Below are 115,343 nucleotides of genomic sequence, written 5' to 3'. Positions count from 1 at the left end.
ATAATTTTAATATTCTGTATAATCTGACACAATAATTCATAATCTATTTATATTTTATTTGTTATTTTTAATTAAGCTTTACTTTACTGTTTCCTGTGTTAATCCCCCAATGAATACCAAAAATGGTTAAAAGATTATCCTCTGTTACCGTAAAATCTTTTCCAAAGCCACCACTAAAACTAATATCCTTATTTATAATAAATTTTACAGTTCCAACAGATCGCTCGCTGCTAAAAGAGCCAATTCGTGAAATATATTCATACCCAAAAGCGATCCTTCCAAATTCAAAATCTATTTTTCCCCCAAGGTCACGATAGTAACTTGTAAAGTAATCTGTCTGGTTCATAGAGTTGAAACCGTCCTCAATATACCGCGCAGTAATGAAAAAGTTAAAATAATTATTAGTCTTGGCATCACTTCCTTCATTTAATATCAAACTCGTTTCCGATGTTAACCAAGCACCAAAACGTTTTGCTGTTGCTGCTGAAATCGCATTATCCTTGAATAAGGTACTGTAACCCATAGCAACATCTAATCGAAATATAGGTTTTATGGTTTTTTGAAAAGGTTCTATTAAGGCATTTATTTCATCTTGTTTTTCGTTGTAATACTTCTGAATAGCTTCTTCTCCTTCTTCTAAAACACTTACAGGCACAGTAATATTTGAAAGTGCCATAGCCATGCCAACTGTATTTTGATGTACTTTATCTTTATTATAAAATCGTAATAAGGTTGTTCTAACTCCTATGGAATAGGTTTTACGTTTACTAGTCAAACCTGAAAATTCTTTGTCCACAAAAGCAAAAGAAATATTTGTAGTATTCAAACCACTAAATGGGTTCTGCTTGATTTCTTTAGTAACAGGATCCTCCATAACTCCAATATATTTTTGGTAAGTTCGATCTCTCCGTTCTTGGTTAATTAAGAAATAAGGAGTGACTTCTACAGAGAGACTTTCACCAAAATTATTTAAGGCATGAATGGACAAAGCTTTAAAATTTCTTGGTGTATATATAGCAGTAGGTGTTTCCCCTAACAAAACAAATGCCGGACTCGAGTTGTTTGATAAGGTAAATTTACTTAAATCAACATTTTGACTATAACCATTAAAACTGATTGACCCTATTGCTAAAATTATAAATAGCTTTTTCATCTTATATTATCTTAAACTTTATAACAACGTAGGCCATAAACAACGTAGGGCTAATTTTTACTTTACTAGCTTCTATTTCTGGCGGAGTTGTTTCAGGTGAAATTATATTTAACACGTGAGTAGTTTCCATTATAGCATCAATATTACCTCCTGCAACGAAAAAATTTGAGACCACAGATAATACCTGTCCATCTATATCATTTATTAAACCTAGATCGACAGTGAAATTATTGGTGTGACTCTTTTTAATCATTTTGTCATCAAGGCTAACATTAGAGCCAACATTAGCCCCTGAGCTAATATTTACATTAAGTTTTATGCGCTCTCCAGCTAAGATTTCTATGGTTTTCATGTTTTAATGTTTTATGTTCTCATAACTTATTTGAATTAATAAACCTTAAAATAAGTGTATCAGTAAGCCATCCAACCAATTCACCTTTAGTGTTTTCGATAAATACATCTTTACAATTGGTCTCTGAATTCATCAATTTTCTTATATTTTCTAATATATCCCTTTCTTTTGCCCATACAATCTTATCTACCACACCCTTATTCTTTTCAACAAAAGCACTAATTTTTTCTTCTGTGTTAGCGGATGAAGTTTTTAACAATAAAGAATCATGGATTATATATAGTACTCTATTGTCATCACCAATTACAGGTAATCTTGTCTTTTCAATTCCAGCTAAAAAATCAATAATTTCCTTAATAGATTTATCTTCAATATCTTTCCATTTTTTAGCTACCATGGTCTTCTTTACTATCATTACCTGATTAACTTGAACATCATCCAAAATCTCTGGGGTAAGTTTGTCAATTATTTTTTCAAACCTATTACTAGCCGCCTCATAGTTTTCTTTGCCGAAATAAAAAGCTAAAACTACACCTACCCATGTACCGACGAGTGGAAGAAGAGAGGAATAAACTAACTGATAATCATCGTTATCCCCTTTCGAAATTATTACTGCCCCAACATAAACAAGGGCTATGATAGAAATTACAATTACTATTATTCCTAGCCAATCTCTAAATTCTTTCATAAAACTGTATTTTGATTATACTCAAAACAATACTATGGCTTATATCGAAGCCAAAACATACCCAATGGAGGTTAATTAATAAAATTTGCTATTGTAATTCTTTAATAGGGAGAGTTTAATCACTAATAATAAAGCGAATATCTAAATATACATAAAATATTTAAATTCCATTACACACATATTCCACTTCATTCTATCGTCGGTTCGTAAAAAGCGTGTTCCATTAACTATACAAAAGAAAGTTTTTAGAAGAAAAAAATAAGAAAAAGTAGTAATATAAACTTCGCTTTTACCAAAGCAAAGTTACATAACGCGGAACATTATATTACATTTCATAACAATTAACGAAATAGCATTTTTAGGCGATAATTGACATAATTACAGATTTAATGGCTTAGTCAAGTATCATAACTTTGTCAACGATCCTGCGGTTGATTATAGATAATACAACGAGATACACTAATATTAATGAAAAGAAAATCTGCAATCTGATGTAGATTTATAAGATTATCAATTTTCGTTCAATGCTAATTTATTTGAAACGGCATTGTATTGTTTTATTAAATTGTCTAAAGAAAAACTTTCTAAATCCTTTGAATTAATAATATTAGGATTTACCGAAATAAATAAATTAATCAAGGATTTCCAGTGATCTAATTCAACTATACCTTGATCTGAAATTAAATCTTCAATTTCTTCTTGTGAAAGTTTAATATGATTATAATTTCCAACTTTAAGTATGCAATTATAAAATTCATCGAGATAAACCTTTTTCCAATAATTTTTAATATTATCTAGCTTAACATTCTTTAAAATGGATGCGTAAGAATTAAGTGCTGCATGGTAAAGTCTTAAGTGCATTTGATTTCTTGCCTTTCCTCTTAGTATTTCAAATTTATGTAAATCAGTTCCATACATCCTATTTAATAACATATAATCATAGGATTCTATGGCTTTTGACCAAGAATTTGCGTCTTCTTGATCAATTGCTGTCTTTTTTTTTATTGCATAAGCATCATTTACACGCTTAAGTGTAATTTTAGGATTATATTTATTGTACTTTACAGGGTTTTTCATAGTGACCCATCCAACCGGACCAATTACATCTATTTCAAAAAATATATCCTTATTTTCCGGATTTGAGACGGGCTGAATTAAAGTAGCTGGATAGTTGGTTATATTGGCATTTGAAATTTGCAGATCTTCTAAGTAAATATTTATTTCTAAATTTAGATTATCAAGATCTTTAGTTTTTATTCCTGTATCAAAATTAATACGTACATTCAATTTTGTGTCTTGCCCAAATGTATATTGGATAAAAATCACTAAAAATATCAAAAGAAATTTTTTCATAATTATTTATTTTAAACGTTTAATTTCTATTTTGCCTTGAGTGTATGATCTTAGGGAAGCTATACCTGAAAAAGGAATATCCCTAGGCTTAAAATCAGCTTTTTCTAATATTAATCGATTATACTCATCTGCCATTTTTTTTTCAATAAGAAGTGAGAATTCCCCTTTTTTAGTTGTCATACGAGAAATACTCAAATTTGGCTTGCTACTATGCTCCAATCGAATATAAGTTTTGTCTAACAATTCACTCCCATCTTCTGATATTACAATACCTTTGATAACATAATGATTTTTATAAGTTTTTAAAAGTCCAAATCCAGAAGTTAGAGTACAAAAAATAAAAATGTATAACACAAAATTTAATATGATTGGCCATTTTAGTATACCCGTATTTACCTCATTCCATTTATAAATTAATAGTGTAAAATATGTAAACATCATAATAAAGGAAATAATTATGAGGGTTTTCCAATCTGGCCAATAGATTAGTTCGTAAATTCCTAATCGCTCTAAATAGATATAAATCGAGGCACTAAATAAGCTGGCAAAAAAATTAAACAAGGATTTTAAATTAAAGCCTGGAATCTTAAAATGAATGTCTAGCTGTTTCAATTGCGAAATCCATGGAAAAGCTCCGATTAAAAACGACTCGAGTAATAATTGAAAACTATCATTCATTAATTATATTTTTAGAATTAATCATAGAGATTTTACGAGTATAAAAATAAACCTAATATGTAGTTAAGTTTGACACTAATACATACTTCAAACAACCAAGGTTAGGTTATTGAAAAAAAGCTATTAAAGGTATTAAGGAAGGATTAAATGCTAAAAATCAAGTAATTGTATTAAATATAATAAAAATATTTTAATTCTATACAACAAACATTAAACTTCTCTCCCACTTTCTTTTTGAGATAGCACTTTTTATAATAAAGTACGCTAAACAAATTAGGAATTTAATCACCACAACTCCTTTATACAGATAAGATATTTACCGGGTATGTGGCTTTAATAGTTGTATTAAAAAAAGCAGTGCCCAAACCTAATTACGACACTGCTTAATACATTATTATTATTATTATTATTCTATTATAATATCGAACTCAATATAATGAAATGTACCTTTTAGATAGGTATAATTATAATATACAAACCCATAATAATAGGTACCAGTTTCCCATGCTATATTTCCAGTAATTGGTGTAGCATCAGGGAAGTTATTATCTTCTTTAGCGCCAATTTCTAGAGGAACACCATATTGATTATGGTTGTTGAAATTGGTGTTATAACTATTGGACAATGACCTAACCTCATCAAAATCTGCGTGTTCTTTAACTTCTGTAACAATTACTTTAGAGAAATCAATAGCTTCTAAGGATTCTGGTTTATGATTTTGATTCTTTTTAATCAATAAACCATATAATATTCCGTCACCCTTAAGTTCCCCTATTTGTACCGATGACCAGATAGATTCTCCTGTACTAAAAAAGGCTTCTTCAGGGTTTCTAAATTCACCATTAGAGTAAAAATTATAATATCCTCCTGTGCCATTGACATCTATTTTGTCTACACCAAATAACTTCACATATGGATTTACCTCAGGGAAATCGGCTGCATCGATTAATTCAATATTTGTTATTTCCTCTAAAAACGTTCCATTTTGATCGGTAATAGTGAGTATAAAATCATAAATACCTTTAGGAGCATCGGCAGGAATATCAAAATGTTGGTGTACTTTGGCATTTTTTACACCGCTATATTTGTTCCAAACAATTTCAAAAGACCAATCGTTGGAATACGTTTCATCACTTTTTTGTTCTATATTTATTTTAACCGTTTCAATAAGCTCTCCAGCTAATATTTCGGCATTAAAATGAAAATCTTCTCCTACAACTCCAAGTTCGCTATTAAATAGCCCCACTTCGACTTCTGAAACAGTTGGTGATACTAAGACAACATCCTCATCTTCATTACTGTTACATGAGCTAAATAAAAGTATTAGTAAAAGTGTTGGAACCAGTGAAATCTGTACTTTATTTTTCAATTTTAAAAGCATTTTAAATTAATTTTCATGTTTTCGAATGGTGTAAAAAACCTTAGCGTATTTTTGTTTAAACCGCTAAAAACATTCAAAAACTAAGGTGTTTATGGTATGATGATTATTCTATTATCTTTATATCTATAGAAGTTCTACTCTGCCAACCGGTAACATCGGTCACGGAGTAGGCACAGTGATAATCGCCGGTATCTATATCATTGGGTATGGTAACAGAAATATTGAATTCATAACTGGTCAAACCTCCTTCAATCGTATAGTTTTCTACAAAGATTAACGGGTTTACAGATTGCTTAATTGGTTCTAATTCACATTCGGCCAATTGATCATCATGTGTATGATGGTCAAAATTATGATGAATATCAATGCTATAAGCAGCCAACTCGTCATTATCGGTGACCATAGCTCTAAAATTATACGTTTCTCCTTTGGTCAATACTGCGCAACCTTGTGGAAAACCACCTGTATAATCAATAGTAATGGTTGGTTTTTCTTCATCGATTTCTACACTATTATCACTGGAACATGCACCAGTTACTAGTAAAATTGACAAACAATAGAAATATTTTAATGTTGACTTCATATCTAAGTTTTATAACCGCATAGGGCCTATATCCACTATGCGGTTTTGTTTTGTTATTACGCGGTAATATCTATGTGGGTTTCATACGCTTTGGTATTCCCGTCCTCATCCTCAACAGTAAAAAGCATATGATATTCACCGGCAGGTGCAGTTGCTGGTACATCAATATGCTGATGGAATTCAACCTCTGTTTCTTCGTGGTATCCTTCTAAATATTCCGTTTCAAAATCCCACTCTTGTTCATCTTCTGCAAGGTCAAGACCATGTGCATGAATATCAACAGTAATACTATGAATACCGTTAACGGCAAGGATCATAAATTCTGCGTGAAAATCTTCACCTCTGGCAACACTGCTATCAATTGAAAAATTACTTAAAGTAATGGTGTCCATTATTTCAATATGGCCTTCTACTTCTGTGCTGTTTCCGAGTGCATCGATAACCAGAAGTTCAATATGATATTCCCCTGACGGAATATTTGATGGTACATCTACATGCTCATGAAAAGTAGGGTTGATAACCATGTAATCGGCATCTGTAAATACTTGTTCAAATTCCCATTCTACTTCACCTTCCGCTAACTCTACATCATGTGAATGAATAGAAAGTGTAATACTACTTACGGTTGCCTCTGCAATAATTTCTGCTTCCAAATGAATATCCGATCCTTTGTAGGCTACTTGCTCTGTTGAATGCGAGCTACCTTCACCATATTCAAAATTGGTGATTTCAGGAACGCTCAATGCAATGATACTGTCATCATCACTACTACATGATTGTAAAAAGAGTCCGATAGAAGCAACGATTGCTAAAAATTTTAAATTTGATTTCATACTAATTGTTCTCATGGTACTTAATTTTAATTTGATTACTGATTTATGATTATTAATTGTTTAAAAAGGTATTGTTAGCGATAAAGAGATATTTCTACCGGCTTCGGGAACATCTATAAGTCTGTAAAAACTGGTATGATTAAAATATTTGGTATCGAAAACATTATTGAGTTTTACCCGCATTTTTACTGGTAAATTGTTTTTGAACACCTCCATTTCCGTTAAAAAAGACATATTTAGAACCTGAAAGCCATCGGTTTTTTCCTCTGGAGGAACAATTTCTTCTTGGGCCGCCGTTATTCTAAAATCTGCTATCAATTGCGGATTTTTGAAAAATAAGAGCGTGTTAAACTGGTATGTTGCAGATAGCAGTGTTGATAACGGCGGAGAAAACGGTAGTGTAAACCCCTCTTTGGGACCACTAGTCTGTCTAGAATACACATATTCCACAGAGGCATCTAACTGTAAATTGTTAACAATTGTAGTACTTGCATTAAACTCTCCTCCTATCCTAAAAACCTTTGCTTGCGTGTACTCGTAAATTTGAATGGTTTCGTAATAGCTTGATGTAGGATTGAGGTAAATATAATTTTGAAAAATATTAACGAACGGACTAACGCCTACACGGAAAGACTCTGCTGTATGGTCTACGGAAAGATCTAATTGATATGATATTTCTGGATCTAGATCTAGATTTCCTTTCTCAAAACGATACATGTGATAGTTAACCCCATCCGAAGCCAATTCGTTGGCTAAAGGCATTCTAAAACTTCTACCAACATTTACCTTATAACTGGTTTTATTGTCAATATAACTCACCCCTAAAGAAGCACTAAGGCTACCAAAATCCAAAGTTTTGTTTTTAGATCGTTGCAGGTGAATGTATGATGTGGAACCATCGTCATTATTTACCGTGGACGGGTACCAATCATAATACGCTTTAGTCGCTACCCTGCCCACGTCATAGCGCAAACCTGCCAAAACATGAAAATCATTATGAATTTCAAATTGATCGTAGGCAAATATACCAGCGGTAAAACGATTGTATTCTGGTATTAAAAAACCCCATCCGCCAATATTGTTATTCTGATACTCCGTATTTAAACCCACTACCATATCATGTTCCTCGGTTGGTTTAAAGGCATCTCTGAAATTTAAGGAGTAGGTGTTTTTAATGAATAGCCTTTCTTTAGTATCCGGAGGTGTTGGCATATACCCATGCGGAACAGGTTCTGAATGCTCTTCCCTATTATTGTTCTGGTAACCGAGGTCTAACTGTAATTTATGTTCCCCTAAGTCTATAGCTGTATTGTTCGTTATTTTAAAATGGTTTACCTTATGATAAGGCAGGTCTATATCCCTATTAGAGCTATCATAATCTATACTAGAGGTGCGTACCTCTAAACCGTGTGCGTTGGCAAAGAATCCGTTTTTCGCATTTACATTACTGAACACGGTTTCAGTTTTTATGTTATCGGTTACATAACCAATACTAGCACTTGCATCTGCTTCGTACCCAGCCGTATTCCTTAGGTTATTCTCGTGTAATTCAAAAATGTAGTTTTCATAATTGATTCTATCTGCGGGAACCTTATAATCGGCATAGTCCCTATAGGTTAACCGTCCGCGATAAAACCACTTGTCCTTTCTTGAGGTAATACCAGCAGAAATACCCAAAAGATCATTATTGCTTTCTCCAAGAATATTAACCTCTCCACCAAATGAATTTGGTAATGGAATTTTGTTTTGCTGTATATCTACTACACCCGCAATGGCATCTGATCCATAAAGTAAGGAAGCCGGACCTTTAATAATTTGAATATGGTCAATGCCATGTTGGTCGATTTCCAAACCATGGTCATTTCCCCACTGCTGTGCTTCGTGCTTTATACCGTTTTGAAGCACTGCCACCCTATTAAAACCTAAGCCACGAATAACAGGCTTGGATTGACCAGAACCAATATTGATAGTACTTACTCCAGGGATTTTACTTAACGTCTGCATTAAGCTATTTTCCCTGTTTTTATTAAGGAACTCTTCATAGATAGAAGTCGAAACTATGGGAATTTCCATAGCCTTTCTTTGTTGGGTTTTCCCGTTAATATTTACCTCGTCAAGTACCGAAGCAGACTCCTGTAAAAAGACCTTAACTTCACTCAGGTTTGGATCAACGTCAACCTTTACTGTTCTAGGTTCGCAACCAATATGGGTTACGGTAAAACTGTATGTGCCTTCAACTACATTATTAATGGTAAAAGCACCGTTTGCCGATGAAACGGCGTAAAGTGTTTCGCCAACGATACTCGCACCTTGTGCTGGTGATAAGTCGTTAGCGTGTAAAACAATTCCTTTTATTTGAAATGTATCTTGAGCAATTGCCATTGAGCACAGACTAAAACATAGCCATGTACCCAGCATTTTATAAAACATATGGATATACTATAAGTGTTTAATAGTTATTCTTGATAAGAACCAGAAAAACCTATACATAAAGCTATTTAAGCTAAATTCAATACCGTTGTTTACCACCGTTTTCGGTAATAAACTCATTTCAATTTTAACTCACGGATATGTATAGAGACTTATAGCTTAAAAGGCGGAGGTCTAGAAAAAGAGGCCCTTATAATAAAACTTTTAACAGGGAAATAATTATAGTTATTGATGATTTGGCGCCCAATAATGGGTAAATCTTCTAGTAGAAAGTCATATGCCTCTGCGGCAGTTATGGGTATTAAATTATGACTAACCGCATAGTAACAAATCGAACAGCTGTCATTTTCATTGGCATCATCTATATGTGAAACAGCATGTATGCCTGTCAATTTCATAGCTAGAAAAAGAACAAGCAAAAAACAGCTGATATTGATGTTAAAACGACTAGGCTTCATTAAAATGCAAATGAAATTGGGTTTGTGAAATACCGTTATTCAAAGCGCGAATATATTATCTATTTTCTAATATTGCAACTAAGTTGCATTAATAATTTCAACTAACTTTTCCCCTATGCTACAAAGTATATTTTAATTTTATTAATGAATTAGACTTCTATGTTTGCCTCACTCCTGTTATTAACGATTGCTGCAACTTTAACTCTTTTTTGTTATGATGAACATGCTTAAGTAAAGCTATTTTTCCGGCTTTTTTCTAAGCATCCACCTAAAACGGTAACAGGCAATTTTTTAATGTGTTCAATATATTTATAATGCCAGACTTAATTTTATTGCTTTTTCTAAATTATCTGGTGAGCTACCGGGACCAATAGTTAATAGTTTGGAACCAGTTATTGGCACGCCTCTGAATGGCCTTATAAAGACATTACCATCTGGTGTTCTTTCAAAATACGTGTGGTTTGTTTCATTACCTATTTTAGTACAGCCTTTAACCCTTAAAATACTTTTAGGTAATTGTTTACAAATTTTTTCAATGCTTTCTAAATTTGGTAATACAGGTAAATCTATAGAGCATGACGACCAATGTGCTTTTTGGTGGTCAAACTTATCGGTGACGTTTTGGTTTGGAAGCAATTCAGGAAGTAGGGAAATATCCAAATCATCAATGGTTACAATTTTAGCTTGTGGATTCCGAGCCCGTATTTCCTTTTTAACCAATGCATGTCTACATTTTGTTGTGTTCTCTAAATGTGTTAGAATAAGCAACGAAGAAACTTGGATTTGGTTTAATTCCAATTCATTGTGTTCTCCCCTATTTTGCCAATTTTTCACATCGACTACAGAAATTTGGATAGGCGGTAAAAAACGCTCATTTAGACCTACACCAAGAAATTCCATTAGAGAGCAAGCATCAGAAGTTCCGTTGGCTTCAATTAATGTAATTCCCTTTTTTCTTTCAGGTATTCTATTTACGGTATTTCTAAGCTCTACAATACCGCTACAACAAATGCAGCTGCCACTTAGGGCTTTAATAGATTGTAATTCCAATCTTTCAATTAACTGTTGGGCGTCAAGATTTGCGTTTTCATAATCGTTTAGAATTACAAATGGGTTCCAACCCCTGTCAAGAGAACTGTTTATTAAGTACTTTAATAAGGTTGTCTTACCTGCTCCTAAAAAACCTACTATGGTAATTATGGCTTCCATTTTACAAATTATTTCTGTTGTTCTGGCGAATAGTTATTAAATTATTACCAATGATAATAACTTGGTTTATGAGAAGCAAAATTATTACTCTATAGTATGATGTTTTACCAAAAAAATCCCTCATTGTTTTCTTCACAGCTAAGATAAGACCTTAGTACTATACGCTTTCCTGTTCTATAATTTTCAAGAATTCATTTCGTATGGATGGCTCTTTAAAACAACCACCATACTCCAAGGTAGTGGTAAAACTGCTCTGATCCTTTATACCTCTAGAGGATACACAAAGATGTTTTGCGGTAACGGAAACAATAACGTCCTCCGTGTCCAAAACACATTGTAAATCATTTAATATCTGAAGTACCAATCTTTCTTGAACTTGTGGACGTCGAGCATAATAATCTACTAAACGATTAATTTTAGATAGTCCAATAACCTTGTCCTTAGGCACATATGCAACGTGTGCATGCCCAATTATGGGTAAAAAATGATGTTCGCAGGCAGAGTCTATAGTAATATTCTGCTCTACTAACATTTTTTTGTAACCGTATTTATTTTCAAAAGTGGACAGTTTAGGTTTATTTACCGGATTTAAACCGTAGAATAACTCTTTAACGTACATTTTTGCGACTCTATATGGAGTTCCAGATAAGCTATCATCTGTCAAGTCTAGCCCCATTTCTTCCATAATCATTTTAAAATGATGCTGAATATTTTTAATTTTTTCATCATCAGATTTATCAAAGGCATCTTCACGAAGAGGAGTTTTAATACTCATTGAAAAATGATTGTCCCCTAGCGATTCTATTTGTTCTTTATTGTTCATTTACGCAGCATTTATTCGTATTACAGTGACAGTATTTTCTATTGTATAAATGCAATGCAACCAAGGCTATTGATGGAATATAAATTAACGCTTCCGGTAAATGCAGTGCTTCTACTTTTTCGTTTAAAATAATTCCCGCTAATATTACCCAATTTATCCATAATACAGGCTTGATCCATTTAATACTTGTCGTTTTTGTAGACCAATAAATAGCCAAAAAGGAAATGCTAAGGAAAACGTAGTCCATTAATTTCCACCAGTTAGGTGGTGTGTCACAACAAGTTGTTGAACTTGCTTGAGCTAGAAAAATAAAAGGGGTGGCAACACAATGCACAAGACATAAGGTACTGGATAAAGTACCCAAGATATCTGATTTTTTTTTAATTAATATCATTAATTATATAGTTAATACAACTGAGTTGCAAATGTAGATATAATATTTGTTATTGCAACAAGGTTGCGTTATATTTTTTTTATGGGAATCGTTAGAAAAACCAAAGCCGTAGAAGTGTTACTTAATGAATTTAAAATGAATTCTGTAGCTATTTCTGCCAAGTTACTTATTGATAAACTTGGAGGTAGATTTAATAAAACTACCATTTACGGGGTTTTGGACAAATTGGAAGAGGATGCTGTTCTGCATTCATTTTTAGGAAAAGACGGACTTAAATGGTATGCAAAATGTAACAATTGTTCAACTGCAGAGCATAAAGACGTTCATCCACATTTTCAATGTCTTAGTTGTGGAAAAGTAGATTGCTTAACCGTTAGCGTAGATTTGCCCAAATTACCAAACAGAAAAATAGAATTCTTTCAATTATTAATACAAGGAAAATGTGAAGATTGTGTTGTTTTATGAAAATTATAAGTCAAACAATTCATTGAAATTTACACTAAGTCTTCCTAAACAGTAGTTTCATTTACAAAATACACCATTCTCATTTTAATTAAGGCTCAACAACAACCTATTTTGTTGTTATTGAGCCAATAGCCCAAGGGATATTATAGTGTTTTGAATTAACCATGATGTGAATGCCCCATTGGACAAACAATTGCGGGAGGTCTTTCGTTTTCTTCATTAGGGTCTTTCTTAGGTAATTCAATTGCTTTAAGGCGTTTGTTTTTTGGAATGTCCTTCTCGCGTCGTAATGTGTTAACTTGGATGTGAGGCCAGCGCGTAGTCCCGCCACTAGAACCAAACATGAACTCGAAATCTACGATTTGCTCGTACTGCAATTGATCTATAAGCTTTCCGCTTTCTTCGTCGTAAACCTCTTCCAGCCACATACGGAACCGCATCCGGACAACTCGGCAGTAGCGCTCGATCATCGCATTGTTTACTATACCACCTTGAAGACCAGTGTCATGGAAGGTATCCAACTCGATAAGGTCGTACTTTTTGAAGCGCAGTCCATTGTTGGCATCAATCAACTTGAGATTAGGCTGAACAGTAAAAGGAAATTTAGAACCGAATTGGTCATAGTTAAAAATCTTTTGGATGTAGGCGCGCCCACTATTTACGCCTCGAAATTCAGGTTCTGCTTGTGGGGCTTGGTCTTCCCGAGAAAGTTTTGTCCAGTCCGGCTTGTCCCGCGATCCAGCAATAAGGTCATTCTGAGGATTTATACCCATGGTTGGAGACACGGCTAGATATTGCGGTTCCCAAAGATCGGCAATGTGAGGCGCTTTACCTTCAATATTGGATTCTGTTATATTACCGGTTAAGTGGATGGTTGTACCGTGAGGAATCACACCAGACCGCGAGATGGTATGAGGCGCTACGAATTGGGGGCCTAATTGTCCCGGGCCCATTACGGGTTCAGCACCGTCAGTTTTCACGGATTCGGCATCTGAGTGATGACTGAACATACTTCGGGGGTTTTGATAAGGGCCATCTGGATCCCAAGGCATTTTGTTGTCGCCCAACCAAAGGTACATGCCGTCCTCGAAATGTTGGAGTAAATTATTATTGTCAAGAATGGCCGTCTCATATTTAATGGCTCCGTTAAACTGCTCATTGGATCCAGCTCGATTGCGCACGGCTGCGTTTATTTGAGTGAACTTAAGCTGTTCCCTGTACTCCTGTGATTTGAAGTGGAAAACGCCAAAGACAGTCTCTGCAGAAGTGCCAGGAGATGGCATAGGAGTGGTGTGCAGGCCCGTAGGACCGCCTTCCCAGTTAACCCAAATACCATTGAGTTTTTCCAAAATACCGAACTGCGCCCCGTTGTTTGCTCCTGCGGGCTGCCCTACCTCCCATTCTTTATAGGGTTTCACCGAAGATTCTTGTTTTTTTTTCATAATAACTTGCTTTAAAATATTAGTACTCTTCTTGCTTTGATTGTTTCGAAAAAAAATAAATATCCCCACCTATAATAAATACATCATAAATTACTATAATTCATAGCTTTACAAGTATTAACTAACATTTATAAACGCTAGCTACTCAAGGTTTAAAACTTATTGTTGTGTAGTTACAAATAATTAATTATTGGAATCTAGTTTCAGGCAACCTGTGAATTCATCTGTAATGTTTATCAAATCAAATTCGGCTAATACCAAATCGGTAGAACGTATGGCCCCATTAACCCAACCTTGCATATCGGACCAAGCTTCGTTGCAGCTAAAAATGTCTTCGTTATTAACCAATCTCACCATTCTTGAAATCACTTTTTTATCATCGGCATTTTGTCCCCATTGGTGATATGCATATCCAAAATGATCTTCACCATCCCAATTACGGAAAGTGGTTAGTATAGGTTTTGGTATTACATGTGTATTGAATAATTGTTTAAATTGTTTTAAAGCTTCATCAACAACAGCTTGGGATGCCGCAAATAATGTTTTAGGTTCCTGGCTATGTTCCTTTTGAAGTTTAGAATCAAATAAAGGCCCTACATTTTGTAAACCTTGCCAGAAATTAGTATTGTTATAATCGCAGTAAATTGTTAAAGCCGCTGGTTTAGAATTGGAAGGACCATCAACCGGGTAAAATGGATATACGGCATTAATTGGTAAATCTGTAAATGAAGGGCCAAAATTTATTGGTGGTTGACCTGTGTCTCCATTACGCCACCAAGGTTCATTGAAATACAGATTAATTTTTAATAAACGCATATTAACTATTGAATGAATATCCTCCCAAATTTGTTTTGCATTTTTAGCTTTATGAAGCACTGGAGAATCTTCAAATAGTTGTGACATGGCATTACTGGCGATAGCTAAAATTATTTTAGAACCTTCAATCTGGATTTTGTTTTTGTTGTCCATAAAATAATGACCATGTTCCGGTGTTGGAGCTATCTCCAATTGATACTTATCTTTATTTGATTTGGTAATGCTATTAACATTTATGCTAGTATGAATGGCTCCCCCCATTTTCTCTACCTCAACTTTAAGCGCATCGGTAAGAGTACTAAATCCATATTTAAAAGTATAATAATGTGGGTTTTTAGGAAAATCTTCTAATATTTGCCATGCTTCACCAGCACTTACAGATGATAAAAATGGCGCCTGAAACCCTACTGTATCAACCAACATTTTTATACACTCTTGTGAATAGCCCATATCTCTAATTAGTCCACCTAATTGCCATTTATTGAGTGTAATGCTTTTCCATTTAAATTTAAGACGGAAATCTTGCCAAAACTCTGGGGTTGGATTTGATGGCGCTCCATCAATACCATTTGCTTTTAAAATACGGTTGTAAATAATACTTAAAATAGTACCTGGACTCTGGTTTTGTTCTGGAGGTAAGAGGTCGTATAAGGCTGCCCAAATGGCATTGTTATTATTCGCAGCTTCTTCTGCTGTAAAACTATGCCCGCGAACAAAAAAACGATTTGTTGTCATTGGGAAATCTACAATTTGGTCACAAAGGTTCAAGCCATGAAACAAAGACATTAACTCTGTCATTTCGTAAGTAAATCGCATTCCTCCTTCTTCATCCCTAACAATGGTTTCTTTTCCAATTTTTATTAAATCGGTATCCAAACGACCTCCTGTTCGGTTTAGACGCTCTATAATGGTAACTTTTAATTTTGGATGCTTTCTAAGTAATCTCCATGCCGCATAAAGTCCAGAAACTCCAGCTCCTACAATAATAATATCTGATGTTTTTGCAACGTCTTTCATTTTGGTTAGTTCGTTAGGTTATACAATAAACAATGTCATGGCTTAAGTTAAAAACCATATACCACATAGTGGATAATTATTAAAATGTTGCTATTGTAAACGCTAATTGGGAGAGCTAATCAATAAATATAAAATGATTGCAATAAATATAAGAAAAATATTTCAATTATCATTCAATATATCTTCCATTTCCCTCTTTACATTAATTCGTAAAGGAGTGTGTCATTAACTTTGTAAATTTATGATTTGAGTTAACATTTAGGAAAATGTTTGATATTTGCTACCCTGTCGGCTAATTTGAGAAAACAAAATAATAGTAACAATAATCGATATGAAGAATATTTGAGTTTTTAGCCGTTTTGTAACATTGGCTCTTGGCAAAATCCGGAGTATTTTTAATACGCTATTTGCCAAAGTAGACCCTTTCTTATTTCACCGTTAATTTATAAGTGCCTTGTTTAATAATACAATCTGAAATCCAATACTTTACACATTTTGTAATGTCTTTGATGTAACTCTTCAACAACATCTAACATATTATCATCTTCTTTAAATAAGTTAAAGAATGCTATATCAAGATTTGAGCTCGTTATTCCTTGATAGGCATTACCATATCCAGAAACACCTTTTGCACCAGTAATATCCAAAAAATATTGTGCTTCTTCTTCGTCTAAATCTAAAATCTTTGCGTTCGAAAAATGTAAAATTTTTCCTTGTAATCGGCCTTCAAAAATTTCTGCAATTTCTTGTAAACTATAGAAATAGCCATTTAAACAAATACTATTTGCTTCACCTGCTATAACCAAGTAAATTATTTCATAGTCTTTAAAATTATGATCCCCTAAAACCAATGCATTTAAACTGTCTTCTAAGCCTTCAATGGTGTCGCATGTTTTATAAATACTAGCTACACCACCTTGCATGGTTAATTGTTCTAGTTTTTTTTGTGCTTCGGTAAAGGTATCTATTTCTACATCTTCAACTGCTTCTAAACAGTAAATGAAATAATCTGTATCTATTACGTGTTCTTGGGGTAATTGTTGCCTTTTTTCTAACAAATCTCAGAATTTATGTAAAGTCTATAAACCACAAAATTAATGGAAATCTTTTATTCTTTTCAACGATTTTATTTAAAACAGATGGCTTATTTTGTTTAAAATGGTTAATGCTTATCTCAGAACATTCGCCACCCCGGATTTAATAATACATTTTTAATATTTCTAACATTAGTTTATTTTTTAATCAAACTATTCCTCTTTAAACAAATATTTAAAAAGTATGTGAAGTATTCTAAAAGGTTTTGCTTTTAAAACTACAAACATAAATTGTATATTTAATTAAAAACAATTGCACAAAACTTTGATAAGTAGTGTGTTACATGATGGATATCATTGTACCACCTTTGATGAACACATATATTGAAAGTGCATTGTTATTAAATTACCTATTATGAGAAGAAGGATACTTTTACCGACAGATTTTTCTAAAAATGCTCAAAACGCCATTGATTATGCTATCAATTTATACAAAGAAGAGGTTTGTGATTTTTATATCCTAAATACCTATCATATAGAATCATATACCATGGAATTGTCTGTAGAAAGAGATATAGAGGCATCTAAACAGAAATCTATTTTAGGCTTATCGGCTGTTCTTAAAAGACTTTTGAGTATTGATAACGCTATTAATCATCATTTTCATATAATTTCAGAGTGCGGTCCATTGATAGAAATGATGAAGGAGGTAATAGATAAGCGCGATATAGATATCGTTGTTATGGGTACCAAGGGTAATATAGATTCTAGAGTACAAATCTATGGAAGCCAAACTGTACTTGCCATGGAGCATATTAGGAACTGTCCCGTTTTAGCTATCCCTGCAGTAGCGGTATTTAAGAGAATAAAGGAAATTGTTTTTCTTACAGGCTATAAAATTCATTTTAAAAGAAGAGAATTTCAATACTTGGTGGATATTGCCAAAATCTCAAATGCAGCAATTCGCATTTTACACGTATTGGACGAAGGAGAGCATCTAGACGAAGATCAACTGAACAACCAAAAACTCTTGAAAGATTATTTTGAAGGCTTAGAATACTCCTTTAATACATTACATGATATGGAAATACAAGAGGCTCTTAATTCTTTTATGGCTAATCGTGAGATTGATATGGTTGTTTTTATTAATAGAAAACACAATTTTTTTAGTACTATTTTTTCCAGAAGAAGACCTATGATGAAAGAATTGGGTTATTATTCTACAATTCCAATTTTAGCGTTACACGATTTCAGAAACTAAATAAAATCCATAAAAATGAATTCAAATTTAATTGTATATCCAACAGACTTTTCAGATTGTGCCAATAATGCTATGCCTTATGTAATTGCATTGGGTAAAGCACTAAAATGTAAAATTAAAATGGTTCATGCTATTGAGATAGGATCGTTATCATCTGCCGAAGAAAGTCCTGATATGCGTATAAATTTAATTAAATTATTGGAGGAACAAGCAACAAAGAAGTTAACAAAACGGAAAGAAGAAATAGAAACCTTAGGTTTGGAATGTGATTACGACGTTATACAAGGTCGGTCCTTATTTCTTAAGGAGTATATGGAAAATTTAGCTCCACTATTGATTGTAATGGGTACAATTGGTAAGCATGGGCTTGAAAATAAAATATTTGGAAGTTTTGCTACCCAAACCATTCGCAATCCAAAATCAATTGTCTTGGCAATTCCCGAAAAAGCGAAGTTTAATAACTTATCTGAAATTGTCTTTGCAACAGATTTTCACCTAAAAGATAAATCCTGTCTTGAGTTTATCAAGAAAATAAGGAAATACTATGATGCAAATCTCAGGGTAATTCATGTAAATGATAATTTTACAGATTTAAAACAAGAAAAAGAAAATTTTTTACAATTAGAGGCCGAAATAATCAAAGTAATTGGTAGTCGCGATCTTAGTTTTGAACTCCTATATGGTGATGATGTAGACGATAAATTATTGGAGCTTCTAGACAGTTCTAAACCAGATATGTTAGCTTTAATAACTAGAAAACGAAACTTTATTGAGCGTATTTTTGATAAAAGCCTAGCGAAAAAAATGGTAAATCATACAAATGTACCTGTCCTAGTTTTCTCATAGGTCAAAATGATTTGTTTAAAATGGATTGTAAGTTATTTATACCTTTACCTAAGCAGTCCTAACTGATAAATATCATGTGATATAACTTTTTTAAAAGTTAATTTTATTAACCATAAATACCGAATACTATGAAAATTTTAATTCCAACAGATTTTTCTCAACTTTCCAAAATAGCCATTCAATATGCCATAGGGCTAAGTAAAGATTTTGAACTTGAGCTAGTATTACTTCACATTATAAATACTTATAATCCGACAATGGCTCGTATTGGCTCTAAAAAATTAGGAGAAGTGATCAAAACCAGTTCAGAACAAGACATGAATGAACTTTTAAAAGAGATTAAAAAGGAGAATGGAGATCATGTTAAAATAACCACTAATATAATTTATGGATCTTCTATAGAAAAAGAAGTAGAAGCATTTGCATTGAAAAATAATATTGATATTATATGTATAGGTACTAAAGGGGCTACAGGTCTTAAAAAAATTATTTTTGGAAGTAATGCGGCTGGTATTATTGCTAGTAGTAGTATACCTGTTATTACAGTTCCTGAATATGCCCAATATAAGGGAATTATCAATATCGTTTATTCGAGCGATCTAGAAAACTTAGAAGAAGAACTTAAATTAATAATTCCATTTGCGAAATTATTTAATTCTTGGATTAAAATTCTTCATATTATAAATGAACATGAGAATTTTAATGTCGATTTACAAAATCAGGAACATAGACTTAGAACATTGTTTTCTTATGAAAAGATAAAGACTAAAGAAATTAAAAATGATTCTGTAATTAATGGTATTAACGAATATGTGTCAGGTATAGATGCAGATATGGTTGCAATGTTTACACGTCGTACGGCACTGTTTGAAAAAATATTTAATAAGAGTATTACCAAAAGTGCAGCATTTCAAACAAAGACACCGCTACTTACATTTCAAAAGGCCTAAAAATTATTCCTAATGACTAATGGTAAGATTACTATCATTTTAAAACTGATGAATTAGGTTAACATTCCAAAATACTAGCGCTAGCAAAACACGATTGCAAATAGAAGAGGAACCTTTATAAGATTATTCCAATTTTAATACAGTAATTTCAGTGAAATAGAACCCACTAGAAAAGTATAAACATGCATTATCTTAACGAAAGTCACATCCTATTATTTCTTGTGCAAATCCTTATTTTACTTGGGTGCGCAAGAACGCTTAGTGTTATTTGTGAAGCTATTAAAGTTCCTTCTATTGCTGGTGAAATTTTAGCAGGTATACTATTAGGGCCAACTCTTCTTGGACGCGTTTCACCTTCCTTTCAGGTCTGGCTCTTTCCTTTGGATCAAACACAATCCACTATGCTTGAGACCGTTTCCTGGCTTGGAGTTTTCTTTCTTTTACTATCCTCGGGTTTTCATGTTGATATTAGAAAAGCTTTTAAAAGTGGTCGCGCAGCTATGTTAATTGGTATAGTTGGTGTGCTTTTTCCTATTGCCATAGGATTTACAATATTTAGTACTTTTGATCCTATTTATTGGGGTGATAAGGCAAATGAACTCTCTTTCGCGCTATTTTTGTCAGTAGCAGGTTCTATAACTGCTATATCTGTGGTTGCACGTACACTTGGTGATCTTAAAATTAGCAATACACCAAAAGGATCACTTGCTCTTTCATCCTGCGCTATAAATGATATTTTTGGATGGTTCTTATTCACTGTGGTTATATCACTTGTAACACCGCATACAATGAGTACGGTTCAATTACTTAGTTCGGTTTTAGGCATCATAGGATTTGTAGTCTTAAGTGCTACTTTTGGTGCTAAAATGTTAAGTTCAGCTTTAAAACGTGTTGAAGCCACGTCATTAACCCAACCCGCAGCGGCACAAACCTTAATCGTGAGTGTAGGCTTACTTTGTGGAGCTATTACACAGTGGCTAGGTATTCATGCAATTCTGGGATTCTTTCTTGCTGGTACTATCGTAGGAAGTGCTCAAGGTGTATCGGAAGATCTTCGTAAAAGTGTTTCTGATACTTTACATGCCATTTTTGTTCCGCTTTTCTTTGCTACACTTGGTCTTAAAATTGATTTCTTAGCTGGTATGGTACTGTGGCCTACGCTTATCTTTTGTGCAGTTGCAATATTCGGAAAGTTTGTAGGCGCTTGGTTAGGAGCTAAACTCGGTAAACAATCTCAACAAACATCAATTTTAATGGGGGTCACCTTCATTCCGGGAGGTGCGATGGAAATTGTAGTAGCCACCCTGGCACTTGAACTTCAACTCATTGGGCATACAATTTTCGTAGCTATAGTATTTGCAGCACTTCTATCTTCAATTCTAGCCGGACCACTAATCGGAATCCAAAAACGTAGGATGGGTATTGGCGAAGAAACAAATTATAATAACGGCAATGAAGGAGGTAAACAGCATTAGAAATTATAGCAATCTAATTGAGGTTTTTTAGAATAATTTGAAATGTATAGGTTTTGAGTAGCTTCCTTTGCCATATTAATGCCAAATTTTTCACCTAGGATATAGTTTTAATCGTTCAGAAATTAATATTGAATTATCCAGCACAAAAATGCCTGCTTAATACAATATTTATGTTATATTTTTGCTCCATGGTAAAATTAAGTGATATATCTAATAAAACTATTGGACTTGTGCTTTCTGGTGGAGGTGTTAAGGGCGTTGCTCATATTGGTGTAATTAAAGCCTTATTAGAACATGGTATTATTCCAGATATTGTTTCTGGCGCTAGTGCTGGTGCTGTTGTTGGCGCGCTTTATGCTAATGGTATACAGCCTTTGGATATGCTTTACTTTTTTAAAGAAACCCCTTTGTTAAAATACAACCTTTTAACCATTAACAAACCCGGATTATTTGATACTAACAAATATGTAGTATTCTTTGAAAAGTATTTTCCCAATAATACATTCGAATCCTTGGAAAAGCAACTTTATATCGTGGCTACCAATTTACAAACCGGAGAACCTGAATTTTTTAGTAAAGGCGAATTACTAAATGCTGTTTTGGCGTCAGCGGCATTACCACCTGTTTTTAGTCCCGTTCCTATTAAGGGAAATTTGTATGCTGATGGTGGCATAATGAATAATTTTCCAGTTGAACCTTTAATAACAACAACACAATTTATTATTGGATCTTATACCACAGCTTTGAAACCTGTTGGTAAAAATCAACTTAAAAACTCATTTCAGCTTTCACAACGCGCTAATCTATTGATGCTTCATGCAAACGTAAGAGATAAGCTAAACATTCCCAATGTGTTATTTACGCCAAATAATCTAGATGATATTGGTATTTTAGATAAGCGTGGCATTGAAAAAGCCTACACTATAGGTTACAATTATGCATCTAGGTTGCTGGATGTTAAGCCGTAACTTATATTATTAACATGGATTAACCTTTTTGATTATTTAGCTTCGCGCCTACGCGTTAGTATTCAAAGAATTTTGGTATAGCTTTTTGCCCTAATTGTCTTTACTTTAAGTCAATTTATAATTCTTTGTTAAAAAAAAGAATGAACATTCACTTTTTTATATATTTGCATAAGAAATAGAATAAAATGGCAAAACTTCAAAAAAGTATAGATAAACGTAATGCATTGGTTAAAGCGACTATAGAGTTGGTTAACAACAATGGTTTTCATGCTACCCCAATGAGTAAAATAGCAAAAATGGCTAACGTTTCTCCGGCAACCATTTATTTATATTTTGAAAACAAGCAGGATTTAGTAAACCAAACTTATATAGAGGTTAAAGCAAAATATACAAATTATGCTTTTAAGGATTTTGATACAACTTTACCTATTGAAGCGGGATTTGAACACATTTGGAAACGCATTGCAGATTTTAAATTAAAAGATAGCGAACATGCCATGTTTTTAGCACAATGTGATAATACTCCAATGATAGATGAAGAAAGCAGAAAGGAAGGTATTAAACACTTACAACCACTACTCGACCTTTGGGAACGTGGTAAAAAGGAAGGTATAATTAAGCCTATTTCCGATTATTTGTTATATGCGTATTCCATAAACCCGTTGTCTTTTTTAATGATCACTCAAAAACGTGGTGCATTTAAGTTAGATAAAACCCATTTAGAGGAAGCCTATCAATCTGCATGGAGCAGTATAAAAGTTTGTAAATAACATGAAAAAAACAGCCATTTTATTAGGTGCAACGGGATTAACTGGAGGCATTTTACTTCAAAAATTAATAGAAGATAACACCTACCAAAGTATCAAACTATTTTCGCGTTCTAAAATAGAAGGTTTACCAGCAAAAGTCACACAATATATAGTCGATTTATTAGATCTGGAGCAATTTAGAGCCGTTTTTACAGCCGACGAAGTTTACTGCTGCATTGGTACCACTAAAGCTAAAACACCTAATAAAGGCGTGTATAAGCAAATAGATTATGGTATTCCTGTTGCAGCTGCAAAGCTTTCAAAGGAAAATGCTATAGAAACCTTTTTAGTGGTTTCAGCATTAGGAGCAAATTCAAATAGTGCCGTGTTTTACAATAAAACAAAAGGTGAAATGGAGCGCGATGTACAAAAACAAAACATCAAAAACACCTTTATTTTAAGGCCTTCATTAATTGGAGGAGTACGTCAAGAACAGCGTACTCTCGAGAAAATAGGTTTAGCCATTTTTAAAGTCCTACAACCTTTATTTATTGGTAAACTAGAACAATACAAAATCACAGAACCAGAAGCTATTGCGCAAGCTATGATAAACTTAGCCAATAGTGCACCTTATGCCGAAGTCATTATTACTTCAAACGAAATAAAAAGAATATCCAAAAACACATAACAAAAGAATATTGAACATATGGAATTATTAGATAAATTAAACTGGAGATATGCTGCAAAAGCTATGAACGGAGAAAAAGTAGCCGAAGATAAAATAGCACGTATTTTAGAAGCTGCACGTTTAGCACCAACATCAAGCGGATTACAACCATTTGAGATTTTTGTTATAAAAAGTCAAGAGGTTAAAGAACAAATTAAACCAATAGCTTGGAATCAATCTGTAATTACAGACTGCTCTCACCTTCTTGTTTTTGCCGCCTGGGATACGTATACAGCAGATCGTATTAACCACATGTTCGATTTAACCAACGACATTCGAGGGTTTGAAAACGAAGGATGGGAAAATTACCGTCAGATGTTATTAGGGATGTATCCTCAAAAAGATCCAGAAGAAAACTTTAACCATGCTGCAAAACAAGCCTATATTGCTTTTACTGAAGCCTTAACTGCTGCCGCCTTTGAAGGCGTTGATGCAACTCCTTTAGAAGGTTTTGATCCTACTGCAGTAGATGATATTTTAGGCCTACGGGAAAAAGGTTTACGAAGTGCTGTTTTATTACCTTTAGGTTATAGAAAAGAAGATACCGATTGGTTAGTAAATCTAGTTAAGGTTAGAAAACCTATGGAAGAATTAGTCACTGTAATTGAATAAAAAAATAGCTATGAGAAAGACAATTTTATTAAAAAACAGACCAGAAGGAAAACCTACGGTTTCAAATTTTGAATTTGTTACTGAAGATACACAACTAACAATTTCTGAAGGAGAAATCCTTTTAGAAGCAGCTTATGTATCTGTAGATCCTTATTTAAGAGGTAGAATGAGCGATGCAAAATCTTATGTTCCTCCTTTCGAGTTGAATAAACCTGTACATTCTGGTGTTGTAGCAAAAGTAGTCGCTTCAAAAAATGAAAAATTTAAAGAAGGTGATTATGTTTCTGGAATGCTTAATTGGTCTACGCTACAAGTTTCTAATGGTGAAGGGTTAAATAAAGTAGATGGCTCTAAAGCGCCTTTAAGCACGTATTTAGGTGTTTTAGGTATGACAGGTTTAACGGCCTATTTAGGCTTAAATGAAATAGGAAAACCACAAGCAGGAGAAACGATTGTAGTTTCCGGTGCAGCAGGTGCTGTAGGAAGTGTTGTTGGGCAAATAGCAAAAATCTTAGGACTTAACGTTATAGGAATTGCAGGAACCGATGAGAAAATCGATATGCTAAAAGATAAATTTGGGTTTAATGCAGGTATCAATTATAACACGAGTAAAGATATTAATGCAGACCTTAAAAAATTAGCTCCAAACGGTGTTGATATTTATTTCGATAATGTTGGAGGTCCAATTTCTGATGCTGTACTATTTAACATTAACCGATTTGCACGAATTATCATTTGTGGTGCTATTTCTGTTTATAATGAAACTGAATTACCAAAAAGTATTAGTGTGCAACCATTCTTGGTTAAAAACAGTGCGTTAATGCAAGGTTTTATTGTATCTAATTATGCTGAAAAATTCCCGGAAGCTATTCAAAAATTAGCTGGTTGGTTATTAGAAGGAAAATTAAAATACACCGAAACTATAGTTGAAGGTTTTGAAAACATTCCAACTGCTTTTATTGATTTATTTGAAGGCAAAAACAAAGGAAAAATGATAGTTAAAATTTAAACACTATCTTAAGGAATGTCCCTTTGAGGAGGTTTTAGAAGTGTTTGATAAGAATTAACTTTAAAAAAGAAAAAGAAGATGAACAATTTTGATTTTAAAAATCCAACCAAAATTATTTTTGGAAAGGATACCATAGAAAAAGTAAAAGAAGAAATTCCTCAAGATGCTAAAGTATTACTACTTTATGGTGGAGGAAGCATAAAGAAAAACGGTATTTACAACCAGGTTAAAACAGCTTTAGCTGGTATAGATGTTACTGAGTTTGGAGGTATTCCTGCAAACCCTGAATATGCTACATTAATGGAAGCGTTACAGGTTATAAAAGATAAAGATATCACGTATTTATTAGCCGTTGGTGGTGGTTCTGTAATTGATGGTACTAAGTTTTTATCGGCTGCAGCAATATATGATGGTAATACACCTTGGGATATTTTAACCAAAAATATTAGAACCGAAAAAGGCATGCCTTTCGGAACCGTTTTAACACTTCCGGCTACAGGATCTGAAATGAATTCTGGAGCAGTAATTACAAGAGCAGAAACTAAAGAAAAATTGGCTATGGGCGGACCTGGCTTATTTCCAGAGTTTTCAATATTAGACCCTCAAGTGATTACATCTATACCAAAACGTCAACTAGCAAACGGAATTACCGATGCTTTTACACATGTTTTAGAACAATACATGACCTACCCTATTGGAGCCTTATTACAAGACCGTTTTTCAGAAAGTATTCTACAAACATTAATAGAAGTTGCTCCTAAAGTTTTAAAAGACCCAACGGACTACAAAGCGGCTTCTAACTTTATGTGGAGTTGTACGATGGCTTTAAACGGATTAATACAAAAAGGTGTACCTACAGATTGGGCTGTACATGCTATTGGACATGAACTAACGGCTTTATTTGGTATCGATCATGCACGTACTTTGGCCGTTATTGCACCTAGCCATTACAAGTTTAATTTTGAAGCTAAAAAAGAAAAATTAGCACAATACGGCGAACGTGTTTGGAATATTACTGAAGGTAGTACAGATGATATGGCCTATGCTGCCATTCAGAAAACAGTAGACTTTTTCCATGAATTGGGAATTGACACAAAACTATCCGATTACACCAAAGCGTATGAAGGTACTGCTGAAGAAATCTCAAAACGTTTTACAGATCGGGGTTGGACAGGATTAGGCGAACACCAAACATTATCACCAGACAAGGTTGAAAAAATAGTAAAAATGGCTTATTAAATTTAAGAATGAATCTTTTAAAAACATTAGCCTTAACGCTTACTATTGTCACAGCTTCAAGCTGTAAAAACAAAAAAAGCGAAACACCTTCTGAAAGGGTTTCGGAAGTGAAATCAGTAATAAAAAAAGAAAACAATATGAATGTATTATTTGTATTAACATCTCACGATAAATTAGGAGATACCGGAAAGAAAACGGGGTTTTGGGTTGAAGAATTTGCAAACCCGTATTACACATTATTAGATAAAGGTGTAACTATTACAATAGCGACACCAAATGGCGGCGCTGCACCAATAGACCCAAGTAGCGACTCGCCAGATGCAGCAACTGATGCTACCGAGCGTTTCGATAAAGATGCCGATGCTAAAGCTAAAATTGCAAATACTAACAAATTATCGGATATGAATGTTGATGATTTTGACGCCGTATTTTATCCTGGAGGTCATGGACCATTATGGGATTTAGCTAACGATGCAACTTCAATTGCTTTAATCGAAAAATTTAACACTCAAGAAAAGCCAATTGCTTTTGTATGTCACGCGCCTGCTGCTTTAAAAGGTGTTAAGAACACAGATGGAACACCATTAGTAAAAGGTAAAAAAGTAACAGGATTTACAAATTCTGAGGAAGTAGCTGTTGGTTTAACAGACGTAGTTCCATTTCTAGTAGAGAATATGCTTCAAGAAAATGGAGGAATCTATTCTAAAAAAGAAAATTGGGCTGCTTATGCCATTCAAGATGGTAATTTAATTACTGGACAAAACCCAGCGTCTTCAGAGTTAGTTGCAGAAAAATTATTAGAAAGTTTAAAATAATTTGATTTTTGTATAATAGAGAAAGGTTGTCTTATATAGACAACCTTTTTTTGTTTTTATAACCTCTAAATTATGTTTAAAGTAAATCTTATTAAGTGGTTTTTAAAAGTGTAAAGTAAAACGTAGACCCTATACCCTCTTGACTTTCCACCCAAATAGTACCTTTATAATAACTTATAATTTTTTTTACAATAGAAAGACCAATTCCAGAAGACGAACCTGTACTTTCTAGTTTGGTAAACACTCTAAATATTTTATCAAAATAATCGGCCTTAATACCAATACCGTTGTCTTTCACAAAAAATTCATAGTGGGTATCTTTTTCAACACATCCTACTTCTACAACCCCATTCTTCTTATCAGAATATTTTATAGCATTTTGAATTAAGTTTTGAAAAACCTGTTTAAATCTCCATGTATTACCATTTAAACTTGGTAGGTTTTCTTGAATAGTAACTTGAATATTATCTGGTGTTAACATGGTTTGCAACACTTCTTTTAGTATTATATTAAAATCTATTAGCTTGTCCTCTTGTTCTAATTTATCAATGGTAGAATAGTCTAAAATTCCTTTAATTAAAAAGTCCATTTTTTCTACATTAAACAATACTTGTTCTAAAGGTTTAAATGCATTTTTATCTAAAGCTTCCTTATTATCATCCATAAACCAACTAACTAATGTATGAATATTAATAAGTGGTGCTTTTAAATCATGTGACACAACATGTGCATATTCATTTAGTTCTTCGTTTTGTTTAGATAGGTTTTTTAACAATTCTTCTTTTTTATTTTCCTGTGCTTTTATACGCTCTTCATATTCTTTTTTCTGAATAACATTAACAAGCATATTAGCATAAACAAAAAGTATCTCTTGTTCGTTTTTTGAATAGGTATTTAACCTTTTAACCGAATCGAAACCTATAAAGCCAATTAATTCGTTGTTTTTAATTTTAGGAATGGTAATTAAGCTTTTTATACCTTGAGGTTCTAAAATGGCACGTAAACCAAATTCTCCATCGTCTTCCAAAAGGCTAACATCTTCGACATAAAACGCTTCTCCTTTTTTGTGCGCATCTAACCAATGTGTGATATAATCTATAGGTATATTTTGTAAATTTTCTATTTCTGGTTCAATATCTTTTGCGCACCATTCATAAGTGTTAGAACATGTGTTGTTTACAAAATCATAAGAAAAAATATAACTTCTGTCCGATTGAACAAACTCTCCAATCTGCTGTAACGACTCACGTATTAACTTATCGATATCCGACAAATCTGAATTAATATATTTTGTAGAAATACTAATTAATAAGTCTTGAAAACGTAAATGTCTTTCTATAATTTTATCTTTTTCCAACTGTTTAGAATCTTAATTATTATCACCTTTGTTTGATGCAAAAAAACAATTCATAAATTTAGGTTTCCTTTTAAAATGAGACTTTTAATATTTTAATAAACCTAGTTTATTTGCTGCTAACGAATATAATATTTCCATTTTTATTAGAAAAATGAAATGGTCTTAAACATATTTCGTTTTCTAATTTTAGAAATAATCTAGCTATTTGTTTTGTAAAGTATAATTGATAATTCTGGTTACTTCAGAATAATGAAAATTAATGCCAACAGTTACGGAGCGTACATTAAGTTAGCAGCTAACAACTTTGGAGGGAGAGTGCATAATAAAAAGAAAAGTTTACACCTCTAAACCACCATTAAAAGTAGAATATTCGTTAACGCCTTTTGGTAAAACCTTAATTCCTGTGATTACATCTATTGCTAATTGGGGTGTTTCTGTAGTTGCAGATAACAACTGAATTACAGTTTAGGTTCAAGTAAAAAATGACATACCTACTAGAAGAAATAGATATGTCACTTAATGTTTTGATTTTAATCTTCATCATCTAATTCGTCCTCAAAAGGGCAGCATCGGTATTCCTGAGATTTTTCTAGTAATTCTACTTGCTTCTCCAACAACTTATTTCGAAGTTTTTTATGTTCAAGATCTAGCTTTATATCTTCCATTAAGCTCTCTTCACAAACATTACAACTATCCAGGCAGCCTTTTACTACAACACCTGCCGTGGGAATAGAGGTTTTATACTCAAAGGAAAATTCGGCAATGGTTTGTTCTGTAGCTCCACCGTCTTTGGTTAATATATTAGCCGCTATCAAATTATTTTTAACGTTTTCTAATGCTTTTACACGAACGGTTTCTGATAACGGTTGAACAACACTATATCTTGATTTAGATGCTAAAAATTCAGATGAATAACGTATGTTATTGTCGTTGTTAATGGCTTTTATTTCTTTAATTTTTTCAGGTAGTATACTTGAGGTCGCTAAAACTGCTGTTGGCACTACAGAGAGTTTTGTATTTGTTAAAATTGGCTTATTTACCACGCTACTAGGTGTTGCCTGATCAATAACACGAGTTTTAATAGTTTTAATACTTACTTTTGTAGTCTGCTGTTTATCTACTTGATAAAACAAATACGTTACCGAATGGCATCTGTTTTCGTTATGGAAGGTTCTGCTGCTACTTTCCACATGGCTTTCGCTTTCACCTTCGGCATGGGTTTTAGTAGATACTTCACCTACCTGAATAGCGCTCGATTCTCGAGTCATTTGTATGGATTTATTATGGCTAGCCTCGGCATGAATGCTTAATTCGCGCATAAAATCTTTTGTTGAGGAGGCATCAAAACTCCCAGAAATTGTTGCAGATGGACCATTTAATATAGTTCCAAAAATACCGCTTGTAGAAGCATCGGTACTCGCGCTTCCACTATTTGATGAGCTTGAATTTATATCTTCACGACTATTTAAATCGGACATGAATGTCTCATACGAGTCTAAATAGAATTGTTCTTCGGCAGATTGCTCATGTCTATAAGATAATTCAGTTTCGCTATCAAAAGAAAATCTAGATCGACGATCTTGTGTATATAAGCGCACTTTTTCTCCTGGCAATAAGGTGGTGCTATATACCAGGTTTCCTAATTGCAATGGGCCAGAACATCTTTCAACCCTTACGTGAAGTGCTACTTCAACGGGGACTCTTTGGGATTGGTTGTCCAACTTTACATCTGTGTAATGGGTTAAACGGTACACAAAATCTAAATAATCACATGTTTTGCCATCCGGTAATTCAGGACAACAAGCATTCTTGTTTTCAACTTTCATAATAAAAGGTTTAAAAATTAGGCTGCATTAACTGGTTGGTTAATGAAACATCCTACGCGGCAGCTTTTTAGCACGCTGATATTTATTAGCTAATAATCATGTGAGAGTACAAATGTAGTAGGTAGTATAAGCGCAGTCAAGAGGAAATCCATCCTTTTAATAAGGGAAATTCCTTATAATTTTACAGGGTTTTTCCTGATTCCAAAAATGAAGTTAATTAATAGCTTGTTATATAAAAATGATACGCTATAACTCGAATTTTAAAAGTTTATCTAGTTTTGTTATAACCTCTGAAGAATCCTTCAAACGTAATTCTAATGATCTAACAGCATCGATACTTAAATATCTACCTAGCGGTATTAAAGGTTTAAATAATGTATTATTTCCAGGATTTGGTAAGGCTGTTCGTTTTGATTCTATACGATAACAGTCCGGGTGGGCGTTAATAAACTCGTCGGCGTGTGCAAATATAGCATTAACGGCCATTTGGGCTGGCGTAGTAAGCTGGCTGTAATAATCTACCTCTTCTTTTTTGTTTTCTGCTTCGCTGTTATTAGTAATTACAAGATGTTTAATTTTGTATTTGCCTTGTAAAAGAGAGTCCTTTGTTAAGCCTTTTATAAGTGCCGCTTCTAGGTAATTGGTTACGGTTCCTCCAATATTGTCGTAATACCCCCCATCTCCAAATTGTCCAATGCCAGAAACCCGACCATTAGGACTCAAATAAGGAAATCTTGCGGTTAACAACATGGCAGCCGATCGTTTTATCATTTTTGAGCTTTCATTCTTTTTTACATATTCTGAGAGCAGATCGTTAAATCCCGACTCGCGAGGTTTAGTTGTATTAAACTTAACCGGACTCATAAGGTATAATTGTCCACTTTGAACATGTGTGGTTGTGGTTACCATTATAGGTGGTGTGAATTTATCTTCCTTTTTAGGCATAATGTCCAAATAAGGTCGTTTTAGTAAACCCACATTAAACAAGGAATCGAAGGTGGCTTCCCACTCGTTCTCAGTTATTTTCCCGCGATCTCTATAAAAGTTTAAATGAAATATACTGGCTACAATATCTCTTCCTAAAAGTCCTGCAACAGAGGAAGAAATATAGTCTTTTTGATAAAATACACTGGCTTTATAATAAAAATCGTTTTCATTTAAAATACTATCGCTTTCTTGAGCTAAAAATAGATTTTCCTTATAATTGTCTTTGTTGGCATACGCCTGAATATAAAACATATTACTGCCAACACTACCTCCAGAAGCTCCCGTTATAGAAAACAGGTGTTTCTTAAAATAGTTTTCATTTTTACCATATAAATAACTGTGTACCAAAAAAGCCCAAAGACCTGCTCTTGAACCTCCGCCTTCTGCCGAAACTAAAACAATTGGAAATGGCGCTTTATTAGTAGCGTTTAAAATGTCTTGTCTTCGCTCTAAAATGTATTGATCTACGTAGGTTTCAAGGCTTAAACGATCATCGGGATGAAAGTTTTCTGAATCTACAGTATTAACTTCATAATGTGTAAAATATTTACTTTTTGCTACAAAAACAGTCATTAAAATAGAACCAAAAAATACTACGGTTAAAATGGGCCATTTTTTTCTTTTACCTATAATTTTTAAACCCAAAAATATAGTGTATTGGCCAATGATGCATACCATTATAATAACCATTGGTGTAAAGTATTTTAAGTAATGTAATTCTGGGTCAATCAACATGATAACATACATAAATAAAATGCAGAATGTGAATAAATATGCTAATGGTATGCCAAAATTCTCTTTAAACCAAAGTACTTTTTCATTATAGGAAATACTTAATACAAAAAACATAACAGTTAAACATACCATGGACCAAAACAAATTTTTTATATCTGACTTGGTACCTCCATCGTTTATAAAACCTAATATTAATATAATAGTAACAGAAATAGCTACTATTATTAGAGGTAACCATTTTTTATTAGACTTCCATTTAAAAAGGTTTTTTATCAATATTCCGAATCTAGGATTTGTTATTGCTATTAAAAAAAGGGTTAATAATAAAAAGAAATACCTGTATGTTATATATTCATCAAAAAGTTGGAAATAGGTATTCTCTACCGAAAAAGTAATACTTAAAATCATAAATATTCCAAGTATTTTAGTATACATTCTCTCTATATATAATCTAGGGTCTTCATTGGTGTCATCATCATCATTTTTCGCATTGTTGGTAAGCTTAGACTGTTTCATTAAAGCCTTATTTTCCTCAATACTTATTTCTTTAGAGTCTTTAGGGTTTATGGCTTTAGCTATTTTATATCTTAATTTAAGGTTCTTGTTTTCTGAATTTTCGTCAACCGAGGTATCTAAACGCTTTTTAACAGGTTCAATTTTAATTAAGTTACCGTAGCTAATTAGTAGCCCCATTACTAAAATGGAAGTGTAAAAAATGGGCATTACTATAAAATCGTTATTATCCTGCAGTTGAATAATAACCACGGTAAGATCACTGAGGTGTGGCATTCTAAAAATAACGAACAGAATTAAAACAAACACCAATGGAAATGCATGTTTTAACACAGCTTTTATTAGGTGTTTAAGCCAATCCGATAAGCTTACTTTACTTCTATTGAAAGTTCCCATATAATTATTTATTAATAGGTTCTATAGCTTCAGCTGGAGCGGTTGATTTAAATTTATCCACAAAAGACGTTAAGTTTGTAGCATAGCCAACCATAAATTGAGGATAAATACTATTGGTATCAGTATGGAAATACGACCCTAATTTGGCATAAATACCGCCAACAGAAGTTTTAGGGTTTGTAAGCCAATAGAAGTTTGCTTCTAGGTTTATTAAGTTGTACGGCACTCCAAAATGGTCTTTACCTTTATTGGATATTATGGTTTCGGAGAATGACATGTTATCAATACTTTCATCGCCAGCATAATTTAAATCTTCTAGACCAAACCTAATATCGGCGCCAAAGTTAGATTGTGGTCGTATTTCAAAATTTAAATAAGGTCCATGAGCAACGGATAACAACTGTTTAGTAAAAGTAGAATCCTTTTCATTTTCTAGTACTTGTGTCATTTTAAAACCAGTTCTGTAAAAACCAACACTATAACCAAATCCTACATTTGTAAAAAATCCTTTGGCTTCATGTGTATAAAGTTCAAGGGATAGTTTACCGTATAAATTGTTTTTTCGCAATAAATCGAAATTACTAAATTGGTCGTCAGTATTAATATTTATAAAACGGTTTTCGTCATCGAAACTATTTTGCATAGAAAAATTTGTAACCGCTGTAAACTGTCTTATCAAGGTGTGTTTCGATATATTCCTTAGATTTAATGGCATTAATATTCTCGCTTGGGCGTTAACTAAGGAGTTTGAAGATTCGGTATTAAAACCCATAAGGTCAGAATAAATTATGGCTGTAAAAAAATCAAAAAAACGTCTTTCTTCTATTTTTACCTTATGTGTACTTTTACCTTCTGTTTTAAATAAAACCTTTTTATCATTTGCAACTGAGTAACTATATGAATCTTTAAAATTTAAAAAATCGAAAACATCATTATAGTCGAGGCTTATCTCACTTCTTTTACCAGAATTGCCCTTTTCTGGTAATAAGGTTGAAACTGTACTACCATATATGTTAAAATACCGAATGGGAACAGAATAGTCTGAATTAATAAAAATTAAATCTATAGTATCATTAAGCTTCGCGCTAACCTTTATAGTTACTGCTTTGTTGTTAAAAAATTGTACCGTTGCTGAGGTAACTTTTAAGGTTCCTTTTCCGTTTGATGTTTCTGATTTAAAGTCTTTGTTTTTGTACTGCCTGCTTTCTGTCCGTTGTGATAACACTTTATAGAATAGTATCGTAGGGTTTTCAAACCTTTCCTTTATAGTTTCATCCCTTATAAAAGCTTCCTTTCCATCATCAGCTTTACGGTCTAAATATTGGAAAAACGTTGAGTCTTTTGTTAAGCTAGAATACACTGTTTTATCCGTTTGATTTAAAAACATTAAAGAATCATTAATTGATTCTTCATTTATAATTTCTTTTAGCTTCTTTAGTTTTAGTTTATAATGAGTTATTTGATAGGGTATATTTTTGTTTACATTCAAAATTAATTCCCCCGAATAGTTATCTGTAGCCGTATCAATAGTTCTTATATTATTTTGAGACTCGGTGAGTTTTTTACGGATTTCCTTTTCATCATGACGCTGTACTTTTGGAAGTATTTTTTTTATAGAATCATTGTATTTTTGATCTATTGACTCTACAAAACCAAATTCCTTTTTTAAATTCAGCTTTACAGCTAAGACAAAAGTATCAGGATTTATGTCTTTTAAATATTCCATAGCCTTTTTACAATCACCCGATTTACAAATCTGCATGTCGAAGGTAGATTCTTTAGAGTCCACTCTAAACTCAAATATAGAATCCTCAATTTTTAGCATTTCTATTAAGGTTAATTTGGATGAAACCTCCGGTTTTTCGTCTTCGACAACTGGCTCATTTTGTTCAGGAGTTTTTAATGCCTCTAGTATTATTTTGTCATTTTTATCCTGACTAAAAACGTTAGCATATAAAGAAAAAAGAAGTAACGTGAATAATTTGGCTTTCATAATAGCTAGGTTTGGTTGAATAATAAACCATGCTAAGGTTTTAAATTAAACCAAAACATGCCCAATACGGGATAAAAAATTAAACTACGCTATTATAATTGCTATTAGGGATAGCTAATCATTAAATGATTGTAATAAATATAGACAAAATAATTTAATAGGGAAATTTGTTTTCTAGCTACTTAGCGTTTTTTTTATTGGGTATAAAACCATAAAAAGTATGGACGTATTGAGTTGAAAACACAGGTGCTTTAAATCATGAATCTTGCATGTTTTGAATTATTTTGAATACTATAAATTCTGCCGGTTTAATTAGAGCGACACCAACCGAAACTATCATGTTACCCTCTAAAATATCTTGAGCTGTCATGGTTTGTCCTAAACCTACTCGAACAAAATATGCTTTCTCTGGCTGAGAACCAACCAAAGCACCATCACGCCATAGAGCATTTAAATAATTCGAAATCATATTTTTAACAGCAACCCATGTATTAGTATTATTCGGTTCAAAAACAAACGGTTTTAAACCTGTTTTAATAGATTTTTTTACATGAAGAATAGTGCGATGAACGCTTATATAGCGGTATTCATAACTGTTACCAGCTAAAGTTCGCGCACCCCAAACAAGTGTTCCTCTACCAGTGAAATAATTTATCGCATTAATAGATTTTCCTGAAACAGCATCGACATTTAAAAGCTCTTGTTCTGTACTAGATAAATGGACCGTTGGCTTGATAACAGAATTTACAGATACGCCGGCAGGAGCTTTCCAAACACCTCTATTATTGTCTGTAGCAACATAAATTCCAGCTATAGCACCACATGGAGGAATACGGTTTTTTAAAACTTTAATAGTTTTAATGATGTCTTTATATGTAAGGCTAGCGGTTAATAATGCTAAATGTAGGTTTTGGTTAATATCTGCTGTAATATCATTTATTTTAAGATGCTCATCAATTATAGCGTTGGCTCTGTTTTCTGGCAATAATTGTTTTAATTCTCCTAATGGAAGATTAATATTCTGGAAAGTTGGTTCACTCCTGTCAATAATCGCTTCTAACCATGGATAATATACAGCGCCGAATTTTAGATTTTGAGTCCCGATTTGCGCTCTAAAATTTGTAATAATATCATTAGTAGCATGTCCTGCCATTCCTTTTTGAAAACCGTTATGAATATCCAAAACAGCAAAACGATTTTCCATTTCAAAACAATGGCTTAGTACCCTTTGATAAACTTGACAGCATTGCACCGAAGCCAGATTTACAGCATCCGGAATAACAATAATAGTAGGCTCAACATAGTTTTTAAGTACGTTTAAGCCGCCTTCTAATATATTGCCATTAACGATTTTGGTACCTAATAAATCATCAGCTTCAACAGTAACAGATGAGGCATCACCATAAGTCCCCACCGAAACAATATAACAATCCTTACCGCCATTATCGTAAAAAAGCTTTATGCTTGCAAACATGTAGGCTTTATGATTAGGCACATAATCCAATACTTTTTTACCACTTTTAACTTTAATAGGTATACCAGAATCGTTTGATAGTAGATCTAAAATATCAAATTTAGCATTGAAACCGACTCCAAAAAAGTTAACATACTCAGCAAATGACCTGATTTTTGTAGGTATATTTAATAAGGATTCTCCATTTTTTAAAGCCTTTTCAGTGTAACCAATAAAGGCTGGAACCGAGGTTGGTAAATCGGAAACTGAGTGATGTAAAGCGCTTTGCTCCTGAATGTATACTCCTGGGTATTTAAAAATTGCAGCCATTATTTACATATTTACTTCAAATTAAATAGTGTTTAGTGATATAATTTAGGTTTCTTTATAATAGGGATAAACGGTAATTTTATTGGCGTTAGTTTAAAGGGAGTAATAACCTCTCCTTTATTATTTAATACATTAAAACGCCGATACTGCAACTCTACGGTTTCAATTAATATTTTAGTGTCTTGGGCATGAAGCTCTTCAACCCCCCAAGCTACAGGTAAGGCCTTTTCTATTTGCCAACCACTAATAATCTCATGGTCGGCATTAAGCAAATTAACGGTTAAGTTTGTGGCTTGTTTTTTATTGTTATTAATAGCATCCATACACCATGCTACTAAACTGGAATCTGGTTGATAAGCACGTTTTAAAACAAGATGATCATATTTAACCTGCTTTTTGCCTTCGTTTTCAATAATTCTAGCTTGAAGACCTTCAACCGATTGAAAATTAGTATCAGAAAGAAGTGCTTTATTGTGAAAATGAACAATAAAGTGCATGTTTAGCGGAGGGTAGTTAATTATTGTCATTAGTTACCTAAACGTTGTATCGTAAAACCTTCATGAGCCAACTCTAAAGTCTCAATAAGAATCTCACTTTTTTTAGCATTAAGTTCAGAAAAATCAATTTGGATGGGCCATGCATTTCTAACTTGCCATACAATAGTAGGTTCGTGTTGGTGATTTAATAACTGAATAGTAAAATCACGTTTTTCAACGATTAAACCTATATTATCAAACCAAGAAAAACTACTATTATCACTAATTAACGTCCCACGCTTCAAAACAATATTTGAATACTTTCTAAGTCCGGGTACTTTAATGGTACTGTAATTAGGGGCATCACCGCTTCTATATTCTAAAATTTCATGCTTTGCTTTAAGTCCAGTAATTTCTGAAAACCCTCCAATTACATCATCAAAACTAACACTAAAATGAAAATTTACTACAGGATTATCATTCATAATAACTAGATTTTAAATTTGTAAACTGCTGTATATAAATATACTAAAAATAAATACGAGTATTTTAAATACTATGGCACTTTTATAAAAAACAGTAATAAATTAAATCCAACATAAAAAAAACACACCTTTTATAGCATGTTTTTTTTATGAGAAAGCTATCTGAATTCTAGAATTATGTTATTAAATTAAAAGAAATTTTAATGCCTTGTATAATCATGCCTGTGCCGATAATGGCAATAATTAATCCCATGATTTTTCCTATTACAGAAATAACATTATTACCCACTATTTTAACAATCCAATTGCTTAATCTAAAGGTGAAATAAGTTAATAAACTCATAGATCCAAAAATAGCAATCACTAAAAAAATATGAATAGTTTCTACGTTAGCAACAAAATTCATGGCAGTAACAATAGTCCCTGGCCCAGCTAAAATTGGAATGGCTAATGGAGATACTGCAATGTTTTCGTCAATATTTACATTATCAATGGTTTTTACGTTGGATGTTTTAGACTGTAACATATCAAACCCAATAAAAAATATTAAAATACCGCCAGTAATTTTAAATGCTGGAATACTTATATTAAATAATTCGAAAATATATTTACCTAAAAGTACAAAAACAGCCACAATAATAAAGGCTATTAAATTTGACCGTTTATTTATGTCATGTTTCGTTTTTACATCGGCGCCATGAGTTAATGACAAAAAAACCGTCATATTTGAAATCGGGTTCGTTATGGCAAAAAAAGCTGTAAATACGGTTATTGAGAATGTAACTAAGTTATCCATGCGATGCAAAAATTATTTTGGTAAGAACTTATATTTTTAATGTTTTACCAAAAGGATTCTGTTATATTAATGTTATTAATATAATGATTTTATTTTATCAATTCCATTTTTTTAGATTCTCTAATAAGTGCTCTAGCTAATACTGAAGTAGCATCAATTACTAGGCTGTCTTCAATTTTATTATATTGAATGGCCAAAGGAATTTCTGTACATCCTAGAATAACTGCCTGAGCCCCTTTCCTAGATAAATAGGTGGCGGCCATACTTAAATTATCCTTTGCTTTTTCGTTTACAGGGTTTGAAAACGCTTTAATACCATAACTAGTATCGTAAATAGAAGGATGAACAAAAAGATCTTGAATGTCTTGAGATGGCTGAATAACTTCAATATCATATTTTTTTAAAACCTCTGGATAAACTTTGGCTAAAATGGTTCCTGTTGTGCCTAAAACACCAACTTTTTTAATTTCTGGATGTTTTGTTGAAATATGAAGGCCTACCTCTTCAATAAGGTTTAGTAAAACACAAGATTCAGGGATACTTTTTTCAATTAAACTAAAAATAGGTTTAGCATGCGCAGTATTACATGGAATGGCAATAATACTTGATCCACTCGCAATTAACGAGGCTATAATTTCTGAAATCGCAATCCCAGGATTGATTTCAGTTTCACCTAAAAGGTATTTTGTTCTATCTATAATTTTATGCGGAACAGAAAGCATAGACACAGGTAAATGTTCTTGATCTGAAAGCGCCTCGGTTAAGTCATAAACTTTTTTTATGAGGTCAATACCAGCATAGCTACCAACGCCGCCAACAATTCCAATCATTTTATTTGTCATCATCCTAAATATAATTTTTATAAAAAAATAAGAGCGCAAAAATAGATGTATTTTGTGTATTGAAGGTATTAAAGTTTTTATAAAATTTAAATTACACAATTATTTTTTACCTAATTTTTATGATTATTAATAATTTGATTTCACTAACCTCAATTTCATAATTGCAAATTATAAAGCAAAATGCTAATAATTTAATATAAATGTTTAACCCTAGTAACTATAACAACTAAATTAATTATATTTGAGTTGGTAGGAATTTAAAACCAATGCAGTTTGAAAAGTAAACTTAGTATATATGATTTTTTGTTTTACACCGCCTTCTTAATTTGCCTTGTAGTTAGCATAACCATGGAAAGAAAAATGCTTTTATATACATCTCCAGTGGTGATAGTTACCATGCTTTTAAAATACATTAACCTAACTAAATACAAAGCAGACCCCCTTTTTTTGTTAGCATTAATTGCCATTTTTTGTGTTAATTTCATTTCATTTTATGGGTACAGTAACTACTTTAGAACATTAACCTTACTAACTTGTTCTTATTTATTGCTTTATTGCTTAATCCTTAAAAAGTACATTGTAAAATCTAAATATTCTATTTCAGTCTCGGTATCTATTGGTTCGTTATTAGTGGTCTATATAATCTATTCTGTGGTTACCTTACTTATGGATTATATTCAAAGAAGCAATCTATTTTACATGATTTTATGTGCTTCTTGTTTACTTATATATACTTTAGTTATTGCAAAAATTTATGTAAAAAACAATTATCAACATGGTACCTTATTATTGGCTTCGGGTATTTTATCCATTTTCCATATTGGCTTATCTCCTATTAACGAATATTTTTTTTACAATAAAACCTTTACTATTTTAATTATTATTAGCCACTTTGTTTCAGTATATCTATTTATGATGTTCATTACAGAAACTACACCCAAACAAAAGAATTTTTATAATAATTAAAAGCAATAAAAAAGGCATACTTAAAGTACACCTTTTTATAACTTTTTGAATTGTATATCTTATTTTAATAACCCTAATAAACCAGTTAATTCGTTTAAATTTAAACTAGAATTACTATCTGTATCTAAAACATTAAAGTTTTCGGCAACAGAACCAATGGCTTCAGTAGAACTAATAGCTTCATCTTTATTACTATCTAATAAAGTAAATAAACTAGAAATTTGACTTACTGTAGAGTTTGAGCTTAATGAACTCAACAAGGTTGTAGCTTCTGTAATACTTGATGTGTTTAAGTTTTTAACGCTATTACAGCTAAATAACGACACAGCTAAAGCTAATGATAATAGAACTTTTTTCATGATATTGTTTAATTTTTATTTTCAGGCCAAATGTAATTTGAAAGCTTTATATTACAAAGTAGAATAGATTAAACCGTGATATTTGTCTATTACTTAAGCAGAACTATCGATAAAGGAAAATCAACAATTAATTTATCTTGCTTTCTAATTAATTAGGGTACACCATGTGTTGTGTTAACCAATAAAAAAAAGAGAATAACTTTAAAGCTATCCTCTTTTTAACTAAAAAACAAATCAAACTAATTTATTTCAATGATGCCTACTACTTCATAAGCTCTAGCACCATTAACTTGCACTTTTTCGTATAACACATTGGCGTATTCGTAATAAGTTAATCCATCAACAACCACCTTTTCATAATCATTTGGCAGCTCATAAACGACCGTACCTACTTCTGGTTCTACCACTTCATATTGATTGTTTATTTGGACATAAAATATACCTTCAACATTAAAGTAGCTACGGTTGTTAAAGTATATCCTTTTGTAATTTGAAGGCAGTTTATTAATTCTGAATCCTACTTTTGGTGGAATTACAACATAGTGTCCTCTAGACTGTGTATAGTATTTATTATTTGAGTAATAATAATTTTGTCCTTTATGGTTTATAACTGTTTTATTAGGAACACTTCTTACAGAAACCACTTTCTTTTTAGGTGTTTTATAAATCACTTTGCTACTAGACACTCTCTTATTTTTTGAACTAGGAGTAGTAGTTGTTTTAGTTGTTGTAACTTTTGTGGTAGTGGTAACTTTTTTGTTCGCATTAGTCGTTGAACTTCTACGTGTCTGTCCTGAAACTTGGGTAGAAATAGCTACTATAAATAATGAAGGTAAAACGTATGTTTTTATAAATGTTTTCATAATGTTAGATTTTAAATAATTAAACTTCCTTTTCATGTATTTCCTAAGACGCTTCTTAGTTTTAATACTTTAAAGATATTTGGATTATTCGTGTTTAGAAACCAAACTAGACCATAGCTAGAATTGTATCTACCAACAAGAAGATTTTATAGAAGAGATTTTTTTAAACCAAGAATTTAGATAACGTAGGTTAGGTTAAATGCTATTGTAATTCTTGTTTTAAATGACTTAGTAAGATTTTTGTTTTACTACGGATAGTTCTAGCAAGATTTAAACGGTTTTGGGTACCTAATAAACGATCAATAAGGCTATTTTGATATGCTTTATTAGCTAATAATGCTGAATAATTAGACCTTACAGCATGTACCTTTGCATGAATGTATTTTTTTTCGTTTGGAAGCAAATCAACCAACGAAATATGTTGTTCTAAAATAGGTTTTATCTTATTTGAAACAATAGCTTTAACTTGGGCATCTTGACTTTTAAATGATTCTATTTTAGTAAGATATGTAGCTATTAAATCTTTTAACTTAGTACTCTCAATGGTCTCTAACTTGCTTGTACTAACAATAGAATTGATAGAACTATCTTGTAATTCGAACGTTGAATCCCCTATGTTAATAATACTATCTTTTGCCGATTGCGATAGTTCGGTATCGCTATTACCAATATAATTTAAAGTGTTTTCTAAATAAATAATTTTTTGTGTATCTTCTTCAATAATACGTTTTACTAAACGTAAATTAGTATCCAACTCTTCATTTAAATTTAGGTATATTTTATCCTCTGCAAGGTTGTTTTTTCTAATATCATTCAAATCATTTATTTTCCATGCAATAGAAACAGCAATAACAATAAGTACAATTTCTCCTAGAGCGTAAAGCAAGTATGATTTAAACTTACCTGCATCAATAAGTTTCCTTCTTAATTTTCGTAATAATTTCATTGAAAGACTTTAAAAAAAAGGTGTTTCCTGAATAGTAAAATACAAGATTTAGAGTTTATTAGTTAAGTGAATTGTTACTAATAAATTCTAAAAACTTAGGTTTATAAAGTTCAGAAACTGTAATTCGTTGCTTGTTAATTATAATTTGACTACGCTCAATAACATCTATATTTTTTAAGGATACTATAAACGATCTATGTACACGCATAAATTGCGTTTCTGGTAGTTCGGCTTCCAATGATTTTAAACTCATAAGCGTTAAAATAGGCTTCGGATTGTCTTTTATCCATATTTTTATATAGTCCTTTAAGCCTTCAAAATATAAAACATCTGCTAATTTGACTTTTAGTTGTTTGTATTCGGATTTTACAAACAAAAATTCTTTTTCTTCAGACAAGATGGTTTGTCGTTTTCCTTTCACCAATTCAAACCAGGTATTGGCTTTATTTGCAGCCGCTAAAAACTCGGCATAATCAAAAGGTTTTAGTAAGTAATCTATGGCTTCCACTTTAAAACCTTCTAAGGCATAATGATCAAAGGCTGTGGTGAAAATGACACGGGTTTCTTTAGGTAGCATTTTTGAAAATTCAATACCTGTTAAATCGGGCATTTGTATGTCTAAAAACAATAAATCTACAGGATTATTTTTAATAAACTCCATGGCTTCAATAGCACTACTACATTTTTTTTTTAGGTCTAGGAATGGGGTCTTCTCCACATAACTTTCTACTAAGTTAAGTGCCATAGGTTCATCGTCTACAATAACACAGGTAATTTTTATATTTCTCATATTTTAGTTGGTTTCAATTTTAAGAGTAACCAAAAATCGATCGTCTTTCAAAATAGTTTTAAAGTTAAATTTATTTGGATACAATAACTCCAAACGTTTTTCTAAGTTTTGAAGTCCAATACCAGAACCACTTTTATCGTCCGTTTTCTTCGGAAAATTATTGTTTTCCACTGAAAATAAAACATTTCCATCATTACAAGTCATAATAATATCAATAGCACTTGGTTTTGTTGCAGAAACACCATGTTTAAAAGCATTTTCAATAAGCGAGATAAACAATAAAGGTGCAATTTGAATACCTGTTTCTTTAATAGGAAAACTATAACTAACAGATGTTTTGTCAGACACTCTTAACTTCATTAAATCGATATACTTTTTAAGAAAATCGATTTCTTTACTTAGTGGAATGGACTCTACATTGGTTTCATACAACATATAACGCATCAACTTACTTAAACTGTGGATAGATGATTTAGCCTGATCTGGTGAAATATCTACTAAAGAATAAATGTTGTTTAATGAATTAAAAAAGAAATGCGGTTGCAACTGATAATGCAAATGTTGTAACTCTGATTTTAGTTTAAAATTAGTAGCCTCTTTACGTTCTGCTTCTGTTTTTGCCCAACGCTTTGTAGACTTTAAAGCCACGGAAAAGAATAAAGGCGCTAAGTAAGAAAGCAACTGTATATAAATAGCCATTTTAAATGGAGGCTCTGTTCTATTTGTGTTTGCTAAACGTTTCATTGAAATTTCCTGAAAGTAGTGATCTTCTATATATTCTTTTAAAAATAAGAAGAAGATGATCATCACTGAATTTATAATAATAAACTGCAGTGTTTTTTTCGGAAACAAAAAGCGGTCTACCAACACAAAATAGTTGATATAAAAAATAATTGACGAAAAGAATAGTGGAATCCAGAAATGTGCAATAACTCTATTGATTTCTTGTTGTTCACCGTAGGAAAGCAAGTACGGCAAACACAATAGTGTTAGCCATACAAGCACATGGGATACTACTGTTATGGTTTTATTTTTATACATAATTTATTATTCGTAACGTAACGCGGTTATTGGGTCTAAAGCCGAAGCTTTTCTTGCAGGATACCATCCAAAAAAGATGCCTGTTACTGCACAAACGGCAAAAGAAATCACAATAGAATATAGAGCTACACTAGTAGGCCAATTTAAGAATTTTTCAATAAAAACCGTGGATCCTAGTCCTAATAATACACCTAGAACACCTCCAGTAATGCTTATTAAAATGGCTTCGATTAAAAACTGCATTAAAATATCGGATCCCTTACCTCCTACAGCCATACGCAAACCAATCTCTTTTGTTCGTTCTTTTACAGAAACATACATGATGTTCATAATACCAATACCACCAATTAATAAGGAAATACTGGCGACAGCAACTAAAAGTATAGTAAGCATTTCGCTTGTAGAACTAAAGGTAGAAATTAATTCTTCCATAGATTGAACATGAAAATCATCATCCTCATTAGCTGTCAGTTTATGCTGTTCGCGTAAAATCTTAGAGACTTCTATAACAGCATTTGGAGCTTCCTCTTCATTTACTGCAGATGCAATAATTTGATTTAAATGGTCGATAGCCAAAATACGTTTTTGAACGGTTGTATATGGAGCAATGATAACATCATCCTGATCTTGTCCAAAAGTATTCTCTCCCTTTTCTTCTAAAACACCAATTACTTTAAACGGAATATTATTAAATCGAATCATTTGCCCTACAGGTTCTTGACCATCAGGAAAAATGTTTTCAACTACAGTTTGACCAATTAAAGCGACTTTAGAGGCAGTTTTAACTTCGGTCTCTGTAAACATACTTCCGCTTTGTAAATCGATTACTTTAATACTTAAATACTCCGGATTGACACCATAAATAGTAGATGGCCAGTTGTTGGATCCACTAATCACTTGTCCACTACCATTAACCATTGGAGTACTGTAACTTAATAAGGTAGACTGCGATTTTATAGCTTCATAATCCTTTAAAGTTAACGACTCCATAGCACTTGCTGCTTGTCTCACACCACCTCGAGTGTCTGCTCCTGCTTTTATAGTAATCATATTTGATCCCATAGCCGAAATCGTGGTCCGAATACTTTCTTTAGAACCTTCACCAATAGCTAACATAGCAATTACCGAGGCCACCCCAATAATAATTCCAAGCATGGTTAACAATGTTCTTGTTTTATTAAGAACAATGGCTTTTGTGGCAATTTTAAATAGATTTAATAGTCTCATAATTAATGGTCTTGTTTAGGTAATTTAGCCAATTCATTTGAAGCAGACAGAATGTTATTGTTTATATAATCTTGCATAACATCGCCATCTTTTAATACAACAGTTCTACTGCTAAACGTAGCGATATCTGGCTCGTGCGTTACAAATGTGATGGTAATACCTTGTTTATTTAACTCTTGAAACAGTGACATAATCTCGTAAGAAGTACGTGTATCTAAATTTCCAGTCGCTTCATCAGCAAGTATCATCACTGGATTGTTAACCAACGATCTGGCTATAGCCACACGTTGTTGTTGTCCTCCCGAAAGTTGCGCTGGTGTATGATGTAAACGTTCTCCTAAACCTACTTTTTCTAAGGCTTCAATTGCACGTTTTCTACGTTCTTCGGTAGAAACCTTACTGTTATATAGTAACGGTAATTCTACATTTTCTATAGCTGAAGTTCTAGCCAATAGATTATACGATTGGAAAATAAACCCAATTTTCTCGTTTCTAATAGTAGCTAATTCATTCCGTGATAAATCTTTAACACGTACACCATCAATTTCATAAGTTCCTGAGGTGGGTTGGTCTAAACATCCTAAAATGTTAAGCATGGTACTTTTACCAGAACCACTCGATCCCATGATGGTAACAAATTCTCCTTCTTTAATATCAAACGAAATACCTTTTAATGCATGAACCGTTTCGGTTCCCATGGTGAACTCTCGTTTTAAATCTTCTATTTTAATGATTGCTTTTTTCATCGTATTATCTTTTTCCGCCACCACCTCTTTGTGGCATAAATGGACTTTTACTTTGTTCCTCTGTAGCTGCTTCCGATTTTGATACACCTTTTAAACTATACACTAGTTTATCGCCTTCAGAAATTCCGCTTAAAATTTGCACATTAACACCATCACTAGCTCCTATTGTTACTTTTTTAGGTATAATTGCTCCGTTTGTACTTAACACCCAAAGTGTGTTTCCTTCTCGAGATCTTTCGTTTGTATTAGTCTCTAATTGATTTTGTGCATTATAATTCGCTAAGGTTTCTCTTTCTGGCTTAAAGTTGATGGCTTTAGCTTCGGCACTTAACACATCCTTCAATTCTAAAGTATAAATAGAAATGGTTGCTGTTAATCCTGGTTTTAGTTTTAGGTCTGGATTATGAGATTTAATTACTACTGTATAAGTCACTACATTCGAAGTAACCGTTGGATCTAAACGTACTTGTGTTACTTCGCCTTCAAAAGTTTCACCTATATAAGCATCAACGGTAAAGGTTACACGTTGACCTTCTTTTACTTGTCCTATATCTGCTTCATCTACATCTGCTTCCACTTGCATTTCCTTTAAATCTTGAGCAATTGTAAATAAGGTTGGCGTGCTTAAACTTGCTGCAACGGTTTGTCCTTCGTCAATAGCTCTAGAGAGAACCACACCATCGATTGGCGAATAAATGTTAGCATATTCTAAATTGGTTCTTGCTTGTTGTAAATCGGAATAGCGTTGTGTAACCGTTCCTTTTGCAGTTTCATAATTATATGAGGAATCATCAAAATCTGATTTACTAATTACTTGATTATCATATAATGTTTTTTGTCTGTCGTAAATAGTTTTCATGTAGTTTCTTTGACTAACGGCATTATCATAAGTGGCTTGTGCTTGTGTTTTTGCGGCATTAAGATTGGTTTTATCTAACTCTGCAATGAGTTGGCCTTCGGTAACCACACTGTTATAGTCCACATAAATTTTTTCTACGACACCAGACACTTGTGTACCAACTTCTACTTGTGTTATAGGTTCTATAGTTCCGGTTGCTGTAACCATGGTCGTAACATTTCCTTTTTTTGCTACAATTGTACTCGCTTCGACAATAATAGTATCGTCGGCATTTATAAATGAGTATCCTACAACTGCAAGTACTAAAATTGCAATGCTACTTATTATGATGTTTTTTTTAGGTTTCATATTAATTTGAATTAAAGTTTGATATCGTTTCCTTGATAAAATTGTAATAATTGATTGTATAAAATATTTAAGTATTTAGCTTGTAAATAATTTTGCTGTGCATTCGTATATATATTTTGGCTAATCACTAAATCCGTTGTACTTAAATCGCCTAATTCATATTTCTTTTGAGCTAGATTATACGATTGTTCTGCGGCTATTTTTGATGCTTCAGAAGCGATAACTTGTTCTTGGGCAGATACTGCATTTTGATACGCTGTTTCTACTTTTTTATACACTTCCTTTTCGATAGATTGCTTTTGTATTTCAGCTTTTTCGATATTTATAGTTGCCGCTTCTACAGCTGACTTTGTTTGATTTCGGTTAAAAATTGGAATGCTTAACGATAACCCTAATTTCTGATTAAAATTGACATCAAATTGATCTGAAAAGTTATTATCACTAATACTTGTATATCCTGAACCAATACTACCTATTAAGGATAATGTTGGTAAATAACCACCTTTAGCAATATCTAGCTCCTTCTCGTTGGCCGCTATGTTTAGCATGCTACTTTTAATTTCTGGTAAAAAATCTAGTGCATTGTTATAAACTTCAGTTTTGTCTATTTGAAAGTTTATTAGATCTAAATTATCATCAATAGCTTCTATTTCTATTTCATCCATTGGAGATAATTCCAATAATTGTTTTAACGTAATAATATATTGTTGGTAATTATTTTTAGCAGCAATAACATTGTACTTATTTGTGGCTGCTTGACTCTGTGCCTCGGTATAATCGCTTAAAGCTATTGTTCCTGCATCTAAACGTGCTTTTGCTCTTTCAACTTCGTTTTCTGAAGCTGCTAAATTATTTTCCGCAATAGCGATACTTTCTTTACTATAAAGTGTTTGTAAATAGGTTTCTAGAATATTTAAAACAATATTATTTTTTTCGACTTCTTCTTGAAAAATACTTTGATTTAAAAGGATCTCATTTTGTTTGATTTGATTACTAATTTGGTTTCCTTGAAACAGGGTAATAGAACTATTAATACCAACATTAGTACTGTGTATTTGATCGGTTACATAATCGCTAGTAATAGGGTCGATAGAAGTACCACTAGAGAAACTTTGCGATGCATTCCCGAATAAGTTTGGTAACCTTGCAGACTGGGCTTTGCTATAATCTACTTCGGCACTATTTTTATTTAGCATGGCATCTTTAACCGAAATATTATGTTCTAAAGCATAATCTATACAGTCTTGTAGCGACCATATTTTTGTTTGAATTTCTTGAGCAAAAGATATTTGTATGAAAAAGAAACTTAATATCGTGATGAATAATTTCATTGTTTTGGGTGTTTTGATTTAATACCTCAAAAGTGAAACTAATTGCCGTTTAAATAAAGTCTAATGTACGTTTGGAGAGATTGCCTATACCAAATGGGGTATTTTATCGATAGAATTTTTATCGAAATATCTTTATAACGGAATCTTTTATTAAAATGAATACTTAATAAACAAAACGGCTCTGCAATCTTTTTTATCAATTTTTAGTTAAAAAAAAGGATAAAACCTATTTTCGCGCCATGTGGATGTATTTAGGTTTATTAGCGGCTCTTTTTTTAGGTTTACACAATCTGTGTAAAAAACATGCGGTACAAGGTAACGAGGTATTCCCGGTACTTTTAGGTACTATAACTGCAGGGTTTTTATTGATTCTTCCATTTTATGTAGGCTCAAAATTATTTCCAGAGCAGATGTTAAAAATGGAACTCTATATCACAGAAATTCCATGGAAAACGCATGGCTTTATCATTATTAAATCGGCTATAATGGCTGCGTCTTGGGTTTTAGCATATCAAGCACTAAAACATTTGCCTATAACTATTGTAACCCCAATACGCTCTGCAGGTCCTTTCTTTACATTTATTGGTGCCATTACTATTTATCAAGAAAAGCCAAATTTTTGGCAGTGGATTGGTTTTTTCTTAATTATTTTTTCTGTTTTTCTATACTCCAGAATTGGGAAAAAAGAAGGTATTATATTTAAGAAAAACAAATGGATTTTTGCGATTATTGGAGCAACTTTTTTAGGCGCTTCCAGCGGTTTGTATGATAAATTCCTTATCCAATCCTTAACCTTAAACCCGCAAACCTTACAATTTTGGTTTTGCTTTTACACCATTCTCATTCTGCTAATCATTTTAACAATAACATGGTTTCCACACGCCGAAAAAAGAAAAGCCTTTAAGTGGCGTTGGACTATACCGTTGGTTGGTGTATTGTTGCAAATAGCAGATTACTTCTATTTTAAAGCATTACAAGACCCAGAAGCCTTAATCATGCTACTGTCTGCCATAAAACGAAGCCAGATTATTATTGCCGTTGTAGTAGGTGGACTTATTTTTAAGGAACAAAACAAACGCAAAAAATTAATTCCGTTAATAGGAATTATGGCAGGCGTATTCCTGATACTTTATACATAAATGGCTAAGGGGAATTTTAAATAGTGGCACTACAAAATAGTAATGCGCACCTTTTTCTTTTTTAACCGTGAATTGTTTAGTTTATTTACTAAACCGTCTGCTTTAGCTAATGGAATAGCTACAAAAGCGCAGTCTTGTTTAAGTTCAATCGTTCCAAGCTCATCTTTATTGATCCCACCTTGTTTAAAAAACAATCCGGCAATATCACCTTTAGAAATTTTATCCTTTCTTCCGCCAGAAATAAACAAAGTTTCCCAATACTGTGGTTTTACCGGCGCTTTTTTATTAATATTAATACCTTTTACATCCTGAATAAATTCAGGAAGGCGTTGGTCTTGCCATTTTAAAATATAAGAAGTTCCCTTAGCGGTCATTCTCGCAGTTCTGCCGTTTCTATGAATAAATTCTTCTTCATGACGTGGCAATTCATAATGAATGATATAACTCAATTCTGGAATATCAATACCTCTTGCCGCCAAATCTGTCGCTAATAACACTTGCGATGTTCCGTTTCTAAATGTAATTAAAGAGCGTTCTCGTTCTTTTTGCTCCATGCCACCAGAAAAACTACTAAATCTAATTTTATTACGTTTTAAAAAGTTTGCAACCACATCAATACTATCTCTTAAATTACAGAAAATAATACCCTGTTCGTTACCAATATGTTCCAATAAACCTAAAAGTGTTTTAAGTTTGTTTTGATCAGGTGAAATAACTGTTTTAATAGTAAGTTTAGAAGCTACCTTTTCTTTTAAATAGTTAATAGTTATTGGTTTATCCATTCTTACAAAACCAGGGACTTTAACCCCTTGAGTTGCAGATGTTAAAATACGCTTATTTAAACTAGGTATTTGACCTATTAAGGCTTTCATTTCGTCTTCAAAACCATCTTCTAACGACTTATCAAACTCATCTAGAACAAGGGTTTTTATACTTGATTTATCAAAACGATTGGCATCAAAATGATCTAACAAACGACCAGGTGTTCCTATTAAAATAGCAGGGTTATGTTTTATTTCTATTTTGTCTTTAGACATGGGTCTGCCACCATAAACAGCATTCACTTTATAACCAGAACCCATAGAACGAATAACCTGTTCTATTTGAATAGCTAACTCTCTAGAAGGCACAATTATTAAGGCTTGAATCTCTTCAGATTCAGGATTTAAATTTTGTAATAACGGCAATGAAAAGGCTAAGGTTTTTCCTGTTCCTGTTGGCGATAATAAAATGGTATTTGTTGCTTCTAAAATTATTGGAACCGCTTCTTCCTGCATAGGATTTAAAGCTTTAATATTTAATTTCTGCAGGATATCCTCTTGATTTTTAATACTATTTGCCATAATAATTTATGTGTGTTGATGCATTCTAAATTTTTATAATACTTGCCAACTCTAATGAATTTTACTCATTTTTTTTGAGAGAAATTTGTATTGAGAATAAGTTTTGAACTTTGAAGCTGCTCCTGATAAAATTGCAATAAAAATCAGAATCATTCGAACTGACAAACTAAATTATTTTAAAATTAAAATACATAATTCTATTTCTTTTTACCCGTTTTAGAATCATCCGATTTTTGTAGCACTGAACCAGTTTCTGCTAAATAATTCGCCAATATTTTATCTACTAATTCCTCTTTTGTTAAATGATGAAAAATAGTTTTTATTTTGGCTTTAAAATCTTCTGAAACTTCGCGGTTTGGTTTTGTTTTAAATATTTTCTTAGCCCAAATTAACCCGTTGTTTTCTTCGATACTTTGTGCATCTGCTTTTACAAACTCGTTAAATGTAATACCTAATTCGTTTTCAAATTCCGGAATATCTTCTATTTCATCTTGTTGAATAATACTAAGAGATAGGCCTTTAGCTCCTGCTCTAGCCGTTCGTCCGCTTCTATGTACATAAGCTTCATAGGTATCTGGTAAATGATAATTTACAACGTATTCTACATCTTTAACATCAATACCACGAGCAGCCAAATCAGTGGCTACCAAAATATCAATATAGCCTTCTCTAAATTGCCCCATTATACGGTCTCGAATACCTTGGGTTAAACTACCATGTATGGCACCAGACGAGAATTTATTTATTGCTAGTTTTTTAGCCAACTTATTTACAGCAGCCTTGGTTTTACAAAATATAATACCACGTTGCCGTTCTTTTGAGTTTAGAAAATGAAGTAAAACCTCTAGTTTTTCAATAGGTTCTACCACAACAAATTGATGATCAATACCCTGATGCCCTAGCGTTGCCATATCTACTTCAATTTGCACAACATGTTTAGACATGTAATTTTGCACCAACTGTTTAATGGCTCCCGGCATGGTTGCCGTAAATAATAAGGTTCTGCGTGTTTTAGGGATGTCCTTTATAATAACATCAATGTCCTTTTTTAAAGCACTTACCATTTCATCGGCTTCATCCAATACTAAATAGTTTATACTTTTAATATTTATGGCGCCACGTTCTATTAAATCAACTAAACGTCCAGGTGTTGCTACTACAATTTGAGGTGGTGTTTTTAAGCGTTCTATTTGTGGTTTAATAGGAATACCACCGCAAATCGATGCTATTTCTATTTGCGCACTATGCGCCGAAAACGCCACTAGGTTTTTATAAATTTGCTGTCCTAACTCTCTTGTAGGTGCAAGTATTAAGCATTGTACGCTGTTGTTTGCTGTATCGATAAGTTGCAATAATGGCAAACCAAAAGCAGCGGTTTTACCAGTTCCTGTTTTTGCTAAAACTACAATATCTTCTTTTTGATTTAGAACCGTAGGAATCGTTTTTTCTTGGATATCTGTTGGATTAGAAATCTGTAAATCCTTTAGCGCTTCTTGTAATTGTGCGTTAATACCTAAATCGGAAAAGTTTTTTGACATAAAAATAATTTTGACAAAGGTAAGTATTAACCTTTAGTTGTTGGTTTTAATATGCATGTTTGATTTAATATATATATAGTCCAATCATATATAAGTTTCATAAAGCTTTATTTTAAATTAAAGAATTAGACATAAAAAAAACCACCTTAAAAAGATGGTTTTATAACTTTTGAGAAACTAAATACTATTTTACAACGCGCACATTGGTGGCAATTGGGCCTTTAGGACTTTTTTCTATAGTAAAAGTCACTTGGTTCTTTTCTCTAATCTTGTCTATAAGGTTTTTGGTATGCACAAAGATTTCGTCTCCAGAATCTTTAACGGTTATAAAACCGTATCCTTTTTTATAATTGAAAAACTTAACTGTGCCTTGTTTTAAATTAGTTTCTTTTTTACCGCTAAATAACCTGTTTATAAAATCTTTAATCAACTTTTCTAATTTTTATTCGACTTACTAGTAGTCTACTTATTTTTAATTTACTTAGTTGCAAAAATAGGTTAAAAAAAAGGGTTATAAAAAAATACTGCTAATAATAGCTGTTAGTTTTTTAATTTCGCTTTTATAGGTATCTGAATTCTTATATTTGTGGACCAAAATAAGTAGATTTAAAATTGGAACAGATAAAAAAACATTTAGATCAAATTGCGCCGATATCTCAAGAAGATTGGGACTTTTTTACATCTAGATTAAAGCGTCGGGTTATTCCTAAAAAAGACGTTTTTTTAAAACTAAATGAGATTGAAAATCATATTTCCTTTATAGAATCTGGTGTGGTACGTTTATTTATCCCTAAGGAAAACCCAGAAAAAGAAATTACTTTTGGTTTTAGTTTTAAGGACCAATTTGTCAGCGCTTACGATTCTTTTTTAACACAAACCCCGTCTGCATACCAGTTACAAGCCCTTACTGATACTACTATAGTGAGTATTACGTACAACGATTTACAAGAGGTTTATAAAACCACACAAATAGGTAATTTAGTTGGCCGATTAACTGCCGAACGTTTGTTTTTATTAAAATCTAAACGCGAGCAAAATTTATTAAACCTTACTGCTGAAGAGCGCTACATGAAATTATTTAAGGAGCGTCCCGAACTTTTAAAAGTAATTCCTTTAAAATATATAAGCTCTTACATTGGTGTTACTGCACAGGCCTTAAGCCGAATTAGGAAGCGCCTATAATATCCATTTATTGATTTAGGTTCATTGTTTAGAATGCCGCACGCTAGTATCTTTGTAAAAAAAAATTATGTTAGTTGTTCTTTTTGTAATTGTACTTTGGTACGGAGGTCTTTTTTTTCAGTCCTTCTTTTTGCATCGATATGCAGCACACCAAGTATTTACCATGTCTAAAACCATGGAGCGTATCACCTTTGTATTAACCTGGATTTTTCAAGGTTCTAGTTATTTAAGCGCCTACGGTTACGGGATTATGCATCGTATGCACCACGCATATACCGATACGGATAAAGACCCACATTCACCATCACACGATCCTAATTTATTTGCAATGATGTGGCGAACAAAAAACATTTATCAAGATATAAATAAAGACCGTATAGCCATAGACCAACGTTTTACCAAAAATGTTCCGCAATGGAAATCTTTTGATGCCTTTGCGAGTTCTCGTTTTTCAAGAATACTTTGGATAGGGCTTTATATTCTATTTTTTGCCTTGTTTGTAACCGCATGGTGGCAATGGCTTTTACTACCTATAGCTTTTTTAATGGCTCCAATTCACGGTGTTATTATTAATTGGTTTGGTCATATTTATGGATATGTGAATTTCAAAATGAAGAATACTAGTAAAAATCTATTTCGATTCGATTTTTTAATGATGGGCGAAGGATATCATAACAATCATCATAAACATGCTAATAGAGCAAATTTTGGTGTAAAATGGTACGAAATCGATATCACCTATCTTATTATTAGATTGCTAGATACTTTTGGATTAATACAACTTAAACCCATTCCTGTAAAAAAATAACTACTTAATCGTCTGCCGGCCAGCCGGCAGGTTACCCTAAAACAGTCAGGCTTTTCAGTACAAGTCCTCACTAATGCCTGCGTCGAGCTTCCGGCTTTCTCTTTCAATCCTTAACGCACCTACTTGTTATCTTCGGTGTCTTCAATGGCTTCTAGCGTTCCGGAATAGGAAATTGAAGTTCTAGAGTTACCAGATATTTGGATATCAGCCTTTAAATTTGGAAATAACGTTAACTGCGTTTTAAAATTTTCACCTTTACTATGGGCATCAAACTTTATAATATAGCTTTTATTTTTCCCTTCGGTAACCGTGTAGTTTTTCATTACACTTTCTAATTCGATTGTACTATCACCACCACCATAAGCTACCCCCATCCGGCGTTCTCCAAAATAAGGTAAATGCGATGAAACACTATCTCCTTTAATAGTCAAGAAATTATAATTACCTATTAAACTTATTACACTACCAGAATTATCAGGTCGCATAATTCCTGAATTTAAAACTTGTTGCATGGCATTAGTAATTAACGGATATGCCCTGTCTGACTCTATAGTAAAGTTTTTGCTAACTATTAAATTTTCGAAGGTTTCAATTTCAGCCGGTGAAAATTTAGCCGTTTTACACGACAAGACCAACATAAAAACTAATGCAATATATAGGGAGACCGTTTTCATTTGCCGTATATTTAAGGATACACACTAAAATTACAACAAATAAATTAAATTCTTTTTTGTTTATTTAAGAATAGAATTAATAGCCTTTATCCAATCGTTAATATCGGTTTCCTTTGTATGCAAAGCCACACTTCCGTTGCCGTAAGGTGCATAAATATTAGGGTTTGTAACCGAAAAGAAGCCTACGCAAGGTGTTAATGAGGCACTAGCTAAATGCATAACGCCATTATCTGCGGCTATAAAAATACTTGTATTATGAATAATAGCGCCCATTTCTCTCAGATCTTTACTGTAAAAATGTGCTGCCTTAAAGTTGATTTTAGAAATATTCTCGATAGGTAGCATTTCGATAATATTATATTCCGGATACTCTTGTTTTAATCTGTTATAAAATGTTTCCCACCAACTTTCAGAATAACATTTATCACCTGTAGCATTGGTGTAAATACAAATCGTTTTTTTATCGTTATTTGTTATATCTTTTAAAACGTTTTTACCATGTTTAATTTCTTCATTATCAAGTTTAATGTTTAAAACAGGCATGTCGGCATTAGCCTTATTCAGTCCTAATTTAGCTAAGTACTGTCTTAAATTATAAATAGGATATTTTGAAATATGTTCGTGGTCAGGATAAGTACTTTTAATATCGTCATCAATATCTCCAAAAACCTTAACTCGTGCCTTAGCCATTTGTGTTAATAACCTTCCGGACGATGAATTTTTATCGGCATTTATAACTAAATCGTATGTTTTCTTTTTTATAGAAATCCAACTTTTAGCGTATTGAAATAAATTATTAAAAGGCTTTTTTGGTAATTTAATAATATTATTTATTTGGATGTATTTTTCAAAAACGGGATGCGCCACACCACCTTTTACAAATAAATCGATTTCGCAGCCTTCAAACGTATTGATGACCTCTTGCACAAGTGGTGTTAATAATAATTGATTTCCTAAACGATGATTAGGCCTAATGATTAAGACTTTTTTAATTTCAGAACTATAAATTTCGCCTTTTTTAGGTTCGGTATACGCACTACCTATATTTTTAGTAATACTGCGCATAATTTTTCTTCTATAGTTGTTAATTCGGGTTTTAAAAGTCATGAAATAAAATGTTCAAATAAATTGTGGTAAAATTACGAATTTTAAATTCTTAGATAATGAATGATTATACACTATTCTATTTAATGATTGCTTGTTTTTTTTTGCCTTTATATAAAATATTTAACACCAAACCGGATATAATTAAAGCAATACCTAATAAGCTCCAAAAGGTATAAATTTCGCTAAAAAAGAACACACCAAATAGCAAGGTGAAAATAACCTCTAAATATTTAAGTGGTGCTACTTGAGTTGTAGAAGCTGCTTGTAGTGCCTTAGTCATATTTACTTGCCCAAAATACCCAAACACACCTAACATTAATAATAAAGCCCATTCCTTCCCTACAGGTTGAACCCATTTGTTAATGGATAGCAAACCACCTACAATGGTAGATATAACTAAAAAATAATTAACTACAACCACCGGATGATCGCTTTTACCAATTTTGTTAATTATAATATAAACTAAACCAATAAAAATGGCAGATATAAAAATTAAGGTTAAACCAAACCAATTAAGCTCGGTATCAAAACCTTTTAAAACTATAACGCCTGCAAATGCCATAGCGAAAAAAAGCCACTGTAAGGACTTTACTTTTTCTTTTAACAAAAACACGGCAAAAATGGCAGCAAAAATTGGTCCCATATAACGCAAAGAAACCGCTGTCCCAATAGGTAAATACTTAGTAGACATAAAAAACAAGGTCATAGACACTACGCCAACAAGACCTCTTAGTACTAATAGTTTTCTGTTGTTTCCTAAAAAAGGAATTTTGTTTTTTAACAAAAAGGTAAAGGTGAAAAACAAAGACCCAACTGACCTAAAAAACACAATTTGGTAAGCACTTATATGGGTTAAATACTTTACTGTTGCATTCATACAAGCAAAGGCCATTGTGCTTATAATCATGAATTTTATTGCTTGTTTAACCTCCAATACTTCTTAATTTAAAAAGGCGTTTTGTATTTATAAAATAGACACCAGTTAATAAAACTCCGGCTGCAACAATGGATTGAACAGTTATTTGCTCATCCAAAATCCACCAACCTAAAATTAAAGCAATTATGGGGTTCACATAAGTAGACGTAGCCACTTTTTCCGGAGATACTTCTTTTAAAAGGTAATTGAAAGCCGTAAACGCTACAATACTGCCAAAAATTATAAGGCCACCCATAGCCCATTGTACATCGTGCTGCCAAACATTAGGTAGCGACCAAGGCTCATTTAAGCATAAACTTGCAATACAAAGCATAACCCCACCTATAAGCATTTGATAACCCGTATTTACAAATTGATTACTTGGTAAATCTGCGTTTCCTACAAAAATACTGGCATAAGCCCAACATAGCATACATAAAAATATGAGTACCATACCCAATATTTGGCCTTCTTTATTTATTATTTCGTTTTGACTTACTAATAAAAAAATACCAATAAAACCTAAAACTACTCCTATGTAGGACATGGTTTTAATCTTTTTCCCTTGGAAAGCCCGCATCATAATAAGTACCACCAAAGGTTGTGATGAAATTTCCAAAGCCGCAAAACCACTATCAATATACTTCAAGGCCATAACAGCCAAGCCATTACCTAAAGTTAAAAACAATAAGCCTGCAATACACGAATTTAGAAATTGCTTTTTGGTAATAGTAAGACTAAAACCTAAGCTTTTGGCTATAATAAAAATGATAATGCTTGCAACAAGGAACCTAACTGATGCAAGAAAAAATGGGGGTAACTGTGAGACTGCTATTTTATTTAACATATAAGTAGCGCCCCAAATAACATAAACAGCAAAAAAGGCTAAAATTATAAGAACCGTTTTACGCGATGCACTCATATTTTAGCCTTTTATATTATGTATATTTCTGGTGTAAACCTAGAAGAAAATAATTCTTAAATCTTTTTAACTCTAACGGCGTTCATTCCTTTTTGGCCACGTTCTAACTCGTAAGTTACTTTGTCATTTTCCTCGATATCTTCAAGTAAACCACTAACATGCACAAAATATTTTTCTTGGTTTATACTGTCTAAAATAAAACCAAAACCTTTAGAATGATCAAAGAAAGACACTTTTCCTTCTTTGTTTGCTGGCTCCTCCTCTTCTCTATCCTCTTTCTTCGGGATGCCCAATTCAATACTTTCTGCCTCAACCTTTTCGCGCATTGCTGGGTCTGGCGGTGTATCCGTTAAATTTCCATTGAAGTCTACATAAGCAAACTGAATTCCTTGTGGGTTTTCTTTAGCTTCAGCTCTACGAGCATCTTTCTTTTTTTGCTTTTCTTCTCTTTTCTTTAAGCGCTTTTTTTCTTTTTCAATTTTGTTAAATGTTACTTGCGATTTTGCCATAGTTTAAATACTCCTACTGGGTTTTAATATTAATATAGAACAAAGATACGCCTTATTTTCATGAAGTTATAATAAACAGTCCATAATTAAGGTATGATAACCACAAATAGCTATATGCCGTTAAAATAAGCAGTTAGACGTTAAATAAATCTATAGTTTTTATAAACTTAGAACACCTATTTACTAAACAAAGGAAGTTAGAAGATTTAAAACTAGAAATAGCTAACAGATTTTAAGCTATTTACTAACTCTTTTTAAAGGCCAGGTAAACCAAAAACAACTACCGGATCCATAAACGCTTTTCAGACCTATTTGTCCATGGTTTAAGGTGACTAATTTTTTAACAATAGATAAACCAAAGCCAGAACTATCAGGTCTAAATTCTTCATTAGCTGTTCCAAACATTTCAAAAATAATGTCATGGAATTTTGGTTTTATTCCTGGTCCATCATCTATAACTTCAAATTTTAAAAATTCAGAATTTAAAGGGGTTATAGTTAATTTTATCAGACCATGTTCTTTATCATGATATTTTACAGCGTTACTAATCAAATTAATTAAAACTTGCTCTAACTGACTGTAGGAACCTTGGATAACAGCCGTGTTATTAGGGTACTGTAACGTTATGTTTTCTGGGATATTAATTAATAATGGAATTGCTTTAAAAAGCTCAATACTATTAAATGTTGTTACATTCACAATTCCCTCTTCAGCTCTCGAATATTCTAGAATTGTTGTAACAAGGGTCCTCATGTGGATAGCACATTCCCTAATCATAGAAACCAACTCCATACCTTCCTCATCAAGATTTTCAGAATGTTCCTCCTGAATAATTGTAATTAAAGAATCAATATTATTTAGTGGCGATTTTAAATCATGTGAAACGATATATGAAAACTGCCCTAGTTTAGCGTAAGAATCGGTTAGTTTTAACGTTTTATCCTCTAATGCATTTAAGTGCGTATCATTTTCTTTCATAAACGCATAAAACAAACAAAATACAATAACGAACATTAAAAAGTCATTTAATGCTCTAATCAAATAAACATAATCTTCAGGCAAATGAAAAACGGGTTCAAACTTAATAAAATGAAACTCCAAATAAGCCCATAATACAATTGGTAATATAGATAAAAAACGTCTTAATAATTTGTTTTCTTTCTTTATTAAAATAAACGGCAAGCCAATTAAGCAAACAAAAAAATATTGATAGTGCAAATTTGGACCTAACAATATTGGAGTAGTAAAAATTATTATAAACGCAGAAACTAAATAGTTTATAATAGCAATTTTAAATTGCTTCCTGAAATTTAAAATTAAAGATATACTTGAGGTTACAAAAACTATGGAACCAAATAAAATAATTATTGTTGGCCAACTAAATAAGGTCTCATACACTATAAAGAATAATGAGATTGAAATAGTTACTAAAGACATAACATTTACAATCCTAATCCTTTTAGTCAAATCTGAATCAAGGCCAGAGCTTATACCTATATTTAATATCTTTTGTAGCAATATTTAAGTTTTAAGCCCATAATAATCTATCTATCAACAAATTATTATTTACTTTCGCTACAAATATAGCAGAATTATCATAGGTACCAGTAAAAATATTCCTATAAGAATCAATCCTCAGGTGGAAAACCGTGAATCTGTTCGAAAACTTCATCAAAATTTGTACGTAAATAAGAATTTAATTTCTTGCGATAATCTCCTTTTAACCAATCTACAAAGTTATATGTACTTTTACTAATGCATTTGGTATAACGTTGAATCCTAAAATCGATATCATCACCAAGTTGTTTAGCTAGTGCCAAGGCATCATAAACATCTTCACTGTTTTCAATACAAATTTTACCATGTTGCTCTATGGAGCGCTCTAAAACAACCTTTGAAGATTCTCCATTTCTTATAGAATCCACATAGGTTTTCTGAATATCGAAATGGACATCTTCAGACTTTGCAAACTCTGCGCGCAAAGCATCTGGCATTTCATATCTAAAATTGCTTTCTAACTCATCATCACTTAAAATAGAGTCTAAATAATAGGTAGGTGATTTAAATATACGTTGCCAATCTAAACCATCACCCCAAGGACCAAAGCGGTGAAAATTATTACCTAAATCAATAACGGAAAATGATTTTTTATCCTTTAAGATACGTGATCCACGACCAATCATCTGGTAATAAAGCGTTAGGGATTTGGTTGCTCTATTTAAAATAATACTTTCTACAGTTGGCTCATCAAAACCTGTAGTCAAAATACTTACCGAAGTTAAAACCGCTCCTGGTGTGTTTTTAAACCATTTTAAAATCATGGCTCGTTCTTTTTTGGTATTTGTGTTATCCAAATGAGCAATTGGATACCCCGCTCTTTTAAACGTGTCGTAAACATGCAGCGAGGTTGTTATACCATTATTAAATATAAGCGTTTTCTTTCCTTTTGCCCGTTCTTCGTACGCTTGTAATAATTTGGATAGCATATCGTTATCCGTATACAAGTCTTCCGAAGATTTAACTGTATAATCACCATTAGCACCTACAACTAAAGATGTTAATCCTACATTGTAAGTAAACATTTCTGCTCGCGCTAAAAAGCCGTTTTCTATAAGCGATTCTATACTTTCACCAACAATTAATTCATCATAATTATCGGTCATTGGTAATTCAATACTAGAACTTAAAGGTGTTGCCGTAACTCCTAAAATAAAGGATTTACTAAAAAACTTAAATAATTTTGTAAAGGAGTTGTAATGCGCCTCATCAATAATAACTAAACCAATATCAGAGATATCTAGCTTGTCGTCATTTAATCTATTATTTAATGTTTCCACCATAGCAACAAAACAACTAAAATCTGCTTGATCGCTTAGGTCCGCCTTACTATCTACAACCTTATTATATACACCAAATTCGGTAAGCATATTAGAAGTTTGCTTACACAACTCAATACGGTGTGTCATTACTAGCACCTTCTTCTTGTGATGCTTCAAATATTGTCTAACTATTTCAGAAAAAATAACTGTTTTACCACCTCCTGTTGGTAATTGGTAAAGCAAGTGATAATCCTTTGGAGATTCTTCAAAAGCAGTAAAAATCTTATCTATCGCACCTTTTTGGTAACTATATAAACTTTTACCTTCTGCTCTTTCTTCTAATTCTAATTCTGCTTTTGTAACGGACATATTTTAAATTTTGAAACGTGCAAAAATAACATCTTTAAAGGGGTTATCAAGCATTTTTAGTGTGAAATTATTAAACTAATATTAACAGTTGGCAAATTAGAACTATTTGAAAGATTTAAACACAACCATAACGTGTTGAAAAACAGCGTTTTTAATAACACAAAGCAAGGTTTTATAGTTTTTATTAAATGCAAGTCTAGTTATTTATTTAATAGTTTTAAAAGGATTTGATACCTTTGATTTTATTAATCATCCATTATGAATACAAACGATAAATCTGGAGTAAAAAAATATTTAGCTACCGAGAACAGGTATGATAACATGACCTACAATCGTACGGGAAAAAGCGGCGTGCTTCTACCTGCTCTCTCCATTGGTTTATGGCATAATTTCGGGTTTATTGATCCTATACAGAATGGCAGAGATATTTTAAGAACAGCCTTCGACTTAGGAATTACTCATTTTGACTTAGCTAACAATTACGGACCACCATATGGATCTGCTGAAGAGAATTTTGGAACTATTTTCAAAAAGGATTTCAAACCTTATAGAGATGAGTTATTTATAGCTACCAAAGCTGGTTTCGATATGTGGCCAGGACCTTATGGGAATTTAGGGTCTCGAAAATATTTAATATCAAGTTTAGACCAAAGTTTAAAACGTATGGGTTTAGATTATGTCGATATTTTTTATCATCATAGACCAGACCCAGAAACACCTTTAGAAGAAACTATGGGGGCTTTGGCAGATATTGTACGCCAAGGAAAAGCGCTATATGTTGGTATTTCAAATTATAGTCCAGAAGATACTCAAAAGGCTGCAGAACTTTTAAAAGAGTTAAAAGTGCCTTTTATTTTACACCAGGCTAGATATTCAATGTTCGATCGTTGGGTTGAAGACGGACTACTCGATACTTTAGAAACTAACGGTGTGGGCTGTATTGCCTTTTCTCCTTTAGCTCAGGGAATGCTTACGGACAAATATTTAAACGGTGTACCCGAAGGATCTCGAGCTGCCAAAGATTTAACGTATTTAAATAAAGAATCGGTTACAGATCATTTAGATAAAATAATAAATCTAAATGCTATTGCGAAAGAACGCGGACAGAAACTATCTCAAATGGCTATTGCTTGGATATTAAGACAGCCACAAGTAGCATCGGTATTGGTAGGTGCTAGTTCTTCAAATCAGTTAAAAGAAAATGTAAAAGCTTTAGATTTATTAAGTTTTTCTGATGAGGAATTGAAGTTGATTAATGGGATAATTTCTTAGTATAACAACTACTCCTTTATAATTATAATTGTCACTTTTACCCCTTTGGAAAGCGCCCATACTTTTCCGGAAATCAGATTATTCCATTCATCGAGAATTCTATATTCTGCTGTGTTTGGCCCTGATGAACCTTCATTTACCGCATAAAAGTCGATTTTATTAAGTCCATCCTTTAGTTTTAGCTTAAACCCGCCAAAACCTTCAGTTAAATAAGCGCCCGATTTTATTACATCATCATCAACCAAAACCCTTAGAACATCACCATCTATAGCGCTATAATCTCTATATTTTATATGTATAAATTTAGATTTAGTTCTATAATCTCCCCAATACGCGTCTTCTTTTAGTCCTGCATTCTCACCATGCCCCTCTGGTAATAATTCTTGAGCTACCTGCCCCAATCTTTTGCTATATAATTCTCCAGGATTTCCAAACTCTTCTTCTGGAAACATAGAGAATTCTTTTTTAGGCATTTCAAGGTTTGGTGATACTTTAGGTCTGTTTAATCCAATAGAATTATCACTTTCAATAGGTTTAGAAGGTGTTAGTGGTGATATATCTGCTGTGTCTTTTTTACTTTCAACCGCAGGGATAGAAAAAGATTTCTTTTTACTATCTATTTGTGCTTGAACAGACAACGAAAAGCATAATAAAAAAAGAAAAAAAACATAAGGTTTCATCAATCTGATATCATTTTTTAATTTAGGGATTGAGGGCTATAATTTTATCAAAGATATTTCTTTCTTAGAAAATCACCCCGTTTAATCCTAATATTTAGTAATGGTTTAACAAATACTGTACCTAAAAGGATATTTTTAACAAAAGCCTGTAATTATTTTAGATTCCTTAATATTTTTTTTAGAACCCTAGTTTATTGGTATGCCATATTCTATTTTAACTTTTTTTCTTCCCCAAATTTTAGCTGCTTCAACATCGACACCCATATAAATATCAATTTTATTTTCCCATTTAGAGTGCATTTTATCTTTTACCCAATACACACCTTTATGGCCTTCAATTTTTACTGGAGTATCGTGTTTTAGACCTAATTTTAGCAAATCTCTAGAAACGGCTATATATTTTAAGCCTGGTTTTAAACTATCTCCAAATGCTGTTATATGTGGATTGGCATTAGTTTGATAAGCCAAAGAATTATAAGCGGAAGCTGTAACCTGTAATGGTTTCCAAATATATCTATCTTCTAATGTTGGTTTAGACTTTCCGCAGCATAAAAATAAAAAAACACAAAGCCAAGTAAAGGTTTTCAAAACATATGATTTATGATTATTTAAATATAAACATTAATAAGCTAAAAGGGCTTTCAATGCTTTTTCAAACCTGTTTTTAGGTAAATATTGCTCTTCTAATTGAGAAACAAACGGAATAGGAGTCTCCATACTAGCAACACGTTTTACAGGTGCATCTAAATACTGAAAACACTGTTCCATAACACTTGCTGAAATATCACTTCCTATACCACCAAAAAGGGAGTCTTCTTGAAGAATAATAGCTTTTCCTGTATGTTTAACCGAAGTATAAATAGTCTCCAAGTCTAACGGATGAAGGGTTCTTAAGTCAATTACATCTGCAGAAATATCAGGGTTATTATCTAGAGTTTCTAAAACCCAATGCACAGCAGCTCCGTACGAAATAATTGTAATATCATTGCCTGATTTTAAAACAGAAGCCTTACCAAAAGGTAAAGTATAGTAACCTTTGGGTACTTCTTGTCGAATACTACGATATAAGGCTTTATGTTCAAAAAACAAAACAGGATTTGGATCGTTAATAGCTTGGTTCAATAAGCCCTTAGCATCATAAGGAAATGCAGGATAAACCACTTTTAAACCTGGTGTTTTAGTAAACCAGGCCTCGTTTGTTTGTGAGTGAAACGGTCCTGCTGCCACGCCGCCGCCGCAAGGCATTCTTATAACCACGTGGGCATTTTGTTTCCATCTGTAATACGACTTAGCTAAATAATTTACAACAGGATTAAAACCAGAACTTACAAAATCGGCAAATTGCATTTCAACTACACTCTTAATTCCCGCTATAGATAAACCCATAGCCGCTTCAATTATGGCCGATTCGCAAATTGGTGTATTCCGTACACGCTCCTTTCCAAATTGGTCTGCAAAACCTTCAGTAATTTTAAAAGCACCGCCATACCCTGCAATATCTTGCCCCATTATAACCAAATCTTCATGACGTGTCATACTTTCTTTTAAGCTAATTGAAATAGCATCAATAAAACGAATATCTTCGAATTCAGAAGTTTCACTAATACTTTCGTTTTCAAAAACTTGAAAAAGATCATTTAACTCTTCACTTTCAGAAGGAATTATATCCGATTCATCGTTGGCAACCTTTAAATGTTCGGTAATTTCTTTAGTGATTTCAGCTTTTAAATCGGCTTCGAGGTTTTCATTTAAAATATTTTTCGATTTTAAAAATGTTTCAAAATTTAAAACAGGATCCTTTTCTGCCCAAGCGCCTATTAATCCTTCTGGCACATATTTGGTGCCACTAGCCTCTTCATGACCACGCATTCTAAAGGTTTTAAACTCTAATAAAACAGGTCTTGGATGCCTCCTTATATCCTCGGCAAGTGCGTTTACTTTAGTGTATACTTCAACGATATTATTACCGTCTATAATATGCGATTCCATACCGTATCCTAACCCTCTATCGGCTATATGTTTGCAGTTATACTGCTCGTTTGTTGGAGTTGATAAGCCATAGCCATTGTTTTCTACACAAAATATAACCGGTAATTGCCAAACTGATGCCACGTTTAAAGCTTCATGAAAATCGCCTTCACTAGTACCACCTTCACCTGTAAAAACTGCTGTAACTTGGTTTTTGTTTTTTAATTTATAGGCTAATGCTATACCATCAGCAACGCCTAATTGTGGTCCTAAATGGGAAATCATACCCACAATTTTATACTGTTGTGTTCCAAAATGAAAAGATCTATCTCTACCTTTAGTAAACCCTGAAGCTTTTCCCTGCCATTGTCCAAATAATCTATACAAAGGAATATTTCGAGTAGTAAAAACACCTAAATTTCTATGCATAGGCAAAATATATTCATCTGCTTTCATAGCCATGGTAACGCCCACTGAAATAGCCTCTTGACCAATACCTGAAAACCATTTACTAATTTTTCCTTGGCGCAACAAAACAATCATCTTCTCCTCTATCAATCTAGGCTTCAACATATTCCTGTAAAAGGAAAGCAAAAGTGTTTTGTCTAAATTTTCTATTGAATAATTAATATTGGATGAAGAATTTGTTAGTTTCATAGTAAAAATCCTTATTTCACTACCAAATATAACATAAATTGAATGCATTATTCACAAAAAATGGCTAACGTCGTGTACAAATAACTTTGAATGTTTTTGTACATTTGTTTTATTCACACCATAAAATCACTACAATGAATATTATACCAAGTGTTAATTTGATGGACTTTCTATCCGAGGATCCTGCTAGAAAACAAAAGTTCGTTGAAGCTATAGGTAAAGCTTATGAAGATATTGGTTTTGTTGCACTAAAAGGTCATTTTTTAGATGATGAATTAGTAGATAATTTATATAAAGAAATTAAAAACTTTTTTAGCCTACCAACCGAAACAAAACAGAAATACGAAATACCTGGAATTGGTGGTCAACGTGGTTATGTTTCCTTTGGAAAAGAAAGTGCAAAAGGTAAAAAAGAAGGCGATTTAAAGGAATTTTGGCATTTTGGGCAATACGTTGAAGACAACGATGCGCTTAAAGCTGAATATCCTGAAAATGTTACGGTAAAGGAACTTCCGGAATTTAATAAAATAGGTAAAGAAGCTTACCAAATGCTAGAAAAAACAGCCAAGTATGTGTTACGGGCTTTAGCTCTACATTTAAGTTTAGAAGAAACTTATTTTGATAATTACATACACAACGGTAACTCTATTTTAAGACCTATACACTACCCTCCAATAACAGAAGAACCAAAGGAGGCTGTTAGAGCCGCTGCTCATGGTGATATTAATTTAATTACCCTTTTAATGGGAGCTCAAGGTCGTGGTTTACAGGTCCAAAACCATAAAGGAGAATGGATTGATGCCATTGCAGAACCAGACGAACTTATGATTAATGTGGGCGATATGCTTTCAAGACATACCAACAATAAATTAAAATCGACCATACACCGAGTTATTAACCCGCCTAAAGAACTTTGGGGAACATCACGCTATTCCATTCCCTTTTTCATGCACCCTGTTAGCGAAATGAAACTTGATGTATTAGCGGGTTGTGTTGATGAGACTAGCCCAAAACAATTTGATGATATTACAGCAGGCGAATTTTTAAACGAACGTTTAATAGAATTAGGACTAAAGAAATAAATAGTTTTCAGTCTCAGTCGTAGTTTTCAGTATTAACCTCTGAATACTTCGATAGAGACAAAAACGGTAAACTGAAACAATGGATTTACAAGATCAACTTAAAAATTTATTTCCGGATCATGTTGAAGAAGAAAGCACTTCTGAAGCAAATGATTCTTCAAACATTTGGATGCAAGACGACCCTATACTTTGTAAGTATGAAAAACGAAAAGGCAAACCAATAACTATTCTTGATGGTTATACTGGAGCCACCGAAGATTTTAAAATACTTGCCAAAGAAATCAAAACAAAACTTAGTGTTGGGGGAAGTTTTAAAGATAATAAAATTATTATTCAAGGCGATTACCGCGATAAAATTATGCAGATGCTAAAAGAAAAAGGATTTAATGTAAAACGTGTAGGCGGATAATATATGGACAAACAACCACTGCATATAACTAATGGGGACCATTTAGCAAATAAGCTTTCTGAATTGGATATTCAAGGTGTTAAATTAACTTGGCAAGAAATATTATGCGAAGGCCCTACCACTCAAAAAGTAGGCTCAGAATTATTTTTAGAAACTAGAAAAACTTTTTTTAGTGATTTTTATAATATTGATTTAGACCTTGAATTTATTAAAAGTGAATTAGATAAATTAAATGAATGGAAGGACTATTCTGAAATTATCCTCTGGTTTGAGTACGATTTGTTTTGCCATATCAATATGATTGCGGTAATTAGTCTTATTCAACAACGAAAAATAGAACTTCCTATTTTTTTAGTTTGTAGTGGTAGAATTGAGGGCAGTAAAAAATTAATTGGACTATCTGAATTGTCTACCGAACAATTAATACATCATTATGAAAATAAGGTACTACTTAATAAAGAGGATATCGATATTGCAACAACAGTATGGGGCATATATTGTGGTGTAGATCACAATTTGCTTAAACCTTTTATAATAAAAAGCTCTTCTTTTGCTTATTTAAGCAATTGTTTAAAAGCACACCTCAAACGTTTTCCAGATTCAATAGATGGTTTAAATACACTAGAAAGAAACATACTTAAGATTATTAATGAATATGGTATTACCACCAAAAATCAGTTACTTGGTTATGCACTTAATTATCAGGGTTTTTATGGTTATGGTGACCTTCAGTTATCTAGAATGATTGATGAATTAAGCATTTTTTATAATGTTTCCGAAGATAAAATAGAACTTAATAGGAAAGGTCATGAAGCCTTATTAGGTCAATATAATTTCGCTAAAGAAATAGATAACAACTTAGTTTTTGGAGGTGTAAAAAAAATAGCTTTTCAATTTAATAAAGCTGAAAATAAACTCGTAAAATCTGTTTTTAATGCCAATTAAAGAATCAGAACTTATTTTAAATTCAGATGGTAGTATTTATCATTTAAATTTAAAGCCTGAAAACATATCAAATACAATTATTTTTGTTGGCGATCAAGATCGTGTCAGCAAAGTAACTTCGCATTTTGATTCTATAGAATTTGAAACTCAAAAACGAGAATTCAAAACTCAAACAGGTCATTATAAAGGCAAACGAATAACTGTAATTTCTACAGGTATTGGGCCCGATAATATAGATATTGTTTTAAATGAATTAGATGCGCTTGTTAACATCGATTTTAAAACTAGAAAAATTAAGGATACCCTAAACTCCCTTAATATTATAAGAATTGGAACATCGGGCGCTTTGCAAGAGGAGGTTAATATCGATTCGTTTTTAATAAGTACCCATGCCCTAGATATGAATGGTATGTTGCATGCCTATAAAACCGATACTATTAGAACACCCAAACTTGAAGAAGCTTTTATCCAGCAAACAAATTGGCATAAAGGTAAGGCTAACCCTATTATAGTTAAAGGTAGTTCAACTTTACAAAAACTTTTTGAAGGAGATCATATACATAAAGGATTAACAGCTACTGCTGGTGGTTTTTACGGGCCCCAAGGTCGTGTGTTACGATTAGCAATCCAGGACCCTGAATTAAATTCTAAAATGGATACCTTTAATTTTAATGGTGTTAAAATCACTAATCTAGAAATGGAAACTTCTGCTATTTATGGACTTTCTAGCCTATTAGGCCATCAAGCTATTTCATTAAATGCAATAATAGCCAATAGAGTTTTAGGTACTTTTAGTAAAGATTCAAATACTCTAATAGAAAACTTAATTACATACGCACTAAACAAAATTACGGACTAAACCGATTGATTAATGAAGCAAGTAAATATTGGTGGTGTGCCAGAGCATTTTAATTTAGCTTGGTACTTAACACTAAAAAATGGAGAATACAAAGACGAAAACATAAACTTACGTTGGCACGATTATTACGGCGGAACTGGTGCTATGTGTAAAGCCCTTAGAGATGGAGATATTGATATAGCAGTTATATTAACGGAAGGTATTATAAAAGATATTATAGCTGGAAACCCGAGTAAAATTGTACAAACGTATGTAGAAACCCCGCTTATTTGGGGCGTTCATGTGGCGCATAACTCAGATTACAAAAAGGTAGAAGATTTAAAAGGCACTAAAGCTGCTATTAGTAGATATGGCTCTGGGTCTCATTTAATGGCTTATATAAATGCTGAAAACCACAATTGGGATTTAGAAAAAGATTTAGATTTTGAAGTAATAAAAAATCTTGACGGTGCTGTTGAAGGTTTAACTGATGGCAACGCGGATTATTTTTTATGGGAAAAATTCACAACAAAACCTATAGTAGATAATGGCGTTTTTAGACGTATAGACAACTGTCCTTCGCCTTGGCCTTGTTTTGTTATTGCGGTTAGAAATGAATTTATTGAAAATAATAGTGAAGAATTAAAAACCATTTTAAATATTATTAATCAAACAACTTCAGATTTTAAAGACATTCCTAATATTGATAAAACCATTGCAAATCGTTACGAACAAAAACTAGAAGATGTTCAGGAATGGTTAGAACTTACAGAATGGTCACAAAACCTATTAGATAAAAACACAGTAATGAACGTTCAAAAAGAACTATTTGCCTTAAATATTATTCCGGAAATTATTGATTATGAAAAGTTAACTCATAAACTATAAACCTATATAATTTTTTAAATGTTAATAATAAAATAAAATTCCAAACAAAACTTCAGGCATTTTCTATTTTTGAATACTGAAAAACAACACACAATGAAAAAACTACTTTTACTAGCACTTACAATAAGTGTTTTTAGTTGCAAGAATGAAATAAAAACTGAAACTGAAAATCATGCTATTATTTCTGGAAAAATAACTAACAAACAGCCAGGAGAACTTACCATTAACAGTGAAGACCGAACTTTTTCTGCTCCCGTAAAAGTGGAAGCAGACGGTACTTTTATAGACACTTTAAGTACCGATATAAAATCCTATGTACTTTATGACGGCGCAAATCCAGTATTTTTAAATTTAGCTCCAGGCTTTAATTTAAATATAACCTACGACGCTACTAATTTCGATAATACCATTTCCATTTCAGGTGTTGGTTCTAAAATAAATAACTATCTGGTATCTAAAAGAAAAACTGAAATGGCGTTGTCTAAAAAAGCTGCAGAAATATTTGTTCTTGACGAGGCTGGCTACAAGGCACGTATGTTAGAGTTTAAAAAAACTCAAGAAGATGTACTAAATAACACTACCGATTTACCTTCTGATTTTATTACAAAAGAAAAAAGAAACATCAATTACGGGTATTTAAGCAGTCTTAATAATTTTGAAAGAGCACATCAATATTTTACAAAAAATAATAACTTTAAAGTGTCTAAAGATTTTTTAAACGAAATTGAAGGAGTGGATTTTTCCAACACTGAAGATTTTGCATTCTCAAGTCATTATAAAGGCATTGTAAACGATCATTATGCAAGTAAAGCACGAAAATTACAAACTAAAGATTCCATAGCATATGATTTAGCATTTCTTAAAACTGTAAGTGCCATTGAAAATGAAACCATAAAAAACACGTTGTTGTTTGAATTTGTGAATTTTAACATGACTTATTCTAATGATGTAGAGGCTTTATATAATACCTATTTAAAGCATTCTACTAACGAGAAAAACAATACTACAGTTACAGAAAAATATAATAAACTTACCGCGTTAAAAAAAGGTAAACCGTCTCCAAAATTTACTAATTACGAAAATCATTCGGGCGGCAAAACTTCTTTAGATGATTTAAAAGGAAAGTACGTTTATATTGATGTTTGGGCTACGTGGTGCGGGCCTTGCATTCAACAAATACCTCATTTACAAAAAGTTGAAAAGCAGTTTTTTGGTAAAAATATCGATTTTGTAAGTATTTCTATTGACAAAGATAGAGATTACGAAAAATGGAAAACAATGGTGGTTGAAAAAGACCTAGGTGGCATTCAATTATTTGCAGATAGTGATTGGAGTTCTGCTTTTGTGCAAGAATATCAAATTCAAGGTATCCCAAAATTTATTTTAATAGATCCACAAGGTAACATTGTTGATGCTAATGCACCTAGACCTTCAAGTCCTAAATTAATTGAATTATTAAACGAGCTCAATATTTAAATATAAATACTTAAAATAAAAAAGCCCTCATACAAGTTTTATGCTTTTATGAGGGCTTTTTCTATGCCATATTATTTTGGCTCTTGTTTATTTTCTTCTAACTGTTCAGGAGGTTCCGGTTGTTTGAATAAATCTATATAAGCTTCACCTAGGTAGTCAATAACATGACTGGCAATTAAACTTTGATATCCAAAATCTTCAACAGCAATATCTGCAGATTTCCCATGTAAATACACTCCAAAAATTGCAGCAACTAACGGATTATAACCTTGAGACACTAAACCTGTAACTATACCTGTTAAAACATCACCACTTCCCGCGGTAGATAAACCTGAATTACCGGTAGTGTTTACATAAAGTTTATCATCATAAACAGTAATGCTATGAGCGCCTTTTATAATAATAATCACCTTATGCTTTTTCGCAAAGGCTTTCACTTTATTAAGTTTTTCAAAATCATCATTCCAAGCCCCAATTAAACGCTCTAGTTCCTTAGGGTGTGGCGTTAAAATAGAGGACTCAGGTAAAAATTTTAATAAAGATTTCTTTTTAGCAAGTAAATTTATGCCATCGGCATCAATAACTAAAGGCGCTTTATTGGTTTTCAAAAAAACTTCAAACGCACTACCCGTTTGTTTATTTGTTCCCGCTCCAATTCCAAAAGCTACAACAGTTGGCTCTATATTAAATTCAATATTAGTAATTAACTCTTCATTAATATCTGTAATAACCATCGCTTCAGGAAAAGCTGCTTGTAAAGGATAATAGCCACATTTTGGGACAAACACAGATACCAAACCTGCTCCAGACGATAATGCAGCACGACTTGCAAGCGTAACCGCTCCTATTTTACCATAACTACCTCCAATAATTAAGGTATGTCCAAATTGCCCTTTATGCGAATATTTTTCTCGTGGCATATAATTTGGTAAGACTTCATGTTTACCAATGAGTTCCACTTCTGTTTCTGTTGTGAAGAGAAATTCCTGATCTAGTCCTATATCTAAAACCTCCCATTGCACGGTATACTTTGCAGTTTCTGGCAAAAAGAATACTAGTTTAGGAGACGCAAAACTTAGAGTGTAACCTGCCCAAACCACGGCATCTTCATCTTCAATAGGTTTATCTGGAAATAATCCCGAAGGAATATCGATGGCTAAAGTAAACGCTTTACTGGTTCTAAAATGTATAAATAATTGTTTAACCCATGTATCAATCGGTCTATTTAATCCAATCCCAAAAACAGCATCAACTATAATATCTTCAGCGTTAATTTCAGGAAAATCTTCAGCACAATTTAAAAGAACAGGCCATTTTTTAGTGACATTTTTAATTCTGTCATAGTTTACTAAAAAATCCTTGGAGCGTTTATCGCTACAATTAATTACAAAAGTGTTTACATTATAGCCATGTGTTATTAAATGTCGCGCTAATACAAGTCCGTCCCCACCATTATTACCAATACCACAAAACACATGAATAGGTACTTGCGCTCCTTGCATACGAGCATGAATCCAATTAAAAATTTGTGTACCAGCACGCTCCATTAATTCGGTTGAAGAAATTTTTTGTCGATCAGCAGTTAGCTTATCTCCTTCGTAAATCTGTTCTTTAGAAAATACTTTCATGTGTTCTTTTTATTTTTATTTTAATAGTCACATGTAGCTTCCATATAGTTAATATATTAAGATTTAACTTTTCGTTATGGAAGTTTCATATATAATTATAGATTTTTCAATTCTTACTGCAATTAGTCATTTTTTTTAATCGAATAGTCATTGAAGATAAGAATATTGTAAAAAAGTTATTTTAGTTTTTTTATAAGCCTAAATGTAATACATTTGATGTGTATTATATAACTATAATGAATCATTTCAACCAAAATACACTTCAATCTGTTTCTTTTTTAGCAAAAGGAGCAACATCTATTTTTGGTACAATTACTAATACTACAACCCTTTGGGGTTACTAGTTATATATATTCCATTCGCTATTTTTGTAATTTTAAAAAATTACAATATCTCAACCATTATTTTTAATTATACAAGACATTAAAACATGAAAGTTTTAAAATTCGGAGGTACTTCGGTAGGCTCCTCAAAGAACATAAATAACGTTATTAATATACTAGTAGACTATAGTAAAACCGATTCTATAGCTTGCGTTGTTTCTGCAGTTGGTGGTATTACAGATAAATTACTGTTGGCAGGAAAACAAGCTCAAAATAAAGATGACGCGTTTTTAGAAACTTTTAATGCTATTAAAAATAGACATTTTGATATCATTAAAGAACTAAATCCTGAAAATAACAAGGCCATTTTAGAGTTTGTTGAAAATAAATTAGAAAGCCTAAAAAGTTTACTAGAAGGTATTTTTTTAATAAACGAATTATCACCTAAAACATCCGATAAGCTAGTTAGTTTTGGTGAGTTATTATCTTCTTTTATCATAGCTGAAACTATGAAAAACAGAAGCTTTTCTGCCGATGTTAAAAACTCACAAGACATTATTGTAACGAACTCAAACTTTACTAAGGCTGAAGTTGACTATACGGTTACTAATACCAACATTCGTGAGTATTTTAAATCTGCTAATCAAAAAATAACAATCCTTCCAGGTTTTATTTCTAAATCTAAACTTGGAGAAATTACAACTTTAGGCCGCGGTGGTTCAGATTTTACTGCAGCTATAATTGCTGCCGCTTTACATGTAGATCAGTTAGAAATTTGGACCGATGTTAGTGGTATGTTTACTACCAACCCTAAATTAGTAAAACAGGCCTATCCTATAGATAAAATTTCATATCAAGAAGCTATGGAATTATCGCATTTTGGAGCCAAAGTTTTATATCCACCTACGGTTCAACCGGTATTAAGTTTAGAAATTCCTATTCATATTAAAAACACATTAGAGCCTGATGCCATTGGTACTATAATTTCGAATAAAGAAACAAAATCTAATTCGCCAGTAAAAGGAATAAGCAACATTAGTAATATTGCGTTATTAACTTTAGAAGGCACAGGAATGGTTGGAATCCCTGGGTTTTCAAAGCGTTTGTTTGAAACATTATCACAAGAAAAAATTAATGTGATTATGATTACTCAAGCCTCTTCAGAGCATTCTATATGCTTAGGAATTGAAAACAAAGAAGCCGAAACTGCAAAAACAGCTATTGATACTGCTTTTGAAAATGAAATAGCATTAGGTAAAATTGAACCGATTATCATCGAAACTGGATTATCTATTATAGCTTTAGTTGGAGATAAAATGAAAAATCACCAAGGTATTAGCGGTAAAATGTTTAGTACGCTCGGAAAAAACAATATAAATATAAGAGCGATTGCTCAAGGGGCATCAGAAAAGAATATAACGGCTGTGATTAACGAAAAAGACGTTAAAAAAGCATTAAATACGTTACATGAGCAATTTTTTGAGTCTAAAACAAAACAAATCAATGTTTTTATAACAGGTGTTGGAAATGTTGGTGAACGTTTGGTAGAACAAATAAAACAGCAGAAAAAATACTTAAAAGACAATCTTAAAATTAAACTTCGTGTTGTTGGATTATCAAACTCAAGACACATGATTTTTAATGAAGATGGTATCGATTTAAAAAGTTGGAAGGATCAATTAGCTCAAGGCGAAAAAGCAACTTTACAAGGCTTTTTTGAAAACACTAAATCCTTAAACTTACGCAACAGTATTTTTGTTGATGTTACAGCAAATAAAAATGTTGCCGATTTATACGCCCAATATTTAAAAGAAAGTATTGGTATTGTAGCTTGTAATAAGATTGCATGTTCTAGCGAATATAACAATTACAAAGAATTAAAAGAATTATCATTAAAATATAACGCTCCTTTTCTATTTGAAACTAATGTTGGTGCCGGTTTACCTGTAATCGATACGTTGAGTAATTTAATAGCCTCCGGCGATAAAGTAAATTCAATTCAAGCCGTATTATCTGGAAGTTTAAACTTTGTATTTAATAACTTTAATGATAAAACTAAATTTTACGATGTTGTAAAACAAGCTGGTGCGGAAGGTTACACAGAACCAGATCCAAGAATTGATTTAAGCGGTGTTGATGTGGCTCGTAAAATATTAATATTGGCAAGAGAAAGTGGTGTAAAGATGAATTTAGAAGACATTGAAAATACGTCCTTCTTATCGGAAGCTGGATTAAAAAGTGATACTGTTGATGATTTTTATGAAACCCTAATTGCAGACGAAGCACATTACCAAAGTTTATATGCCTCAGCTAAAGCTAACAACTGCCAATTAAAATATGTAGCAAAGTTTGATAATGGAAAAGCTAGTGTGAGTTTACAGGAAATCCCAGAAGGTCATCCATTTTATAACCTAGAGGGAAGTGATAATATTGTGATGTTTTATACAGAACGTTACGCTAAACAACCTATGATAATTAAAGGTGCTGGTGCAGGTGCAGAAGTAACGGCTTCTGGTTTATTTGCAGATATTATTAGACTTGGTAACGATTAAAAAAAGACTTGAAAATAAAGAAAAGAGAATAAAAACATTGTACATATCTATTTTCTTTTCTCTATTTTCTTTTTTCCATAAAAAATGAACGAAATAAAAATATTTTCTCCAGCAACTGTTGCCAATGTGGCATGTGGTTTTGATGTGCTCGGTTTTTGCTTAGACAGTGTTGGCGATCACATGGTAATTAGAAAAACCGATAAAAAAGGGATTCATATTACTAAAATTGAAAATTTCGATTTGCCTTTCGAGGCCGAATTAAACGTTGCAGGTGTATCGGCCTTAGCCATGTACAATGCTATTGATGTTGATTTTGGTTTTGAAATTGAAATCTATAAAAACATTAAGCCAGGAAGTGGAATTGGAAGCAGCGCTGCAAGTGCTGTTGGTAGTGTATTTGGAATGAATGAGCTTATTGGAAGACCGTTTAACAAAACTCAATTAACAGAATTTGCTATAAAAGGCGAAGCTTTGGCAAGTAAATGTGAACATGCTGATAACCTCGCTCCTGCCCTTTTTGGTGGTTTCACTTTGGTAAAAAGCATTTCACCTTTACAAATTTTAGAAATTCCTACTCCGGATAATTTGTTTGCAACTATAATTCATCCGCAAATAGAAATTAAAACATCAGAGTCTAGAGCTATATTACCAAAAGAAGTACCTTTAACTAATGCTATTGAGCAATGGGCAAATTTAGGAAGTTTAGTTCATGCGTTGCACACTAGCAATTATGAATTAATCAGCAATTCGTTAATCGATGTTATTGTAGAACCTTTTAGGAGCCAATTAATTCCGCACTTTAACGATGTTAAGCACGCGGTCTTAAGCGCAGGCGCTTTAGGAGCTGGAATTTCAGGTTCCGGACCTTCAATTTTTTCATTAAGTAATGGTTTGGAAACAGCTAATAGCGTAAAAAAAGCTATGACCGACATATATTCCAAAACAGGAATTGAATTTGAAATACATGTCACTAAAATTAATACCGAGGGGGTTAAGATTATTAGTTAAAAAAACAATTAAAACTAATAAAATCACTTACTCTTAAGGCGTAAAAAATTAAAAAATAGAAATATATTTTCTTTATTGAAAACTAAATAACAACCGTCTTCCGTAATTGGTCTTCGGTCAATTTTAAAAACAATGAATTACTACTCACTAAATCATCAAGCTCCAAACACAACGTTTAAAGATGCGGTTATAAAAGGACTAGCTCCAGATAAAGGCTTATACTTTCCTGAAACTATAACACCATTACCGCAATCGTTTTGGGATAATTTTGATAATTTATCGTATACTGAAATTGCCTTCGAAGCTATAAAACAATTTGTATCGCCAGAAATTCCAGAAGCTATTTTAAAAACCATTGTTAGCGAAACATTGTCTTTTGATTTTCCTGTTGTAAAACTTAACGAAAGTATTTCAACTCTAGAGCTATTTCATGGACCTACCATGGCATTTAAAGATGTTGGTGCTCGTTTTATGGCACGTTGTTTAGGTTATTTTAATAGAGATAACACTAACGAGGTTACGGTTTTAGTTGCCACTTCGGGTGATACTGGTGGCGCTGTAGCCAATGGGTTTTTAGGTGTTAAAGGTGTTAATGTCGTTATACTCTACCCTAGCGGAAAAGTAAGCGATATTCAAGAAATGCAATTAACTACTTTAGGTCAAAATATTAAAGCTTTAGAAGTTAATGGAACGTTTGACGATTGTCAATCCATGGTAAAAACAGCATTTTTGGATAAAACGCTAACAAGCCAAATGCAGTTAACATCTGCAAACTCCATTAATGTAGCACGTTGGTTACCACAATTATTCTACTTTATGTTTGCCTACAAGCAACTTAAAAACAGTAATAAAGAGATTGTTTTTTCAGTACCTAGTGGAAATTTTGGTAATGTTTGCGCTGGTATGATGGCCCAACAATTAGGTTTACCAATTAAACATTTTGTAGCTTCTAATAATGCTAACAATGTTGTTACACGCTATTTAATTTCGGAGTTATACGAACCAAAACCATCAGTTCAAACAATTAGTAACGCCATGGATGTTGGTGCGCCAAGCAACTTCATTCGTATTCAAGAAATTTATAAAAATCAATTTAAAACCTTAAAAGAAAACATATCTTCATATAGTTTTTCTGACGATGAAACTCGCAAAGCCATGTTAGAAATATATAATAAATACAATTATGTTGCCGATCCTCATGGTGCGGTTGGTTATTTAGGCTGCAAATCCCATTTGGAACACCATCCTAATGCACATTGCGTATTTCTAGAAACAGCACACCCTACTAAGTTTTTAGATGTAGTTGAAGACGTTATTAAAGAAGAACAACCTTTACCTGAACAAATACAAGCCGTAATGGGCAGAAACAAAGAAGCAACTTTAATTTCTACTTACGAGGATTTAAAAAACTTTTTGTTAAACTAAATTACATAACACTCTTACTATCAAAAACTAATACTTTACTCCATAAATGTTGATGTTCTTCAACAAATTCTTGGTGGGTTTTATGTTTTTGATATACAGCTTCGTCATGCTCATTTGCAAAAATGAGCATTTCCGTAACAGAATAACTATTTTCAACCACATCCCTTTTTTCCGTTGACGCTGGAACCCCAATATGAATATCGGCCACTTGTTCGATACTTTTTAGCTTTTTTATACCTTCAATAAGTTGTTGCTTGTCTTCTAAAGATTCAGGATTTTTCAGCCAGAAAAAAACATGATGCACTAATGGTCCCATATATATTCAATTAATTACCCTGTAAAAATAATAAAATATATAACTTTTAAGCTTATTATTTATGGCTATCATAATGGTATGCTATTTACCATTCCGCGAAAGCGACATACCAAATTTTAGATAAAATCAGTTTGTGTGTGTATGTGTAAATTAATGAGAAACGGATTTCTTAAACTGCTGTGGCGTCATCATTTCCATCTTTTTAAACTGCCTATTGAAGTAACTCGTATTATTAAAACCCGATTTAAAGGCTATTTCGGACATTCTAGAGTTTTTTGATTCCTTTATCAGTTTTTTTGAAAATTTAATTTTTTCGGAGTTTATATAATCTATTGGAGATACACCAAGTGTATTTTTAAATTGCTTATGGAAATGCGATGCACTCATATAAGCCTTCTTAGCAAGTAAATCTACACTAATATCCTTGTTAGTTAAATTTTCCTTTATAAATTTAATAACCGTGCCAATCCGCGTATCGCTAAACACCTGATTGGGGTCATTAATAATTAAGGATTTTGCTTTAGTTTGAAGAAGTCTGACAATTAATTCTTGAATCATTAAATCTAAAAGCACATCTTTAGATTTGTTATTATTAGTAAACGTATACGTTAAGCGCTCAATTAGGTGGTTAATATCGGTATTGTTGATTAAATGTGAAGATGTGGCATCTAAATCCCATGACTTATTTTCATTTTCAATGGCAACATGCTGATTAAATTTATCGACCACTTCATTAATTTTTACAGCATCGATACCAAGAGCTAAACATTGTGTTGGTTTATTTTTTGAGGCCACAGGAAAGTCGATAATCATTTCTTTATTACTCGGCATTACAACCGACTCACCAGGAAAAAAATCAAACGACTCAAAGCCTTCCAAATGCATAATTTTTTGTCCAGAAAGCATACTCGCTATTATTGGGAAATCAAATTTTAAAGCCACTTTTTCTGCAACAGCATGTGTTTCAAATATATTAAGCTCTGCATAATCAGCATTATAAGTCGTCCTATTCTCCACTAAAGTGGTTAGTTTTCTGTTACTTCTATGTTGATTAATAATAGACTTCATACTCAATAATACAAAATTTTAGTGCATACCAGTTTAAATAATAGATATGTTCAAGAATATAATAAATATGTTCAAGATAGTTAGAATTTCATAAAATATCTTTATAAAAAACAAATATAACATATTATAAACATTCAGTTTTTAACAATTTACTAATTAAATAAGAAAATACATGAGTTATTCAAAACCTAAGTTTAAGGAGAAATATGGCAATTTTATAAACGGAAAATTTGTTGACCCAATTGGTGGGCAGTATTTTGAAAACACATCCCCCATTGATAATACAATAATTGCTAAATATCCACGATCTCAAAAAGAAGATGTCGAATTAGCTTTGGATGCTGCCAATGCCGCTAAAGAATCTTGGGGCAATACATCGGCAACAGAACGTGCTACCTTATTAAATAAAGTTGCAGACATTATTGAAGCTAATTTAGAAGAATTTGCCCTTGTTGAAACTTGTGATAATGGTAAACCCATACGCGAAACTTTAAATGCTGATATTCCTTTGGCCGTCGATCATTGGCGTTATTTTGCGGCCTGCATTCGATCGGAAGAAGGCAGTGCAACCGAATTAGACCAACATACCTTATCCATGAATATTAAGGAACCTTTAGGGGTTGTTGGACAAATAATCCCGTGGAATTTCCCTTTATTAATGTTATCGTGGAAATTACCCCCAGCCTTAGTTACTGGAAATTGCGTGGTTTTAAAACCTGCAGAACAAACGCCATCATCCGCAACTTTACTTATGGAAAAAATTGCTGATGTTTTCCCTCCTGGTGTTGTAAATATTATTCATGGTTTTGGCCCAGAAGCAGGTAAACCTCTTGCATCGAGCTCTAGAGTCGATAAAGTAGCCTTTACAGGAGAAACTACAACAGGACAATTAATTATGCAATATGCCTCAAAAAACCTTAATCCGGTAACTATGGAACTTGGTGGTAAATCGCCAAACGTGTTCTTTAATTCGGTTATGGATCATGACGATGCCTATTTAGATAAAGCTATTGAAGGCGCTGTTCTGTTTGCTTTTAATCAAGGCGAAGTTTGTACTTGCCCATCTAGAATTTTGGTGCAAGAAGATATCTATGACGCTTTTATGAAGCGTGTAATTGAAAGAACAAATGCCATTATTCAGGACAATCCATACGATGTAAATACTATGGTTGGTGCACAAGCATCAAACGATCAATACGAAAAAATACAATCGTATTTTAAAATTGGTAAAGATGAAGGTGCAAAAGTATTAACCGGAGGTTCTGCCAATAAATTAGATGGTAATTTGGCAAACGGTTTCTATATTAAACCCACCTTATTAGAAGGGCATAATAAAATGCGAGTCTTTCAAGAAGAAATTTTTGGTCCTGTAGCCTGCGTTACTAAATTTAAGGATGAAGCCGAAGCTATTGAGATTGCAAACGATACACTTTATGGTCTTGGCGCTGGGGTTTGGACACGTGATGCACACCAACTGTATCAAATACCAAGAGCTATTAAAGCGGGACGAGTTTGGGTAAACTGCTACCACGCATATCCCGCACATGCACCTTTTGGAGGGTATAAAAAATCTGGTTTTGGTAGAGAAAACCATGTGATGATGCTTAACTATTATCGCCAAACAAAAAACATGTTGATTTCTTACGATAAAAACAAATTAGGATTTTTTTAGTAGAAACCAATTAATAGCGCAAAGGCTGGATTTAGTTAAAAAATTCAGCCTTTTAATATATTTAAATTATGGAAAGAGTTTCAATAACCGAAAAAGCAAAAAAAGTATTAGATAAGTTAAAGTCAAAACATGGTGAATTAATTTTTCATCAAAGTGGTGGCTGTTGCGATGGTTCTGCACCTATGTTATTAGAGAAATTTGATATGTATTTAGATGAAAGCGACATCCTTTTAGGTACCCTAAATGATGTTAATTTTTATATGAACACAGACCAATTTGAATATTGGAAACATACGCATTTAACCGTTGATGTTACTGAAGGCCGAGGTGCTAGTTTTTCTTTAGAAATACCTTTAGGCTTACGCTTTTTAATCCATTCAAGACTTTTAACAGATGAAGAAAACGAAGTATTAAATAAAAAATAAACCTTTGATTAGTTAATCCAATAATTCAGGATTATTAAGTATCAATTCTATTTTTTTGATGATAACAGTAATTTGATCTAGTTGTGCTTCTATATTTCTAAAAAAGAGACTAATATCTCTATTTACCCAACTTTCAGAAATAACCCTTGCCCCCAAACTTATTCGTAACACGGCACTTTGTAAACCATTGGTGTATTTAACGTTTACAGCCTGCCCAATATGACATTTCTGTGCAGCTAATCTAAATGTTTCAATAGGAGTACCTTCAAAATGTTGAGATATATCCGAGTTTAAAAGTTTGTATAATTTTTTTACTTGCTCTACAGATAAAGAATCTTCATTTTTAAGAATAAAAAACGGAAAAATAGTTCGAATATTTCGTATTCCGAACTCCTTGTTATTGTAAGTATTTGCACGTGTTAAATTACCGTAAACTGGTTCTAGAAAAGGCGCGTCGTTTAAAGAGTCCTCAACAAAATTACAAAACATTTCAATCCCCATATTTCTATAAAGAATTGGGGTTTTAAAATAACGATCCATTTCTACTATTGCGGCATTCCATCGCATATAAGACCCGTAATTAAAGCCATCGGATAAATCTTTTGAACACATCCAAGATGTCGGCCAATCGGAAGCATTAAAGTACTGTACTAAACCTTTAGGTAATTTACTTTTTACACAATCGATAAGTTTACTAACGCGCTCTGGAAAAATTAAAGCACCAGAATATGGAGGCCCAGTAAAATATTTACTTCCTGTTATACTTACTATATATCCATTTTTCAAATAATTTTGGATATCGGATGGATCTAACCTTAATTGTGCGGCATCAATAATAACCTGCATCGATAAATCTTGAATGCCATTCAAATCCTCCATCATCTTTTTACTTGGTGATTGATAGCCCAGTTTTGAATGATCCATAACATGTAAGACAATATGCCTTCCTGATTTATTGGTGTCGGAAATCGCAGTAAAAACTTCTTTATCTAATGCATCAGTAGATTTTAACTGCCCTTTTTCATCCCGAAATGGAATTTTAATTAAATCGACATCTCTAAAACCTTCCATTTTTTCACCTTTGGTAATGGGAAAATTTAAAGCCGTATTATTTTCGAAATGACAGCCTTTTAATGCTGCTGGTACACCACTACCCGTCTCGTCTGAGGCCACTAAAATATGTGTTATTTCCTTATCGGTAATAATTTGAGTAATGGCCGCAATTTGCAATGAAGAATCTGTTCCCGAAGGCGAAAAAATAATTTCGCAAGCTTCGTTAAGTTTGAATATTTTTCTAAGATTGGTTTTTAATAACTCTGAAAAATCAGTTGTGCTATTTTCAAATCCATTTTTAAGACTGTTTTTAATTAAAATACTTCTAGTCTTATCCGTTTTATCAAATGCAAAATTAGAAACACTAGTTGCTGTAGATGAAGCAAATGTAAAGGCATCTGGTCTTGGAAACGGGCGACATCCATATTTGTTTAACAATTCAACCTCGTCTATATTTAATCTAAAATCGCCACCCGCCATTAATAAATACTCGGTAGGTTTCGCCAAATTTTCAACAATAGGTTTCCAAGATTCTTTAAATACTTTATTGCCGCTGGTTAACCCATGAAATGCTTGTAACTCTTCATTCTTCAATAAAAAATCAACATCAATAGTGGTATCGTTTTTAATTAAATTAATTAGAAAATAATCAAGATTTTGTAGCTTTTTTTTATCTTCTTTTGGTAATAACTGATAAAAAATACGGGTAACTTCAAACGCTGCTACGTCGCATAAAGCAATATCGTCTTTTTTATTTTCTAAAGCCTTATACCACAGTTGCCACTCTATACCATATCTTAAATATACTAAAGCTAAAACGGGATTTCTTAAATATAACTCCCCTATAATTATAGATTTATTAGGTACAATTTTAAAAACATTTGGTACACTTGTAGAAGTGATAATTTGAATGTTATTTATTTTAGGTACCGTATTAAACCGTTTTAAAACATGTACGAGATAATTAACATTTTCTTTTTCAAATAATGCTGTTCTTTTATATTGATCTTCAATAAGTATATTATTCGTCATAAGCACTTCTTTTTTTAATCTTTAAAGTGTTCAAATTTCTTCAAAATATTATTAAATACTTAGCTAGCGACTATAGTTTATCATTTTTAAAGTATTCATAAAACTATATGTTACAATTTAATAATTAAACCGCTAATATTAAGAAAGTATTTAATTTTTTTAAAACGCACGAAAATAAGGTACTCAAAATAAAAGAGTCTAAAATTTTTCCTAAAGTTTAATTGCTGTATAAAATTTAATAAAGGCGTACTTAGTTTTAAAGGCATTAAAATGAAGTCTACTAAATTTAACAAACCTTTTTATCCTTCCGCGAAAGCGTTAATATAAATTTTCAATACATTTGTTTTTATAACTATGGAAGACATTTTAATTGGAATAATTAAATTTTTCGGAAATACAATCGAGGATATTATTACCGCTTTTAAATGCAAGAAAGCTTCCTTAACGGGATTTATTATTTTATTAATTTGCTTAATTATTGTTTATTTTTTGACAAAAGATTTTTAAATGAAAAACACAGCCTTAACAGAAACTCACAAAGCCCTTGGAGCAAAACTAGTCCCTTTTGCAGGATACAATATGCCTGTACAATATGAAGGTGTAAATGCAGAACATGAAACTGTACGTAATAATGTAGGCGTGTTTGATGTGTCGCATATGGGTGAGTTTTTAATTGAAGGAGAATATGCACTAGATTTAATACAAAAAGTATCTAGTAATGATGCCTCTAAATTAACTATTGGTAAAGCGCAATACAGCTGTATGCCTAATGATGATGGAGGAATTGTAGACGATTTAATTATTTATAAAATTAAAGACGACGCGTATTTACTGGTTGTGAATGCGAGTAATATAGAAAAGGATTGGAACTGGATTAGATCTAAAAATGATTTTGGAGCTACCATGCGGGATTTAAGTGAAGACTACTCGTTGCTGGCTATTCAAGGACCGAAAGCCATTGAAGCCATGCAGAGCCTTACTAGTCATGATTTATCTGCTATTAAATTTTATAATTTTATAGTAGGCGATTTTGCAGGTATAGAACATGTAATAATTTCGGCAACGGGCTACACAGGTAGTGGTGGTTTTGAAATTTATTGTAAAAATAGCGAAGTAAAACAAGTTTGGGATAAGGTTTTAGAAGCAGGCGCCGATTTTGGTATCAAACCCATTGGACTTGCTGCGCGTGATACTTTGCGTTTAGAAATGGGGTATTGTCTTTACGGCAATGATATAGATGATACAACTTCGCCAATTGAAGCAGGCTTGGGTTGGATTACAAAATTTACTAAAGATTTTACAAATTCTGAAGCTTTAAAAGCAGAAAAAGAAAAAGGTCCAAAACGTAAACTTATTGCATTTCAATTAGAAGAACGTGGTATACCTCGCCAAGGTTACAATATTGTGGATGGACAAGGAAAAACTATTGGTGTTGTAACTTCGGGAACCATGAGTCCGTCCTTAGGTAAAGGAATAGGCTTAGGTTATGTACCTACTATTTTTGCCGATGTAAATAGTAAAATAAATATACAAATACGTAAAAACGCTGTTCCAGCTACGGTCGTTAAATTGCCGTTCTACAAATAAAAAAATGACAGATTTTCAAGCCGTATTAAACAGCATTTATCAGGATGCTATTCATGCTTCTGATAAAGGTGTTGTAGCCTCTTATATTCCGGAGTTAGCACATGTGAATAAGGATAATTTTGCTATACACCTCCGAACAGCGGCTGGAAAATGTTATGGGGTTGGCGATTATAACAAGGGGTTTTCTATACAAAGTATATCCAAAGTTTTGGCTTTATCTAAAGCGATGTCACTTATAGGAGAAGACATTTGGAAACGTATAGATGTTGAACCATCTGGACACCCATTTAATCAATTGGCCTTATTAGAAATTGAAAATGGCATCCCTAGAAACCCATTTATAAATTCTGGTGCTATTGTAATTGCCGATATTTTAGTCTCTAATTTAAAAAATCCTAAAGAAGATTTTTTAAAATATGTTAGAGAACTTACTGGAGATACTTCAATAAATTATAATATAGAAGTAGCCAACTCCGAGCAATCTACAGGCTTTAAAAATTTTGCAGCCGCCAACCTTTTAAAATCATTCAACAATTTAAATAATCCAGTCGATGTTGTTTTAGATTTCTATTTTTATCAATGTTCCATAGAAATGACCTGCAGCCAGCTATCAGATGCTTTTTACCTATTTGCTAATAATGGTAAATGTTTACAGAACAAATTACATATTACCGACAGGCAAGTAAAACGAGTAAACGCATTAATGCTAACGTGCGGATTTTATGATGAAGCTGGTGAGTTTGCTTTCGAGGTCGGATTACCCGGAAAAAGTGGTGTTGGTGGTGGTATTGTCGCTCTTTTACCAGATGAATTTATCATTACAACTTGGGCGCCTGGACTTAATAAAAAAGGAAATTCTAAATTAGGCATGCTAGCCCTACAACAATTTACCACTAAAACTAAACAATCCATTTTCTAGTACATCTTCATAGGTGAAATTTGATACATGATAAAGCGAGAAGGTAAACATAGAATACTTATATTAGGCGTAAGCGGTTTTTTAGGAAGTTCGATTTATAAAGAGCTCTACCCCTATTTTAAAACCTTTGGCACTTTCAACACATCAAATAATCAGCTTGAAAAGAATCACCAATTTTTTCATTATAATATTGAAGAAGATGATATTTATGAAATACTTGACATTGTAAAACCAACTATAATAATTTCTGCATTACGAGGCGATTTTTCAAAGCAAGTATTAATGCATCAACATATTGCAGAATACGTATTACTAAACAACATAAAAATAATTTTCATTTCTTCTGCCAATGTATTTGATGCTTATATAAAATACCCAAGTTACGAATACGACAAAACATTTAGCAATAGTGTTTATGGCCATTTCAAAATTAAAATTGAAAATATGTTATTGCGCCTACCTAAAAAACAAGTCGCTATTTTAAGGTTACCTATGGTGTTTGGGGCTCATTCACCAAGAGTTCACGAAATTATTAACCTTACCAACGAAAAGGAAGCTATTGAGGTGTTTCCTAACCTTATTATGAATGTTACCACAGACTCCAAGATTACACAACAGGTTCATTATATAATTAACAGAAACAAATTTGGTGTTTTTCATTTAGGAAGTAACGATTTGGTCCATCATGAAGATTTTATAAAAGAAATAGTAAAATCTTTAGAATTAAAAAACCAACCTATTTACAAACGGGTTTATACAACCAATGATGATAGATATTTAGCTGTTTTACCAAAATTTAATACACTTCCAAAACATTTACAAATTAAGAGTGACGATATTCTAGCAGATTTAAAAATATAGTTTATTTTTAATAAGAATTACTAAAACCACAAGTATGAATAAGTTATCAGATGACGATATTGAAAAAAAAATACTTCGCTTTCCAGATTGGGAATACTACGACAATGCCATACACGGCGAGTTTGAATTTGAAAATTTTAAAGATTGTTTTAGCGCCATGAGCAGAATAGCTTTTGAATGCGAAGCTTTAAACCACCATCCTAGTTGGAGTAATACATATAATACACTTACCATTTCTTTATCAACCCACGATGCCGATGGTGTTACTAATAAAGATTTTTTATTAGCCGAAGCTATCGAAAATATTGTAGAACCAGAAGAAGAATAGGACACTTACCAGTTCTAAATACTGGTACGTAAAACTTTATAAAAGTTAAAGGAGCTCAATTAGTAGATTTTTTTAAATTTGCGTGATTGATAACTTAAATGAAATTAAATATTTTCGCTTTTGCGGAAATAGAAAACAAACTATATAATTATGGGAAGAGCTTTCGAGTTTAGAAAAGCAAGGAAAATGAAACGTTGGTCTGCCATGAGCAAAGCCTTTACACGTATTGGTAAAGATATTGTAATGGCCGTAAAAGAGGGTGGCCCAGATCCGGATAGTAACGCCCGTTTAAGAGCTGTTATACAGAATGCAAAATCTGTAAACATGCCAAAAGACAATGTAGAACGCGCCATAAAACGTGCCTCAGATAAAAGTCAAGGCGATTATAAAGAAGTTGTTTTTGAAGGTTATGCACCACACGGTATTGCTGTTTTAGTAGAAACTGCAACCGATAATAACACAAGAACCGTTGCCAATGTACGTAGCTATTTTAATAAATGCGATGGTAGCTTAGGAACTTCTGGGTCCGTAGTTTTTATGTTCGATCATACCTGTAATTTTAGAATTAATGCAGAAGGTTTAGACCCTGAAGAATTAGAACTTGAGTTTATAGATTTTGGCGCCGAAGAGGTTTTTGCCGATGATGATGGCATTTTAATATATGCCCCTTTTGAAAGTTTTGGAGCCATTCAAGCAGAATTAGAATCAAGAGGAATTGAAATTCTATCTTCTGGTTTCGAGCGTATACCGCAAGTCACAAAACCTCTTAATCCAGAACAAGTTGCTGATGTTGATAAACTTCTAGAAAAACTTGAAGAAGATGACGATGTACAGAATGTATATCACACCATGGAAGAAAGTGCAGAATAAAACTATTTAAGTATTAAATAAAAAGAGAGCTAAACGGTTCTCTTTTTTTAATTTCTAAAATATTAAATTATGAATTGGGGATTTATAGGGTGTGGAAGTGTAACCGAAGTAAAAAGCGGACCTGCATATCAACAAACTGAAGGTTTTAATGTTGTGGCCGTTATGCGTCGTAATGAAAATAAACTTTTGGATTATGCAAAACGACATAATATACCAAAAACGTATACCGATGCCGATGCTTTAATAAACGACCCTAATGTTGATGCCGTTTATATTGCTACACCACCCGATACCCATAAACTCTATGCTTTAAAAATAGCTCAAGCCGGCAAACCCTGTTGTATTGAGAAACCTTTAGCGCCTTGCTACGCCGATAGTTTGGAAATTCAAAAGGCATTTCAAGAAAAAAATATTCCGTTATTTGTTGCTTATTATAGACGATCACTACCTCGATTTTTAAAGGTAAAAGAATGGTTAGACAACCATCTTATTGGCGAAATAAGACATATAAACTCACAATTGAGTAAACCCGCAAGTGCGCTTGATACCTCAAAAGATTATAATTGGAGAACAGACAGTAACATTGCCCCTGCAGGTTATTTTGATGATTTAGCAAGCCATGGCTTAGATTTATTTACTTTCTTTTTAGGTGATATCACCAATGCTACGGGCTTTAGTTTAAATCAACAAGGTTTATACACAGCAAAAGATGCAGTAACAGCGTCATGGCTGCACGATAATACTATTACTGGATCAGGAACATGGAATTTTGGTTGTCATCAACATTTAGACCTTGTAACCATTTATGGTAGTAAAGGCATCATTAAATTTTCTGTATTTCATGAAAATCCCATCTACTTAGAGACCGATAATTTAAAAGAGAAACTTATTATCGACAACCCTAAACATATCCAGAAATATCATGTTGAGAATATGCTCAACTATTTTAACGACAACAATCAAAAACATCCATCAACTGGAAAATCAGCTTTGCACACCAGTTGGGTTATGGATAAAATTCTAGACGCTATTTAAGAACCAACTTTCTATTTTCATTGTCCTTTTTAACTATTTGTAAATCATATTCTAAAAAAGAATAATTATAATTAAAATCCACATGGGTCTTTATTCGCATAAGTTTGTGGCCATTCTGAAATACCTACAATTAAAAATTTTGAGGGTTTAAAAACCATAGATTCACTAGGCAAGAAAAAACAGGCTTACCTTGTGTTTTAAATGCTCCAGTTTCTAAAATTTCATTTTTCAAAGCTTAAACAGACACTTTATAAAGACATGGGATGTACTATTTATTCTTAACGAAAATTAATTTAAAACGACCATTAGTTTGATCCCGTTGTTCCAATTCAAATTGAGGTAAGGATTTAAAAAGAGGTGTTAATTTTTGAAAACCAAAATTCCTAGAATCAAAATTGGGTTGTTTTTTTATAATTAAGGAGCCTACATCTCCCAAAAATGCCCAACCATCATCGTCGGCAGCATCATCAACCGAGTTTTTAAGTAATTTGATAACTTTTGGTGTAATGTTATAGAGATTTGCCTTTTTAGTTTTATTAGATGGCTTACCCTTAACATCTTCGTCCTCATCATTCGATAAAATTTCTAAATAAATAAACTTATCACAAGCCACAATAAAAGGATTAGGCGTCTTCTTCTCTCCCATTCCATAAACTACCATAGCAGCTTCTCTTAAACGCGTAGCAAGCTTAGTAAAATCACTATCGGAGGACACTAGGCAAAAACCATTAACTTTTTCAGAATATAAAATATCCATAGCATCAATAATCATTGCAGAATCCGTGGCGTTTTTTCCTGTGGTATAGCCATATTGTTGTATTGGAGTAATAGCATTTTCAAGCAATACATTTTTCCATTTAGATAAATGAGGCTTTGTCCAATCTCCATAAATACGTTTAATGGTAGGCGTACCATATTTGGTAATTTCTTCCATCATTTCTGTGATGTATTTTGATGGTATATTATCACCATCAATTAATACGGCAATCTTTGTGTCTTTAATCATATCCGTTAAAGGTAAAAAATAAAAAAATTATACAAAAAGGTTACAATACCATTTATTTAACTTTTTATTGTGATAGTGCAATCTTAGTTTATTTCTATTTTTACTGCGACTAATTCAAACAACTAGGTGAAATCCTAATAAATCTCAAAATTTACTTATGAAATTAAATCAAGTTACTTTTAAATTTGTAACCCTATCCTTCTTTTTTTTATTTCTTTTAATACCATTTGGCATAGAAGCTCAAAATAAAAAAAAGAAGAATAAAAAAAATGCCATTGAAGCTACAGAAACCAAGACGGTAAGAAAAACTAAGCAAAAGTCCATTGAAACCTTAACAAAATCAAGTAAAAAAATTGAAGGTTTGTTTACCATTTACCAAGACACTATAACAGGTGAGTTACAAATGGTAATAGCAAAAAACCAACTCGATAAAGAGTTTATATACTTTAGCCAAATTGCAGATGGTGTTATGGACGCCGGAAGAATAAACAGAGGGTCTTACAGAGGATCTAAAGTCTTCACTGTTTCAAAACACTTTAACAAAATTGAATTTACAACTCAAAATACAGCCTTTTATTTCGACCCTAATAACGCTATTTCAAAATCCAAGGATGCCAATATTAGTAATGGCATTATGGCTAGCCTAAAAGTTGAAGCATCAAACGAGGATAAGGGTTTATACCTAATAAAAGCAAACGATTTATTTTTAAAAGAAACGTTTTCTCAAATAAAACCAGCCACAAGACCGGGAACTTCTCCTACGTCTTTTAAGTTGGGAAGTTTGGATAAAGGAAAGACAAAAATTAATGACATAAAAAACTATCCTGAAAACGTAAATCTAGAAGTAGAATATGTGTATTCTACCCCATCCGTTTTAAACAGTGGGTCTAGTGCGGTTTCCGATGGTAGAAATGTGAGCATAAAAGTGTTTCATAGCCTAATTGCAATGCCTGAAAACGATTTCGAACCACGTTTCGATGACCCACGAGTTGGCTATTTTACTACTGAAATTACCGACCAAACTTCTACCAGTGTTACACCATATCGCGATTTAATAAACCGATGGAATTTAAAAAAGAAAAATCCAGAAGCTGAATTATCAGAGCCCGTAACTCCAATTACATGGTGGATGGAAAACTCAACACCAATTCAATGGCGCGAAACCATTAAAAATGCTGTCTTACAATGGAATGTAGCTTTTGAAAAGGCAGGTTTTAAAAATGCTATTGTGGTTAAACAACAACCGGATGATGCTACATGGGATGCTGGAGATATTAGATACAATGTTTTACGATGGACCGCTTCTCCTAAACCTCCTTTTGGTGGATATGGACCTAGTATGAAAAACCCAAAAACTGGTGAGATTTTTGGAGCTGATATTATGCTTGAATATAAACATTTTACTACCCGTGTTTTTTATGAGAAAGTTTTTGAATCTGAATTAAATGAAACATCTTATAACGATTTTAACCATCAAGAAAACATGCTTTGTTCTTTAGGACATGAATTACATAATGAGGTCATGTTTGCTAGTACTGTAGCCACAGTAGCCGGTGATTCAGATTTAGAAATGGAACGTATAAAAAAGGAAGCAATGACCGCATTAATAATGCACGAAATTGGACATACCTTAGGCTTAAATCATAATATGAAAGCGAGTCAATTATTTTCTCCAGAGCAACTTGAAGATGCTGAGTTTATTAAAGGTAAATGTTTAACAGCCTCTGTTATGGATTATGCGGCTTTAAATGTTACCAGAGACCGTAGTAAACAAGGACAGTACGATGATGTTGCCGTAGGACCATACGATATTTGGGCTATTCAACTAGGTTATAAACCATTTAAAACAGAAGCCAACCGTCAAGCCTTACTTAACGAATCAACTAAACCTGAACATATTTTTGGGAATGACGCCGATGATATGCGCTCTCCTGGGAAAGCTATTGATCCTAGAGTAAATGTATCCGACCAATCGAACAACCAAATAAAATGGGCAGTTGACAGAATTGAATTGGCTAACGATTTAATGGAAGATTTAAAATTTAAATTTATAAAAAACGGCGAGTCTTATCAGGAATTAAGATCTGTTTATAATTTATTAAACGGACAAAAAGCAGCGGCTACAAATACTATTTCTAGATTTATTGGTGGCGTTTATGTAGATCGCTCTATGGCAGGTCAAGACCAAGGGAAACAGCCTTATACACCTGTAAGTCTTGAAGACCAAAAAAGAGCCATGAGCGCATTAAAAACTTATGTGTTTGCACCTGATGCCTTTAAAGCTCCAAATGATTTATATAATTATTTAGCCCTGCAACGAAGAGGTTTTAATTTTATGAGTGGCCCAGAAGATCCTAAAATCCATAATCAAGTTTTAGGTTATCAAAAAAATATACTAAATCAACTTTTACATTCCAATACTTTACAGCGTATTTCTGATTCCGAATTGTATGGCAATGAATACAAATTATCTTCGTTTATGGTCGATTTAAATAATGCAATATTTAAATCGGATATCTACAGTTCTGTAAATTCATTTAGACAAAATTTGCAATTAGAATATACCAATATGCTTATTGATATGCTTACTGGTAAACAAAGTTCTAGGTTTACCAATACTGCAAAATCCATGGCTTTATACAACCTTAAAGCAATTAGAACCATGGCTGCAACTTCGGGGGATATAGCATCGAGGGCCCATAAACAGCATTTAAGAACTTTAATAGATAACGCTATTAAAGAAATTAAATAAGTTAAATATCTAAACGAAAAAAGCTACTTCATTAAAGAAGTAGCTTTTTTATTTTTAAGAAGCTCATGTTTCTTTTTAGGTACAAATAATTGTTTACTTTATGTTTCATGTGCTCGATTTATAAAGAAACAATAGTTATGCCAAATTTTAAAAAGTAAAAATAAGATTAGGAGTATTTAGGCTTTTTTCCAATGACACCTTTGTAGAAATTGTGCATGAATTCAAAATCTGCTTCCATGTCATCAGTAGGATAAAACGGTTCAGAAATCACATTTCGTTTATTCTTAAAATCGAGTGTGAACATAATAATGGGAACGTTAGCTTGTTTTGCTATAAAATAAAATCCCGTTCGCCATTTGGATACTTTTTTTCTTGTACCTTCGGGAGCCATAGTCATTCTAAACTCATCATGTTGATCAAATAATTTAGCAATGGCTTCTACTTTGTTTTCATTAGTTTGCCTGTTAATAGGTGCTCCTCCCAACGCTCTAAAAAACAGACCAAATGGAAAAACAAACAGCTCTTTTTTACCTACAAAATTTGTTTTTACACCAGTTACAGCACGTAATAAAACACCTATATAGAAATCGTGCCAACTTGTATGAGGCACAGCAATTATAATTGCCTTTTTAACGGTGTTTTTCGAAAATGAAGTATTACCAATGGCTTGCCAACCTAAAATTTTAAAATATATTAGTTTAGCAAGCCATTTCATATTACATTTTTTGATACAAAGCCTTTAGCTTTTGTTTAGTTATCGTTTTTTTCCAGTTTTTACCTAGTGCATTTTCCCAAAGCGGTTTTAGCCCCAAAGCAACATCAATCATAATATCAAATTCGCTATCGCTTAAATCGGCACAAATACCTGTTGGTAACGTTACATTATGCTTTGCTTTCATTTGTTTAAAAACTTTAACTCCTTCCGGATAAAATTCTTCTAAATGATCAAAAACAATACAATTACCAATACCGTGTTTAGTACCTAATAAATAAGATAAACCATAACTCATGGCGTGTGCAACACCTACTTGAGAATATGCAATACTCATTCCGCCATGCCACGAAGCCATCATCAGCTTTTCTTGAGCCTCAATATCGGAAAGGTTATCACTTAAAAATATTTCATTACACAACTCTAAGGCCATTTGACCATAAGTTTCACTAAAGGTATTTAAATATGTACCTGTTAAAGACTCTATACAATGCACATAACAATCCATGCCTGTATAAAACCATTGATCTTTTGGAACCTCTTTAGTAAGTTCTGAATCTAAAATTACCTGATCAAAAGGTGTGTAATCCGAATTAATTCCTAATTTTCTATCTGGCCCGGTTAGCACTGTAGTTCTTGAAACTTCGGCTCCCGTTCCAGATATTGTTGGCACGCCAACATGGTATATAGCTGGATTTTTTACTAAATCCCACCCTTGATAATCGGCAGCTCCTCCATTATTTGTAATCATGATTGAAACGGCCTTTGCTAAATCTAATAACGTTCCACCACCAATACCAATTATACCAGAAGGGCGTTGTTTAGATTGCAAAATAATATCTTCAACAAGGTCATCAACCTGAGATGTTTTAGGTTCTTCTTTTGATGAAACAAAAATTATTCTATCATCATACGACAATGATATCCTAGAAGTAATCCATGGATTACTTTTAAATACATCATCAATTAAAAAAATGAAAGGGGCATGCAATCCAAGACGTTTTGGAGCCAAAATATCATTTAATTGATTAAAACTACCTCTACCAAATACAACTCTTGGCACCATTGGAAAGTTCTTATAAGTCATTTATTTAATTTCTTTATAAAAGGTAAAAATACCATTATTTTATTTTCTATTGGTTTAAATACTGCTGAAATTTCTTCGAAAAAAGCCCAACATGGTAACCATCAATTAAGGCATGATTAACATTAATAGATACATTAATCATTAATTCATTATCAATTGTAGTTATTTTGCTAAAAGCGATTTTAGGCACAGACTCTAGCTTGCCAGAAACTGGCTCCTTGTGTCCCGTAAAATTTAACCAAGGCATTGCCGAACAATGAATGCAATTTAGTCCGCTTTTGGGAGGGAATAAATTGTTAGAATTATTAACACGTTCCTTTTCTGCCCTCAAATTTTCAATAAACACACTTAGGTTTTCATCATAATCTATAAAAGAAAAACCAAAAGTTTTATCTGCTCTAAGTATTGTTGAAGAAGCATGAATAACATTATACTCCACAACATTTCCCTTCTCAATTCTAAATTTAAAATTATCGACATCATTTATAGCCCGCATACATGCATGTAAATATTTTCCAAAAAAGGATATATTATTGATCTTAGAAAATTGATAAGCTTTGGTTACATTAAAGGGGATAATTAGTCCAAAATAAGGATCGGATAACCCAGAAAAATGTTCGTAATGCTGCTTTCTATTCCAAGAATTTACATCAATAATCTTCATGCCTAATTAAGGATATTTAGTATTTTATCTATAGAATTAATAGTTTTATACGCTTTACCATTTTTTTCTTCTTCTGTGACTTCTTCATGCGCCCAAGTGGTATGAAAGGGCACGTGTATAGCATGAGCTTTAATATTAATTAACGGTAACACATCAGATTTTAATGAATTTCCAACCATTAAAAACTCGGAAGGATTAATATCTAAATGATTCAATAAATTTGAATAATTAGCCTCTTTTTTATCACTTAATACTTCAATATGATGGAAATAATTTGTTAATCCCGATTTTTCTAACTTCCGTTCTTGATCAAGCAAATCGCCTTTGGTTGCTAAAATTAATCGATACTTTTGAGATAAAGTTTTTAATACGGTTTCCACACCTTCCAAAAGTTCAACTGGTTTATTTAACATATCTTTACCTATATTCAATATAGCATCGATTGTTTTTGTGGACACATTATAGTTTGAAAGTTGTAATGCCGACTCGACCATAGATAATGTAAATGCCTTAACCCCATAACCATATAATGGCAGGTTGTCAATTTCCATTTTAAAAAGCTCCTGGTCTATTTTATTAAGTGTTTCGTATTTCGATAAAAGTTGCGCAAATTCCTTTTCTGCGTCGCGAAAATAGGTTTCGTTTACCCAAAGCGTATCATCGGCATCAAAACCAATAACTTTAATGTTTTGATAGTCTATTTCCATAATTTAATTGCGCGTTCTAAATCTTCGGGAGTATCAATTTCAACGCCTTCAACATCTGTTTCAACCATTTTAATTCGTTTCCCGTACTCCAGATATCTTAACTGTTCTAATTTTTCTGAAGCTTCTAAAACTTGCATTGGTAATTTGTAAAAGTCTAAAATGGCTTGTTTCCTAAAGGCATAAACCCCTTTATGTTTATAATATTTTACATTGACACTTTTATCTCTAGGATATGGAATGGGACTTCGTGAAAAATATAATGCAAAATTAGACTGATCAATAACCACTTTTACCGTATTAGGGTTATTAATTTCATCGCTGTTGGTAATATGAACCATTAAGGAAGCAAGATCAACTTCCTTTTTAGCATCCTCTTTAAACACTTCAATAAGTTTCATTAATGACTCTTTATCGGTAAAAGGTTCATCTCCTTGAACATTAACAACAACATCAACATCCATAGTTTCTACAGCTTCGGCTATTCTATCGCTTCCGCACTCATGTTCCTTTTTACTCATAATGACATTACCACCAATGTTTTCTATTTCTTTATAAATAATATCACTATCGGTAACTACAAAAACATCATCGAATAAATTGGTTGCTACAGTAGCCTCATAAGTCCTTTGAATGACCGTTTTACCGCCAAGATCTTGCATAAGTTTACCGGGGAAACGTGATGCTGCATAGCGAGCTGGTATCATGGAAATTATTTTCATCTATTAAGTTTACTGATTTAAATTTTATAAAAACAATTGATTTTTTTCTAATAGTAAAATCAAAAATACTACAAATAGTATAGAATTTATACGTTTGAAGTTTTAAACTTTTTATACAGCCTAAAAATTACAAACAATAAAATAATTACTAAAACAAAGCCTACAACTGGTAAAAAAATGGATACCACAGAAATAAGGACAGATGTTCCAGTTTCTGCAGTTGATACTAGTGGATTTGCAATGCCTCCTGTTGTTGCCGTTGATGCCAAACGTGCTGTACTCGATGTTCCTGCTACAGCTGCGGCTGTTCCACCACCGGCAATTACAGCTAAGGCCCAGGTAATTGCAGGGCTTAAATCGGCCACTGTAGAAAGCATAATAGCTGTTCCGGCAAGTGCGGCTAGTGGCACTGCAATACCATCAAGTAAATTATCAATATAAGGAATAAAATAGGCAAAAACCTCTGCAAGTGTGGCTACGCCCAAAGTAACTAAAGCTGCAGTACTTCCTATCCATTGCCAAGATTCGTTAAGTTGCCAAACATCAAAATAAGATGCTAAACTTAGTGCAAAAAGTGGTAAAAATACTCTAAAGCCAACCGATGCAGCTAAACCAACACCTAAGCAAATACTAATTAAGGTTTCGAATGTCATACATAGTTATAATAAAAACCTATTCCTCAAAAAAGTCGTTTATAAAGCCAATAAGATACAATTTTTCTTTGGCTCTTGTTACCGCGGTATACAACCAACGTAAATAATCTTTATCGATGCCATTTGGTAAATAAGGTTGTTCTACAAAAACAGTATCCCATTGACCACCTTGCGATTTATGACAAGTAATAGCATAAGAAAACTTAACTTGTAAAGCATTAAAATGTTTGTTGCCTTTAACTTTTATAAACTTTTTATACTTGCTGGTTTCTTCCTCAAAATCTTTCATAACTTCTTGGTACAGCCTATTGGAATCTTCGTAAGGTAATGATGGCGTTTCTGCATCAATAGTATCTAACATTAAAACAGTTTCAAAAGGCGTCATTTTAGGGTAATCGACCATTCGTATTTTTACTTCCGCAAATCGAAAGCCATATAACTCTTGAATACTAAAAATTTCTAGAACTTCAATAATATCACCATTGGCAATAAATCCTGCTTCGCTTGTGGGTTTAATCCAGAAATAATTATTTTTTACAACCATTAAATAATCGCCCGCTGTTAGCTCATGCTCATTAAACAAAATTCGATTTCTAATTTGTTGGTTGTATAAATTAGCTCGTTTATTGCTTCGCACTATAATAGCTGTTTCTTCTTTGCCTAATTCGCTATATGCATCGTTTATAGCGTCCATTATTTCATAACCGTCAACTAATCTAATAATATCCTTAAAGCCTTTTAAATCGAACTTAAAAGCCTCAAAAAAAGTACTAGATAAAGTATCTCTTAACACTGTTGCATTTACTAAAATACCAGAATCTTGTTCTTGTCGTACAACTTCATCTAATTCCATTCTAGTTACTTCCTTATCATAATTTAACGCTAAGGTACGTTCATCCAGAGCTGGACTAATATCCAATTTAACTGGTGGTAATTGAGCCGTATCCCCTATTAAAAGTAATTTACAGTTATGACCTCCGTATACATATTTTATTAAATCGTCTAATAAAGAACCGCTATCAACTTGTTTAGAATCTCCTGGGGTGTCTGGAATCATAGAAGCTTCATCTACTATAAAAATGGTATTTTTATGCTTATTGGGTTGCAAAACGAACTTAACACCACCAGATTTTTCTTTTTTAGGAAAGTATATTTTTTTATGAATTGTAAAGGCTTCTTTTTTAGAATAATTAGAGATTACTTTAGCTGCCCTTCCCGTTGGAGCCATTAAAACAGCGCTTTTTTTAGCTTTCCATAAATTTGATACTATGGCGCCTACAATGGTTGTTTTTCCTGTACCTGCATAGCCCTTTAATAAATATAAGGCATTTGAGTTTTTTGAAAAAATAAATTCTGCCAATTGCTGAAGAACAATATTTTGTTTAACTGTAGGTTGAAACGGAAACTGCTGTTTTATAAGGGAATAGAATTGCGATGCTGTCATTAATAATTGTCCTGATTAAAAATTATTCAAATATAGAAATGATTTTTATGTCCTTAGGTTTTAACGATTAAAAAAAAATTGTAGATTTGCTAAAACCATTAACGAATTTTTAATAAATAGATACTATGACATTTTTCTTAATTGCATTAGCAGTGATTCTTGGTACAATTGGCTTGGTAAAGTTAGTTGACAAATTTATCCCGTCTAAACTTAAACCTGTTTTGACTATAGCTCTTTGGTTATTAATTGCCTTTTTAGGATACCAAACATATATGTCTATTTATGAGCCAATAAAATTTAACAAGGAAAAAAACAAGCGCTATGCAGTTGTTATTGAAAGTTTAATAGATATTAGAGATGCACAATTAGCTCACAAACAAGTTACAGGTCAATTTGCTAAAACTTTTGATAACTTAATTAAATTTATTGATACAGCGGAATACACCTTAACTCAACGAAGAGATTCTAGTATAATTGATAAAGAATTAACAAGAAGATATGGTGTAGATACCACAAAAGATATTGTTATTATCGATACTTTAGGTACTGTTCCTGTAAAAGATTCGTTATTTAAATCTTCTAACCGTTACAAAACTATGATGAATGTTCCTGTTGGTGAGGAAGGCGCTAAATTCAAAATGGATGCTGGATTTGTAGAGCAAAACAAAATTAACATTCCTGTTTTTGAAGCCTATGTAAAAAAGGATGTTATTTTATTTGATCAAAATAGAGACCTTGTAATACAAGAAAACCAAATAATATCTGTAGACGGTGTTAATGGAGATGCATTAAAAGTAGGTTCTATGGACGAAGTTAAAACTGGTGGTAACTGGCCAAAAACTTATGGCGATAGCGAATAATATTTCAACAAAAAATACGAATATAGAATTGTCCATTCAAATAAGTTTGAGTGGACTTTCTTTTTCTATACTAAATAGAGACACTAATACCATTGTGGTCTTTAAGGCGTATAATTTTGAAAAAAAATTAAACCCTATAGAAGTTTTAGATCAATTAAAGCAAGTATTTGTAAAAGAAACTGTTTTAAAAGGAAACTTCGCTAATATTATAATTATTCATGATAATGACTTATCTACCCTAGTACCAAAGTCATTGTTTAACGAAAGTTACTTGGCAGATTATTTAAAGTTTAATTCAAAAATTTTAAAGTCTGATTTTATTGCTTATGATACTATTATAGAAAATAACAGCGTTAATGTTTATGTACCATATATAAATATTAATAATTTTATTTACGATAATTTTGGTGCGTTTACATTTAAACACGTATCAACCATTTTAATAGAATCCGTACTTCAAATAGAAAAAGAATCTACCTCCACTAACATGTATGTGAATGTTGGAGATAATCATTTTGAAATTATAGTAATTAATAAAAGTAATTTATTACTTTATAATAGGTTTTCATATCATACAAAAGAAGATTTTATTTATTACATTCTTTTTACTGCCGAACAATTAAATTTAAACCCAGATACCTTAAACCTTGTTCTAATTGGAGCCATAAAAGAGAATGATACCTTATACAATATGGCATATAGGTATATACGTAACATAACTTTTGGAGCCAGAAAAGAAACCTATAAGTATCTTGAAAAGTCTCCATCAAATTATTCTAATTTCACTTTATTAAATAGCTTTTAATGAGAATTATATCAGGTTTATACAAAAGTAGAAAAATAGTAGCTCCTAAAAACCTACCTGTTCGCCCTACTACAGATATGGCTAAAGAGTCTTTATTTAACATTATTAACAACTTGTATTATTTTGATGATATATCGGTTTTAGATTTATTTGCAGGGACAGGAAACATAAGCTACGAATTTGCATCAAGAGGTACAGAGCAAATAACTTGTGTAGACCAAGATTTTGGTTGTATAAAGTTTATAAACAAAACAGCTGAAGCTTTCGATATGCCTATCCAAACCATTAAAAGCGATGTTTTTAAATTCCTAGAAAAAGCAACATTACAATCTAATATTATTTTTGCAGACCCACCCTATAATTTTGACTTGGCTCAATTTGCAAAAATACCAGAACTCATTTTTAAAAATAACTTGTTATTGGAAGATGGTTTGTTAATTGTAGAACATTCAAAACATACTGACTTGTCTAATCTTGAAAATTTTGGATATTCTAAATCTTACGGAGGTAATGTTTTTAGTTTTTTCGAAAACTAGTAAATCTATATAAATTTCCTTAAGTCATTTTTTTTAAGTACTTTAGAACTCTCCTTAAGAGTCCCCATGACTCTATACATAAATAACACTCACCAATTTAAAGCAATCCTTGTCTTGGTAATGTTTATGGTTTATTTTGAATATTAATGTTTTAAACCATAATACCAATGAAAAAATTATTTTTATTAGGTTTTGCTACAATTTTTTTTGTCGCTTGCCAAGAAAAACACCAACAACGTTATTTCGAGAATTCAGCAGAAATTGAAACCTTAAAGGCAGGTATAAAAGCATACGAAACACAAGATTGGGCTATGTGGAAAGCCAATTTTGCTGATTCCGCAAAAATATATCATAACACTAATAAACCATCATCACCAGATGAAACTATGACTGGAATGAAACAGATGCTTTCAAATTTTTCGGAGTATAAGTTTTTAAATAATGATGCCGAAATTGAAATGATTATTGATAAAGATGGTGACACCTGGGTGAACTACTGGAATAGTTGGGGAGGAAAAGCCAAAGTAACAGGAAAAAAGATATCAGTACCTGTGCATTTAACCGTTCAATTTATTGATGGCAAAATTGTAAATGAATATGCTTATTACGATACTGCAAGTATTGGAGCAACAATTGCGGAAATAAAAGCCGCGCAAGAAAATGAAGTTGAATAAAGTATAGATTTAATAGAAGATCTTTCCTATATGAAAGAAGGAGCTCCTATAATTCAGGAAGGTCAAAATTTTCGTAAATTTTACTATATATATTTCACACCTGCAAACGCCGCTAAAATTCGTGAAGGTATGAAAGCAGTAAAAGAACTCTATATCTCAAAAGGTTCAATAGAGTATTATAGATTATACAGAAACGGATTTGGAACTCCAGAAGAGTTTTACCTCGTAGTTGTTTCTGCCAAAGATGAAATAGATGGCGCTACAAAATCAATAGAAAACGATAAAGTTTTAGGTCCAGATAAATGGGATACTTTCAGTAAAGTTTTAAATTATGCCAGCCGATTTGAAGAGTATTTCGGCGAAATACGTCCAGATTTATCATATTCACCAAAATAAGAATACATTATAACCAACCCTTTTTTACCTTCAAACCCTTCTTGAAAATTTCAAGAAGGGTTTGTATATTTAAGTAAATCTATAAGCCGAATTCTGTACACCTACTTAAAAAGCACGTGCCCTTATCATTTATCTACATGCATTGTTACCAATACACTTTAGCTGCCTACCCTCCAACAATCGAGCGTGCCGCCCTCAAACGTTGGTTTACATGACATTGCACCACATAGAGTTTACCTGGTTTCACTACAGCATTACCTGTACATACTTTCTGTTGCACTTTTCCTAACCTCTCGGCTGGTGGTTATTAGCCACTATGTTGCACTACGGTGTTCGGACTTTCCTCCATCCTAATTAATCAGGACAGCGATAAGGCGATTTACTGCCGCGAAATTACAATAAAGCTTAACTAAAATCTAAATTAATTTCAATTTTTGGACGTTACCCAAAAAAAGGGTCAGGCTTTCACGACTCGCTTTCTCCTAAAGTCGGCGAGCTCAAACATGCCGTTCAATCCTTAACGCCTGTATTTACTAGCTTCATGTTCAATTATAAAGTAAATTTATTTTAGCTAATCATATTGCCTTTTTTAAATTGAAATCAATTTCAAAACTAAAGTTATCACCTCATTTCCAAATTATAAAAATAACAACCTATATTTTATTGATGGTAAGCCGCGTTATGAGCCAATGCACTTCCACAAGTACCACAATTTCCAGAAGTTCCAGATCCTCCGCCACACCCATTTCCACAGCTATAATGCCAAACTCCAGCGGCATTTCTACTAGGTTCACTAGTAGGAGGCGTTGCAAAAGGAGCAGACGACATTGGCGTTTTACTAGAATTCGCATGATAAGCAGAGTTATGAACCAAAAGCGTACCACAAGTATTACAATTTACTGCCGTCCCAGCACCACCTTCACACCCTTTACTACACCTATAGTGCCAAACACCTTGTGCATTTTGAGAAGGCTCAACCGAAACAGGGCTCGGAGTAGCAACATTAAGTGACTTTCCCGATTCTAACCCTTCGTTTGATTTTAAAATTTCTTGTTTCCCACCTTTAGCATTATCGTTACAGGAATAGAACGACGTAGTTAAACTCAATAATAATATTGTAACAATCTTTAAGTATTTCATAATAATTAAATTTTTTAAATGTATTTTAAAAGTAAGGTGTTCCTAAATTTTAGCTCTTGGGGTTAGGAGCCTATTCTAAAAGTAAGTATGAATTAATCAAAAATCGACATTTTTAGTCATAAGATCAAAGAATTCTTTCATTAACTAAACTTTATTTTTGTTAATAACTCCTATTTATTTTTATCACCATAATTCTGAATTCCAAATTGAATTTTTAACTTTGTTATCTCAAGATTTAACTATGGAGCATTTTGTTGTATCAGCTAGAAAATACAGACCAGAAGCGTTTAAAGACGTTGTTGGTCAGCAAGCTATTACAAATACTTTATTAAATGCCATAGACAACAATCATTTAGCACAAGCCTTACTATTTACAGGGCCACGTGGTGTTGGTAAAACCACATGCGCACGTATTTTGGCTAAAATGATAAATAGCGACGGTAATGAAACTGGCGATGAAGATTTTGCTTTTAACATTTTCGAGCTGGATGCCGCATCAAATAACTCGGTAGATGATATTAGAAGTTTAACTGACCAAGTTAGAATACCACCACAAGTTGGAAAATATAAAGTGTATATTATTGATGAGGTGCACATGCTCTCTCAAGCGGCTTTTAATGCATTTTTAAAGACTTTAGAAGAGCCACCTAAACATTGTATATTTATACTTGCAACTACAGAGAAGCATAAAATTATACCGACCATCTTATCGCGTTGTCAAATTTTTGATTTTAAACGTATTACGGTTAAAGATGCTAAGGAATATTTAAAATATATAGCTACTGAACAAGGTATTACTGCAGAAGACGACGCTTTACATATAATCGCTCAAAAAGCAGATGGCGCCATGCGTGATGCGCTTTCTATTTTTGATCGTGTGGTTAGTTTCTCTGGTAAAAATTTAACGAGACAAGCGGTTACCGAAAATTTAAACGTACTTGATTACGAAACGTATTTTACAACTACAGATTTAATTTTAGAAAATAAGATTCCTGATGTATTACTTCAGTTTAATAATACGCTTTCAAAAGGTTTTGATGGACATCATTTTATTGCAGGTTTAGCGTCTCACTTTAGAGATTTATTAGTAAGTAAAACACCAGAAACCATTGCTTTACTGGAGGTTGGCGATCAAACTAAAGAAAAGTACTTAAAACAATCGCAAAGAGCATCTCAAGAGTTTCTCATGCAAGGGATACAGCTTGCTAACGACTGCGATCTCAAATACAAAACAAGTAAAAATCAACGCTTACTTGTCGAATTAACTTTAATGCAACTTGCCTCTATCACTCATGATGGAGAAAAAAAAAATAGCAAACATTACATAATTCCTGCATCTTACTTCAGAAAAAAAGGGATTACCCCCATTCCTGTTAATGTTCCTAAGAAAACTGAAAAGGCTACTATTTCCGCGGAAGCGAAAACAGAACATTCCGATTCGAAAGAAACAAAAACTTCAAAAGTCGAGAAAGTTGAAGAACAAGGACCTCCTAAAATTATATTAAAAAAAGGAGCCAAACGACAATCTGGACTTACACTGTCTAGTATTAGGGCTAAAAAAGAGCATCAAATTAAACAAATGGATGTTGTTGTAGACGAAGAAAACCTTCCAAAAGAACCGTTTACTGAAAAGGATTTTATTACAGCTTGGAATGCTTATACCAATAAACTGGTTTCCGATGGGCAACATAACTTGGCCTCTATTTTATCTATAGACGTGCCAAAAGTAAAAGGTAATGTAGCGCATTTAGAATTTCCTAATGCAACTAATAAGATAGAATTAGAACGCCAACAATTTAATCTTTTAGGTTATATTAGAAAGGAATTAAATAATTATGATGTTAGTTTATCCATAACGGTTAATGAAGTTATGGAAAAGAAATATGCATATACCCCTCAAGATAAATTTGAAAAATTAAAGGAAAAAAATCCAAATATTGATCTATTAAGGAAAACTTTCGATTTAGATGTTTAAAACATTATATAGCAATACATTATTTATTTTCCTGATTTTAACAAGCATCATGCTTTTAAATTGTGATGGCAGAAAAACAAAGCAAGATGCTTTAAAAACGTCCATTATAAAATTTAAAGACTCGATTGAAACTATTGAGATTATTGAATATATTCCAAAAAAATATTCAGAAATTAAAACTGATACTATTTTAAGTAACGGTTTTACTGTTAAGGTTTCTTCGATTACTGATATGGATAATTCAATTTTAAAAAGTTTCCAGAAGGATTCGGCTAGTATTAAACAGTATCATAGAAAACGTATTGTAACTTTAGAAATATCCTTAAACGGTAAATTACTTTTTGATAAGCAAATTGATACGTTATTTTTAAAATCTTATAAAGGTTTGGCTAAGTCTATAATTAGTAAGGATTTAATCATAAGTGATTTAAGAATAGACCCAAAAACTAGCCTATCGCCTAAAACAGAACTTTATATGTTTATAACGGCATATAACCCAGGTGATAAATTTGACAAGCGATTTCAACTGCATTTCGACAAATCTGGAAATTACAGATTAAATACAACAGGATCTTATCCAATATAAAGTAAAAATATGCTAGGACTTAAACTACCAACAGACCCACGCTGGGTAAACATTGTAGAGAAAAACATTGAAGAAATACTTACCGATCATGCGTTTTGCGAACAAAAAGCAACAAGTACAGCTATTTCACTAATTGTAAGCTTTCCTGAATACACCGATTTGGTTCAAGAAATGACAGCTTTGGTAAAGGAAGAGATTAGTCATTTTAAAATGGTGCACGATAAAATTATTGAACGCGGGTGGGTTTTAGGTCGCGATAGACGGGATGATTATGTTATAGCGCTTTTAAAATTCTTTCCTAAAGGCGGTAGTAGAACAACCCAACTTGTGCATAGGTTATTATACGCAGCATTAATAGAAGCTAGAAGTTGCGAACGCTTTAGATTACTTTCGGAAGAATTAGAAGATGAAGAGTTAGCTGAATTTTACAGAAACCTAATGGTTAGTGAAGCTAATCATTACACCATGTTTTTAGGTTTTGCTAGACAATATGGCGAAAAAAAAGAAGTTGATACCAAATGGCAACAACTTCTAGAGTATGAGGCTGAAATAATTTCAAATTTAGGAACTAACGAAGCTATTCACGGTTAAAACTTGTAACCAACACCTAATTGAATATTTCTATTTTTAGCATCAACACCTAAATTATCATCGAATACATTTCTAATACCATAGTTATACCTAACATCCACAAAAATGGCATAGTTAATTTTATAATCGGCACCTAAAACAGCCGAATATCCCATGTTTTTCATGGCATCGTCTACTTTTTGGACCTTCCATCCTACTTGCGGTCCAATCCCTGCATGGAATTTTTCGCTAAACCTAAATCTAAATAGTATAGGCATTTGTATATAATCTAAATGAAGAATTTCTTGTTTTGCTCCCTCGGCAGAAAATTGAATTTCTGGGACTATAGATAAGCTTCGTGAAACACCAAAATTAGCTAAGAAACCAATATATAAACTGTTTCTGTGTTCATTCTTAAAACTAGGCGCTTCTTCAAAGTCTAAATGTGAAATGGTATAACCTGTTCGAACACCAAACTTTATTCCACTTGAAGCAGACCATTTTTCTTTAACCTTTACAGTGTCTTTAGCTTTTTTTGCAGAATCAATGTCTTGATCCTCTTGAGAGAATCCTTGAAATGAAAAACCAAGTAATACTGTTAATAGTAATATTTTTTTCATCTGTTTGTTTGTTAAATTAATCTATCAGATGTTAATAGCCAAAGATTATGAAGTTAAAGTTACATAAACATAGGTTTTACATTATTAATAGATTGGGGTTATTATTAATAGCACTATAGCGTACGAATATATATCATAAATTTAAAAAACGACAACTATACAAGTCAAAGTGCAAAATATTACTGTGTATTGCTAGATACCGTATCGTAAAATATGCTTTTTATAATACCATCGGCAAGACCTATTTTAGGAACATATATATTTTTTGCACCAGCCCATTTCATGGCAGAAAGGTAAATTCTCATAGCAGGAATAATAACATCTGCCCTATCTTGGTTTAATGATAATTCTGTAATTCGCTCTTCGTACGAATAGGTTTGTAACATATTGTAGTAGGAAGTCATATAAAAATAAGAAAGTGGTTTACCCAAGGATTTACCGGATATCTTGAAAATTTTATTAATATTACCACCAGATCCTAATACATCAATTTTATGATAACTTTTAGTATGTTCGCTAATCCATTCTTGCAATTCTAACCATGTTTCTTTTTTAACCATATCGTTTAATAAACGTACAGTACCAATTTTAAATGACCTTGAAGTGACTTGGTTACCTCTATCAATAACAGTAAATTCAGTACTTCCTCCACCTACATCTACATACAAGTAGGTTTTATTTACATCAATATATTTATTTAAATCGGTTGCCGCAATAATTGCAGCTTCCTCTTCACCTCCAATAACATCAATACTTATTCCAGCATGTTCTAAAACTAAATCTACTACTTTTTTCCCGTTTTTAGATTCTCGCATGGCAGAGGTAGCACAAGCCTTGTATTTTACAACTTTATGAGATTTCATTAAAAGTTTAAAAGCAAGCATGGTGTCTAGAATACGCTGCGTATTTTCTTTAGAAATTTTTTCTTTTATAAAAACATCTGCCCCTAATCGAATTGGTACACGTACAAGTGAATTTTTCTTAAACTGAACCGGTTTTCCTTTTTGTTCAATAATATTTGAAATTAAAAGTCTTACCGCATTTGAACCAATATCTATGGCCGCATATTTTTTTATTGAGAGCATACTAGTTTTCTAATTTATTAAGGTAATAATCATAGATAGCAAATTGAGATCTTAATTTTGGCTTATCGTTTACAAGATATTGATTTTCTTGAGAATCATTTAAAATTCTTGCCTTAACGTTATCATTCCAACTAATATTAAAGGTATCTATAATTTCTTTTTTAATGTCTTCATCGTAAATAGGGCAGCTTACTTCTACTCTGTTTTCAATATTTCTGGTCATCCAATCAGCTGAAGAAATATATACTTTTGCATCACCATTATTGCCAAAAACATAAACTCTAGAATGCTCTAAAAACTTATCTACAACACTAATAACTTCAATATTTTCACTCATGCCTTTAATTCCAGGAATTAAACAACAAATCCCCCTAACTATCATCTGAATTTTCACCCCTGCTCGACTAGCTTCATATAATTTATCAATCATTGGATAACTAGAAATGCTATTCATTTTTAACCTAATAAGCCCTTCTCTGCCTTCTTTAACATTTCTAATTTCACTATCCATCAATTTAAAAACACTGCTTTTTGTAAAATGTGGAGATACTAATAAATGTTTGTATCTATACACCCTATAATTAGTTTCAAAGAAGTTAAAAACTTGATTTACATCTTTTAAAATCCTTTTATTAGAAGTAAAAAGGGTATAGTCGGTATAAATTTTGGCTGTAGATTCGTTAAAATTTCCAGTACTAATAAAGCCATAACGTTTAAGTTTTTTACCCTCTTCGCGCTCCACAACACACATTTTACTATGTACTTTAAGGCCTGTAACACCAAATATTAAATTAATGCCTTCTTCCTTCATTTGTTGCGCATAATCGATATTTGCTTGCTCATCAAACCTAGCCCGAAGTTCTATGGAAACAGTAACAGTTTTTCCATTTACAGCGGCATTAATTAAGGAACTTGCGACATGCGATATTTCTGCAAGACGGTAAATTGTAATTTTTATAGTTTTAACCTTAGGATCTAAGGCAGCTTCTCTTAAAAACTTAACGATATAAGAAAAGGTTTGATAGGGTGCATGTACAAGGTAATCTTTTTCGCTAATAGCATTAAATATACTGTCTTGCATACTTAATCCTTTAACTGGTAAAGCTTCAATTTTATCATACAAAAGATCAGTTCTTCCTAAGCTAGGAAAGCCCATATAATCCCTTTTGTTATGGTAGCGCCCTCCAGGAATAATACTGTCCGTATCATCAATACCCATTTTAGACATAAAATACCGAAGCGTTTCTCCATGAATTGTTTTATCATAAACAAATCTTACTGCTTCTCCTATTTTTCTATGCTTTACACTATCTGATATTTTTTCGATAAAACTTTTACTTAAATCACTTTCAAAATCTAATTCCCCATCTCTTGTGATTTTTATCATGTGAGCAGAAATGGCCTTATATTCAAAAATATTAAAGATATCTCCTAAACAATAGCGCAAAACATCATCAACCATAATAATATAGTTTTTATCGCCTTTCTTTGGTAATTCAACAAATCGATCTACCGATTTAGGAATTTCAATTAACGCAAATTGCTTGGTATCGCCAGACATTAACATACGTACCGCCAAATATGCGGCGGTATCCTTTAAATTTGGAAGTACAACCAAATCATTAAGTATAATGGTAACTAAAGCAGGACTAACTATTTTAAAAAAATATTGTTTTATAAACTCACTTTGTTCATCATCAATTTGAGTTTCATCAATGATATAAATATTTTCTTCCTTTAACTTTTTATCTATATTCTTTAGTATCTCGACACTTTCACTTTGTTGTTTTATAACAATTTGAGTAATAATTTCAAGTAATTCTTTAGCTTTAATACCACCAAGTTCACTTTTTCCGCCTTTACCAGCTTCCACAATACGTTTTACCGTGGCGTATCGCACTTTAAAAAACTCATCTAAGTTATTTGAAAATATACCTAAAAAACGCAATCTTTCTATTAAAGGAACCGACTCATCTTCAGCCTCTTGTAACACTCTTGCATTAAACTGTAACCAGCTTATTTCTCTATTAATATAACTGTTATTTGTTGAGATATCAGGTTTAGCCATTAACTATAATTTATTTTTAATATGAAAAACAAATATATTCTATTTATAATAAAATATTGACATTTAAATTAAACCTATAATTAAATTTTAAACTAAATTAAGACTTAAAATCACGAGGAAATATTGTTTTTATTGTTTTACCAGGTTTTAATTCGCTCCAATTTTGGATATCAAATTCAATTATTACCACGCCACTTGTAGGCACGTTTTCTATAGGTTTTGAGCCAAAAGTATTAACAAATGCTGTTATAGCATGATTATGACCAAATACGACTAAGTTATTTACTGAGTTTTTAACGGATTTAATAACTCGAACCAGGTTTTCTCCTGAAAAATCATACAACTCCGGAATAAACTTAACCAAACTTTCACCTATACCTAAATTTGAAATAAAGATTTCTGAAGTTAATTTGGTACGTTGTGCATCACTACAAACTACTAAATCTACAGTTTTTAATGTAAGTGCTAATTGTTTAGAAACCAAATTAGCATCTGTTACACCTCTAGATTTTAAAGGTCTTTCATGGTCGTTTAAATTAAATTTCCATGACGATTTGGCGTGTCTAATTATAATTAAATTTTTCAAAATACTCGATTAAACGTTAAGTTTTATCGATAAAAAGTTGTTTTTCTCGATAAAAATCAATTAATTTGTTGTTTAAATAGCACTTAAATATAGGTCAATTAAAGCTAAAATGGATAAAGTTTGGGCATATAATAAATCAATTGCCTAATGATTTTTGATGTTTATTTTTTTAGCTCAGTCAACCAAATACGCTATATAACTGAATAACAACACTTTAAACATGTGACCAATTACATGTGTTAGGGTCAAAATATTAAAGTTGAATTAAGATGACTAAAGAGTCAATAAAATGAAGTTATATAAATGTTAAAAAGAAAAATATTCTTATATCTTTGTAGACAAAATCCCACGATATTAAAATATTTAATTTAAACCATACTAGACCAAATAAATTACAATAACTATTACAACATCATCCAACTGGTTATAAACAGTTGATATTAAATGGTGTATTGTTATGAAACCCAAAATAACAAATAACCTATGAAAGCATTATACATATTGATATTCACCATATTTATAGGAGGAACTACCATAGAAAAAAATAGTTCAAGTATAAACGACCTAAACTGTAGCGCCACCCTTAAGGTGCAAAAAGACAGAAGTTTTAAATCTGCTACAGAAAACGGAGCACAGTTTATTTTAACGCTTACCAATACGTCTGGAAAACCTGCTTCTTATAAATTAACGGCTTCAAAATCCCTTAATCCTTGTACTAATAATAAGAGTACAAATATGAGTAAATCGGCAGTTAGAAATTCAGATTTATATATTTCACTTAATCAAAACACTGCATATTCTTCAACATCTGAAAATTCTGCAATTTCTCTTGAGAATGGAGAATCAAAAGAATTTAAAGTTAGCGTAACTGTTCCTGAAGGCACAGAATATAAAACATGGGGTTGCATTGAGGTTAAGGCAAATGCTCTTAATTGCAATTCTGTTTCGGCAGAAATAATTTTAAGTGTATATATACCCGACCCAACCGAAGGTTAAGTTTTATTAAAAAAATCTGTTATAAAATAAATTTATGAGAAATCAATTATTTTTTCACAAGAGATATAGAAAACAACTAATGAAATATTCATTAGTTGTTTTCTTGTTTTTCTCTTTTAGCAAATTAACCGCACAAGAAGTTGTGGTTAATAAATATGCTGTTGAAAATACTACAAATTGTAATCAATTTGATGTCACTCTTGAAATTACAGGAAATCCGCCAACTCAACCTCAAGAAGTTGTTTTAATAATTGATAGATCTGGTAGTATGGATGATGGTCCGAGTCCGTTACCTATAGATTATGCACAAGATGCAGCTATTGAGTTTGTTAATAATTTCTTTGAACCCGGAAACAACCCTCATGGATTAAATAGATTAGCTTTAGTTAGTTATGGATTCTCAGCAACTACAGATATTGGATTAACTGGTAGTAGTGGGAAAAGTCAAATAATTTCTGCTATTAACAGTATAGTTACAGGAGGTAATACGAATACAGAAGATGCTTTAGTAGAGGCTGATAATATCCTAACTTCATCGGGTACATTTGATTGTAAAACTTCTAGGAACATAATTTTACTTTCTGATGGAGTTGCAACACAGCGCAATAGTAATGGTAACTCAGACTTTAATGACCTCTGGTGTTACCCAACTATAGCCAACACGGCATGTCAAATTGAAGCCGCAGAAGCTGGAGTAAACGCACAATCAACAACGGTTAACGGCATATCATATAATCAATCAATTTTTACCATTGGATTAGTTGGTGCTATTAGTGGAAACGAACAATCTTACGCCCTAAACACATTAAACAATATACAAAATGCAGGTGCCTATTCTACAGAAAACAATGCTGATTTAAGTAATATTTATAATCAAATTTTAGGAAAATTAGTTCCTGCCGCCACACAATTACCAGAACAATCTTTAGTTTCCGATGTTTTACAAGATGGGTTCTCTATAGTTCCTGGATCTTTAAATATAAGTAAAGGTACAACAACAACTAACGGATCTAATATTTCTTGGTTTGTTTCCAATTTATATCAAGAAACAATAACATTGACCTATACAATAAAAGCTGATAATAACAGTGCAACTTGTGGCGTTCAAGAATTAGGAAATTCTATAATGAATTATGAAGATTCAAAATGTAAAATAAAATCTAAAAATTTCCCCGATGCTAATGTTTGTGTTCCCTGTCCTGAAATAAATCCAGAAATAGCACGTATAGATTGTACCAACGCCATAACTTATTCTAGCAATTTAAACCAAGATGGGTGTCCTTCTGTCTCAGATAGCTACCAATGGGTTTTTAAACTAAACGGAAATCAAGTAGGAACATCAACATCCGAGAATGGTATTTTTAATTATACTGGAAATTCTGAATTTACAGGATCCTTCACAGCTCAATTAACTTATTCTAGTACTTATGGAGCTGGTACCTGTAGTATAGATGATGTTCAAAAAGATTCTAACACTTTAACACTTCCTCCTATTTTAGAAGCCACTATAACATCAACCACCAATGTGTTATGTAATAGTGAAGCTACTGGAAGTATTGATGTCACGGTTACTGGTGGTACAGCACCTTATGAGTTTGTTTGGAATGATGCTAATAACTCAACCTCTGAAGATT

108 protein-coding genes, 1 other RNA gene and 1 pseudogene are annotated in these 115,343 nt (G+C 32.4%); 46 read left to right on the top strand and 64 right to left on the bottom strand.

Features of this window, described 5'->3' with window-relative positions; translation table 11 throughout:
- Positions 1-67: 67 nt before the first annotated feature.
- From ABJM36_RS04745 to ABJM36_RS04690, 12 genes are all read right to left on the bottom strand, one after another.
- Positions 68-1,153: a hypothetical protein gene (locus ABJM36_RS04745; RefSeq protein WP_348449709.1), complete on the bottom strand. Its 1,086-nt coding sequence runs from the start codon at positions 1,151-1,153 to the stop codon at positions 68-70.
- A gap of 1 nt (position 1,154) precedes the next feature.
- Positions 1,155-1,505, bottom strand: a complete 351-nt coding sequence (locus ABJM36_RS04740) for a hypothetical protein (RefSeq protein ID WP_348449707.1) — start codon at positions 1,503-1,505, stop codon at positions 1,155-1,157.
- Positions 1,506-1,524: 19 nt separating this feature from the next.
- Positions 1,525-2,193 (bottom strand): hypothetical protein, encoded by a 669-nt coding sequence (locus ABJM36_RS04735; protein ID WP_348449705.1) that lies wholly within the window; start codon positions 2,191-2,193, stop codon positions 1,525-1,527.
- A gap of 510 nt (positions 2,194-2,703) precedes the next feature.
- On the bottom strand, positions 2,704-3,546 hold the full coding sequence (locus ABJM36_RS04730; RefSeq protein WP_348449703.1) for a hypothetical protein: 843 nt from the start codon (positions 3,544-3,546) through the stop codon (positions 2,704-2,706).
- 6 nt (positions 3,547-3,552) lie between these two features.
- On the bottom strand, positions 3,553-4,224 hold the full coding sequence (locus ABJM36_RS04725) for a hypothetical protein (protein WP_348449701.1): 672 nt from the start codon (positions 4,222-4,224) through the stop codon (positions 3,553-3,555).
- 406 nt (positions 4,225-4,630) lie between these two features.
- On the bottom strand, positions 4,631-5,593 hold the full coding sequence (locus ABJM36_RS04720) for a DUF4625 domain-containing protein (RefSeq protein ID WP_348449699.1): 963 nt from the start codon (positions 5,591-5,593) through the stop codon (positions 4,631-4,633).
- 115 nt (positions 5,594-5,708) lie between these two features.
- Positions 5,709-6,188: a DUF4625 domain-containing protein gene (locus ABJM36_RS04715; RefSeq protein WP_348449697.1), complete on the bottom strand. Its 480-nt coding sequence runs from the start codon at positions 6,186-6,188 to the stop codon at positions 5,709-5,711.
- Between the two features lie 56 nt (positions 6,189-6,244).
- Entirely contained in the window at positions 6,245-7,036 is a 792-nt protein-coding gene (locus ABJM36_RS04710) for a DUF4625 domain-containing protein (protein WP_348449695.1), read from the bottom strand.
- 45 nt (positions 7,037-7,081) lie between these two features.
- Positions 7,082-9,403 (bottom strand): TonB-dependent receptor, encoded by a 2,322-nt coding sequence (locus ABJM36_RS04705; protein WP_348449693.1) that lies wholly within the window; start codon positions 9,401-9,403, stop codon positions 7,082-7,084.
- A gap of 815 nt (positions 9,404-10,218) precedes the next feature.
- Complete coding sequence (locus ABJM36_RS04700; protein ID WP_348449691.1) at positions 10,219-11,118, bottom strand: GTP-binding protein; 900 nt, start codon at positions 11,116-11,118, stop codon at positions 10,219-10,221.
- A gap of 157 nt (positions 11,119-11,275) precedes the next feature.
- Positions 11,276-11,941: a GTP cyclohydrolase I FolE gene (gene folE / locus ABJM36_RS04695; protein ID WP_348449689.1), complete on the bottom strand. Its 666-nt coding sequence runs from the start codon at positions 11,939-11,941 to the stop codon at positions 11,276-11,278.
- Positions 11,931-12,335 carry a MerC domain-containing protein gene (locus tag ABJM36_RS04690; RefSeq protein WP_348449687.1) on the bottom strand — a complete coding sequence of 135 codons (405 nt, stop codon included), beginning with the start codon at positions 12,333-12,335 and terminating at the stop codon, positions 11,931-11,933. Before ABJM36_RS04690 ends, folE begins: the two co-directional genes overlap by 11 nt.
- Before the next feature lie 81 nt (positions 12,336-12,416).
- Between ABJM36_RS04690 and ABJM36_RS04685 the strand changes: the two genes are divergently transcribed.
- Positions 12,417-12,800 (top strand): transcriptional regulator, encoded by a 384-nt coding sequence (locus ABJM36_RS04685; protein ID WP_348449685.1) that lies wholly within the window; start codon positions 12,417-12,419, stop codon positions 12,798-12,800.
- Positions 12,801-12,958: 158 nt separating this feature from the next.
- Here ABJM36_RS04685 and ABJM36_RS04680 read toward each other — a convergent pair whose 3' ends face one another.
- From ABJM36_RS04680 to ABJM36_RS04670, 3 genes are all read right to left on the bottom strand, one after another.
- Positions 12,959-14,242: a peroxidase, FMP-type gene (locus ABJM36_RS04680; RefSeq protein WP_348449683.1), complete on the bottom strand. Its 1,284-nt coding sequence runs from the start codon at positions 14,240-14,242 to the stop codon at positions 12,959-12,961.
- A 183-nt stretch (positions 14,243-14,425) separates the two neighbouring features.
- Entirely contained in the window at positions 14,426-16,075 is a 1,650-nt protein-coding gene (locus tag ABJM36_RS04675) for an FAD-dependent oxidoreductase (protein ID WP_348449681.1), read from the bottom strand.
- Between the two features lie 458 nt (positions 16,076-16,533).
- Positions 16,534-17,133 (bottom strand): DUF6642 family protein, encoded by a 600-nt coding sequence (locus ABJM36_RS04670; RefSeq protein WP_348449679.1) that lies wholly within the window; start codon positions 17,131-17,133, stop codon positions 16,534-16,536.
- 391 nt (positions 17,134-17,524) lie between these two features.
- On the opposite strand from ABJM36_RS04670, the gene ABJM36_RS04665 reads away from it, so the two are divergent.
- The 11 genes from ABJM36_RS04665 to ABJM36_RS04615 all read left to right on the top strand — a co-directional run bounded on the left by ABJM36_RS04665 (position 17,525) and on the right by ABJM36_RS04615 (position 27,760).
- A complete protein-coding gene (locus tag ABJM36_RS04665) occupies positions 17,525-18,370 on the top strand; it encodes a universal stress protein (protein WP_348449677.1) in 846 nt (281 codons plus the stop codon).
- 15 nt (positions 18,371-18,385) lie between these two features.
- Positions 18,386-19,216 (top strand): universal stress protein, encoded by an 831-nt coding sequence (locus ABJM36_RS04660; RefSeq protein ID WP_348449675.1) that lies wholly within the window; start codon positions 18,386-18,388, stop codon positions 19,214-19,216.
- A 128-nt stretch (positions 19,217-19,344) separates the two neighbouring features.
- Positions 19,345-20,166 carry a universal stress protein gene (locus ABJM36_RS04655; protein WP_348449673.1) on the top strand — a complete coding sequence of 274 codons (822 nt, stop codon included), beginning with the start codon at positions 19,345-19,347 and terminating at the stop codon, positions 20,164-20,166.
- Positions 20,167-20,348: 182 nt separating this feature from the next.
- On the top strand, positions 20,349-21,641 hold the full coding sequence (locus ABJM36_RS04650; protein ID WP_348449671.1) for a cation:proton antiporter: 1,293 nt from the start codon (positions 20,349-20,351) through the stop codon (positions 21,639-21,641).
- Positions 21,642-21,811: 170 nt separating this feature from the next.
- A complete protein-coding gene (locus ABJM36_RS04645) occupies positions 21,812-22,609 on the top strand; it encodes a patatin-like phospholipase family protein (RefSeq protein ID WP_348449669.1) in 798 nt (265 codons plus the stop codon).
- Positions 22,610-22,794: 185 nt separating this feature from the next.
- The gene (locus ABJM36_RS04640) at positions 22,795-23,379 is read left to right on the top strand and encodes a TetR/AcrR family transcriptional regulator (protein ID WP_348449667.1); all 585 of its coding nucleotides are present in this window, start codon (positions 22,795-22,797) and stop codon (positions 23,377-23,379) included.
- Between the two features lies 1 nt (position 23,380).
- Positions 23,381-24,046: an NAD(P)H-binding protein gene (locus ABJM36_RS04635; protein ID WP_348449665.1), complete on the top strand. Its 666-nt coding sequence runs from the start codon at positions 23,381-23,383 to the stop codon at positions 24,044-24,046.
- A gap of 18 nt (positions 24,047-24,064) precedes the next feature.
- Positions 24,065-24,697, top strand: a complete 633-nt coding sequence (locus ABJM36_RS04630; RefSeq protein WP_348449663.1) for an NAD(P)H-dependent oxidoreductase — start codon at positions 24,065-24,067, stop codon at positions 24,695-24,697.
- Between the two features lie 10 nt (positions 24,698-24,707).
- Positions 24,708-25,706, top strand: a complete 999-nt coding sequence (locus ABJM36_RS04625) for an NADP-dependent oxidoreductase (RefSeq protein WP_348449661.1) — start codon at positions 24,708-24,710, stop codon at positions 25,704-25,706.
- A 78-nt stretch (positions 25,707-25,784) separates the two neighbouring features.
- Positions 25,785-26,945: an iron-containing alcohol dehydrogenase gene (locus ABJM36_RS04620; protein ID WP_348449659.1), complete on the top strand. Its 1,161-nt coding sequence runs from the start codon at positions 25,785-25,787 to the stop codon at positions 26,943-26,945.
- A gap of 8 nt (positions 26,946-26,953) precedes the next feature.
- Positions 26,954-27,760 (top strand): type 1 glutamine amidotransferase domain-containing protein, encoded by an 807-nt coding sequence (locus tag ABJM36_RS04615; protein WP_348449657.1) that lies wholly within the window; start codon positions 26,954-26,956, stop codon positions 27,758-27,760.
- A gap of 91 nt (positions 27,761-27,851) precedes the next feature.
- Here the strand turns inward: ABJM36_RS04615 and ABJM36_RS04610 are convergent, their stop codons facing one another.
- On the bottom strand, positions 27,852-29,117 hold the full coding sequence (locus ABJM36_RS04610) for an ATP-binding protein (RefSeq protein WP_348449655.1): 1,266 nt from the start codon (positions 29,115-29,117) through the stop codon (positions 27,852-27,854).
- Positions 29,118-29,358: 241 nt separating this feature from the next.
- On the opposite strand from ABJM36_RS04610, the pseudogene ABJM36_RS04605 reads away from it, so the two are divergent.
- Positions 29,359-29,574: pseudogene (locus tag ABJM36_RS04605) on the top strand (winged helix-turn-helix transcriptional regulator); the annotation flags it as partial.
- Positions 29,575-29,647: 73 nt separating this feature from the next.
- On the opposite strand, the gene ABJM36_RS04600 reads toward ABJM36_RS04605, so the two are convergent.
- The 8 genes from ABJM36_RS04600 to ABJM36_RS04565 form a co-directional block, all read right to left on the bottom strand.
- Positions 29,648-30,943, bottom strand: coding sequence for a hypothetical protein (locus ABJM36_RS04600; RefSeq protein WP_348449653.1), 1,296 nt, complete (start codon positions 30,941-30,943; stop codon positions 29,648-29,650).
- Between the two features lie 246 nt (positions 30,944-31,189).
- On the bottom strand, positions 31,190-33,574 hold the full coding sequence (locus tag ABJM36_RS04595) for a hypothetical protein (protein ID WP_348449651.1): 2,385 nt from the start codon (positions 33,572-33,574) through the stop codon (positions 31,190-31,192).
- Positions 33,575-33,578: 4 nt separating this feature from the next.
- The gene (locus ABJM36_RS04590) at positions 33,579-35,567 is read right to left on the bottom strand and encodes a hypothetical protein (protein WP_348449649.1); all 1,989 of its coding nucleotides are present in this window, start codon (positions 35,565-35,567) and stop codon (positions 33,579-33,581) included.
- Between the two features lie 256 nt (positions 35,568-35,823).
- Positions 35,824-37,350: a phage tail sheath C-terminal domain-containing protein gene (locus tag ABJM36_RS04585; protein WP_348449647.1), complete on the bottom strand. Its 1,527-nt coding sequence runs from the start codon at positions 37,348-37,350 to the stop codon at positions 35,824-35,826.
- Positions 37,351-37,382: 32 nt separating this feature from the next.
- On the bottom strand, positions 37,383-37,877 hold the full coding sequence (locus tag ABJM36_RS04580; protein ID WP_348449645.1) for a phage tail protein: 495 nt from the start codon (positions 37,875-37,877) through the stop codon (positions 37,383-37,385).
- Complete coding sequence (locus tag ABJM36_RS04575; protein ID WP_348449643.1) at positions 37,877-38,311, bottom strand: phage tail protein; 435 nt, start codon at positions 38,309-38,311, stop codon at positions 37,877-37,879. The genes ABJM36_RS04580 and ABJM36_RS04575 overlap by 1 nt, the downstream gene beginning before the upstream one ends.
- A 175-nt stretch (positions 38,312-38,486) precedes the next feature.
- On the bottom strand, positions 38,487-39,107 hold the full coding sequence (locus tag ABJM36_RS04570) for a MarC family protein (protein WP_348449641.1): 621 nt from the start codon (positions 39,105-39,107) through the stop codon (positions 38,487-38,489).
- An 89-nt stretch (positions 39,108-39,196) separates the two neighbouring features.
- Entirely contained in the window at positions 39,197-39,952 is a 756-nt protein-coding gene (locus tag ABJM36_RS04565) for an amino acid racemase (RefSeq protein WP_348449639.1), read from the bottom strand.
- A gap of 345 nt (positions 39,953-40,297) precedes the next feature.
- Between ABJM36_RS04565 and ABJM36_RS04560 the strand changes: the two genes are divergently transcribed.
- Positions 40,298-40,915 carry a hypothetical protein gene (locus ABJM36_RS04560; RefSeq protein ID WP_348449637.1) on the top strand — a complete coding sequence of 206 codons (618 nt, stop codon included), beginning with the start codon at positions 40,298-40,300 and terminating at the stop codon, positions 40,913-40,915.
- Between the two features lie 59 nt (positions 40,916-40,974).
- Here ABJM36_RS04560 and ABJM36_RS04555 read toward each other — a convergent pair whose 3' ends face one another.
- The 9 genes from ABJM36_RS04555 to ABJM36_RS04515 all read right to left on the bottom strand — a co-directional run bounded on the left by ABJM36_RS04555 (position 40,975) and on the right by ABJM36_RS04515 (position 49,425).
- Complete coding sequence (locus tag ABJM36_RS04555) at positions 40,975-41,274, bottom strand: hypothetical protein (protein ID WP_348449635.1); 300 nt, start codon at positions 41,272-41,274, stop codon at positions 40,975-40,977.
- A gap of 239 nt (positions 41,275-41,513) precedes the next feature.
- Entirely contained in the window at positions 41,514-42,137 is a 624-nt protein-coding gene (locus ABJM36_RS04550) for a DUF6515 family protein (protein ID WP_348449633.1), read from the bottom strand.
- A 202-nt stretch (positions 42,138-42,339) separates the two neighbouring features.
- Positions 42,340-43,083 (bottom strand): hypothetical protein, encoded by a 744-nt coding sequence (locus ABJM36_RS04545; protein ID WP_348449631.1) that lies wholly within the window; start codon positions 43,081-43,083, stop codon positions 42,340-42,342.
- A gap of 58 nt (positions 43,084-43,141) precedes the next feature.
- Entirely contained in the window at positions 43,142-43,873 is a 732-nt protein-coding gene (locus tag ABJM36_RS04540) for a LytTR family DNA-binding domain-containing protein (protein ID WP_348449629.1), read from the bottom strand.
- 3 nt (positions 43,874-43,876) lie between these two features.
- Entirely contained in the window at positions 43,877-44,617 is a 741-nt protein-coding gene (locus ABJM36_RS04535; RefSeq protein ID WP_348449627.1) for a histidine kinase, read from the bottom strand.
- Between the two features lie 303 nt (positions 44,618-44,920).
- Positions 44,921-46,141: an ABC transporter permease gene (locus ABJM36_RS04530; protein WP_348449625.1), complete on the bottom strand. Its 1,221-nt coding sequence runs from the start codon at positions 46,139-46,141 to the stop codon at positions 44,921-44,923.
- A 2-nt stretch (positions 46,142-46,143) separates the two neighbouring features.
- The gene (locus ABJM36_RS04525) at positions 46,144-46,887 is read right to left on the bottom strand and encodes an ABC transporter ATP-binding protein (RefSeq protein ID WP_348449623.1); all 744 of its coding nucleotides are present in this window, start codon (positions 46,885-46,887) and stop codon (positions 46,144-46,146) included.
- 4 nt (positions 46,888-46,891) lie between these two features.
- Entirely contained in the window at positions 46,892-48,094 is a 1,203-nt protein-coding gene (locus ABJM36_RS04520) for an efflux RND transporter periplasmic adaptor subunit (protein ID WP_348449621.1), read from the bottom strand.
- 11 nt (positions 48,095-48,105) lie between these two features.
- The gene (locus ABJM36_RS04515; protein ID WP_348449619.1) at positions 48,106-49,425 is read right to left on the bottom strand and encodes a TolC family protein; all 1,320 of its coding nucleotides are present in this window, start codon (positions 49,423-49,425) and stop codon (positions 48,106-48,108) included.
- Positions 49,426-49,664: 239 nt separating this feature from the next.
- Between ABJM36_RS04515 and ABJM36_RS04510 the strand changes: the two genes are divergently transcribed.
- Positions 49,665-50,564 carry a DMT family transporter gene (locus tag ABJM36_RS04510; protein WP_348449617.1) on the top strand — a complete coding sequence of 300 codons (900 nt, stop codon included), beginning with the start codon at positions 49,665-49,667 and terminating at the stop codon, positions 50,562-50,564.
- A 29-nt stretch (positions 50,565-50,593) separates the two neighbouring features.
- Here ABJM36_RS04510 and ABJM36_RS04505 read toward each other — a convergent pair whose 3' ends face one another.
- The 3 genes from ABJM36_RS04505 to ABJM36_RS04495 form a co-directional block, all read right to left on the bottom strand.
- A complete protein-coding gene (locus ABJM36_RS04505; protein ID WP_348449615.1) occupies positions 50,594-51,907 on the bottom strand; it encodes a DEAD/DEAH box helicase in 1,314 nt (437 codons plus the stop codon).
- A gap of 197 nt (positions 51,908-52,104) precedes the next feature.
- A complete protein-coding gene (locus ABJM36_RS04500; RefSeq protein ID WP_348449613.1) occupies positions 52,105-53,445 on the bottom strand; it encodes a DEAD/DEAH box helicase in 1,341 nt (446 codons plus the stop codon).
- A 184-nt stretch (positions 53,446-53,629) separates the two neighbouring features.
- The gene (locus ABJM36_RS04495) at positions 53,630-53,875 is read right to left on the bottom strand and encodes a cold shock domain-containing protein (protein ID WP_348449611.1); all 246 of its coding nucleotides are present in this window, start codon (positions 53,873-53,875) and stop codon (positions 53,630-53,632) included.
- A gap of 182 nt (positions 53,876-54,057) precedes the next feature.
- Between ABJM36_RS04495 and ABJM36_RS04490 the strand changes: the two genes are divergently transcribed.
- Both ABJM36_RS04490 and ABJM36_RS04485 read left to right on the top strand, forming a co-directional pair.
- Positions 54,058-54,627 carry a Crp/Fnr family transcriptional regulator gene (locus tag ABJM36_RS04490; RefSeq protein WP_348449609.1) on the top strand — a complete coding sequence of 190 codons (570 nt, stop codon included), beginning with the start codon at positions 54,058-54,060 and terminating at the stop codon, positions 54,625-54,627.
- Positions 54,628-54,694: 67 nt separating this feature from the next.
- On the top strand, positions 54,695-55,435 hold the full coding sequence (locus ABJM36_RS04485) for an acyl-CoA desaturase (protein WP_348449607.1): 741 nt from the start codon (positions 54,695-54,697) through the stop codon (positions 55,433-55,435).
- A 119-nt stretch (positions 55,436-55,554) separates the two neighbouring features.
- Here ABJM36_RS04485 and ABJM36_RS04480 read toward each other — a convergent pair whose 3' ends face one another.
- The 7 genes from ABJM36_RS04480 to ABJM36_RS04450 form a co-directional block, all read right to left on the bottom strand.
- Positions 55,555-56,109 carry a DUF4251 domain-containing protein gene (locus tag ABJM36_RS04480; RefSeq protein ID WP_348449605.1) on the bottom strand — a complete coding sequence of 185 codons (555 nt, stop codon included), beginning with the start codon at positions 56,107-56,109 and terminating at the stop codon, positions 55,555-55,557.
- A 60-nt stretch (positions 56,110-56,169) separates the two neighbouring features.
- A complete protein-coding gene (locus tag ABJM36_RS04475) occupies positions 56,170-57,216 on the bottom strand; it encodes a glycosyltransferase family 9 protein (protein WP_348449603.1) in 1,047 nt (348 codons plus the stop codon).
- A gap of 76 nt (positions 57,217-57,292) precedes the next feature.
- Positions 57,293-58,123, bottom strand: a complete 831-nt coding sequence (locus tag ABJM36_RS04470) for a DMT family transporter (protein WP_348449601.1) — start codon at positions 58,121-58,123, stop codon at positions 57,293-57,295.
- Between the two features lie 16 nt (positions 58,124-58,139).
- Entirely contained in the window at positions 58,140-59,054 is a 915-nt protein-coding gene (locus ABJM36_RS04465; protein ID WP_348449599.1) for an EamA family transporter, read from the bottom strand.
- A 56-nt stretch (positions 59,055-59,110) separates the two neighbouring features.
- Positions 59,111-59,563 carry a cold shock domain-containing protein gene (locus tag ABJM36_RS04460; RefSeq protein ID WP_092853675.1) on the bottom strand — a complete coding sequence of 151 codons (453 nt, stop codon included), beginning with the start codon at positions 59,561-59,563 and terminating at the stop codon, positions 59,111-59,113.
- A gap of 237 nt (positions 59,564-59,800) precedes the next feature.
- Positions 59,801-61,000, bottom strand: coding sequence for a HAMP domain-containing sensor histidine kinase (locus ABJM36_RS04455; RefSeq protein WP_348449596.1), 1,200 nt, complete (start codon positions 60,998-61,000; stop codon positions 59,801-59,803).
- 191 nt (positions 61,001-61,191) lie between these two features.
- Positions 61,192-62,751: a DEAD/DEAH box helicase family protein gene (locus ABJM36_RS04450; RefSeq protein ID WP_348449594.1), complete on the bottom strand. Its 1,560-nt coding sequence runs from the start codon at positions 62,749-62,751 to the stop codon at positions 61,192-61,194.
- Between the two features lie 258 nt (positions 62,752-63,009).
- Here ABJM36_RS04450 and mgrA point away from each other — a divergent pair, with 258 nt between their 5' ends.
- Positions 63,010-64,023 carry an L-glyceraldehyde 3-phosphate reductase gene (gene mgrA, locus ABJM36_RS04445; protein WP_348449592.1) on the top strand — a complete coding sequence of 338 codons (1,014 nt, stop codon included), beginning with the start codon at positions 63,010-63,012 and terminating at the stop codon, positions 64,021-64,023.
- Positions 64,024-64,031: 8 nt separating this feature from the next.
- Here mgrA and ABJM36_RS04440 read toward each other — a convergent pair whose 3' ends face one another.
- The 3 genes from ABJM36_RS04440 to ABJM36_RS04430 form a co-directional block, all read right to left on the bottom strand.
- The gene (locus ABJM36_RS04440; RefSeq protein WP_348449590.1) at positions 64,032-64,661 is read right to left on the bottom strand and encodes a hypothetical protein; all 630 of its coding nucleotides are present in this window, start codon (positions 64,659-64,661) and stop codon (positions 64,032-64,034) included.
- A gap of 228 nt (positions 64,662-64,889) precedes the next feature.
- On the bottom strand, positions 64,890-65,213 hold the full coding sequence (locus ABJM36_RS04435) for a hypothetical protein (protein WP_348449823.1): 324 nt from the start codon (positions 65,211-65,213) through the stop codon (positions 64,890-64,892).
- 111 nt (positions 65,214-65,324) lie between these two features.
- On the bottom strand, positions 65,325-67,328 hold the full coding sequence (locus ABJM36_RS04430) for a dehydrogenase E1 component subunit alpha/beta (protein WP_348449588.1): 2,004 nt from the start codon (positions 67,326-67,328) through the stop codon (positions 65,325-65,327).
- A 134-nt stretch (positions 67,329-67,462) separates the two neighbouring features.
- On the opposite strand from ABJM36_RS04430, the gene ABJM36_RS04425 reads away from it, so the two are divergent.
- The 6 genes from ABJM36_RS04425 (at position 67,463) to ABJM36_RS04400 (ending at position 72,966) form a co-directional block, all read left to right on the top strand.
- Positions 67,463-68,410, top strand: a complete 948-nt coding sequence (locus ABJM36_RS04425) for a 2-oxoglutarate and iron-dependent oxygenase domain-containing protein (RefSeq protein ID WP_348449586.1) — start codon at positions 67,463-67,465, stop codon at positions 68,408-68,410.
- Positions 68,411-68,489: 79 nt separating this feature from the next.
- The gene (locus tag ABJM36_RS04420) at positions 68,490-68,819 is read left to right on the top strand and encodes a translation initiation factor (RefSeq protein WP_348449584.1); all 330 of its coding nucleotides are present in this window, start codon (positions 68,490-68,492) and stop codon (positions 68,817-68,819) included.
- A 3-nt stretch (positions 68,820-68,822) separates the two neighbouring features.
- Positions 68,823-69,764, top strand: a complete 942-nt coding sequence (locus tag ABJM36_RS04415) for a DUF1835 domain-containing protein (RefSeq protein ID WP_348449582.1) — start codon at positions 68,823-68,825, stop codon at positions 69,762-69,764.
- A complete protein-coding gene (locus ABJM36_RS04410; RefSeq protein WP_348449580.1) occupies positions 69,754-70,623 on the top strand; it encodes a nucleoside phosphorylase in 870 nt (289 codons plus the stop codon). Before ABJM36_RS04415 ends, ABJM36_RS04410 begins: the two co-directional genes overlap by 11 nt.
- A gap of 12 nt (positions 70,624-70,635) precedes the next feature.
- On the top strand, positions 70,636-71,490 hold the full coding sequence (locus ABJM36_RS04405; protein WP_348449578.1) for a substrate-binding domain-containing protein: 855 nt from the start codon (positions 70,636-70,638) through the stop codon (positions 71,488-71,490).
- A 93-nt stretch (positions 71,491-71,583) separates the two neighbouring features.
- Positions 71,584-72,966, top strand: a complete 1,383-nt coding sequence (locus ABJM36_RS04400) for a TlpA disulfide reductase family protein (RefSeq protein ID WP_348449576.1) — start codon at positions 71,584-71,586, stop codon at positions 72,964-72,966.
- A 71-nt stretch (positions 72,967-73,037) separates the two neighbouring features.
- Here ABJM36_RS04400 and ABJM36_RS04395 read toward each other — a convergent pair whose 3' ends face one another.
- On the bottom strand, positions 73,038-74,594 hold the full coding sequence (locus ABJM36_RS04395; protein ID WP_348449574.1) for an NAD(P)H-hydrate dehydratase: 1,557 nt from the start codon (positions 74,592-74,594) through the stop codon (positions 73,038-73,040).
- Between the two features lie 430 nt (positions 74,595-75,024).
- Between ABJM36_RS04395 and thrA the strand changes: the two genes are divergently transcribed.
- The 3 genes from thrA to thrC all read left to right on the top strand — a co-directional run bounded on the left by thrA (position 75,025) and on the right by thrC (position 79,902).
- Positions 75,025-77,469 carry a bifunctional aspartate kinase/homoserine dehydrogenase I gene (thrA, locus tag ABJM36_RS04390; protein ID WP_348449572.1) on the top strand — a complete coding sequence of 815 codons (2,445 nt, stop codon included), beginning with the start codon at positions 75,025-75,027 and terminating at the stop codon, positions 77,467-77,469.
- Positions 77,470-77,553: 84 nt separating this feature from the next.
- The gene (locus ABJM36_RS04385) at positions 77,554-78,477 is read left to right on the top strand and encodes a homoserine kinase (protein WP_348449570.1); all 924 of its coding nucleotides are present in this window, start codon (positions 77,554-77,556) and stop codon (positions 78,475-78,477) included.
- A gap of 132 nt (positions 78,478-78,609) precedes the next feature.
- Positions 78,610-79,902, top strand: coding sequence for a threonine synthase (thrC, locus tag ABJM36_RS04380; protein ID WP_348449568.1), 1,293 nt, complete (start codon positions 78,610-78,612; stop codon positions 79,900-79,902).
- Position 79,903: 1 nt separating this feature from the next.
- Here thrC and ABJM36_RS04375 read toward each other — a convergent pair whose 3' ends face one another.
- Both ABJM36_RS04375 and ABJM36_RS04370 read right to left on the bottom strand, forming a co-directional pair.
- Positions 79,904-80,218: a Dabb family protein gene (locus ABJM36_RS04375; protein ID WP_348449566.1), complete on the bottom strand. Its 315-nt coding sequence runs from the start codon at positions 80,216-80,218 to the stop codon at positions 79,904-79,906.
- A 150-nt stretch (positions 80,219-80,368) separates the two neighbouring features.
- On the bottom strand, positions 80,369-81,286 hold the full coding sequence (locus ABJM36_RS04370; protein ID WP_348449564.1) for an AraC family transcriptional regulator: 918 nt from the start codon (positions 81,284-81,286) through the stop codon (positions 80,369-80,371).
- A gap of 172 nt (positions 81,287-81,458) precedes the next feature.
- Between ABJM36_RS04370 and ABJM36_RS04365 the strand changes: the two genes are divergently transcribed.
- Together ABJM36_RS04365 and ABJM36_RS04360 are read left to right on the top strand one after the other, a co-directional pair.
- A complete protein-coding gene (locus ABJM36_RS04365) occupies positions 81,459-82,958 on the top strand; it encodes an aldehyde dehydrogenase family protein (RefSeq protein WP_348449562.1) in 1,500 nt (499 codons plus the stop codon).
- A 68-nt stretch (positions 82,959-83,026) separates the two neighbouring features.
- On the top strand, positions 83,027-83,383 hold the full coding sequence (locus tag ABJM36_RS04360; protein ID WP_348449560.1) for a DUF779 domain-containing protein: 357 nt from the start codon (positions 83,027-83,029) through the stop codon (positions 83,381-83,383).
- A 12-nt stretch (positions 83,384-83,395) separates the two neighbouring features.
- On the opposite strand, the gene ABJM36_RS04355 is transcribed toward ABJM36_RS04360, so the two are convergent.
- Entirely contained in the window at positions 83,396-85,468 is a 2,073-nt protein-coding gene (locus ABJM36_RS04355; protein WP_348449558.1) for a hypothetical protein, read from the bottom strand.
- A gap of 507 nt (positions 85,469-85,975) precedes the next feature.
- On the opposite strand from ABJM36_RS04355, the gene gcvT reads away from it, so the two are divergent.
- The 6 genes from gcvT (at position 85,976) to ABJM36_RS04325 (ending at position 91,068) form a co-directional block, all read left to right on the top strand.
- Positions 85,976-87,055 carry a glycine cleavage system aminomethyltransferase GcvT gene (gcvT, locus tag ABJM36_RS04350; protein WP_348449556.1) on the top strand — a complete coding sequence of 360 codons (1,080 nt, stop codon included), beginning with the start codon at positions 85,976-85,978 and terminating at the stop codon, positions 87,053-87,055.
- A 4-nt stretch (positions 87,056-87,059) separates the two neighbouring features.
- Entirely contained in the window at positions 87,060-87,974 is a 915-nt protein-coding gene (locus ABJM36_RS04345) for a glutaminase (RefSeq protein ID WP_348449554.1), read from the top strand.
- A 27-nt stretch (positions 87,975-88,001) separates the two neighbouring features.
- Positions 88,002-88,835: a sugar nucleotide-binding protein gene (locus ABJM36_RS04340; RefSeq protein ID WP_348449552.1), complete on the top strand. Its 834-nt coding sequence runs from the start codon at positions 88,002-88,004 to the stop codon at positions 88,833-88,835.
- Positions 88,836-88,869: 34 nt separating this feature from the next.
- Positions 88,870-89,163 (top strand): 4a-hydroxytetrahydrobiopterin dehydratase, encoded by a 294-nt coding sequence (locus tag ABJM36_RS04335; RefSeq protein WP_348449550.1) that lies wholly within the window; start codon positions 88,870-88,872, stop codon positions 89,161-89,163.
- Positions 89,164-89,313: 150 nt separating this feature from the next.
- Positions 89,314-90,033 carry a YebC/PmpR family DNA-binding transcriptional regulator gene (locus tag ABJM36_RS04330; protein ID WP_348449548.1) on the top strand — a complete coding sequence of 240 codons (720 nt, stop codon included), beginning with the start codon at positions 89,314-89,316 and terminating at the stop codon, positions 90,031-90,033.
- 69 nt (positions 90,034-90,102) lie between these two features.
- Positions 90,103-91,068 carry a Gfo/Idh/MocA family oxidoreductase gene (locus tag ABJM36_RS04325; protein ID WP_348449546.1) on the top strand — a complete coding sequence of 322 codons (966 nt, stop codon included), beginning with the start codon at positions 90,103-90,105 and terminating at the stop codon, positions 91,066-91,068.
- A 268-nt stretch (positions 91,069-91,336) separates the two neighbouring features.
- Here the strand turns inward: ABJM36_RS04325 and ABJM36_RS04320 are convergent, their stop codons facing one another.
- A complete protein-coding gene (locus ABJM36_RS04320; protein WP_348449544.1) occupies positions 91,337-92,074 on the bottom strand; it encodes an NYN domain-containing protein in 738 nt (245 codons plus the stop codon).
- A 157-nt stretch (positions 92,075-92,231) separates the two neighbouring features.
- On the opposite strand from ABJM36_RS04320, the gene ABJM36_RS04315 reads away from it, so the two are divergent.
- A complete protein-coding gene (locus ABJM36_RS04315; protein ID WP_348449542.1) occupies positions 92,232-94,826 on the top strand; it encodes a zinc-dependent metalloprotease in 2,595 nt (864 codons plus the stop codon).
- Between the two features lie 166 nt (positions 94,827-94,992).
- Here ABJM36_RS04315 and ABJM36_RS04310 read toward each other — a convergent pair whose 3' ends face one another.
- From ABJM36_RS04310 to ABJM36_RS04280, 7 genes are all read right to left on the bottom strand, one after another.
- Positions 94,993-95,541: a 1-acyl-sn-glycerol-3-phosphate acyltransferase gene (locus tag ABJM36_RS04310; RefSeq protein ID WP_348449540.1), complete on the bottom strand. Its 549-nt coding sequence runs from the start codon at positions 95,539-95,541 to the stop codon at positions 94,993-94,995.
- Position 95,542: 1 nt separating this feature from the next.
- Positions 95,543-96,625: an iron-containing alcohol dehydrogenase family protein gene (locus tag ABJM36_RS04305; protein ID WP_348449538.1), complete on the bottom strand. Its 1,083-nt coding sequence runs from the start codon at positions 96,623-96,625 to the stop codon at positions 95,543-95,545.
- A gap of 46 nt (positions 96,626-96,671) precedes the next feature.
- Positions 96,672-97,289, bottom strand: a complete 618-nt coding sequence (locus tag ABJM36_RS04300; RefSeq protein ID WP_348449536.1) for a CatA-like O-acetyltransferase — start codon at positions 97,287-97,289, stop codon at positions 96,672-96,674.
- Between the two features lie 2 nt (positions 97,290-97,291).
- Positions 97,292-97,996, bottom strand: a complete 705-nt coding sequence (locus tag ABJM36_RS04295) for an HAD family hydrolase (RefSeq protein ID WP_348449534.1) — start codon at positions 97,994-97,996, stop codon at positions 97,292-97,294.
- Positions 97,987-98,715, bottom strand: coding sequence for a 3-deoxy-manno-octulosonate cytidylyltransferase (gene kdsB / locus ABJM36_RS04290; protein WP_348449532.1), 729 nt, complete (start codon positions 98,713-98,715; stop codon positions 97,987-97,989). The genes ABJM36_RS04295 and kdsB overlap by 10 nt, the downstream gene beginning before the upstream one ends.
- Positions 98,716-98,801: 86 nt before the next feature.
- Complete coding sequence (locus ABJM36_RS04285) at positions 98,802-99,368, bottom strand: DUF4126 domain-containing protein (protein ID WP_348449530.1); 567 nt, start codon at positions 99,366-99,368, stop codon at positions 98,802-98,804.
- A 19-nt stretch (positions 99,369-99,387) separates the two neighbouring features.
- Positions 99,388-100,812, bottom strand: a complete 1,425-nt coding sequence (locus ABJM36_RS04280) for an ATP-binding domain-containing protein (protein ID WP_348449528.1) — start codon at positions 100,810-100,812, stop codon at positions 99,388-99,390.
- A gap of 125 nt (positions 100,813-100,937) precedes the next feature.
- Here ABJM36_RS04280 and ABJM36_RS04275 point away from each other — a divergent pair, with 125 nt between their 5' ends.
- From ABJM36_RS04275 to ABJM36_RS04255, 5 genes are all read left to right on the top strand, one after another.
- The gene (locus ABJM36_RS04275) at positions 100,938-101,672 is read left to right on the top strand and encodes a hypothetical protein (protein WP_348449526.1); all 735 of its coding nucleotides are present in this window, start codon (positions 100,938-100,940) and stop codon (positions 101,670-101,672) included.
- Entirely contained in the window at positions 101,656-102,477 is an 822-nt protein-coding gene (locus tag ABJM36_RS04270) for a DUF3822 family protein (protein WP_348449524.1), read from the top strand. Before ABJM36_RS04275 ends, ABJM36_RS04270 begins: the two co-directional genes overlap by 17 nt.
- Entirely contained in the window at positions 102,477-103,013 is a 537-nt protein-coding gene (rsmD, locus tag ABJM36_RS04265; RefSeq protein WP_348449522.1) for a 16S rRNA (guanine(966)-N(2))-methyltransferase RsmD, read from the top strand. The genes ABJM36_RS04270 and rsmD overlap by 1 nt, the downstream gene beginning before the upstream one ends.
- Positions 103,014-103,180: 167 nt before the next feature.
- A complete protein-coding gene (locus tag ABJM36_RS04260) occupies positions 103,181-103,687 on the top strand; it encodes a nuclear transport factor 2 family protein (RefSeq protein WP_348449520.1) in 507 nt (168 codons plus the stop codon).
- 30 nt (positions 103,688-103,717) lie between these two features.
- A complete protein-coding gene (locus ABJM36_RS04255) occupies positions 103,718-104,083 on the top strand; it encodes a hypothetical protein (protein ID WP_348449518.1) in 366 nt (121 codons plus the stop codon).
- A gap of 66 nt (positions 104,084-104,149) precedes the next feature.
- On the opposite strand, the gene rnpB is transcribed toward ABJM36_RS04255, so the two are convergent.
- Together rnpB and ABJM36_RS04245 are read right to left on the bottom strand one after the other, a co-directional pair.
- Positions 104,150-104,469, bottom strand: an RNA gene (gene rnpB, locus ABJM36_RS04250) — RNase P RNA component class A.
- Between the two features lie 274 nt (positions 104,470-104,743).
- Positions 104,744-105,223 (bottom strand): hypothetical protein, encoded by a 480-nt coding sequence (locus tag ABJM36_RS04245; RefSeq protein ID WP_348449516.1) that lies wholly within the window; start codon positions 105,221-105,223, stop codon positions 104,744-104,746.
- Between the two features lie 241 nt (positions 105,224-105,464).
- Between ABJM36_RS04245 and dnaX the strand changes: the two genes are divergently transcribed.
- The 3 genes from dnaX to ABJM36_RS04230 are packed head-to-tail and all read left to right on the top strand — an operon-like array spanning position 105,465 to position 108,375.
- Entirely contained in the window at positions 105,465-107,198 is a 1,734-nt protein-coding gene (gene dnaX, locus ABJM36_RS04240) for a DNA polymerase III subunit gamma/tau (RefSeq protein WP_348449514.1), read from the top strand.
- 49 nt (positions 107,199-107,247) lie between these two features.
- Positions 107,248-107,784, top strand: a complete 537-nt coding sequence (locus tag ABJM36_RS04235) for a hypothetical protein (RefSeq protein ID WP_348449512.1) — start codon at positions 107,248-107,250, stop codon at positions 107,782-107,784.
- Positions 107,785-107,793: 9 nt separating this feature from the next.
- Positions 107,794-108,375 (top strand): tRNA-(ms[2]io[6]A)-hydroxylase, encoded by a 582-nt coding sequence (locus tag ABJM36_RS04230; RefSeq protein ID WP_348449510.1) that lies wholly within the window; start codon positions 107,794-107,796, stop codon positions 108,373-108,375.
- On the opposite strand, the gene ABJM36_RS04225 is transcribed toward ABJM36_RS04230, so the two are convergent.
- From ABJM36_RS04225 to ABJM36_RS04210, 4 genes are all read right to left on the bottom strand, one after another.
- On the bottom strand, positions 108,372-108,974 hold the full coding sequence (locus ABJM36_RS04225; protein ID WP_348449508.1) for an outer membrane beta-barrel protein: 603 nt from the start codon (positions 108,972-108,974) through the stop codon (positions 108,372-108,374). The genes ABJM36_RS04230 and ABJM36_RS04225 overlap by 4 nt on opposite strands.
- Before the next feature lie 179 nt (positions 108,975-109,153).
- Positions 109,154-110,059: an exopolyphosphatase gene (locus tag ABJM36_RS04220; protein ID WP_348449506.1), complete on the bottom strand. Its 906-nt coding sequence runs from the start codon at positions 110,057-110,059 to the stop codon at positions 109,154-109,156.
- A gap of 1 nt (position 110,060) precedes the next feature.
- On the bottom strand, positions 110,061-112,127 hold the full coding sequence (gene ppk1 / locus ABJM36_RS04215; protein ID WP_348449504.1) for a polyphosphate kinase 1: 2,067 nt from the start codon (positions 112,125-112,127) through the stop codon (positions 110,061-110,063).
- A gap of 97 nt (positions 112,128-112,224) precedes the next feature.
- Positions 112,225-112,713 carry a histidine phosphatase family protein gene (locus tag ABJM36_RS04210; RefSeq protein ID WP_348449503.1) on the bottom strand — a complete coding sequence of 163 codons (489 nt, stop codon included), beginning with the start codon at positions 112,711-112,713 and terminating at the stop codon, positions 112,225-112,227.
- A 483-nt stretch (positions 112,714-113,196) separates the two neighbouring features.
- On the opposite strand from ABJM36_RS04210, the gene ABJM36_RS04205 reads away from it, so the two are divergent.
- The gene (locus ABJM36_RS04205; RefSeq protein WP_348449502.1) at positions 113,197-113,709 is read left to right on the top strand and encodes an Fn3-like domain-containing protein; all 513 of its coding nucleotides are present in this window, start codon (positions 113,197-113,199) and stop codon (positions 113,707-113,709) included.
- 79 nt (positions 113,710-113,788) lie between these two features.
- On the top strand, positions 113,789-115,343 hold a 1,555-nt coding region (locus ABJM36_RS04200; RefSeq protein ID WP_348449500.1), incomplete at its 3' end, for a VWA domain-containing protein.

It is taken from the genome of Algibacter sp., assembly GCF_039977455.1.
Classification (GTDB): Bacteria; Bacteroidota; Bacteroidia; order Flavobacteriales; family Flavobacteriaceae; genus Algibacter_B.
The sequence above is the reverse complement of the archived record's forward strand: the minus strand, read 5'-3'. Positions and strand labels throughout refer to the sequence as shown.

Coding starts and splice junctions, on each gene's coding strand:
- ABJM36_RS04305 (WP_348449538.1), bottom strand. CDS start 96,625: ATGACTTATAAGAACTTTCCAATGGTGCCAAGAGTTGTATTTGGTAGA.
- ABJM36_RS04415 (WP_348449582.1), top strand. CDS start 68,823: ATGGACAAACAACCACTGCATATAACTAATGGGGACCATTTAGCAAAT.
- ABJM36_RS04365 (WP_348449562.1), top strand. CDS start 81,459: ATGAGTTATTCAAAACCTAAGTTTAAGGAGAAATATGGCAATTTTATA.
- ABJM36_RS04630 (WP_348449663.1), top strand. CDS start 24,065: ATGGAATTATTAGATAAATTAAACTGGAGATATGCTGCAAAAGCTATG.
- thrC (WP_348449568.1), top strand. CDS start 78,610: ATGAATTACTACTCACTAAATCATCAAGCTCCAAACACAACGTTTAAA.
- ABJM36_RS04355 (WP_348449558.1), bottom strand. CDS start 85,468: ATGACGAATAATATACTTATTGAAGATCAATATAAAAGAACAGCATTA.
- ABJM36_RS04470 (WP_348449601.1), bottom strand. CDS start 58,123: ATGATTATAAGCACAATGGCCTTTGCTTGTATGAATGCAACAGTAAAG.
- ABJM36_RS04500 (WP_348449613.1), bottom strand. CDS start 53,445: ATGTCAAAAAACTTTTCCGATTTAGGTATTAACGCACAATTACAAGAA.
- ABJM36_RS04505 (WP_348449615.1), bottom strand. CDS start 51,907: ATGGCAAATAGTATTAAAAATCAAGAGGATATCCTGCAGAAATTAAAT.
- ABJM36_RS04285 (WP_348449530.1), bottom strand. CDS start 99,368: ATGACATTCGAAACCTTAATTAGTATTTGCTTAGGTGTTGGTTTAGCT.
- ABJM36_RS04550 (WP_348449633.1), bottom strand. CDS start 42,137: ATGAAAACATTTATAAAAACATACGTTTTACCTTCATTATTTATAGTA.
- ABJM36_RS04315 (WP_348449542.1), top strand. CDS start 92,232: ATGAAATTAAATCAAGTTACTTTTAAATTTGTAACCCTATCCTTCTTT.
- ABJM36_RS04340 (WP_348449552.1), top strand. CDS start 88,002: ATGATAAAGCGAGAAGGTAAACATAGAATACTTATATTAGGCGTAAGC.
- ABJM36_RS04375 (WP_348449566.1), bottom strand. CDS start 80,218: ATGGGACCATTAGTGCATCATGTTTTTTTCTGGCTGAAAAATCCTGAA.
- ABJM36_RS04660 (WP_348449675.1), top strand. CDS start 18,386: ATGAATTCAAATTTAATTGTATATCCAACAGACTTTTCAGATTGTGCC.
- ABJM36_RS04715 (WP_348449697.1), bottom strand. CDS start 6,188: ATGAAGTCAACATTAAAATATTTCTATTGTTTGTCAATTTTACTAGTA.
- ABJM36_RS04335 (WP_348449550.1), top strand. CDS start 88,870: ATGAATAAGTTATCAGATGACGATATTGAAAAAAAAATACTTCGCTTT.
- ABJM36_RS04270 (WP_348449524.1), top strand. CDS start 101,656: ATGGCGATAGCGAATAATATTTCAACAAAAAATACGAATATAGAATTG.
- ABJM36_RS04220 (WP_348449506.1), bottom strand. CDS start 110,059: ATGCTCTCAATAAAAAAATATGCGGCCATAGATATTGGTTCAAATGCG.
- ABJM36_RS04645 (WP_348449669.1), top strand. CDS start 21,812: ATGTTATATTTTTGCTCCATGGTAAAATTAAGTGATATATCTAATAAA.
- ABJM36_RS04595 (WP_348449651.1), bottom strand. CDS start 33,574: ATGGGAACTTTCAATAGAAGTAAAGTAAGCTTATCGGATTGGCTTAAA.
- ABJM36_RS04450 (WP_348449594.1), bottom strand. CDS start 62,751: ATGTCCGTTACAAAAGCAGAATTAGAATTAGAAGAAAGAGCAGAAGGT.
- ABJM36_RS04620 (WP_348449659.1), top strand. CDS start 25,785: ATGAACAATTTTGATTTTAAAAATCCAACCAAAATTATTTTTGGAAAG.
- ABJM36_RS04515 (WP_348449619.1), bottom strand. CDS start 49,425: ATGAAATTATTCATCACGATATTAAGTTTCTTTTTCATACAAATATCT.
- ABJM36_RS04745 (WP_348449709.1), bottom strand. CDS start 1,153: ATGAAAAAGCTATTTATAATTTTAGCAATAGGGTCAATCAGTTTTAAT.
- ABJM36_RS04310 (WP_348449540.1), bottom strand. CDS start 95,541: ATGAAATGGCTTGCTAAACTAATATATTTTAAAATTTTAGGTTGGCAA.
- ABJM36_RS04585 (WP_348449647.1), bottom strand. CDS start 37,350: ATGGCTGCAATTTTTAAATACCCAGGAGTATACATTCAGGAGCAAAGC.
- ABJM36_RS04580 (WP_348449645.1), bottom strand. CDS start 37,877: ATGACAATAATTAACTACCCTCCGCTAAACATGCACTTTATTGTTCAT.
- ABJM36_RS04260 (WP_348449520.1), top strand. CDS start 103,181: ATGAAAAAATTATTTTTATTAGGTTTTGCTACAATTTTTTTTGTCGCT.
- ABJM36_RS04655 (WP_348449673.1), top strand. CDS start 19,345: ATGAAAATTTTAATTCCAACAGATTTTTCTCAACTTTCCAAAATAGCC.
- ABJM36_RS04725 (WP_348449701.1), bottom strand. CDS start 4,224: ATGAATGATAGTTTTCAATTATTACTCGAGTCGTTTTTAATCGGAGCT.
- ABJM36_RS04510 (WP_348449617.1), top strand. CDS start 49,665: ATGTGGATGTATTTAGGTTTATTAGCGGCTCTTTTTTTAGGTTTACAC.
- ABJM36_RS04230 (WP_348449510.1), top strand. CDS start 107,794: ATGCTAGGACTTAAACTACCAACAGACCCACGCTGGGTAAACATTGTA.
- ABJM36_RS04520 (WP_348449621.1), bottom strand. CDS start 48,094: ATGAAACCTAAAAAAAACATCATAATAAGTAGCATTGCAATTTTAGTA.
- ABJM36_RS04675 (WP_348449681.1), bottom strand. CDS start 16,075: ATGAAAGACGTTGCAAAAACATCAGATATTATTATTGTAGGAGCTGGA.
- ABJM36_RS04615 (WP_348449657.1), top strand. CDS start 26,954: ATGAATCTTTTAAAAACATTAGCCTTAACGCTTACTATTGTCACAGCT.
- ABJM36_RS04330 (WP_348449548.1), top strand. CDS start 89,314: ATGGGAAGAGCTTTCGAGTTTAGAAAAGCAAGGAAAATGAAACGTTGG.
- ABJM36_RS04625 (WP_348449661.1), top strand. CDS start 24,708: ATGAGAAAGACAATTTTATTAAAAAACAGACCAGAAGGAAAACCTACG.
- rsmD (WP_348449522.1), top strand. CDS start 102,477: ATGAGAATTATATCAGGTTTATACAAAAGTAGAAAAATAGTAGCTCCT.
- kdsB (WP_348449532.1), bottom strand. CDS start 98,715: ATGAAAATAATTTCCATGATACCAGCTCGCTATGCAGCATCACGTTTC.
- folE (WP_348449689.1), bottom strand. CDS start 11,941: ATGAACAATAAAGAACAAATAGAATCGCTAGGGGACAATCATTTTTCA.
- ABJM36_RS04295 (WP_348449534.1), bottom strand. CDS start 97,996: ATGGAAATAGACTATCAAAACATTAAAGTTATTGGTTTTGATGCCGAT.
- ABJM36_RS04565 (WP_348449639.1), bottom strand. CDS start 39,952: ATGATGACAAATAAAATGATTGGAATTGTTGGCGGCGTTGGTAGCTAT.
- ABJM36_RS04665 (WP_348449677.1), top strand. CDS start 17,525: ATGAGAAGAAGGATACTTTTACCGACAGATTTTTCTAAAAATGCTCAA.
- ABJM36_RS04420 (WP_348449584.1), top strand. CDS start 68,490: ATGGATTTACAAGATCAACTTAAAAATTTATTTCCGGATCATGTTGAA.
- thrA (WP_348449572.1), top strand. CDS start 75,025: ATGAAAGTTTTAAAATTCGGAGGTACTTCGGTAGGCTCCTCAAAGAAC.
- ABJM36_RS04570 (WP_348449641.1), bottom strand. CDS start 39,107: ATGGATAACTTAGTTACATTCTCAATAACCGTATTTACAGCTTTTTTT.
- ABJM36_RS04640 (WP_348449667.1), top strand. CDS start 22,795: ATGGCAAAACTTCAAAAAAGTATAGATAAACGTAATGCATTGGTTAAA.
- ABJM36_RS04475 (WP_348449603.1), bottom strand. CDS start 57,216: ATGACTTTTAAAACCCGAATTAACAACTATAGAAGAAAAATTATGCGC.
- ABJM36_RS04225 (WP_348449508.1), bottom strand. CDS start 108,974: ATGAAAAAAATATTACTATTAACAGTATTACTTGGTTTTTCATTTCAA.
- ABJM36_RS04460 (WP_092853675.1), bottom strand. CDS start 59,563: ATGGCAAAATCGCAAGTAACATTTAACAAAATTGAAAAAGAAAAAAAG.
- ABJM36_RS04700 (WP_348449691.1), bottom strand. CDS start 11,118: ATGGAAGCCATAATTACCATAGTAGGTTTTTTAGGAGCAGGTAAGACA.
- ABJM36_RS04385 (WP_348449570.1), top strand. CDS start 77,554: ATGAACGAAATAAAAATATTTTCTCCAGCAACTGTTGCCAATGTGGCA.
- ABJM36_RS04405 (WP_348449578.1), top strand. CDS start 70,636: ATGAAGCAAGTAAATATTGGTGGTGTGCCAGAGCATTTTAATTTAGCT.
- ABJM36_RS04205 (WP_348449502.1), top strand. CDS start 113,197: ATGAAAGCATTATACATATTGATATTCACCATATTTATAGGAGGAACT.
- ABJM36_RS04410 (WP_348449580.1), top strand. CDS start 69,754: ATGCCAATTAAAGAATCAGAACTTATTTTAAATTCAGATGGTAGTATT.
- ABJM36_RS04245 (WP_348449516.1), bottom strand. CDS start 105,223: ATGAAATACTTAAAGATTGTTACAATATTATTATTGAGTTTAACTACG.
- ABJM36_RS04730 (WP_348449703.1), bottom strand. CDS start 3,546: ATGAAAAAATTTCTTTTGATATTTTTAGTGATTTTTATCCAATATACA.
- ABJM36_RS04710 (WP_348449695.1), bottom strand. CDS start 7,036: ATGAGAACAATTAGTATGAAATCAAATTTAAAATTTTTAGCAATCGTT.
- ABJM36_RS04540 (WP_348449629.1), bottom strand. CDS start 43,873: ATGAGAAATATAAAAATTACCTGTGTTATTGTAGACGATGAACCTATG.
- ABJM36_RS04400 (WP_348449576.1), top strand. CDS start 71,584: ATGAAAAAACTACTTTTACTAGCACTTACAATAAGTGTTTTTAGTTGC.
- ABJM36_RS04485 (WP_348449607.1), top strand. CDS start 54,695: ATGTTAGTTGTTCTTTTTGTAATTGTACTTTGGTACGGAGGTCTTTTT.
- gcvT (WP_348449556.1), top strand. CDS start 85,976: ATGAAAAACACAGCCTTAACAGAAACTCACAAAGCCCTTGGAGCAAAA.
- ABJM36_RS04370 (WP_348449564.1), bottom strand. CDS start 81,286: ATGAAGTCTATTATTAATCAACATAGAAGTAACAGAAAACTAACCACT.
- ABJM36_RS04705 (WP_348449693.1), bottom strand. CDS start 9,403: ATGGCAATTGCTCAAGATACATTTCAAATAAAAGGAATTGTTTTACAC.
- ABJM36_RS04455 (WP_348449596.1), bottom strand. CDS start 61,000: ATGTCTTTAGTAACTATTTCAATCTCATTATTCTTTATAGTGTATGAG.
- mgrA (WP_348449592.1), top strand. CDS start 63,010: ATGAATACAAACGATAAATCTGGAGTAAAAAAATATTTAGCTACCGAG.
- ABJM36_RS04635 (WP_348449665.1), top strand. CDS start 23,381: ATGAAAAAAACAGCCATTTTATTAGGTGCAACGGGATTAACTGGAGGC.
- ABJM36_RS04345 (WP_348449554.1), top strand. CDS start 87,060: ATGACAGATTTTCAAGCCGTATTAAACAGCATTTATCAGGATGCTATT.
- ABJM36_RS04600 (WP_348449653.1), bottom strand. CDS start 30,943: ATGAAAGTTGAAAACAAGAATGCTTGTTGTCCTGAATTACCGGATGGC.
- ABJM36_RS04545 (WP_348449631.1), bottom strand. CDS start 43,083: ATGAAATTATTACGAAAATTAAGAAGGAAACTTATTGATGCAGGTAAG.
- ABJM36_RS04575 (WP_348449643.1), bottom strand. CDS start 38,311: ATGAATGATAATCCTGTAGTAAATTTTCATTTTAGTGTTAGTTTTGAT.
- ABJM36_RS04590 (WP_348449649.1), bottom strand. CDS start 35,567: ATGAAAGCCAAATTATTCACGTTACTTCTTTTTTCTTTATATGCTAAC.
- ABJM36_RS04680 (WP_348449683.1), bottom strand. CDS start 14,242: ATGAAAAAAAAACAAGAATCTTCGGTGAAACCCTATAAAGAATGGGAG.
- ABJM36_RS04650 (WP_348449671.1), top strand. CDS start 20,349: ATGCATTATCTTAACGAAAGTCACATCCTATTATTTCTTGTGCAAATC.
- ABJM36_RS04560 (WP_348449637.1), top strand. CDS start 40,298: ATGGAAAGAAAAATGCTTTTATATACATCTCCAGTGGTGATAGTTACC.
- ABJM36_RS04525 (WP_348449623.1), bottom strand. CDS start 46,887: ATGAAAAAAGCAATCATTAAAATAGAAGATTTAAAACGAGAGTTCACC.
- ABJM36_RS04425 (WP_348449586.1), top strand. CDS start 67,463: ATGAATATTATACCAAGTGTTAATTTGATGGACTTTCTATCCGAGGAT.
- ABJM36_RS04535 (WP_348449627.1), bottom strand. CDS start 44,617: ATGAAACGTTTAGCAAACACAAATAGAACAGAGCCTCCATTTAAAATG.
- ABJM36_RS04320 (WP_348449544.1), bottom strand. CDS start 92,074: ATGATTAAAGACACAAAGATTGCCGTATTAATTGATGGTGATAATATA.
- ppk1 (WP_348449504.1), bottom strand. CDS start 112,127: ATGGCTAAACCTGATATCTCAACAAATAACAGTTATATTAATAGAGAA.
- ABJM36_RS04360 (WP_348449560.1), top strand. CDS start 83,027: ATGGAAAGAGTTTCAATAACCGAAAAAGCAAAAAAAGTATTAGATAAG.
- ABJM36_RS04555 (WP_348449635.1), bottom strand. CDS start 41,274: ATGAAAAAAGTTCTATTATCATTAGCTTTAGCTGTGTCGTTATTTAGC.
- ABJM36_RS04530 (WP_348449625.1), bottom strand. CDS start 46,141: ATGAGACTATTAAATCTATTTAAAATTGCCACAAAAGCCATTGTTCTT.
- ABJM36_RS04480 (WP_348449605.1), bottom strand. CDS start 56,109: ATGAAAACGGTCTCCCTATATATTGCATTAGTTTTTATGTTGGTCTTG.
- ABJM36_RS04255 (WP_348449518.1), top strand. CDS start 103,718: ATGAAAGAAGGAGCTCCTATAATTCAGGAAGGTCAAAATTTTCGTAAA.
- ABJM36_RS04430 (WP_348449588.1), bottom strand. CDS start 67,328: ATGAAACTAACAAATTCTTCATCCAATATTAATTATTCAATAGAAAAT.
- ABJM36_RS04395 (WP_348449574.1), bottom strand. CDS start 74,594: ATGAAAGTATTTTCTAAAGAACAGATTTACGAAGGAGATAAGCTAACT.
- dnaX (WP_348449514.1), top strand. CDS start 105,465: ATGGAGCATTTTGTTGTATCAGCTAGAAAATACAGACCAGAAGCGTTT.
- ABJM36_RS04465 (WP_348449599.1), bottom strand. CDS start 59,054: ATGAGTGCATCGCGTAAAACGGTTCTTATAATTTTAGCCTTTTTTGCT.
- ABJM36_RS04300 (WP_348449536.1), bottom strand. CDS start 97,289: ATGAAGATTATTGATGTAAATTCTTGGAATAGAAAGCAGCATTACGAA.
- ABJM36_RS04235 (WP_348449512.1), top strand. CDS start 107,248: ATGCTTTTAAATTGTGATGGCAGAAAAACAAAGCAAGATGCTTTAAAA.
- ABJM36_RS04280 (WP_348449528.1), bottom strand. CDS start 100,812: ATGACAGCATCGCAATTCTATTCCCTTATAAAACAGCAGTTTCCGTTT.
- ABJM36_RS04740 (WP_348449707.1), bottom strand. CDS start 1,505: ATGAAAACCATAGAAATCTTAGCTGGAGAGCGCATAAAACTTAATGTA.
- ABJM36_RS04690 (WP_348449687.1), bottom strand. CDS start 12,335: ATGATATTAATTAAAAAAAAATCAGATATCTTGGGTACTTTATCCAGT.
- ABJM36_RS04685 (WP_348449685.1), top strand. CDS start 12,417: ATGGGAATCGTTAGAAAAACCAAAGCCGTAGAAGTGTTACTTAATGAA.
- ABJM36_RS04275 (WP_348449526.1), top strand. CDS start 100,938: ATGACATTTTTCTTAATTGCATTAGCAGTGATTCTTGGTACAATTGGC.
- ABJM36_RS04325 (WP_348449546.1), top strand. CDS start 90,103: ATGAATTGGGGATTTATAGGGTGTGGAAGTGTAACCGAAGTAAAAAGC.
- ABJM36_RS04735 (WP_348449705.1), bottom strand. CDS start 2,193: ATGAAAGAATTTAGAGATTGGCTAGGAATAATAGTAATTGTAATTTCT.